Source organism: Vibrio rarus, from assembly GCF_024347075.1.
In the GTDB taxonomy this organism is placed as follows: Bacteria; Pseudomonadota; Gammaproteobacteria; order Enterobacterales; family Vibrionaceae; genus Vibrio; species Vibrio rarus.
Genome location: NZ_AP024900.1, coordinates 922,501 through 1,037,843 on the forward strand (window position 1 = coordinate 922,501; position 115,343 = coordinate 1,037,843).

The following is a 115,343-nucleotide window of genomic DNA, read 5'->3' on the forward strand; positions in this document are numbered from 1 at the left end:
AGAAAAGAGGAAACGCCATGAACTTTCGAGATCCCGACTTAGTGCTGACTAAGCGTTTTCGTGGCGGGAAGAAGTCCTATTTTCAGGTGAATTCATTTGATACCGATTGGGTGTCTCTACAAGATATAGAGCATGGTGAATGCTTTTCCTTTAAACGAGCACAGTTAGAAAGCCACATTAACAGCGGCCTTCTTATCGCAACGGTCAAAAATAATGTTCCTGACGCTTTATTTATCAATGCCGTCAAAAAGAAAACAAAACCTGCAGCCGTTGGCAAGAAAGCGGAAATTGAAGCTGAAGTCGACCGTAGGTATTTCTATGTTCGAAAGGTACTTGATTCTGATCTCCCCGTATTATCAGCAACTCGATTAACCCCGTGGATAAGCGAGGTGGCTGAAGAAATCAAAGATATGTCCCCTCCATCCTATAAAACACTCCTCAGATGGCTCAAAGCGTTTAATGAATCAGGATGGAAAAAGGCGTCGCTGCTGCCGCGTCATCATAGTAAAGGTAATCACTCCAATCGATTAGCTCCTGAAGTGGATCGGTTATTAACTGAGGTCGTCACTAAGCATGCTAGATTTTCAGCTAGAGTGAACATTGGAAAAGCACATCGAGATTTTATTGAGCGAATGCAGCTGTTGAATGATCACCGACGTGACGAAGGACTACCGGCACTTACTCCAAGTAGCTATGAAACGACATTACAGCGTTTCAGAAAGTGACCGCCTGAAATTTAGTTTTTATTGCCCTAGAACGAGATGAATAATGAACTTTAGAGACCCGAATCTTATTCTTGTGAAACGCTACCGAGGCGGTAAGTGTTCCCACTATCAAGTGAGTGCTGTGACTCGAAGTGAAATTACCATCAAAGACATCGAGCATGGTGGGCACTTTTCCTTTGCAACAGACCAATTAGAATCCCATATACAAAAAGGGCTGTTGGTTGCTGTTACTAAAGAGACTCTCCCCGAAACTGTATTTATTACCCCTGTAGGCAAAAAGGCTAAGTCCCAGAAAACGAATCGAGAATTGGAATACGCGAAAGTAATGGAAAGGCGCTACGCGTATGTAAGGGGAGTATTGGACTCTGATGTTCCCGCGTATACCCAAAAGCGACTGGTTCCGTGGCTGGCTACATTTTCTGAAACTATTGAGGATTCTAATCCACCAAGCTGGCGAACGTTAGCAGAGTGGGTCAGTGTATACGTGAAATCGGGTTGGCAAAAGAAAGCGTTGAAACCCGCTCATGGGCGCAAGGGTAATCGGAGCCATTATATTGATGACGAAGTTGAAAGGCTCTTGCGACGCGTAGTAAGGGGTTATTCATTAAGGCAAATCAGAGTGAATTACACGCAAGCACATAATGATTTCTTGAAGCTTGTAGAAACGCTCAATCAATCAAGAGTTAAACAAGGATTGAAACCAGTTAAAGCGAGCAGCTATCGCACGACGGTTAACCGGTTTCAGCGTTAATCTAGTCAGATTTAGAGTCAGTAAATCTAAAACGCTAGCAGCAAATAATACAACTGAGGTTGAGCTTTAGTTGTATTAATCAATCTTCGTCTTCGTAATCCCCAGCATATTCATCATTATTAGGGTTTAACTGATCGGAATGGTTATCTAGGCTATCCCAATATGCGTCATTGTTCGGATTCATACTGTCGCTGCGATCGTCGTTGGATGTTCTACCCATGGTTATTCTCCTTTGTTTCGCTTGTTGTGTTGAATTTGTTTTCCGCGATTCCCATGCACCTGGTCGTATTGTTTGTTCGTACCATTGGTGCCTTTGTTGGCATTAGGCATATTGGAGGAATTATCCTGTGGTTTTGTTAGTGCCATCACTTTGTCCTTTGTTTAGGTTCGATAGTATTCTCTTATCAATCAGAGTCGAAAAAAGGGACATTTGGCTGAAATATGTTTAATGCAGAGTGCAACCGTGGAATATTGTTTAATCACTTACCAAAACTACTGCTTATAGCCTCAAAGGTTGTTGAATCTGACTCAGATTTGCTGGTTAAAATGGCGAGAGCGATAAAACATGATTCCAATATCACTCACGATCATCAGTTTTTCCGAAAATTCCGAACTAATGGTCTGGATATGGATTCAGTGGTTAGCTATTTTGGTAGTAGTTTTGTAGAAAGGGCGCAATCATTGTGTAGTGGTATTGAACCAGCACATATGGGAGCTTGGGTATGTGTGAAAGGAACCATTGATGGTTATCGTAATGGATGGCAAGAGAGCCATGAGTTAGCTAAATATTGGTCTTTTCTTGATGCACACTTTGACCTTGAATATCAATTTATAAAGCAAAATGCACAAACCAATAATGTTGAGAATCTTGTTCCTTATCTTAGGAAATGGTTTCTAGTCCATAATTTTGAGGCAAAATCCCCCACAGCGCAGTCCGTTTATGAGTATATTATTCATATGGTTATGTATTGGGGTGCATTGTTTGAGCTTTACTTGGAGCTTGATAATGAGTCACAGGAACACTCTATTTTGAGTAAATGTTTACCAAACAGCATGCCTAATTCTAAAGGCATAATGTTTTACCCGTCAGGGGAACTATTACTACAAAATGTTAAACAAGGCTGGGCGAAAGATCGTTATCAAAAAAGCGATATCAAATGGAGCGAACTTTACCGTGATGTCTTGAAAGCACGGCGTGATGATCCTGATTTAGTCATCGAAATTGATGCTGTAGATCCTGAATTACAAACTATAAAACAACGCTTTTATCGTTGGAGAAAAGGCGGTCTAATTTCTTTAGATGAGGCTCGACGTTTTCTCGCAATTCTACGCTGTCCTTATGCTACAACCGAACACGCTTTTACTTTAAACAGCATATTCTTTGTGAATCTGTTTACGCATGTTCAGGTCGAATTGTTGAACGCGAAGATTGCTCCCAATAAGATCATTGAGGCGTTTAACCAATATCCTTCATTTAAGATGTTAGCGAGAAAACGTTATGATCAGTTCGTCATAACAGGGCAGTTAGAAGCTTAATCAGGCACGAGTGTGATGATGGAAGGCCGATTTCTGCGTGATATCGGATCAAAGAGCACACAATGAGTTGGATTAGTATGTAGTGAAATGATGCTACTGAAAATTAACTATTTTAATTCTAACAATTTCAATGGCTTGGAGGTGTCAGTATATAGAGTGCTATAAATTTATAAGTCCTTGCAAACATCAAATTCAAATCATATTAGAAATCATATCCTTTAAAATCAATAACCTATGTGTAGCCACATACGGTCATTCTTGCGTTGTTCGACCAATTTAGGCTTTGGCCTGAAAATAGGTACTAAACAATGCGATCTGCACTATCAATACTGAACACTAAGTTAACGATTCCAGGCTTTTTGGTTTGGTTCGGGACAAAGGTGCCTCAGCAAGGTTTATATCAATCAAGTATCTACTGGTAATGAGCAAATAAACGCCTTAAAGATAATGGTGTTCTTCTTAAGGCATCAGAATTATTGGTAATCAAATTAGTTGATAAATGAAGCTCAAAGTGTGCACATCTTATGCTTCGATAGTTATAACTTACTACGTCTAGGTGATTGTAAACAAAGAGTTATCGCAACATTCACCTAATCACACAGTCAATATTACACGCTCGGATTTATATTAGCTTTACGATATACTGATTAAAAATTGAGTCTCTCTACGAGTAACCTGAATGGTCAGCAGCATTAATAAAGCGAAGTTATCTGAAACCGACATTATTACCAAATTCATACTTCCCGCAATAAAAGATGCTGGTTGGGATGATATGACTCAGATTCGCCAAGAGGTGAAACTGCGTGATGGTAAAGTGATCGTTCGAGGTCAAGCTGCTGCACGTAAAAAAGTAAAATCAGCTGATATTGTGCTCTATCACAAACCAAGCATGCCACTTGCTGTCATTGAAGCAAAAGCGAATAAGCATGAGGTTGGCAAAGGGATGCAGCAGGGAATGGACTATGCAAGTCTTTTAGAGGTCCCGTTTGTTTTTGCATCCAATGGTGACGGTTTTATTTTCCGTGACCTAACCAATCCGACTCAGCTTGAAACGGAAATTCGTTTAGAGGACTTTCCAACACCTTTGCAGTTATGGGGAAAGTATTGTGCTTGGAAAGGTTTTAAAGAAGAGCACCTGCCAATTATCACACAAGATTATCATGATGATGGCAGTGGTAAATCACCGCGTTACTACCAACTTCAAGCTATCAACAAAACGGTAGAAGCCGTTGCCGCAGGCCAAGACAGAGCTTTACTGGTCATGGCTACAGGTACAGGTAAAACCTACACTGCATTTCAAATTATCTGGCGACTTTGGAAGGCCAAAGCTAAGAAGCGTATTCTGTTTCTTGCTGATCGTAATATATTGGTAGACCAAACTAAAACCAATGATTTTCAGCCGTTTGGCGCGGCGATGACTAAGATCACTGGTCGCAAAGTTGACCCTGCCTTTGAAGTTCATCTAGCCCTTTATCAAGCACTTACTGGGCCAGAAGAACAGCAAAAGGCTTACAAGCAAGTTGACCCTAACTTTTTTGATTTAATCATCATTGATGAGTGCCATCGTGGCAGCGCTTCAGAAGACAGCGCTTGGCGTGAAATTCTCGAATACTTTAGTAGCGCAACTCAAGTCGGTTTAACCGCAACACCAAAAGAGACGGATGAAGTTTCCAATATCGAGTACTTTGGTGACCCAATCTATACCTACTCTCTTAAAGAAGGTATTGAGGATGGCTTCTTAGCCCCCTACAAGGTCGTACGTGTCGACATTGATGTGGATGTTCAAGGTTGGCGACCCACGAAAGGTCAAACTGACAAAAATAATGAAATGATTGAAGACAGAATCTATAACCAAAAAGATTTTGATCGCACCCTCGTTATTGATGAGCGTACAGAACTTGTCGCACAAACCATTACCAATTATCTGAAACGTACCGACCCAATGGCCAAAACCATCGTGTTTTGTAATGATATTGATCATGCAGACCGGATGCGCCGTGCACTAGTCAACCTAAACCCAGAACAGGTTAGGAAGAACGATAAATATGTAATGAAGATAACAGGTGATGATGAAGCGGGTAAAGATCAGCTAGATAATTTCATCAACCCTAAGAAATCGTATCCTGTAATCGCAACGACTTCAGAGCTAATGACAACAGGGGTTGATGCCAAAACCTGCAAGTTAGTCGTGCTTGATCAAGGTATTCAATCGATGACCAAGTTTAAGCAAATTATTGGTCGAGGTACTCGTATTGATGATCGCTACGGCAAACTTTGGTTCACTATATTGGATTTCAAAAAAGCGACAGAGCTTTTTGCTGATGAACGTTTTGATGGCACACCAGAGCGGGTAAAAGTCACAACGCCAGAACAATTTGAAGATGACGAAGGTTTAGATGACATCATCGACGGTGTTGATGATGCTGACAATCCGTTCGGTGACGAAGACATTGATCCTGATTCAATTCAAGAGCCAGAAGTCACTTATGGCGATGATGTTGCAAACACCTCGGAAGGTACAGGCGCTGCAGATGATTGGGATGATGAGAACAGAGTTCGAAAATTTCATGTAAACGGAGTTCAAGTAAAAGCACTTGCTGAGCGTGTGCAATATTACGATTCAGACGGCAAGCTTGTAACTGAGTCATTCAAAGACTACACCCGTAAAACAATGGTGAAGCAGTTTTCATCTCTTGATGAGTTTACCAAGCGTTGGAATGAATCTGACCGCAAGCAGGCCATTATTGATGAACTAGCCGAATCCGGTATTCTATGGGAAGCGCTGGAAGATGAAGTGGGTAAAGAGATGGACCCATTTGATATGATTTGTCATGTCGTTTACGACCAACCGGCTTTAACCCGTAAAGAGCGCGCCGATAATGTGAAGAAACGTAACTACTTCACTAAATACGGAGATACAGCACAACATGTGTTGAACAACCTTCTTGATAAGTACGCTGACGAAGGTGTTCAAGAGATCGAAAACATTCACGTTCTTAAAGTGAAACCGTTCGATGAAATGGGAAGACCATTAGAAATCATTAAGAAAGGCTTTGGTGGTAAATCACAATATTTAGAGGCGGTGAATGAGCTAGAAGCAGCTATCTATCAATCTGCGTAATTTAGCTTACAAACTTCAATATCCCCCAAAAGACCCCATATGGTATTACGTTGGTTATTTATCACTACATGTAGTAGTTAAAGATGTATTAAGGCTTTTCTTGGGAACCTTTTATAAATGTTCAGTGTTGACTAGGGATCGATTATCCATAATACTTCATCGCAATAGTGCCCAGTCCCCTGTTTTTGAAGTTGTCTTAATCGATATCTTTGGAATCAAGGCTGGGCGTTCTCGTTTTTGGATGCCAAGAAATTTAAGCCTAAGGAACCCAGTATTGTAATGGCTCTTATCCCACCAAAAGAATTTAAACATTACGAAGAGCTTGTCAGTATATTGTCTCAGCGAGGTATGCTTATCAGCGACCGTGAGCGAGCTAAACGTAAGCTGGCTCAAGTCGGTTATTACCGACTGAGTGGATTCTGGTATCCTGCAAGAGTGATAGAACGAGATGAACAAGGGGCTGTTGTTGAGTGCCCTCATTTAAAGCGTCCTAAACGACATAATGATTTTGCACCAAACACCAAGTTTGAAGAGGTGTTTGACCTTTATTTACTGGATAAAAAACTTCGCATAGCAATGCTTGATGGATTAGAACGTATAGAGGTATTTGTTCGCAGTGTTATTGCCCATGAGCTTGGTCGCGGCAAACGTAAAGAGGCAGGAACAGGGCTCGATATTCCTGAACCATTAGCGTGGAAAGACTCTGAGTACATCAATGGTAAGTTTCTAAAACAACGTGCTCATAAACCAAGTGTGTGGGATGAGTGGCAAAACAAACACAGTAAATTAATCGAACGAAGCCGTGAAGATTGTATTGTGTGGCATAAGCGCAATAATAAAGAAATGCCATTTTGGGTGGTGATTGAAGCATGGGATTTTGGAACCATGTCCAAGTACTACGGTTTGTTGAATAATAAATATCGCCAAAGAATCTGCGCTCGTTTAGGGATCTCCAATAAAAGAGAAACAGATGTATTACAAGCATGGTTGATGGAAATGAACATCCTCAGAAACAGATGTGCCCACCATGCTCGAATTTGGAATCAACAATCGTCAAAACGACTCTCTTTGCCTTCACATGAAAAGTTTGATGATATTCGAGATAATCACAACACACTGACTCGCTTATATGGTGTTATTCGCGCCATGTGGTTTTTAATTGAGCAGATAGGCCCAAGTTCATGCTGGATGAAAGAGGTTGAATCTCTGATTAATGACTTACCTACAGTACCTGGCTGCCATAAATCCTCCATCGGGCTCCCTTCTTAATTCATTATATTGCCATGATTACCCTGAAAGTCAGGGCGGATTTACGCTATAATCCGCCCCAAATTTCAGTTGTTTAAAGTACACAATCATGTCTATCAGTTCAGTTATCAAATCCATTCAAGACATCATGCGTAAAGATGCCGGTGTTGACGGCGATGCACAGCGCCTTGGTCAAATGTCTTGGTTACTTTTTCTTAAAGTATTTGACGCTCAAGAAGAAGAGTTAGAGCTAGAGCTGGACAACTATAAATTCCCCATTCCTGAGCAATACTTATGGCGCAATTGGGCGCAAGATGCTGAAGGTATGACGGGGGATGAACTGCTTGAATTTGTTAATGATGATCTTTTCTACAAACTGAAAAACTTAACCGCACCAATAGATCTCAACCCTAGAGGCTTTGTAGTAAAAGGGGCATTTAGTGATGCCTTTAACTACATGAAAAATGGCACCTTACTGCGCCAAGTGATAAATAAGTTAAACGAAATTGACTTTACAGACTCTTCAGATCGTCATCTATTTGGTGATATTTATGAACAAATATTAAAAGATTTACAAAGCGCAGGAAACTCGGGTGAATTTTATACGCCAAGAGCCGTGACCCGCTTTATTGTGGATCGTCTAGACCCTAAGCTAGGGGAAACCATCATGGACCCTGCAACGGGCACGGGGGGCTTTTTAGCTTGCTCGTTTGACCATGTAAAGAACCACTATGTGAAAACCGCTGCCGATCACCAAGCGCTGCAACAGCAAATTCATGGTGTAGAGAAAAAACAACTGCCACATCTATTGTGTATCACCAACATGATGCTGCACGGCATTGAAGTGCCAGTACAAATCAAACACGGTAATACCCTCAATAAGCCTCTTTCTAGCTGGGACAGCAATATTAATGTGATTGCCACCAACCCTCCATTTGGTGGTACTGAAGAAGACGGTATTGAAAAGAACTTCCCCGCAGAGATGCAAACCCGAGAAACCGCAGACTTATTCTTACAACTGATTGTAGAAGTGCTAGATAAAGATGGGCGCGCAGGTGTGGTATTGCCAGACGGCACTTTGTTTGGTGAAGGTGTGAAAACCAAAATCAAAAAGATGCTGACTGAAGAGTGTAACCTGCACACCATAGTACGCTTACCAAATGGGGTATTTAACCCATACACAGGCATCAAAACCAACATTCTGTTTTTCACCAAAGGCAAGCCAACCAAAGACGTATGGTTCTACGAACACCCATACCCAGAAGGCGTGAAAAACTACAGCAAAACCAAACCAATGAAGTTTGAAGAGTTCCAGCAAGAGATCGATTGGTGGGGCAATGAAGAAGACGGTTTTGCAAGCCGCGTAGAAAATAATCACGCTTGGAAAGTGCCCATTGCCGATATTATCGAACGCAACTTTAACCTAGATATTAAAAACCCGTATCAAGGTGAAGTGATCAGTTACGATCCAAACGAACTACTTGATAGTTACCAGCAACAACAGCAACAGATCTCACAACTTCGCGATCAGCTGAAAGATATTTTAGGCGCTGCGCTGAAATCATCGGTAGATTCAACGTCTGGTGAGAGTAAATAATGAGTGTTGACCAATCACCTATGAACCAGTTGATCACCGATAATATCGATATTTGGACTTCAACCGTTAAAACCAAATCCGCTTCTGGGCGTGGTAGTAGCAAAAAGCGCGAGCTTTATGGTGTGAAGAAGCTGCGTGAGCTTATTTTGGAATTAGCCGTGCGTGGTAAGTTAGTGCCGCAAGACCCGACGGATGAACCTGCTTCGGTTTTGCTTGAACGCATCGCAGAAGAAAAAGCGCAGTTGGTGAAAGATAAGAAAATTAAGAAGCCTAAGAAACTATCTGAGATATCACCTGAAGATAAGTTATTTGATTTGCCTGAAGGGTGGTCATGGGAAAGGCTTGGCAATATCGGTGATACGAATATAGGTTTAACTTATTCACCAAAAGATGTGGGAGATACTGGAACTCCTGTGCTTCGTTCAGCAAATATACAAAAGAATCGTATTGATCTTAAAGAGCTTGTTAGAGTTAACACAGAAGTCAAAAACTCAGCATATGTTAGTCGAGGAGATCTACTAATTTGTGCTCGAAATGGTAGTAAAGCTCTTGTTGGTAAGACAGCGAAAATTGGTGACCTAAATGAACCTATGGCTTTTGGTGCGTTTATGGCGATTTTTCGAAGCCAAATTAATAGCTATGTGGAAGTTTTTTTAAACTCTCCAGTTTACAGAAGGAATTTGGACGGAGTTTCTACCACTACTATTAATCAAATAACACAATCAAACTTAAGAGCGACATTGTGTGCAGTTCCCCCTTATTCCGAACAACACCGCATCGTCGCCAAAGTCGATGAACTTATGACACTTTGCGACCAACTAGAGCAGCAAACCGAAGCCAGTATTGAAGCGCATCAACTGTTAGTGACAACATTATTAGACACGCTAACCAACTCTGCTGATACCGACGAACTAATGCAAAATTGGGCAAGAATCAGCGAGCACTTCGATACCTTATTCACCACCGAAGCGAGCATCGACCAGCTAAAACAAACCATCCTGCAATTGGCAGTAATGGGAAAGCTTGTCCCACAAGACCCAACCGATGAACCTGCCGCAAAGCTGCTTGAGCGTGTTGCAATCGAGAAAGCGCAGTTAATCAAAGATAAGAAAATCAAAAAACAAAAAGCACTGCCGCCGATTTCTGATGATGAAAAGCCGTTTGAGTTACCTAGTGGGTGGGAGTGGTGTCGTTTTGGAGATTTGTGCAAGTTAGTAACGAGTGGCTCTAGAGGTTGGAAAGCATTTTATGCTAACACTGGCGCTACGTTTATACGTTCTCAAGATATTAAGTATGATCGTGTAGAGTTTGATGAGCGAGCATACGTACAGCTTCCTAAGTCTACAGAAGGTAAAAGAACAAGAGTGGATGTTGGAAACCTTTTAATGACGATTACTGGTGCAAATGTAGCTAAAGTTGCTGTTGTAGAAGAACAAATGGAAGAGGCTTATGTCAGTCAACATGTTGCTTTGATTAAGTTAATTGATAGTGCGTTAATTGATTATCTACATGTATGGCTTACAGGCTCGATGGGCGGAAGAGGATTACTTTTACAAAGTAGTTATGGAGCAAAGCCAGGATTAAACCTTCAAAATATTAATGAACTATTAGTTCCACTAGCACCTATTCTTGAGCTTAACAGGGTCGTTTTTAAGGTTAGAGAATTACTGATAATTTGCGAACAACTTAAAGGTAGTTTAAAAGAGTCTCAAACCACTCAATTATACCTAACGGACGCTATTGTTGAGCAGGTGGTGTAACCGTGGCAATTGTCTTCAATCAGCCTCAAGCTATTGCACAGTTGTTGGAGAAAAAACTCACAATTCCTGAGTACCAACGCCCATACAAGTGGCAACCTAAGCACGTTAATCAGTTGTTTGATGACATCTTTAACCACCGCACCAAGCCATGCTATCGGCTTGGTACGGTGGTTCTGCATCAAGATAAAGACTCAAAGACCGAACAAGAAAAGAACGCACTCAATATTGTTGATGGTCAGCAACGCCTGCTTACCCTAACGCTACTTTGCACCATTTTGGATGGAGAAGAGAAAACCATCTCATCAACTCTTCTTGAGCACAAATTTGAGTCCTCGGTCAGTATCGAAAATCTTAAAAATAATGCACAAGTTATCTCTGAGCGAGTAGCAAGCCTACCAGCCACAGAAAAACAGGAACTGCTCAATTTCGTCCTTAACAAGTGTGAACTTATCGAAGTAACGCTCGATGATTTAAGTGAAGCTTTCCAGTTCTTCGACTCTCAAAATGCTCGTGGTAAAGCGCTTGCCCCTCATGATCTGCTCAAGGCTTACCATCTACGTGAAATGATGGACTCGACAGAGCAAACAGAGAGGTTGCACCATGTACGCTTGTGGGAGCAGGGCGTAAACCCAGATGATGACTCTGCGAACTTGCACACCATCATGGGAGAGTTTTTGTTCCGTATGCGCCGTTGGGTTGATGGTGACTACGGCATACAGTTTAGTCGCCATAACATCGATGTATTTAAAGGCATTAACCTAGAAAACACTCAGTACGCCTATGTGGACTCTATGCTTGCGCTCGATTATGCGATTGAAACCTTTAATGCCGATCCTGCACGTAAATGGGACAAACAAACCAAGGGCTATCCGTTCCAAGTGGATCAAGTGATGATCAACGGGAAGCGCTTCTTTGAATATATTCAGCACTACATGGCAATTCATTCAACCTTGTTTGTCGGCAATGATGCAGTGTTAAAGTCATTTGTGGACGACTACACCAAATACGACAACAGTCACCGTAAAGGCGATAGTTATGTACGAAACCTATTTTTGTGTGCGGTGATGTACTACTACGACAAATTCGGTGATGTGGAGTTAGAGAAAGCCGCACAGATTTGTTATCGCTGGAGTTATTTCCTTCGTCTTGAGTTGCAACGTATCGGTATGGAGTCGGTAGATAACCATGCTAAGGATCGTAGTGGGCTGTTCAAAGCAATCAGCAAAGCCGTTCACCCTCAACAGGTGTTAAATTTTCAGCCTCCTTACATTCAAGAGCCTAAGTTCAAGAACGCGAAGGACGTGCAGGCATCTATTGAAGCAATGAAATCGGGAAGTGTAAATGAGTGATTCAAACCAAGTAGAGCAGTTATCCGTTAGAGCACTTTTCGACCGCAAAACCCAATATGTGATTCCTATCTATCAGCGGAACTACGCTTGGGGCGCGACAGAGATTGAACAGCTTATCCAAGATATCAGTGACGCCGCAGGGCTTATTACTCAATCTGACGAAACCGCTACCGTTAAACAAGCCAAGTATTATCTTGGTAGCCTTGTGGTTTATCAGCGCACAACGCATTCACACCAATCTAATGTGGTATACGAAACCATTGATGGACAGCAAAGACATACAACGCTCTCTATCTTGTTGGCGTACCTCAAACATCGTAGTGTGCTCGCAGAGAATGAGCTAGAAGGGTTAGACATTAATCTCACCTTTGATAGTCGTCCAAAATCCTCCAGAGCATTAGATGACATCTATACAGGTAGAACTAATGGCGAGTCAGAAGAGCCTAATATTCATGCTGCCTTCAACATCATCAAGCGCTACTTCAAAACCAAAGGATTAGATACACAGGCGAAAACTAAGCAGTTCTTTGGGTATCTATTAGAAAGCGTCACCATCCTTAGAGTCGTCGTGCCACCACAAACCGATCTTAACCACTACTTTGAGATCATGAATAACCGTGGTGAGCAGCTAGAAAAGCATGAAGTTTTGAAAGCGAAGTTTATGGCTACCCTCGATAATGATGAGGAGAGAGGCAGCTTTTCCACTGTTTGGGACGCTTGTGCGAATATGACGCGCTATACCCAAATGGGCTTCCAATCGGACTTACGAAAAGAGGTATTCGGCTCAGATTGGCAGACAATGCCAATAAGCTTTGAAGCTATTCAAGAAAAGCACACGAGCAAGCAGCAAAAAGAAGATGCAATGACTCTGCGAGAAATCATCAGTGCTAAGGCATCTCGCTCAAATACTGACGATGAAGAGCGAGAGAAAGAAGAGCGCTTTGGTTCGGTTATCGACTTCTCAAATTTCTTACTTCATGTATTAAAACTGATGAAGACAGAAGAGAACGTTTCGCTTGATGATAAGAAGCTGATCGATTCATTTATTTCAAAAAATGATGGATTACGAGTTGGTGCCAAAGCTTTTGTCTATGAGTTGCTTAGGTATCGAATTCTATTTGATAGCTACGTAATTAAGCCTGATCAACACGATGAAAAGCGTAAGTGGAGCCTACAAAAACTCATAACTAATACGAGCGGTACTAGCACAAGCCCTAGTTATAATAACGCCTTTGGTAAAGACCAAGACTCACTAAACGAAAATCTGCGCATGATATTGGCAATGTTCCATGTATCGAACCCAGCATTGGTATATAAGCGTTGGTTAAATGATGCTCTACGGATATCTAACGACCTTGCTACAGAAGACCGATTGGAAGTTGATGGTATTTCGTACTTAGCTGCACTTGAAAAGCAGAGTGACAAGTATTTTGATGAGATCTGCGAAGGTTCTCAGCTTGAGTTTTCAGAGAATAATGTCGGTGTGTTACATCAGGGAACTGGGGTGCAAAACTTTGTTTTCAACCGTTTAGACTACCTATTGTGGAAGCTTCTCTCAAACAATGAATTGTTTGATGGCATAGGTAAAAAAGAACTTGGAAAGCACTTTGACGATTTCCAGTTTTCATTTCGAACCTCTGTTGAGCATTACTTCCCGCAAACTGACCCATCTGGTGCGAGCAAGATGCAAGACGTAGATCGCTTTGGCAATCTTTGCCTTATTTCACCAAGCAGCAATTCAAGGCTTAGTAATTATTCGCCGCAAGATAAGAAGAAGTTCTATCAAGAGAACAATCGTGCCGAGAGTTTAAAGCAAGCCATCATGATGAGCTATAAGGACTGGGGACCAAATGAGCAGGGATACAAAAACATTAAAATCCATGAGGTTCAAATGATTAAAGTCTTGCAAGGGGAATTAAGTAGTAATGATCCGCACCAGCAGCAAGACAACTCTCGTTACATGAATCTCAGATCTACGGTTGGCGAAAAGCCATAGAGAAGAATTCTAGTATTAGCCAACGAGAACAAGAATTGGCCGTTGAAGTCGCTAAGCTAAAGAGGCAGTTGGCAGAGCAAGCAGAAGAGCTAGAAATAGTAAAAAAGGCCGCTACCTACTTCGCGAAAAATCTAAAGTAAATTGCTATGAATTTATGCTCGAACACCTGCTGAGTTTCAGTATTTCCCGTATGGCTAAGGTGTTCAGAGTTTCTCGAAGTGGGTTTTATTATTGGCTTCTGATTACTCCTGCGCGTCCGCTAAACTACGATAGTTGCTGACGGAGACCCATTCTGTTTTTAAGCTTCTAAAGATGCATTCTATGGGGTGTTTTTCCAACAATTCCCCTTACGAGATAAGCTTTATTTTTGCTGTCACCTAATGGCAATTTTTAGTCGTTCGACTCATCTATTATTGCCACATCGACACCATATTCTGCATCAATGAGGTTTTCATGTTTTCAAGAGCTCTAGTTTCTAGTTTACTTTTTTGCGCCGTTTCAATGCCTGTCATGGCAGAAACGGACAATAAACAACTTGCTGAAGAAGCGGCAAAGGAGCTTGCCAATCCGAATACTGCGTACGCCAGCTTAAATTTAAAACTTCAATATAATGGTGGCTACCGCGAGGGTGGGAGTAATATAACTACCGTATTCCAACCAACACTTCCATTCCCTTTGGATGGTGGTGATAAAATAATCTTTCGTCCTGCCATCTCGTATGTAGACAATGATTTTAATTCCGGTGGAAGTAAATCGGGAATGTCTGACATTTCTTTTGATCTAGCATACGCACCTAAGTTGTCTGCTGGTCATATCGGTGCTGTTGGTTTAATCGTATCACTTCCAACAGGCAGTGATGAATTGAGTTCAGGTCAACTTGCGATTGGTCCTGAGCTTCTAGTTGGAAAAGTAACTAAAGATCGCGTTTTTGGAGCGTTTCCAAATCATCTAATCGGTGTTTCTGATGTATCGGATGGTGAAAGTAGGATCAATAAGACTTCTGCTCAAATTTTTTATGTTGAGCTGCTTAAAGGAGGTTGGACCGTGGGTTCATCACCAACATTTACATATGATTGGGAAAAGGGTCAAGCTGAGATACCGCTCAATATCACGGTTACGAAGACGACAGTGATAGCAGGAAGGCCCTGGAAAATTGGCATTGAAGCAAACTACTACATAGAAAAAGATGAGAAAGTGCGACCAGACTTTATGATTGGTTTTAACATTACACCTGTCGTTGAAAATGGTTTAGCTAATTTCTTTAACTGATCAGATTTGAATTAAACCTTACCTAGCTTGGAGAGTGATAAAAGCGCACACGCTCTTACCTAATTGAGGTAGCGTTCAGTATATCTACCTACGGACTTATCAATAGAATGAATTCCTAAGTGACAGCTACTATTTGGCGGGGATAGATACTAACAGGAAATGATTAATTGGAAGATACCAAATTCTCTCTTTTTGTGTGGTTGCGCAACGACTCTTAAAAGCATAAATACACCAACGTTAATCTATGTTCTATTTTTGAATCTTAAATAATAGATTTTCCGTTAAACGGTTCTTTCCACATCAAAACACTATTAAGTTAAAGATTAGATAACAGCAACTAGACCCTATAAGAATGAAATGAGAAACAAAAATACCTCGCTATAAAGCAAGGTATTATTGAAAAATCATTGATTACTTCACCGCTTTTACATAAGGAAGTACTCGGTATCCATCACGAACTTTCTGGCTTGGGATGTAATGACGGAAAGCTAGGTTAAACGCACCTGAGTCATTTTCCGTTTTAATATTGTTTACAGCACTATTACCACATCCGAAGCTTAGTGTGTAAGTACCGTCTGCATTTTTATCAGCGGTATTTGAGCTTACGTTCGCCACATCATCGAACATGAAACCCTGTTTGTTGTAGACCGTTACCGACCAAAACGCCTGGTTCTTTGGATCTTCAAAAGTTACTTGATGACACGTATCTGTTGGGAAGTTCCCTGATATTTCATAGATATTATCTTCTAGCTGTGCGCCGCCCCAACCGACAGCCGCACCCACCGCGTACTTCTCTTTGGTAAACATCTCTTTTGACGCATCTTCAGGGCTGGTAAACATACCAAATGTCGCTTGAGCACCATCTCGTTTAAGTATGTGTGGCATTTCCATCTTGAGGTTTTTCTCTACCTCCTCAAACGATGTTTCATCCACTTGCATCGCCGTGAATTCGCCATCAGCTTTTGCATCAATACTCATCTGATCTTGGATTTTATGAACTTCATCCTTTGTAAACGTCGCGTCGGTACGAATGATGACATACACGTGATCACCACTATGAGTCGATAAATCAAAGGTACCTGAACCGTATTGCATTGGTTGTATGCGGTGGTCTTCTGTAATGACTTCCATCGACATATATTTGCCCTCTGGAATCTCAGGTAACGTAATGGTTGCACCCTTTGAGACATTCACCACTGCCATTGAATAGTAGGTGTCTCGGTTCATTCGAACCACATCCTGTTCATCTGTTGGTGTTAGCTCGCGTTTGTGTCGGAATGTATTCACGCCGACAAGTTCTTGGTTTTTCAAATATTGGCGTGATGTCTCGTAGATTGCGTAGTTATCTGTCGTCGTGACTTGACCGTCTGCATTGAAGAATTCTGTCAGGGTTGACACTTCCTCAGCAGCGTAAGAAGAAAGTGATACTGCGCTTAAACCTAAAACCACTAATGCTAATTTTTTCATTGTTGACCTCTAATAAAATCGATAACGCTAAATCAAACATCGTCCATTTTTTTTTTGTAGAAGCAGTTAATACGTTAACCGCTCAACTTATGAACAATGTTATCAAGTCAGCACACATTCACAAATGACACCGTCGCATAGCTGCAATGCACCAAAGTAATATCTAAACCTAATGTTTATGCTTGAATGATATGCAATCAATGCAGTAGCCTACTTATAGCTCACACAAATCACATTTCCAATGGCGGATATGTCAGAAATAAATATTCATCACCTTTGAGAAACGAATTTCCTATTACTCTTAGTGTAGATGTTCTTAAATAATTGCTTTTATTAGTAATATCTTTCTGCTCTATTCACGGAACCGTGTTCCACTAGAATAAATAGTCAATAGGTAAGCAAATGAACATAACTTTAGAATCAATATCACAACTAAAGCAACAGATGGAATCTTCAGTCATTGGCCAGCAACACATGGTCGACACCTTACTGGTTGCGCTACTGACAAACGGCAATGTACTGCTTGAGGGATTGCCCGGCACAGCGAAGACGCGATCCATTAAATCATTAGCCTCTGCCTTACAGGTTGACCTTGGTCGTGTTCAATTTACACCCGACCTTCTTCCTTCTGACGTGACCGGCACTGAGGTATACCAAGACGTAGATGGAAAACCGACGCTTACCTTCCAACCAGGTCCGGTTTTTAACAACCTGTTACTGGCTGATGAGATCAACCGATCGCCTGCAAAAGTGCAAGCCGCACTACTAGAAGCAATGGAAGAAAGGCAAATAACGGTGGCAGGAAAAACCTACCAACTGCCTGACCTTTTCATGGTGTTAGCGACACAAAACCCCGTTGAACAAGAAGGGACTTACCCACTGCCTGAAGCGCAAATGGACAGATTTATCATGAAAATAAATCTTGATTACCCTGATGCGGATGCCGAAGAGCAGATCATTAAGATGGTGCGCAGTGAGGAAAAGCCGGCAACAGAGAAACCCGCTCCCATCGATCCTCAATGCATATTTGATGCTCGTGAGCAGCTGCGCGACATTCATTGCAGCGACGCAGTTCTTAAATACATTGTCGCGATTGTGGTGGCGACGAGACAACCTGAGTTGTACCCCGACTCGCCGCTTTCCCAGTGGATCGGTGTTGGCTCTAGCCCGCGTGCAACCATCGCGCTAGATAAATGTTCAAGAGCGATGGCGTGGCTCAACGGGAAAGACTTTGTCGACCCAGAAGATGTTCGCCAAGTCGTTCATGGGGTTCTGCGTCACCGCCTGATTTTGTCTTATGATGCATTGGCTGAGGGCGTCAGTTCAGATCGTGTTATCGATGAGATTTTGTCTCAGGTTGCAGTAGCGTAGCGCGAGAGGTCACCATGGAAACGAAATCACCACTCGATCCAGAAATCTACACGGATTTAAAAGCACTGCGACTGTTAAAATACAAGGCGCATGGCTTTGACTTTCTACCTGCTCAACCAATCAACAGTGCGTTAACCGGTCGTCATGTGTCAAAGCTTCGTGGGCGTGGATTAAATTTTGAAGAGATGCGTCACTATCAGATTGGCGATGATATTCGAACCATGGACTGGAAAGTGACGATGAGAACGGGCAAGCCGCACGTTAAAATATTCTCTGAAGAGCGCGAGCGTAACGTTTATGTTTTGGTCGATCAGCGCACCAGCATGTTCTTTGGCAGCACAGGCCGAATGAAGTCTGTGGTTGCGGCAGAAATCGCAGCTTTGATCGCGTGGAAAGTCGTAGACAGTACCGATCGTATTGGTGCGATTGTTTATAACGACAGCACTGCACTGCCTATTTCACCACAACGCAGTGCCAATCACGTACTCAAAATACTCAGTGAGATTGCGAGTAAGAATCAGCAGCTCAAAGCGGGAAAGGCTCAAGACACGCAATCCAATTCGTTTTCCAAGCTGTTTCATCAGGCACAAAGGTTAGTAAAACATGATGGCCTAGTGATCTTGATTACCGACGGTTATGGCTACAACGAGCACAGCGAAGAACAAATAAAGGCATTGTGTCAGCACAACGATGTGGTGTTGTGCCATGTTACAGACCCACTGGAACATGATTTAGCCACGCTGAATAAAATGGTACTCAGCGATGGGCAATTGCAGTTATCGGTATCAGGACAGGAAGCGGAGTTACGCGAAGCGTTTGCCAAAGACGTAGTGCAGGCCATTGATAATTTCACGGCGGTGGCGAAGAAATACCGAATCCCGGTCTTGCCTTTTAACACCGTAGACCCCACCGATGTTCAGCTTAGAAAAGCACTCGGCGCCAGTTAACCCAACTGAGAATGCAGACAATGACAACAAACACTGGGCTTGAGCCTTTGCAGCCAGAGAATGTGAATCCCTTGATGGCTTCATTGTCTGAGCCTTCTTTACCAGAAAGTATCTCGTGGCTACCGAATGCACCAGGCTGGTACTGGTTGCTGTTCGTGCTGTTTTGCATGGCGCTGTATCGCGTCTATTTAGAGGTTCAGAAGTACCTTGCAAACACTTACCGACGCGCTGCTTTAGTTGAGCTCGAACAGCTTTCTTTAGAGGTCCAATCCGGTGATAGCTCTTCATTTCAAAAGCTGCCACAACTGCTACGAAGAACCGCACTGTACGCTTTCCCTCGCGCCGAAATTGCGCCTTTGACGGGGCTGGATTGGGAAAAGTGGCTAGATGACCATTGCACCAAGCGCCCAGTTTCATCGGCGTTCTCAGCATCTGAACTCTCAGGCGTACTTGCTCAACTCGCCTATTCTCCTGCAGCAACATTAACGGAAGAAAAACGAAACGCCATCATGGAGAACGTTGCACTTTGGATAAAACATCACGAGGTGTCTCATGATTGAATTTGAATACCCAATAGCGTTTACACTGCTCTGTTTACCCTTTGCTGTGTATTGGCTATTGCCTATTTACAAAGAATCAAAAAGCGCGATTCAAGTGCCCTTTTTTGATCGACTGATTGCCGTTTCTTCGCATGAGCCCTCTGAAACGGCGGTCAAGATGAGCCGTCGTAAAGTTCAATGGCTATTGGTCATCATCAGCTACCTGGCGTTAGTGGCCGCGATCGCCAAACCCATGTGGGTAGGCGAACCTATCGAACAAAAGAAGTCTGCTCGAGAAATCATGGTTGCACTTGATCTCTCCGGCTCAATGTCAGAGGAAGACTTTGCCGATAAAGACGGCAATAAACACGACCGTTTAACCATTGCAAAGCAGGTTTTACGTGAGTTTGCCGATCAGCGAGAGCATGACCGATTAGGGTTAATATTATTTGCCGACTCAGCTTATGTTCAAGCGCCCTTTACTGAAGATATCAATGTGTGGCAATCGCTACTCGAAGACGTTGAGCTTGGCTACGCCGGATTTCAAACCGCTTTTGGTGATGCGATTGGCTTATCAATTGCCGTATTCGAACAAGAACAGAGCCGCCAACGAGTGATGATTTTGCTAACCGATGGTGATGACACAAGCTCGAAAATGCCACCGGTTAAAGCCGCTGAAATCGCAGCGAAATATGGCGTGAAGATTTACACCATTGCCATTGGTGATCCGAGTACCAAAGGTCGCTACAAAATGGATCTGCCAACCTTGGAGAAAGTATCAGCCGCAACTGGCGGGCAGATGTTTCATGCCATGGATCGAAAACAACTCGAACAAGCTTACGCAACGATAGACGAACTTGAACAGCAGGAGTTTGAGCTGTTGACCCATCGTCCTAAACACAGCTTGCACCACTATGCGTTTGGCGTATGCCTGCTGAGCAACCTACTCGCCGCCTTGATCCTGTTTGGTGCTAATCTGCATCGCCAACGAAAAATAAAGCGTGTTATTCGCCGCAGAGAGGAGCTCACCAATGACTGATTTGAATACGCTGTTTGGTGGCGATATTACCCAGTTTCATTTCATGCGCCCGCTGTGGTTACTGGCGCTCATTCCTTTCGTGTTGTTTTATCGAGCACTCGTTCAGCAAGATGATTTGGTCGCGCAGTGGCAGCCTGTGATGTCTAAAAATATGGTGGAACATCTGTCTCTCAACCAAAATCGAGCGCGTATGGTTTCCCCTAATCGGTTGTTTTTGGCGTTTGCAGTTCTCGCCACGCTTATTATGGCGGGGCCCACCTGGCAGCAGCAACCTTCACCGTTTTTTGAAGACAATTCCGAATTAGTGATTGCCTTGGATGTCTCGGACTCAATGAACAAGACTGACATTCAGCCATCACGATTGGTGCGCGCTAAGCAGAAGATCAATCAACTCGTCGAGCTGAGGGGAGATGCGAAAACGGGACTGGTTATTTATGGCGGCAGTGCCCACGTCGCCATGCCTGTCACTAAAGACAAAGAGTTAACGCGATACTTTCTTGATGTATTGGATGGAAGCTTGCTACCAGATAACGAAAGCAAACCGGCCTCGGTAATAAAACCGACGCTACAACTCCTTTCACAAGCAAAATCGCCCTCAACCGTATTGATACTGACCGATAAAACCAGCGAGAAAGCGATAGAAAAGCTCGCTCAAGAATTTGAACAGCAGCAGCATCAAGTGATCGTTTGGGCGATGGGTGAAAACCCACAAAGTGGCGGGAATGGCTCGGCAGGTTTGACAGACACTCAACTTGCTTCACTTTCAAAGCTAGCACAAGCCGGTCACGGAAAAATGATCACCTTCACTCACGACGCTAGCGATGTGGAAGCGGTTTATCAGGGCATTCAAAACAACTTGTTTGCGGTCAGCGACAATGCGCTTCCTTGGTTGGACGCAGGCTATTGGCTGCTGTTCTTGTTGCTGCCTATCCAATTAATGTGGTTTAGAAAAGGGTGGACGCTACAGTGGTGAATAATAAACAGGTAGTGAATCAAAAGGGAATCAATCAAAAGTTAGATACCCTGACGAAACCAGCCTCTTCGACGACACACAAATTCAGTCGTGTACGTTGGTTATCCCAACTTAAGCCAATGCATCTGTTGCTTATGCTTATTGCAGGTAATTTGGTTTGGGGAATCGCAGATAAGCACTCATTTTTTGATTTTTGGCTATCCAACGATCAGCACGCTTATGTCGAGTTCAAGCAAGGTAACTACACGCAAAGTGCCGCTCTGTTCGAAGACCCAACCTGGAAAGCGTACAGTCGTTATCTTTCTGGTGACTTCCTTGGGGCTATCGACTTGCTCAGTTCGCAAACGCACACTGAAAACAAGACAGAATCGACGGATTTAGCAACGTTAATCATCGCAAACAGCTACGCTCATACCGCGCAATTTGATAAAGCCTCAGCGCTATACAACGAGCTATTAAACAGCGATGTATATTCTGAGGAAGCGAGAAACAACTTAACGGTTGTGAAATCCGCCATTGAGAAGATCAAGAACACACCACCGACAAAACAGGATTCAGAAAAAGTCATTGATGATAGGAAGTTAGTCGACGAAAAACCAAAAGAAGGGAGTCAGAAAGAGCTCGTGATCTCTGACCAAGTTTGGCTAAAACAAGTCAGACAAAACCCGTCTAAGTTTCTAAGACAAAAATTTCAGCAGGAATACAGCAATGAACAGAATTAAATCGGCAATCCCAGCGATCGCTCTTGTGAAACCCTGGTTGACGGCCTTAACGGCATTGATGCTGCTTGCCTCAATGTCGGCAAGCGCTAACAACCTCGACCAACTGGTCAGTAACGGCGAATTGAAGCTCAGCGTTGAAATAAAAACTCAAGATGTGGCTGTGAAACAACAAGTCGCACTCGATGTTGAAGTATTGAGTACCCGCCCATTTACAGAAGAGTTAGTATTGCCTTATTTGGATATTCCCAATGCTGTCGTCAAAAAAGACGAGCAAAAAGTTGCGCGTTCAGCACGTACGATTGAAGGCAAAAAATGGTTTACACAGAAAGCTCGCTATTACTTGTACACGATGCAAGACGGGGAGTTTACCGTTCCTGAACTGAGTATTCCGGTTAGCATTGAATACGGCGACGAAAAGGCGGCTGAGGGGATGCTTCAATCCCAACCGATCAGCTTTACCTCTACCATGCCCGTGAGCAATATTGAACTGGACGCTTTGATTGTTAGCCCAAGAGCAGAATTGTCGATTTCAACCGATCGTCCGCTGACCGACGAGTTTGAGGTTGGCCACGCGGTCACCGCGACTTATACCTTGAGCGTGGCGAACTCGCTCATGATGTTGCTACCGGAGATCAGTATCCCAGACATTTCCGGGGTTGAGTTGTATCGCAAACCCGCCGTTAAAGAGAACGTATTTAATCGCCTAAACAAAAGTAATACCGCGACACTCAAACAGCAGGTAACGTTAATCCTGCAAGAACAAGGGAACATCGTCTTACCAAAACAGACCATGACCTGGTGGAACACAAAGACCCATCAGTTGGAGTCACTGACCGTAGAGGAGCAAACCATACAAGTCGGTGACGCTACCTTGCTGGACTCACTCAAAGCGACTGTCGGTGCCAGCGATGGGATGAATGCCGTCTCTAACTTAATGACGTCTTATTGGTACTATTTCGTCATCGCAGCTTTGTTCATTACCGCGACTGTCCGTCTTATCGTCAATCATTTCAGTGATTTAAAACGCTACTTTTCTGCGCGCCAACAGCTGAATACCAAGAAACTCGGCATCCAATTTTGTCAACATGTCGAAGAAAAACAGTACAGCAAAGCGGTGCAAGATATCTATAAGATGACGGGGCGAAGAAACATTTCGATAGGCACGCTACAACTGCCTCTCGATTCTGAATCAAACGACATTTGGAAGAAGTTATTGAAGCTTGGCTACGCAAAAGGTGCTGAAGGTTCGGTCTCAGCCTCCGCCTCAGTTTCACTAGCTGTTTCAGTAACAGAAGCCAAAACACTGTTGAAAGCGGTCAATGACTCACCGAAAACACGAAGAGCACCGTTTCGGTTCAGTTGGAATCTGAACTAAGCGGTGTTTTTAAATTCAGTGACGGAATGAACAAAAGGCGTTGGGCTTAACGATCACAGACAACGTCTTCAATTACCATTTGGTTTTATATAAGTATTAAGAGGCAAGGATGGCTAAAGACTTTTTCAACAATTTAGATTTGAATCTGTTACGCATTTTTCTCGTTATTTACCAAGAAAAAAACCTTAAGAAGGCATCAGTTCGCCTTCATGTATCGGCTCCCGCACTCAGCAAGTCCCTTAATCGACTGCGACATCACTTTGATGACCCATTATTTTTAAAAGTACCTAAAGGGTTAAGCCCTACGCCTTTTTCAGACAATCTAGCGGAAAAAATAACCCCAACTTTCGATACGTTGAATAATAACATCAAGTCACTTCAAGAATTTACGCCGAGCGATCTGAGCGGAAAGCTTACGATTGCGGTTTCTCCTTTTCTGTTGCATGCAATTGGGAAAGACCTGTTTACAGAAATTCACCAACAAGCTCCCAATATTGAGTTGCATCTAGTGAACTGGTCAAAAAGCTCTTTAGATGAGATTTCTGTAGGTACGAGTAAACTCGGCATTAATTATGACCTTCCATTGTCTAGGAAAGACATTGTGTGCCAGTTTATTATTAAAGATCAGTTTCGAGTTTATGTGAGGAAAGAGCATCCTGTACAAGGAGATGAAATTGAATTCACTGAGGCTAAAAATTATCCAATTGCAACGCTTATTGCGGCCGATTGGAACTTAAAAGAATCCTTTGCTGAAAAGATTATACGAGAAGTTGATATCACTCTTGAACCCAATATTGTTTTTCGTTCGGAGCTTCCATCTGCCATTTTAGATACTATCTCAGAAACAAATATATTGTTTCCGTCAACAGGGTATATACATATTGAGCGATACCCAAACCTAAGAGCTTTAAGCGTTGTTGATACAGAACAACTGTTACTCAAAGACATACAGGTTTATTATCCAACCAAAGATAGAAATGACCCAACACAACAATGGCTACTGAGAATCATTACTCAAATTCTAAAAGATTGGAATAAATAACCGATCACGGTCTACCTAAAATAATCCCAGGGATAATACATCTCGACAAAGTACTTAACACATCGCTATTAACCATGGGTTAATAGCGATGTTCCTTTTAGCTAATAGTACAAAGATCCCCAAGCAATTATTCTTTTCATTAACGGCAAGAACGCCAACTTAACCGCATAGACGCGTCACTAACGTTCAATACTTTTTGAGAAGCTAATTAATGAAAAAAACCATACTAGCCACTACTATTCTTTCAATGATTTCTTTCGGAACACTGGCAAAACCAGTAAATATTGCTGAAGCAAACCAACAAACTACTCTTTTGATTAAAGACCAAATGTCAGCAATTGACGCATCAATTCTTGCTCAACTTGAAGCACAAGATAGCTCTGAGGTTGTTATTAATGACGAGGTGTATCAGAAAGACAGTGAAGGTGGTTGGGCATTGGTTGGCGCTACTTCTGCTGCGTTATTTGCAGGGCTAGTAAGTGGTTCTTCAAGCAGTCCATCGGGTTCAAATGGTTCAGATTTACCGGGTAACTTACCTAATATCGATGCTGCTAATCCAGTGGAAAATACACCTGTAACACCAATTGAAGCAACGCCAGAAGCTGACAATGGTCGTCAAATTAGTAAAGTTGGTGACAACATTTGGTTGATCACCACACATGATGAAATGGACGGTTACATTGTTGATGAGCGTGCTCATAAAGACGGCATCAAGATCTACGATGAGAACGGAACAATGGTTCGTCATCTAGACGGTTCAAACTTGCCTGATCTGCCAATTGACGGTGGTTTTGACAATATCGACCCTGATTATGGTGTTCAAGTTGGCACGTGGAAGCGTGTTGACACTGGCGGCGCAGTGGGGATCATCAAATTCGAAAAAGTGACAGAAGATGGCGTACAAGAGCGTCTTATTGTTGACGAGCGTAAGTATAACGAAGGCATCAAGATCTACGATGAGAACGGTACAATGGTTCGTCACCTAGACGGTTCAAACTTGCCTGATCTGCCCATTGATGGTGGTTTTGACAATATCGACCCTGATTATGGTGTTCAAGTTGGCACGTGGAAGCGTGTTGACACTGGCGGCGCAGTGGGGATCATCAAATTCGAAAAAGTGACAGAAGATGACGTACAAGAGCGACTTATTGTGGATGAGCGTAAACATAACGATGGTGTGAAAATTTATGACGAAGATGGCACGCTAATCAATCATATCACTGGTGATATCAGTGCTGACGGTGGTTACATCGAAACAACGCGTGGTGGTGAAATTCACATCACCGTTGATAGGGAATCAGGCCGTATTGATGGAGTTTATTTAAATGACGTTGCTCAACAAAGAGTCGACAACATCAAAGACCACATTGGTTCGAACCCTAACTTTAAGAAAAACCTGCAAAAATTGAAAACCCGCGTGATGAGCGCTCGCGGCTAATCTAAAAATGAACAGTAAGCCCTGATTGGTACAGGGCTTACTTTCTATTAATGAATAAGGACATCATTTACCGAGACATCTGTTTTGCTTATAAGAACCTTTCGCAACATACTCTTTTATACTGTTACACTTTCTTTTTTAGTCGCGAGTAACATCGCCTATAGCGCAGCTTCAAATACCGCAATCCATACCGCATCAAATGTTGATGATGAGTTTGACTATATCGAATTTGTAAATCAAACATTCGATATCACCATGAGCCAAAGTAACTTCTTAGGCGACTACTCAAATAATTACGTATTTACACTTAACGCATCGCACAATATTAATGAAGATTGGCGTTTATTTGGCTCTGTAGATTCCGATAAATTTGGCGATATAGGATTAGGGTATTCGTTCTTCTTATTTGACGCAGTCTACAACGAAGTATCTGCTTCTATTGGTGGAAATACAGATAAAACGGGCGTGTATACTACTGGCATATTTTCGGCATTTAAGTACCAAGATATCGTCTTTTTTTCAAATTTTGAAACTCAGTATATTGATAGACAAGATCTATCAATTTCAAATATGGATGCAAAGATTAGGCAGGAGAGTATTTATTTGAACAAATTGATTGGTGCAAGCTATGAGGTTAGCGACTGGCTAAACTTGTCTGCTTCTTACGGTCATGATAAGCAACATTATAATAAGTGGTCGTTTAAAAGAATTGATTACACTTATCGAAGAGTGCAGGGTCAGGCTGATAGCTACATTAATCTTGGTTTTACACTCAACCTATGGGGCGTAAAACCGTATTTATCGCATCACTTTGATTTAAATAATTCAGATTGGAATTACTGGGATTTTAGCCTTTCTTTTGATTTTTAACACACGCAATGGGCCTTTGTACTTGTTTAGGCACATTTCACGACACAGATGCGGTTAAGAGAGTAACTCAGGCAGCATCTCGGCTAATTTATGGGCAAGTATGGCGTGCTGATCTGCTTGCCAATGCACGCCTTCTTTTTCACACGGAGTGATTAATTGGGCAGCATCTAAAAAATGACAGCCCAGTTCTTTGGCTCTTAATTGATAGAAGTGTCCAAATTGTTTGGATTTTGCTTCGGCTCCGGCAAAACCTTCTTTATTTGGATCGGACTCATAGACGTGCGCAGGGGATATTAATAACACTTCTGGTGCTTTTGCCATGTAACTGTGCTGAAAGTTTTGTACAACTTGCACCAGTCTTGCTGCGCCTTTAGATATGTCACTTGCACAGACATGAAATCGAGTTTTAAGATCGTTTGTGCCTAGCATGATGATGACTAAATCTGGGTGATGGCTTTCTAAGCAGGGAAGAAGATAATCTAGCCCTTTTTTGCCTGGCTCATAAGGATCTTCCAGGACTGTAGTACGGCTATTTTGACCTTCTTCGATGATGCGATAGCGACCGGCAAGGTGCGATTGAAGAAGCATAGTCCAGCGCTCATTCTCATTGTAGCGACGTGGTAGGTCTGGGGAATATCCCCAAGTGTTTGAATCACCAAAACATAATATCTGTTTCATTTACTTTGTCGCCTCGCCTTTTGGTTGTGAATATGCGTTTGGTTTATGGGTGGCTTATTTGTTTTATAGTTGCTTTCGTCGATGATTACTTAGCTATTTTTTTAAAAGCTAGTAAAAAACTGAGTTTGATAAACTTAACAATATTGCCCAGTTTAGAGGATGATTTTTCATTAGGATAGTGGCGATTTAAATAATCAATGATCTCTGTTCTTTTGAACATGACTGCCCAATCTTTTACGGTCATATTACTTTTATTCTTATATTCAGTGCCTGCGCCGTAAGAGAGAAGAAGCTCAAATATAGGTAGATTTCCTTTAAAAGCCGCACTCATTAACAATGTGTTCCCCACAGAGTCGGTAGAGTTAACATCTGCACCGCAGCGAAGCAGAGCTTCACAAAAGTCTTTTTGTCCGTTGTAGACTGCCAGCATTAATGCAGAGTAGCCGTTATGATTTTTTTCATCAAAATCAAACTCTGGTTGAGAGGTTAAAATATCGGCTAGGCCACGTAAATCTCCGCATCTGGCAAAATCAAAAATATCCGCCTCGTTACGATAGGTTTTTTTGTAAGAGGTCCACGTTTTTGCTGTCATGTATTTTACTACTTCGTTGAAAAGGAGGGGTAAAGTGTGCTCTTGTAGAGAGATTGGCTTTAAAATTAGGTTCTTTAGATAAAGTCTATAGAGGCAGTATTTAAATAAAATAGCCTTATATATCAGGTTGATAGTAACAAAAAAAACCTAGTATCACATGTTCATTGTCACATAATACTAGGGGCGTTTCGAAAATTATTAGAATAAAAAGATTTTTTTGCTACCCCAGATATTCAGTTTTTTTGGGAAAGAGGGACGTCTTGCTACTAATAAACGGCGTAGAATTAATTAGGATTCAGACCAATTAAATTTGCTTTCATCTATACCATCTTTCATCTCTTTAGCACGCTCTCTTCGATGCTTCTCTTCGATACGGGCTGCGTCTATTTCTTCCATTATTGCGTTAATGTCAGCGAGATCTTCTTGTTCTATAAATTCACCTGTTAGTTTGGTGTCAGGTTTTAGTTCCCCTTTTTCATAGATAGACCAGATTTCTTTAGCGTATTCGGTATTAGCAAGCTCAGGTGCAAACTGCGCGTAGTAATCACGAATATTGTTGATATCACGAGCTAACATCCATTCTGCATTGTTATTGGCCGCAGCATCAACGGCTTGGGGTAAATCTATGATAACAGGGCCATATTCATCAACAAGAACGTTAAATTCCGACAAGTCACCATGAATTAAACCCACGCACAGCATTTTAACTACATATGTCATCATAACTTGATGATCTGCAATGGCTTGCTCGGCAGGCATTACCACGTCATTAAGTCGAGGGGCAACATAACCGTCATCATCGGTGACTAGCTCCATAAGTAAAACACCATCGAAACAACCAAAAGGTTGGGGTACTCTTACCCCTGCCGCAGCAAGTTTATATAATGCGTCTACTTCAGCACTTTGCCAGACTTTTTCTTGTTGTTCGCGGCCAAATCCAGAGCCTTTTTCCATCGCTCTAGCGCGGCGGCTGTTACGTACTTTTCGGCCTTCTCGATATGCCGTTGCTTTTTTGAAACTGCGTTGGCTTATTTCCTTATAAACCTTAGCGCAACGTATGGTTTCACCACAGCGAACGATATACACCGACGCTTCTTTGCCACTCATAAGTTGGCTTTGCACCTCGTCAACTAAACCATCGTCAACTAAAGGCTGTATTCTTTTAGGTATTTTCATTGCGCCTTTATACCTTAGTTAAGGTGTTGATGAAATATCAATCAACCGAATATAGACTGAAAAGCTTATATGGCCACCCATAAAAGTTTATATGGCCACCCATAGGAGTTTATATTTGGACACCCACACTTAATCGCATAATCACTCAGTTCTTACTAAACTGTAGTGAGTGATTATTGTTGGAGTACTTTTATGCCACGTCCTCGACGTACTCAAATCAGTATTGAAGATACGCCTTATTACCATTGCTGTAGCCGTGTCGTTCGGCGCGCATACCTCTGTGGCAATGATTCGTTTTCCGGTAAAAATTATGATCACAGAAGACGTTGGGTTGAGTCGCTGCTAATGAAATTAGAGGGGGTTTTTGCCATTGATGTAGCCGCTTTTGCTGTTATGTCGAATCACTTACACGTGATATTGCGAGTAGACGTTGATAGTGCCAATAATTGGACAGATAGAGAGGTTTTGCAGCAATGGCATCAGATATTTAAAGGGGATGATCTAACTCATAGGTTTGTGAAAGGTGAAATCGTCACCTCTGAGGAAGTGCCTATATTAAAGCATGTTGTTGCGACTTATCGCAGTCGTCTGTGTGATATTAGTTGGTTCATGCGTTGCTTAAATGAACCTATTGCTCGCCAAGCAAATCAAGAGGATAACTGTACAGGTCGTTTTTGGGAGGGGAGGTTTAAGTCGCAAGCCTTATTGGATGAAGCCGCGCTTTTGACTTGCATGGCTTATGTAGATTTAAATCCAATTAGAGCCAAGATGAGCGACACACCAGAGCAATCTGATCATACCAGTATTCAACTTCGAATTAAGGCAGCAATGAAAGGGGAGCAACCAAAAAGTTTATTACCTTTTAGTGGAAATGAGCGCAATAATAATTTTAAAGAGATCCCTTTCTCGGTCAAAGATTACCTGCGGTTAGTAGAAGAAACGGGACGTATTATTCGTCATGGTAAGCATGGGGTAATAAGTGAGAAAAGCACTCAATTACTGAGCAAAATGTGCATCCCTAGTGATAATTGGCTGAAGCTCACCACTGAATTTGGCCGGTTGTTTCGTGGCCCTGTGGGGACACTAGAAGAGCTCACTTGTTATTGTGAGCATCTAGAAAAACGGCGGCGACATTTTTCTAGATGCTGTCTGTTGCTAACAACGGGCTAGTTTTCTTTCAATGCTGATATTGTGCTTCTTTTTTATCTACCTAAACTTTGTTAGGTAGATGGTTAACTATTTAATTTATAACCATTTACCGGCTTAGTTGGTGCTTTATAACGTACTTTTATCTGTTTTTGAACTTATTACCATAAGTATACTGCGGTTGAGGGCGGTATCTGTTGGTCAATCATATAGGTTACGTTGTCGCTTACGATGGGTGGCCAAATTTTAATAGCCAAATTTTAATATTCTGACAATGGGTGGCCTAATTTTAATAGAGTGTGAAGTTGTTCCAGTGTGTCATCGTCGTGATCGCTTCGGTTAGGCTGGGGGCGAAAAATGCATTTATTATACAAATGCCTATTAAGAAAAGGCTTAGTATTAAATGGTCGCTTGGGAGGAGTTTCAGTGCACTGCCGAATGAATTCTTAATTTTACATTGGCGCCATTCAATGCTGTTAAGTTCATCCATTACTAAGTGTAAAATGAATCCTATGAAAAAGAATAGCCCTGTCAACCAGGCTGTGAGCGCAGCTTTTATCACAATACCATCAATGAGATAGAAGCATAAATTGACTAATACTAGGGTGTTGGCTATACCAAAAATGATAGAGTGGCATGCTCCGCGGTGCGCGGTTATTTTTTTGAAAATGCGCAATAAAATTTGATGCAAAAATAGATAAATCGCGATAGGGATTAATAACAAGCGAAGTAGTCCTGTCGGTGTATGTGACTCCCCAATCACAAAATGCATCGCACCAAAACATAGGGCTATGGAGACCGCCCCATATATGACATCTAAAGAGGTCGAGCTATCAGAGTCAATATCAGGATACAAACTACCAACAGTACCGGCAAACCACAGCCACAGAGCTGTTTGGATGGTTATATCGCCTTTAGATAAGAGGGTCGCGGCCGCTATCCCCGTAACGGCTACGCCGGCTTTGAGGTGAGTGTCAAAGTTTGCCATTTTTTGTGTTCACTATGGGTGGATATTGATTATCTCAAGATAAGGAATGTAACCTCCTGCGGTGTGACGGGCAAGTTAGAAATGTGTCAGGTATCTGTTTATAAAGCCATTATGACCATTTTTGCATCAGAATAAGAGAAAGGGAGCAAGATTAACTATCGACCATGGTGTTAATTTCTAAGTAAAGCATAGGAAATGTTACCCAGTATACGGTAGACTAGTCTGCCGCGTTTGATAAAAAGTAGATATTAGATTCTCATGCAAGATAAACAACACTTATCCAATTATGATGCAATTCTTGAGCACGCAACAAAAAAGTGCGCGCAAAATGGTGGCCAACTTACCAATAAGCGTATGCAGGTTTTATTGTGTTTAACGGGTTCAGAAAAAGCGTTATCTGCTTATGAAATTGTTGATTTATATAAAGAAATGCATGGAGAGAGTATGTCGGCTATGTCGGTGTACCGAATTTTAGACTTTTTGCAAGAGCAAGGGTTGGTGCATAGACTTAATATTGCTAACAAATATATTTCCTGTGTTCATATTACCTGTACACACAGTCACAATACCGCTCAGTTCTTAATTTGTACTAATTGCTTTAAAGTGAAAGAAGTAAGTATTAATTCTAAGCTTATCAGTGAATTAGAGAAAAACGTAGCCGATGCAGGCTTTGTGTTTGCCAGCAATCAATTAGAGGTTAATTGCTTGTGTGAGGATTGCAAACACCTGTAACTGCTCGCTAATTCTTCCTCGTTTATTCATCAATCACGTACTAATAACCAGAGTGTTGGATAACTGTGCTTGTTCAACACTCTAACCCACTTTCTATTGATCAAGTTTAGGTGTCCTTACCTATCTTATTAATTATGGGTGTCCATATTTTGATTATCCATATTTTGATTATTTCGAGTCATTTAAGTGTGGGTGTCCATATTTTGATTTCGAGTCATTTAAGTGTGGGTGTCCATATTTTGGGGTGGTGGTTTGGATTAGTTTTAGCATGGCTTGACTGGCTTGGGAGATGTAATGCTCTTTGCTCCAGATGGCGGCCAGTTCCCAGCGGATGTTTTGCTTCATGGGGATAAAACAATAGTCGTCACTGTTTAATCTGCGACAGATGGGTTCGGGCATGAAACTGACTCCCATACCACTTTTAACCATTGCGGCCAGAAAGTCCCATTGACTGCTTCTAACACCAATATTTGGCGTAAAACCATGCTCTTGGCACATGTTGAGGACCACCTCAGAAATAACAAATTCAGAGTTATATAGGTAAAAAGGCAGATCTTTTATCTCGGTAATGTCTACGGCGTCAATACCTTGCCATTGAGGTGTTTTAGGTAATACTGCCAAGATAGGGTAGGTGCCTATGGGCCAAGTATTAAATCTAGGGTCGGATTGAGTCAGCATAGTCAATGAAATATCAATATGACCATTCACCACATCGCTTTCCAGTTTACGACTGCCACTTTCGACGATAGACACTTCAATATCTGGATATAAATGCGAAAACTTTTGAATAAGATTCGTGTAAAGGTGTCCTACCATAGGCGGAATCCCTAAAGTGATTTTCCCCCATTTCAATTGTTGTAAATCTTTTAGGCGAACTTCCATTTCTTTTTGCTGAAATAACATGGATTCGGCGTACTGAAAGACAATCTTACCGGCTTCTGTCAATTCAATATCTCGACCAATTCGGTGAATGAGCGCTTGCTTGTAAGTACTTTCTAGAGACTTCAATGCTTTACTTATGGTGGGTTGGGTGACATACAGTTGTTCAGAGGCTTTAGTAAAGCTTTTACTGTTGACTAAGGTGACAAAATACTGCAGTTCTTTCATTGTCATCTGACTATTCTTTTTTGGAATGTTTTGTACCTATAATATTCATTGGAGTTTAGTTTTGCAATGTTTGATAATTTGCTCTGAAATTCATTTCAGGCAAATAAAAATGCACATTAACAAAATAAAAAATCTTGGCATGACGTTGACGCAAGTCGTGGCTCTTTGTCTTCTTTGGTTCGTTTCGGACTGGTTGGTGAGCGTTTTGCACATCCCGCTGCCATCCAATGTGTTTGGTATGTTTTTACTTTTGTTTTTATTGTTTAGTAAAGTCATTAAAGTGAAGTGGTTAAAAGCAGGCTCAAGTTGGTTAATTGCTGAAATGCTGCTTTTCTTTATTCCAGCCGTGATTGCGATTGTAAATTATCGTTCTTTATTTGAACATCAAGGGTTAAAAATCGCTATTGTCATTGGTTTAAGTACTGTTTTTGTATTAACTACAACCGCGATGGTGGTTGATACCGTGTACCGCTACGAATTGAAAAAAATCAGAGGCAATAGATAATGCATACCTACATTGCGCTATTTTGCTTCGCATTTACTGTCTTTGGTTATTACTGCACAAAGGCAATGCATATACGCTTTAAACAAATTTGGTTAATTCCGCTTGTTTCTGTGCCCGTGCTTATCGTGGCAATGATTATGTCGCTAGGCATTAGCTATAACGACTATATTTTGGAGTCGCATTGGTTAGTCTGGATGTTAGGTCCAGCAACGGTGGCCTTTGCTATTCCTGTTTATGAAAATAAAAAATTGATGAAAAATCACTGGTTTTCCATATCGGCAGGTGTAGTGATTGCCGTTATCGCAGCCTTAGTGAGTACCATTATGCTGAGTAAATTTTTGCATCTATCGGTTATTTTGCAAAAAAGCTTAGCGGTACGTTCTATCACAACTCCTTTTGCGGTCGTGGCATCCAAAGAGATCGGAGGCAAACCGGATCTCACCGCTATTTTTGTGGTGATGACAGGTATTGTTGGGATTGTTGTTGGTGAAACTATGCTGCGTATATTCCGCGTTCGCTCTCGTCATGGTATCGGGGCGGGTTTAGGTGCGTCTGCTCATGGTTCTGGTACTGCTATTGCCTATGGTATCCATACTAAAGCGGGTACTATTGCGAGCTTAATTATGCTGTTTTCAGGCGTAGCCACTGTATTGTTGGCTCCCGTGGTCGCAATGATGGTGTGAATGAAAAACAGATACCAATGGCAGTCAATAATGTGTTCTCTGCGCGTTTATTTACTGCCATTTACCCCCTTGGTTTAATGGAAGGAACAAGCCAGAAAAATACAATGAGCAGTACCAAGGCGTAACTCATTAAAAGCCCAATAGAGCACAACACAAGTACGCATAATAGAGTTGAAAAAACAGCAAGAGACTTTGCTTTTCCAGTTAATAATTTAACAGCACTAAGCATAGCAAATAGATAAATCAGCACAAAAATGCCATTCGCTAATGTTAAAAACACTTCAATATCAATATGAGATAGCTCCCCAAAAACACACGACAGCACTAAAGTGACACCAACAATTATGGTGGCTTGAGTGGGCACGCCATTTCTGGAAACCTGAGCCATGGAACTACTAGGGCGGTATTCTCTGGCCAGTGACCAAATCATTCTAGAAAGACTTTGTGTATATAAGTTGATGGTGGCAAAACAGGCTAAAAACCCAGTGAGACTAATTATTCCACTTAAACCAGAACCCAGCAGTTTATCCGCTAAATAGGGGACAGATGTGGTATTGAGCTCTGCGGTGCCAAAAGCATGATGTTTAAGAATAACGGCGGAAAACAGATAATATACGGTACCTGCAATTAAGCATCCTACTAAGATGGCAATAGGGTAATCACGCTCAGGTCGTTTAAATTCTTCTCCCATATGGGCAAAGGCTTCTATGCCCACAAAGCACCAGAACATGACAGCAATGGCTTGACCGATAGGCAAAAGATTATCAGTTGGCAGAGAGTGTGGCAGGGTGTCGGCAATAGAGAGTTGGCCAAACCCTACAAAAACGGCCACCAATAGCACAATACCAACCGCAATGAAGGTTTGTAGTTGACTGGAGACTTTACTCCCTGAAAAATTAACCAGCATAAGTAGCGCAATGACGCACAGTTGAGCAATAAGGGGCTGCGATAGTGCCTGTGGCAATAACTGTTGAGCAAAACCGCCCGCAATGGCGATGGCGGCAGGTACGCCCACCGGAATGACGCTAATAAACAGTAAAGCCACCGCTTTTTCAAGACGAGAACCAAAGGCTTGTTTGACAAAATAGGAGGCGCCACCGGCATTGGGGTAGCGTTTTCCTAGGGCGGCAAAGGTAAATGCAATAGGGCATACCGCAATAATGAGTAACCACCATGCCCATAACATATCCGGTCCTGCGATACTGGCGGCAATGGCGGGCACCATAAATAAGCCGGTACCGAGTAAGGTGGTAGACATTTGACCAATGCCACCAATGAGGGTGATGTCTCGTTTTAATGCTGGCATGGGATCCTAGAAAGCGCGCAACGAATAGAAGCGTTAATATAGCAGGATGATGCGCCGTTTATTGAGTTGCCGTTGCTTTATTGAGAAGTTGCTCTGCTGTGTATTGTTCGGCTTGCTTACCCTCTGCAATTAAGTCCACTATTTGATAGTCAGATAAGTGGGGAAACTCTTTGGGTAAATACGCTCTAAAGGCTTGTTCATTGGGCCATTTGCCTCGAACAATATAGCCGTCATCTTTATCGAAGTTATCCGTTTCAAAAAATGAAAAATCTGTCATGCCTATGTTGTGGCAATATAATACGAGGTACATATACGTTCCTTAACCTAGCGAAAGTAGGCTTTATATTTAAAGAGATAATATGAATAGATGCAACAGACAAGGCCAACCTTATCCAATACGCTGAACAGAATCTCGCAATACCAATTCACAAGGCACAATAACGCGCTGCCATTCTTTGTGTTGACCGGTCATCGATTCAATAAGCAGCTTGGAGGTTTCTATCCCAATTTTATAGGCGTCTTGGCGTATGACTGAGATAGGAACTCTAAATAAATCCACCATAGGGATCTCATCAAATCCGATAATTGATGCTTGTTGAGGGATGGCAATATGCGCGGCATTGAAGGCTTGTAATAAATCGGCAGTAATGGCGAGGTGCTGGGTAAAAAAAGCACTGGGTGCTAAGGGCTGTTGCAGTAAATGGGTAGGATCTTGCGCAAACCCTGTTTCTCTATCCCAATACAGTATGGCATCGTCCGTCACAGGAAGGCCATGTTTGTGCATGGCATGGGCATAGCCATCGAAACGTGCTTGACGAGAAAGGCTATTAGAAAACGCTTGAGCCACAAAACAAATACGCTGGTGGCCCATCTGGATTAAATGTTCTGTGGCCTCATAGGCCGAGTCACGATAATCCGATAATACGATGTTGCTTGGGCAATCAGGGTATTCTAACTGAAACTGCACTATAGGCATGCCTTGCTGGATAAACTGCTGTATCAGCGCGGAATTTAATCCAGAGGAGGTCATGATAATGCCATCCACACACATGTGTTGTAGCGCCAGCAGAGCTCGCTTTTCCGCGTCTGCATCAAAATCACTATTGTAAATCATGATGTTGTAGTGATGCTTTTTGCAGTAGTCGTCAATGCCCCGCATCACACGACTGGTGTTATAACCGGTAATATCACGCACCACCACGCCAATGGTTTTTGTTTTCTCTACTTTTAAGCTTCGGGCAATGGGGTTAGGGACATAGTTTAGTTCTTTGATCGCCGCCTCAATCTTGATCTTTGTGTTTGCTGACATGTGACCAAAGCGACCATTTAAGTATTGAGATACGGTACTTTTTGATACCCCAGCCTGTGTAGCGACATCTATGATTGTTATTTTTTTCATTACAAATATTTAAATTGTTAAGGGCATCAAGTTAGAGAGTTGACATTCTATTGTTTGATGGTGAATATAGCAAGTAAACCGATTTACCAAACCGATTTACTTCCTCGGTTAACTAAAGATAAGTGAGACAATTAAAATGAAAATCCAAGATATTAAAGTGTTTGTCACCAACCCAGGAAGAAATTTTGTCACGGTTAAAGTGATCACCGATGAAGGGGTGTACGGATTAGGTGATGCCACAGTGAACGGTCGAGAAATGGCGGTAGCGACGTATTTAGAAGAGCATGTAAAGCCGTGTTTGATTGGTCGTGACCCGCACATGATTGAGGATATTTGGCAATATTTATACATGGGTGTCTATTGGCGACGCGGACCCATTACCATGGCCGCTATTGCCGCCATTGATATGGCACTATGGGATATCAAAGGGAAAGTGGCAGGATTACCCGTTTATCAATTACTAGGGGGGAAATGCCGCACGGGCGTCAAACTGTATGCTCATGCTAATGGCGAAACAATTGAAGACACCTTAGATAAAGCCCAGCAATGTATTGAGCAAGGGTTTAAAGCGGTTCGTCTGCAATCGGCTATTCCGGGTTTATCTGAAACCTATGGTGTCTTAGGTGATAAAAAAGATTACTTTGAACTGCAAGGGAATCGTCCTCTGCCACCAGAGCAAGAGTGGTCAACAGCTAAGTATTTTCAATTGGTGCCAGAACTGTTTGAAAAAGCCAAGCAACGCTTTGGTCATCAAGTGGAATTTTTGCATGATACGCACAGTCGCTTAACTCCCATAGAATCGGCTAGATTAGGCAAAATGTTAGAACCGTATAATTTATTGTTCTTAGAGGACGCAAGTATTGCGGAGAACCAAGAAAATTATAAGTTAATTCGCCATCACACCACCACACCACTGGCGTTGGGTGAAACCTATAATACGATTTGGGACTGTAAAGATTTACTGCAAAATCAGTGGATTGATTATATTCGCACTGCGGCAACGCACGCAGGTGGCATCACCGGCATGAAAAAAATCTCAGACTTTGCAGCTGTGTATAATGTTCGTACCGCGCCCCATGGTGCGCCGGATCTGTCTCCTATCTGTTTTGCCGCGCATATGCACCTTAATATCTCCACTCATAACTTTGGCATTCAAGAATTTGTCGGCTTTGGTAACGAAGAGTGCCAATCCATTTTTAAGCATGACATGCAGCTCGAAAATGGCATGATTTTAGTCAGTGATGCCCCAGGGTTGGGCGTAGAATTTGATGAACAGCAAGCGGAAAAATACCAATACAAACGCTCCTATTTACCGGTCAGTCGCTTAGAAGATGGCACCTTGTGGCATTGGTAAACGTAAAATCTTGAGCATTTATCATACAAATTATTGGAGAAAAAACATGAGTATAAAGGTTTTAGTCTTTGGTACAGGGTTTGCCGGTCAAGGGCATGCCAAAGCATTTCAAGATGCAGGAGCGGAAGTGGTCGGTATTGTGGGGCGCACGGAAACGGTAGTCACGCAAGTGGCCAAAGATCTTAACATTGCCTATTCAGGTACCGATTGGGAATTAGCTCTTGAGGTGTGTAAACCGGATGCCGTTTCAATTGCGACCCCAGGGGGAGCCCATGTGAACGCCATCAAACAGGCCATTGCGTTTGGCTGTCATATTTTCTGTGATAAACCGCTGACGCAAAGTGGTGAAACTGCGCTGGACATTTATCGTTTGGCTCAGCAAAGAGGCATTAAAACCGCCTTTGCTTCAAGTTTTAGATACCTTCCAGAAATTATACACGCTAAGCAATTAGTAGCAGATGGTATTATTGGTGAACCGACCGAAGTGGAGTGTATTTCGCACTTCAATTTAGACCGTAATATTCCATTTGGTTGGTCGCACAGCATTGAAGCCGGGGGTGGACGACTCAACAATAACTTTACTCACCTATTGTCTATCGTGACCTCAGTCGTGGGAGAGAAGATTCTGTCTATTAGCGGTGAAGTACGCAATGACATGCCACAAGCCCCCGTGGTAGAAGGGGTACATAATTTTACCCAGCGTCGAAATTTCATTCCACAAGATATCAATGACCCTGATTTACAATGGCGAGATTGTGATGTGGAATGGTCCTATACGGTATTGGCACAATTAGAGAGCCGAATAGCGGCATCGCAACCGGTTTCCGTTTTATTTAAACACGGCGGCTTGGTGCCTCGATTTAATGAAGATCATATCGTGTTTCATGGCACCAAAGGCTCAATTTACATCAAGGGTCACTACGGTGATGGGCCTTTGTATGTGTGGCAAGAAGGGCAATGGCAAGAGAAAGTGTTACCCCAATCAATTGCCCAACAATTGCCGAATATAGAATGCCCTACACAACGCAGTTGGACCCATCTCGCTTCGCAATTTGTAAAAGATATTAACGGAGAAAAAGTAGAGGCATACCAAACATTTGAAGATGGTTGTCGTTATCAGATGATTATCGACCTTATCCGAAAAAATGATCGTTTTGTGGATGTGAGCCAGCTTCTTTAATGAAAATAAACCGCTATTTTTACAGCAAACGCGCAGCGCTAATGTCGCTGTGCATTACTGCCTGATTTGTAGGGGTTTAGCTTCCATGTCTCACTATAAATAGAAAAGAGCGAGTACGGACTCGCTTTTTGATCCTCCTACCAGTCACATAGTTTGTATGACAAATAGTCATTAGCCCTCTTTTCATAGTAAGATGAATTATACCCATACAATATGAATGGGTACTCTTATTAAATAATAAAAATCCGAAAGACAGGGTGAGTGTTAGGAGTCCGAATGGTTCAGATTGTCATTGATGGGAAATATCGTGTTGCCGAAGCAGGCATGACGCTACTGGAAGCGGCAAATGTCTGTGGCGTGGATATTCCATCCCTTTGTGGTGCCAATAAAAGCGGAGAAAAAGTACCTTGCGACTTGTGTGTTGTAGAGGTGGAAAACGCAGGCATGCAACGAGCTTGTGAGCTGAAAGTATACGACGGGCTTAATGTTGTGACGCAATCAGCTCAGCTCAGTGGGCATCGACGCCAAGCTTTAAACACTATCATGACGGACCATTATGCTGATTGCGAAGCGCCGTGCAAAACGGCGTGTCCTGCTGGGGTCGATATTCAATCATACCTCCATCATATTGCGCAAAACGATCATCAAAAAGCCATCGAGGTTATCAAGCGCACGTTACCTATGCCACTCTCTATTGGCCGAGTATGTCCTGCCTTTTGTGAAACGGAATGTCGTCGTGGATTAGTGGACGACTCTATTGCCATTCGCCAACTGAAGCGTCACGCCGCCGATGCGGATCTTGAAGCGCAACAAGCGTATACCCCAACGAAGAAACAAGATAAAAATAAACATATTGCTATTGTTGGCAGTGGCCCAGGCGGTTTGACTGCGGGCTATTACCTTTCTAATGAAGGGTATGAGGTGACGGTATTTGAGTCTATGCCACAGGCAGGCGGCTGGTTGCGATATGGTATTCCTGAGTATCGCTTACCAAAAGATATTTTAGATAAAGAAATTGAATTGATGTGTCGTAATGGCATGTCAGTCGTCTGTAATCAAAAGCTGGGCAAAGATTTTACGCTCTCTTCGTTAACGGACCGTTATGACGCCGTTTGCTTGGCGGTGGGTGCATCAAAAGCCGTGGCAATGAATTACCCCGGCAGCGATCTGGATGGGTGTTATTTAGGTGTGGATTACCTAAAAGATTATGTCACTGAGCGCAATTACTTAACGGGTAAAAAAGTGGCTGTCATCGGTGGTGGCAATACCGCCATAGATTGTGCGCGCACAGCGGTACGTGACGGAGCCGATACGACGCTTATTTATCGTCGTACTCGCGCAGAAATGCCAGCGGAAGATTATGAAATAGAAGAAGCGGAGCACGAAGGGGTGAAGTTTCACTTCCTGACCAATCCGGCACAAAACATTGCGGGAAGTGAAGGACGAGTGGCGTCCATTCGTTTAGAAAAAATGGCCCTTGGGCCGGCTGATGCCTCGGGTCGTCGAAGCCCACAAGCCACCGGAGAATTTTTTACGGAATCGTTTGATACTGTGATTGCCGCTGTCTCACAAAAGCCAGATTTGAGCTTTATGGAAGGAGAGTCATTGACGATTCCTTTAACACGTTGGAATACCGCTGACGTTAACCCAGATACTATGCATACAGGCACAGGAAATGTATTCAGCATTGGTGATTTTCGTCGCGGGCCAGCCACAGCGATTGAAGCGGTGGCTGATGGTCGCATCGCCGCTCAAGCCATTGACCGCTTCTTTGATGGTGATATGGATAATATTCCCGTGGCAGCGTTTAATTCTCGTAAAGGCAAAACTGTTCAGCAAGTGGACCCTATACATTTACAACATATTCAGAAAGTGGCGCGCTCCATTATGCCTGAGCTGACGAGCGAGCAACGTGAGCAAAGTTTTTCTGAAGTGGAATTGGGCTTTGATAATGCTAAAGCCATGGCGGAGGCCGCTCGTTGTTTAGAGTGTGGGTGTCAGGCTAATACTGAGTGTGATCTGCGTGATTACGCCACCGAATATGCCGCAGTGCAGTCTTTTGATGGAGTGGTGAATGTTCAGTCCGATGAAGAATGGCAACGCATTCGTACCACGGATACTAGACAAAAATTTGCAGTAGACAACAGCTCGGAATTTATTGTATTTGATGCCAATCGCTGTATTAGCTGTGGTCAGTGTGTACAAGCGTGTCGCGAGCAATCTGTCCATGGTGTGTTGAGCTTTATGACCGATAAAGATGGCCGTGCAGCCTCGCGACCTGAATGTCGCCCTAATTTTGGTCAACATCACACCTTAATGGGAGACTCGGCGTGCGTTCAATGTGGCGCGTGTGTTCAGGCTTGCCCAACGGGAGCCATTGTGGATGGACGTGACAAGGCTCAAGGACGTATCGAGCATTTGAAAGTGGTGGATACCATCTGCACCTATTGTGGTGTAGGTTGTAAAGTCAGTATGCATGTGGATGAGCAAGCAAACGAGATTCGCTACGTTAAAGGGGGAGATTCCCCGGTCAATGAAGGCATGTTGTGCGTAAAAGGGCGCTTTGGTTTTGACTTTGTTAACAGTGATGCTCGTTTAACCACTCCTTTGATTCGTAAGGATGGCTGGTTACAACCAGCGTCGTGGGATGAAGCCATTGAGTTGGTAGCCAGTAAATTTAGCCATATTAAACAGACCTTTGGTGGTGATGCTTTAGCTGGTTTTTCCTCAGCTAAGACCACCAATGAAGACAATTACGCATTCCAAAAATTCATTCGCCGAGAGTTGGGAACCAACAATGTTGACCACTGTGCTCGTCTTTGTCATGCCTCAACCGTTACCGGTTTGGAGGCGTCGCTAGGCAGTGGGGCCATGACCAATGATATCCCAAGTATTCAGCATTCAGATGTGGTGTTTGTGATAGGTTCAGATACCACAGCCGCTCACCCAATTATCGCTTCACATATTAAACAGGCCATACGTCATAACGGTGCTCGTTTGATTGTCGCAGACCCTAAACGTATTGAACTGGCGGATCATGCCGAGCTATATTTAGCACAAAGGCCCGGCACCGATGTGATGTTACTCAATGGTGTTATGCAGCTAATCATTAAAAATGGTTGGTATGACATGGAGTATATCCAAGAGCGTGTGGATGGTTTTGATACCTTGTTGCAAGAGGTGATGTCACCTAGCTATGCCTTAGATAAAGTAGAGTTAGTGACAGGGATTAAAGGGGATGACGTGTACGCAATGGCGCGCACAATAGGTACGGCCAAGCGCACCGCCGTCTATTACGCTATGGGGATCACTCAACACACTACGGGGCACGAAAATGTCCGTTCTATCGCTAACTTACAACTGCTTTGTGGCAATATCGGCATTGAAGGGGGCGGAATTAACCCGTTACGTGGTCAGTCGAATGTTCAGGGAGCTTGTGATATGGGGGCGCTACCTAATAATTTCCCTGGTTATCAAAAAGTATATAACCCTCTTATTCATCAAAAATTTGCCATAGAGTGGGATGCGCCTAATTTACCCAGAGAAGCGGGATTAACCCTTACCGAAATCATTGATGCGGCCTGTGAACGAGAGGTTCGCGGTTTATATATCATGGGTGAGAATCCCGTATTAAGTGATCCTAACCAAGCGCATGTGTTGGAAGGGTTGCAGGCGTTAGATTTTATGGTTGTTCAAGATATCTTTCTGACAGAAACGGCGCAATATGCTGATGTGGTACTACCGTCTTGTTCATTTGCTGAAAAATCGGGCCATTTCACCAATACCGAGCGTCGAGTTCAGCGTTTAAACCCTGTGGTGCGCCCACCGGGTGAGGCACGTGAAGACTGGGTGATCATCCAAGATATTGCCAATGCCATGGGCGGTGGATGGCGTTATAAAAACGTGGCTGATATCACTTATGAAATTACCCGAGTGACTCCGCAATATGCTGGCCTTGGTTGGGACGCCATTCCCGCAAGTGGTAAGCATTGGCCAAGTAATCAGAATAACCCTGATGGCACACGAATTATGCACCAGCAACAATTTACTCGTGGGCGAGGGCAGATGGAGGCGATCCCATTTAGGTATGCCGCAGAGCTTCCTGATGACGAGTACCCATTAATATTAACCACAGGACGCGTATTAGAGCAGTTCCACACTGGCACTATGACGCGCAAAACCAAAGGCTTAGATAATCTAGCCGGTCCTAGAGCGATGATCAGTGTTAGTGATGCAGAGGCATTAGGTATTGGTAATGGGGATATGCTGGTGGTGTCCACACGCCGCGGGCAAATAGAGATTGCCGCTTTTGTGACAAAACGTATGCAAAAAGGGGTGGTGTTTATTCCTTTCCATTTTGTTGAGTCTCCGGTGAACCGCTTGACCAATGCTGCCAAAGATCCTCACTCGAAGATCCCTGAGTTTAAGGTAGCCGCGGTGAAAGTGGAGAAACGAATAAAGCAGACGACTCATTAACTTGCAGTGATGAGTTTCGATGAATGTAAAGATCTCCCCAATTGGGGAGCTTTGCGCCTTCTTGTTGTTCCAACCTAACTAACGCACTCAAACGCCTTAATGCACAGTCGCTTAAGGCTAATTGAGGCGTATTTTTGGGGCAACAATTTGTTTATTTCTCACCCTTTGGCACAAAGAACCAACGTGTTATTGTCGGGTGGACGACACTTGTTACCAAGTGCCGTCTCCCTAAGAACCGTACGTGCAACTTTCACTGCATACGGCTCAAGCCTCCACTAAGGCATCATTGATACCCAGCAACTTATAACGCAGTCGGGACAGGCTCTTTCCAAGAGTTACGAGCTAGCCTTTTGGGTTTTCTCTTAGCCAAGTATTCTTGGTACTGAGGGTCAAAAGGGGTCGCTGCATTCCTGATTTTTACGTGTCGCTCTATAGGCACTTTAGCTATTTGGAACAAATTTAAGTGACAGTCCATGTTCATAATTTTCTGCCAACCGTGAAATTGCCACTGGCCTTTACGATTAAGAAAATACTTATGAACAACCCAGTCTTTGGACTTGGTTGGATGACGCCTAACTGCCCAGTGCCATAGCGCTTGGAATAGTTTGTGGCCGACATACCCGAATACTTGTTTAGCAACACAATGGCGATAGTAGTTCGCCCATCCTCTAAGTTTCGGATTTATCAACTTGATAAGATCGTTAACAGGGATGGTTGCGTGCTTTTTAATAAGTTCACGTAGATTTCTCAAGAATAACAGCGTGTTGGATTTGCTCGGTTTAATGAGTAATTTCCCTTTGTACTTCCTGTGATTGAAGCCCAGAAAGTCAAAGCCATCATCAATATGAGTGATCTTCGTTTTCTCTTCGGAGAGGGTTAACCCTCTTTCTGCCAAAAAGTCAGCAATCAACGGTTTGATGTCGTTCACTAGCACTTCCTTTGAAGAGCAAGTGACCACGAAATCATCCGCGTAACCGATAAAGTTGGCTCTAGCCCCCTGTTTCAGGGCTGTAGATTTTATTTGTTGTTCTATCCCCGCGAGAGTCATTAGCATCAAGGTTGGAGAAATTATTCCACCTTGAGGTGTACCTTCATCGGTATCGTAGAACAGTCCCTTATCCACATAGCCAGATTTTAACCATTGCTCTAACATACGTTTATCTACCGTGATATTGTTCATAAGCCATTGATGCCCGATTTTGTCGAAGCAAGCTTTAATATCTCCCTCAAGGACCCATTTCGCTGATTGCTTTAGAGCCAAACATTTGAAGCACTGACTGACGGCGTCAGCCGTGCTGCGATTTGGCCTAAAACCATAGCTATTGAGGTCGGCAAACGTTTCGGACACAGGCTCTAGTGCTAGAAGGTGGAGGGCTTGTTGCGCTCTATCAATCATGCATGGAATACCCAATGGCCTGAGCTTGCCGTTCTTTTTGGGAATGTAGATACGTTTGAGTGGTTTTGCAGAGTAAGCCTTGCGACTCAGTTGATTGACTGCTTTCATACGGCGTGCATCTGTGTTCCAGGTGACACCGTCTATTCCAGGCGTTTTACTGCCTTTATTCTGAGAGACTCGCTTAACCGCAACAAGTTTGGCTGAGCGAGAATGAGTCAAGAGCCACTGTAAGGACTTCACCTTACCGTATTTCTTTTCTCTCGTTGCTTTTGCGATACGCATTTGAAGCTTCAATACGTGTGCTTCAACGGATTTCCAATCGATGGACTGCCATTGAGCGCCGTCAGAAGATGCACTAATCTCTTTCGAGATCATCATTTGCTTTTCTCCTTGAATAAAGTTCTTCAAATTATCTCGCAATGGGAGACCAGTCGGAAGTGGGCTCACTTTTGTGATCAGACACAGGTCTGTATCTACATCATTACAATGTAGCTTTCGCTTTTTCCGACCTCCTATACCTGCATCACTATCGGCCACAAAGGCTTTCCCAAAGGGAGTGATTCAGGCTTACCCTGTTCCGTATGTTACGTAAAATGTCAGTTTAGATGCCCACTATAGTGCGGAGAGTACAGCGACCACGAAAGAGTACTGTCCAACCTCTTTCCAACTCTCATTGCCTTTTGGCCACAGCGTATTAACCACTTCCGCTGCTTCATCACATAACGCACCTTGAATGGATTCACATACGTTCATCATACTGACTACCTAGCACTTACCCGAATTGTGGTTTTCAGGAGGAACGTCCTCTTACGATTCTTTTCCCACTCGGCCAGACGGCCAAGTTTCGTTACATTGTCCGAGCCGCTGCTTTATTCAGGCTCGTAGGTTCATCTGGTGATACAGACGGTTCACTCATAAAGCGGTGAACAACGCTTCATACGACTTCAGGTCGCACGGACAATTGTGAGTTAGTGAATGCGCTAATTTAGCAATAGACGGATAACGTCAAGTATTGAAAAGCGTGCGAATCAAAATTAAACTCATGGTTTCCGAGACTGCATTCTTATTTTTTCTATTTCTTCTTCCTCGATATTTAGGGACTGCAAAAATTTAAGGTGTCCTAATGGCTCCATCTTCTCAAATTGTTTATGCCAATTAAGCATATCTTGATCATTCATGCCTGACTCTCTCAGTATCTCAGTCCAACGCTGTTTAGTTAACTGCCCTTGAATCAGTAGCTCAGGATCTTGTAGTAAAGTCATGATTGAATGTTGTTGCTGACGTAGCTTTTTAATCTCTATATCTAAGGCTGAAAACTGTTGGCGTAATACCGTTTCCCTGTCTTTGCCATGAGATTGTTGTATCAACCCTTTTATCTCACCAACAGGAATACCGTAAGAGCGATACGCAAGAATCGATCTGAACTTTTCAAGTTCCCGTTCACCATACAATCGGTAGCCACTGGAAGTACGGCTTGTCGGTTCAATCAAGCCCTGTCTTTCATAATAAAGGACTGTCGTTCGAGACACTTCTAATTGCTCACAAAACTGTTTAATACTCAGCATTGTACCTACCTCTTACTTTTTTCGACTGTAGTGAGACCACATCATTGGGCTTAATGCACTCGCAAGAATAACTGACGCACCAATAATTGACCATGTATCGGGCACTTCCGCAAAAATAACCATACCAATGATAAGAGAATAAATAATTTTCACGTACTCAACGTTGGCAATGATGTTTGCCTGTGCCCATTTATAAGCGGAAATACCAATGTATTGAGCAATTGACGAGATAACGCCAACCATGAGAAGCAACATGAAATCTTCAACCGTTGGTGTGCGCCATAAAAACAAAGTCGGTATCAAGGCAATAAATCCGATAGCAAGTGCTTGATATGCCATTAACGTGATTTTGGGTTCACTTTGCGCCACTTTTCTTACACAAATCACCGCAACAGCAGCGCCTAACGAAGCCAGCACACCAGAAAGAATGAATATGAGCTGGCTATTTTCAAACGTAGGTCGAACAACCATCATTACCCCGATAAATCCAACGACGATGGTAAAAATCCGAGAGCCTGTGACCTGCTCACCAAGGGCAATGCGAGCAATAATGGCAACAAAGAGCACTTGCAAGAAACTAACGGCAGTCGCATCAGCAAAAGGAATATTACTGACAGTAATAAACCCAAAGTACAGAGCAGTAAACGCGCCAAATATTCTCAGTATGTGGAGAGGAATTTTATTTGGTTTAAGCAATATATCCAGATTCTTAACGATTGCAGGAGCAAGCATCAACATAAAAATGAGCTGTCTAAAAAAAAGAACCTGAAACGTATCGTAGTCTGCGCTCAATTTACGGACAAACACACCCACAATGGTAAACAACGCTGTTGAAATAAGTGCTAACGTCACACCTTTAGATGTTGGCGATAAAGTATCAAATAACTGCAAAACTCTAGGGTGCTGCACGGTATTTTTTACAAGGAACTGATACATCGAATGACGCCTTTTCGCTTAGGTTTTTATCAAGAGATGTATTCTAAACTCGATACCTGTAGACAGGTCAACCAATGTCGATGATTTAATTTGGCAACAACGTTAACGCTCTCGGCATGAGGCAAAGTAAGCCAAATAGTAGCGTTTGAGATCAGGTTCTATTTCACACTGGCTTATAATGGGGCAATTCTGAGTTGAGTATCCCCGTCTGCAAGGATTTGGACAAATTCTTCTTAGACTTTTTGTTATATGAAACGTCACTGATTAGAGTTCCTATAACAAATGCTCTCTGTGATGTTCTAAATTTCTAGCGTCCTAAAACCATCAAAGTTTAGGACGCTATTTAAATGCAAATTAATAGCCTTTCTTGAACTTTTTCGAAGCACTTTGGGTGCTGTTGATTAGCTTTCCTAGAGCCTTATCTTTAGAACGTTTTTCTGCCAAGGTCGCACCGTTAACCGCTTGTTCTTTCAATAACTTTTGATAGCTATTTAAACGTCTTTCGGTTATTTCACTTGCTTTTAATGCCCGCTGAACCGCACACTCTGGCTCATTTCCATGAGAACAATCAGAGAAGCGACACTTCTGAGCAAGTTCGGTAATTTCAGAAAAAGTCTCACTGACCCCTTGCTCGCTGCTGCCCAGCTGTAACTCTCTCATTCCAGGCGTATCCATTAAAAGGCCGCCATTTGGCATGACTTTTAAAGCTCGGTGAGTAGTAGTATGACGACCTTTACTGTCCTCTTCGCGTATTCCCCCCGTTAGCATCGACTCAAAACCCAGTAGGCTGTTCACAAGAGTCGATTTACCCACCCCTGAAGAGCCTATAAACGCAATCGTCTGGCCGTTACGACAATGAGGTTCAATGGATTGAATATCCTGCTCATCTAATGCATTAAGAGTGTGTACTTCAAGTAAGGTGTCGAGTTGTTGAACTTGTGCTAGCTTATCATCCGCATCTTCACAAAGATCTGCCTTGGTCAAGAGAATCACTGGCTCTACCATAGCTTCGCGAGCGAGTATTAGGTATCGCTCAATGCGGCTTAAACTGAAGTCGTGATTCAATGATGAAACAATCATGACAGTATCAATGTTCGAGGCGATTAACTGGGTTTCAACCTTGGAACCCGGTGCTTTACGCTCAAACAGAGATTGTCGATCTAAGTTTTGATGAACCCTAAATTGTTCATCAAATAACAACCAATCCCCAACACACACTCTATCATCATTGACGGTAAACGTTAGGCTTTGTTGGCCTTGTTCAGACATCACAACAACGCGATCACGGTGTTGCTCAATCACTCGACCAACCCGGTAATCCGTTAGATCTTCTAGGCTAAGCTGTTGCTGAAAAAATGGTTTCCACCCAAGTTGTTGAAGTGTTGGATTTTGGTTGTTCATCGGCTTTGCTCTTATCTTTAATGATGTGCTTATCATAGAGTTAGCTCATCGATAAAGATTGAATATTTCCGACAACGTTACTCTAAATTTGAACTGACACCACCGTAGATATCAATTGTTAACCCTCGCTCTTTCTCATAAGCTTTCGGAGTAAAGCCAAGTTGTTTTTTTAGGTATCGGATCAAATGAGGCTGATCACTAAAGCCAAATTGAAAGGCAACCTCTACCCAATTCAGTTCGTTCGATCCACGTTGATATAGATACTCTAACATGGCCTCTAAACGATTCATTGATTGGCACTGTTTAAGTGTAAGCCCTGTGGTGCGTTGAAAACTTCTTTCTAGAGTTCTTTGTGAGCAATACAGTTTTTCACCCAGCTCTGATATCGCACTCTTGTCTAGATATTTAATCACACTGCGAGTGGTGTTGCTGTGCTGATCTTCGGTGCATTGTTCCAACCAAGGTGACAGCATCGTATCTAACTGCTCAACACACAGTTTTGGGTTATTTCGAGCCGCTTCAATCAGCCTGCTTTCATCTATGCTTAATTGCTTGAACAATTTTGAGCCTTTTGCTGACTCTACTTCATCTAAGGCCAACGGGTTGTCAGAAAAATCAGGTAAGCAGTAAAGAGCACCAACATGGAACTTGATTCCAAGATGCACAAAGGACTTAGAGTGATCTAATTCAAATGTTTGTCGGTGAGGATAGAGCCAATGGCTGCCTTTTCCATTTACCATGCCGGGATTAAGGTTGTAGGCATAAACTTGGCTTTGAGGTGAAATTATTAAATGTGCAGAAGGATCAGGGTTGAGCTTTGGAAATTGATAAGATTCAGAATCTGGGCACTTTTCAATCAGCCAATAGCATTCAACATATTGGGCAACACTAGATAAGTTTGGTAACTGTAGCCAATGGATCATAACCCGTTCCGTTAGTTTTATTGATTCAGAATACTATAAGCTATATGGCCGCAAACAAAAATCCCCCTTACCTATCAGCGGCAACTGAAAATAAGTAAGAGGGATAACGAGTTATTTTTTGTTAAATTCAACCTGAACGATACGGTTTGAAGAAGATAAACCCGCACGTTTAATGGCTTTTTGTGCCCCAATGTTACTATTTTCGGTGGAACAGATTGGCGTTAAGCCTCTTTGGTTGGCTGAGTTAACTAACCAATTAAGCACTTGAGTGGCAATGCCTTTTCCACGTTGTGATTGAGCGACAATCATGCCTAAGTCTGCATATTCCGTTTGGTATTCATCAAACAGACGGCACTCACCCGTTGCAAGAAGTTCGCCCTCGTCCCAGTAACCAAATAGCTCTTTACGGCCGATCAGGTTGCAAAAATAGCCGCTAAGCCATTGCTCTGGTGCACCGATAGCCGTTGCTGCAAACTCTACAAACTGATCCAGTTGCGCTGGCTCTGCTAGCTTTAGTTCTAGCTCTTTTTTATAGCCATTCTTCCTCGTCTTCGCTTGCTTGTACATTAACGCGTTAACCGTCACTGCTGATGAATTATCAAGGCTAAGAGACAAATAAATTGGCTCTGCTGTGCTAACAAATGCGCCATTTACAGCGCCAATGACGGAACTATTCTGTTCTGCGATAAGCGTGAAAAGCTCTTTTGCATCGGTTTTAGCATCACCACTCAGGTAGAATTGCAACAGGTAGCCTTCGCCATTGACACAGCAATAACCCACCAGGTTTTCTTGTTCATAAAAACCAAAGTGTGTAGACATGGGAACAAATCCAAAGTGCCACATACCATCAAGTGGTGACCTAGACTGTGCAAAGTATGCTTGCTTTAGTGTGCTGATTTCTACTAGATTTTCGATTGGTTTGATTTCTAACATCACTCTTTACCTAATTTGTTTGATAAGCAGGAAAGCTTTTCACCATTCTCTAAGAAGTGTCTCGCTTTCGGATGTCATAAATCTTATGGGATACGAACTCGTTATGATTGAACAAAAACGACAATGTTCAAATCTATCATTGGATGTTTAGTTAAATTTGGAGTTCAAGTAAGCATGGTGCGCGGCTATTGCCCCATCAAGATGTGCTTTCTTATTAGGATTTGTAATGGGCTTCTGTTATCAGTACAACACACAATGGGGCAGAAGTGAGCTGCCAATCCCCCCATAACTGTTGAAATTGTTAGTCGAATGAAAAAAGGAACTCTTTATAAGAGTTCCTTTGAATATCAGTACCACCAAACTGCAATGCCTTGCTCAATTGGGGCGCTTTTTATGATGGTAGCTTCTCGTTAGGATAGGTAAAGAAGCGGCTATGATTGGCTCTCACTGGGAACAGGGTAGTCATGGTAGCCTAGTTTTTCTGAAATATTACGTCCAGCATCTTGTAGCATTTTTACATATGCGGGTTTGCGTTCAATATCAAAGCGGATAGTGGGAAAAGAGACAGAAACTGACGCAATGATATGTCCAAATCGATCATAAATTGGCGCAGCAATACAGCGCAATCCAGGCTCTTGTTCTTCGTTATCTTCACCATAATGTTGGCAAGCGACGGTGTGGACTTCGGCCATTAACTGCTGAGCATTACGGTGGGTTTTGTCGGTGTGTTGTATAAACTCCACTGGTTGTAACGTTTCCATGGCTTCGGCATGTGTTTTGCCAGAAAGCAATACTTTACCAATGGCAGTGCTATACAAAGGATTACGTCGCCCTACACGAGAATGCATACGTAGATTGTAACTAGAGTCTATTTTATGCAAATAGATGATCGCACTTTCATCAAGGGCACCTAAATGCACCGTTTCATTAGTGAGATTGGATATTTCACGCATTTCTTTGTCAGCGATATCAATGAGATCAACGTATTCTAGTGCTTTAGCGCCTAACTCAAAGAGCTTGAGTGTTAGCGCATACTTGTCCGTTTCACCTTCTTGAGAGATATAGCCTAGCATTTTCATCGTCTGTAAAAATCGATAGGTCGTGGCCTTAGACATCATCAAGCGTTGTGAAAGTTCGGAGACACCAATTTCTTTTTGTTCAGACAAAGCCTGTAAAATATTGAATACCTTAAGTACGGATGAGACCGCTTCAGGTTGCGTTGATTTTTCCATTTTACGCCTTTCATGATTGCATTTTTGGCAAATTATACAGGGATAATCAATCCTAGTCAGTTATTTTAAAAAACCATTCCATTAATTAAAAACGGCTTAAGTTTCTTTATGTTTCAGGTATGAAATGGTGTTTTAAAAATATATACTAGGCCGGAGTTTTTGTATGTTCAACAAGAGTACAGCCAAAAATTTCCACGCAGTTATCATATGTAAAAACCGCTAGGCTGATTGTTACTTACTACGATTGGTACGATGCAAGGTGAGCAACGGTTAACTAAAACTTATACCAATCACACTAAGTAAGTGATCAGAAATAGTGCAGGAAAAATGCTCGAAAACAAGGCGGAATTTTTCGATAAGTCGTTATTCTACAATCAAAAATTCTAACGCAGTTATCGAGTGTTTTAACAAGCTAGAATGACCAGTTATTTAGTACGATTGGTATTATCGCTATAAAGAGCAACTAACGGGATCAAGGTATGTCAGAGCTTCATTTTTGGGGGCAAGTTCTTGGATTTGTCAGTTTTGCTATAGGTGTTTCAACCTTCTATCAAAAAGATGATAAGCGGCTGAAAATCATGATGGCGATATTTAACGTCAACCATATGGTCCATTACTTGATGCTTGGCTCACTTATGTCGGCGTTAAGTTCGGTATTGTCAGCCTCAAGAACCACAGCCGCGATATTTACCTCGTCTAAATATGTGGCTTACATTTTCATTTTTTTATCCGCAGTATTGGGTTACTTATTGGCAGACAGTTGGTTGGATGTATGGCCTATTTTAGGAAGTGCCATTGGTACCTATTCTGTTTTTCTATTAAAAGGCATTGCCATGCGTTGTGGCTTTTTGTTTGGGGCGGCGTGCTGGTTAACCAATAACATTATTGTAGGATCAATCGGTGGCACCTTGTTAGAGGTGACGTTGATTTGCTTTAATCTTTTTACCATTTATCGCTTGTACCTTGATGGTAAAGCGCTGAGTACCCAAAATGAGCAGGGATAGTGACGTACTGTAAATTCATGTGTTGCCAATAAGCGCATCACTAAGTTATGACGTCACTGACGCGCTTATTGGCTATTTGTCTTCGGTTACTGTATTGCGATTACAGGGTCAGCCTAATGATGACATCGAGCATTTTGTCAAAACAAGGGCCTAGATCGTCTTCAGTTTCCGCATAGCAATACACCCCTTGCTGTTCATCGGGCCGATACTCTGTTGCTAACCAGTCGATGTTTTGCATGGCAGGGTCATTGGCCATTCTATACAGCAAGTATTCCCCTTTTTCTTTGGCGGTAGAGGAATTACTAGGATCGGGATGGGACACAGTGAGTCCAGAGGTTTCTTGTAAGGCAGACCCTAGCCCTAAAGTGAACACATAGATACCTTGTTGACGGGCGCTGGCTGCCATTTGCTCAGGTAAGGTTCTGGATGCTTGTTGTATATTCCTCCATAATGTATTACTTGAATCTCCCGGTGAAAAGGGAGTTAACGCACGACGATAAGTCACGTTATTGCTGTCTTTAAATAATCCTATATCCCCCCTTTCGCTACCGTTAGTGTCGGTATCAGTCATAGTCAAATGGTCATTAATATCTTTGCCATAATAAGCATTAGTGAGCTGTTCAGAGATTTTGTTAGGGTTCCATAAACCATAACCATTGCCTGAATTGGTACCGCTGGCGTAAATCGCACCGACTTTTGCAGAGGTATTTCCGCTATTATCTTCAACATCAAACTCAGCGGTCATGGCTGTTGGCGTACCATCGGTAAAAAAGACAATGACCTGTAAAGGTGCGGGATCGGACGCAGAAGTAATTTGCTGTAATCCCTTATGAAAGCCTTCAGAGGTATTGGTGTAATGGTAATTGCTGCCAGTTTTAAATGAGAAGTTATTAATCGCCCCATTTACAGCCGATGAGCTGTAACCTCGTGATGATTGATTAAATGGTACAGGGACTTCTGCGCCGTTAGCATATTTTACGACTGCCACCCGATCAAACTCGGTATTAAAGTTTGAAAGAAATGATTTAGATCGAGCGATGACCGAACTGGTGACATCCTGTCCGCCAACAGTACCAGTCCCTTGTAATGAACTGCTGTTATCTACCACCAGCACGACATCCACAGGACGGCGGATGGTTTGTGCTTTTGCGCCAATGCCCCAACTATCAAAACCTAGCAAGCTGATAAAGGAGGTGGGCATACTGGCGGTGGCAGAAATATTTACGGCAATGTTGCCATCAACTTCAGAAAAGACGGGAGCCGACATGACAGGGTTACTGGATTTCAGGGCAGAAGAGATATTGACATCAAAATATTTTTGCGCTGCCGCGGTAGCTGCAGTCTCTCCTGATGATACGGCCCGAGCGGCCGCAATCCCAGCGGCATCCACTGCAGCAAACAGTTTGGCTTGCATGCTATAGGCTCGACCAGAGTCAATAGCGAGTCCAGCCATTATGAGTAAGAAGGGTAAAGAGACAACAGTTAACAACACCGCCAGTCCTTTTTGATGAGCTCCTTTTGTATAGTGTCGAGTCATATCCATTATGAACTCCTTATAAATAGGTGATCTCTTTGATGGTGAAGTCTTTATCAAAGATTAAGGTAGAAATGGGTGAATACCTGTAGATGACTTCAACCACATAGACAGATTCATCCTCATCTAATGCTAAAGGAAAATTGCTGAGCTCTGGGCTACTAGCTAGGTCACATTGACCATCGTTTTGCCATTGGGTACAACTTCCCCATGTTGAGCTCGTTGCGTTATAGCCATGATTGGTCCATCTATACTGGCTATTAAGTACTGGAGGCTGTGGCATACCGTTGCTATCAGTGCCTTTGCCTACGACAAGATTAATGTAAATCATTCCATCAGTGCCTAGTTGCAAGGGATCGGAGGTGGAGGCGATAGTGTCCATGACTTGTTCGGGGGTTTGGGTGCTGTTTCGAGAGATGAGGTTGGCACCTTCACGGCTAATACTGATAATAATATTATTGGCTTGAATAACTTGAGTTAACTCAAAAATCCCAACCATTATAATCAATAAGATGGGCACCACTAATGTCATCTCCACCGATGCAAGTCCTGCGCTGTATCGGGTATTGCTTTGTTTGTGCATCCTATTCCCTTATTTAAAACGCTTCGTTTTTCATGGCGGTTTTTACTGTGAATTGATATTTACCATTACTCAATATTGGATAAATAATCGGACTGACCGTTGGCCATTCACAGGCAATTTCTAGAACAATGGCTTCTCCTGAGGCACCAAAAGAACCATCGTTAATATAAGTGCCATTGGAGCTGACTTTGATGCCGTCGTTGACGAGGACTTTTGATAGCAGTCCGTCAGAGGATTGATCAATTTTTTGCAAAATGGCTTTGGCCCTTTCTTGATTACCATCTTCGTCTTCATCAGGGTCTAGGTCTACGCGTCCAGTAATGACATAGCGTGCACCTTCACGTACCGCATGTTGCATCGTTAATTTTACGTAACCAAATAGGGCAAAATCGACGATGGTAAACAGCAAAGCAAAAAGAAGAGAAGCGACAATAGCAAATTCAACTAAGGCGACGCCGAACTGTGTTTTCTGTGTTTTGTATCTCCGTAAATAAGCCATTACCCACTCTCCTTTGGATCGCTCCTTTGGATATTGAATAACAGGCAGTAAAAACAGTGACTCATTTCCATTAAATTTGCCCATTACAAAACAATATCTAGAGTAGGAATAGTACAAAAAACGACCAATCACAACTGCGTGGTGAGTGGATTTTTGGTCCATTTTTTTAGGTGTATGGATTACTGTATGAATACAAAGACTTATAAGAATGCCGTTTCATATAATATTTTGTATTATTTATGCCCAAGGGTTAATTAATGGTTTTAAAAGTACGAATAGTTCTATTTTTTTGAAATAAATGTTGCCGAAGCTAGCGTTTTTACAAAGCAATGCTTCCATTCTTTACATGCTGTTCTATTGTAAAACAATCTACTGTTTTTTTTGTGGGTAAAGGAGAAGTACCATGAATGCGATAAAGTCTAAAGTCATAACGCCTATGGATTGGCAAGTGATAAAAAAAGAGCAGAGCAAAGCCACGATGCCTAAGTTTCTGATCTTTTTTGTCCTGTTAAGCGCTTGGTGTGCCATGGTGGTTTACTCAACACTTTAAAGGTTCGGTTTCAGTTAACATTCACCGCCCTGATTTATAAAGTAGTCACTCGGTCTGATGGTTGCTTATTTAGCCGTCTAGACGTTTACACATCACTGGGGGGAGCGTATATTAATGCGCTAGTGATAAATCAGGGTGAATAATGTTAGAACTGAAACATTTAAGAACATTACAAGGGCTGGCAAAGTTTGGTTCAATTTCTGCTTGCGCTGAAAATTTACACATTACTCAATCGGCGATCTCTCATCAGTTAAAAGAGCTAGAGGTGAGGATTGGTGGACCGTTATTTTATCGTAAAACCAAACCTATCCAGTTTACCGCACAAGGGCATTTGGTTATTCAATTGGCCAATACGGTATTGCCACAAATCTTAGCTGTGGAACAACAGCTCGGTCAACAGGACTCTTGTTCCCGTTTTACCTTAGCCATAGATTGCCATTCTTGTTTTCAATGGCTACTGCCAACCATTAAACAATTTCAACAGGTTTACTCTGAACTTGATGTCGATCTTGAATCTGGCTTTCATCAGCATCCGTTGGAGCGATTACTGGCGGGTGAAATTGATGTGATGATCACTTCTGATGTTGAGCTAAGAGGGGATTTACATTTTCTGCCGTTATTTAGTTATGATCTGCAATTGGTGATGAGTAGCGATCACCGTTTAACGGGTCAAAATGTAATAGAACCGCAAGATCTTGCTAGTGAAGTACTGCTTTCTTATCCCGTAGATAAGCGGCGTATGGATGTCTACAATTTATTTTTAAAACCCAACAACTGTGAGCCATTAAAGTGGAAAAAAGTCGATAATACCTCCACATTACTGCAAATGGTATCCGGCGGCTTTGGCGTTGCTGCATTACCTGAGTGGGCGGTTCGTACTTTTGAGAACCAAGAGCTTATTGCCACTCGTCCTCTTGGTGAGGGTATCAAACGTCACTTGTATGCCTGTGTACGTGTCGCTGATAAAGAACTTGAGCATATACAAGCATTTGTACAAATGACGCAAAGTATGCATGCCAATAACAAACAATCGCGTAAAAATTAATGGGTACAGGGAGACAACTCGCTGGCCATTACCCTGTGTTTGATGACGAAGTGTGCATCTACACGATTTTCAATTAAGAAAATGTGTTTTTGCGATTAATCTGCTGGCAATTCTGATATATGATTACGCTTCCAATTGTTAGAGACCCAGCAAATGCTTAAAAATCTTCAGATGATCATGAATATTTTCTTGGTCATGTTAAACACCGCTTTCACATCCTTAGTGGTCAGTATCTTGGCTATTATCAAATTAGTTCTGCCATTTTCAGGAGTGAAAGTCTCCATGAGTAAATTGGCAAATAAGCAAATGTGGTTGTGGGCCACGATCAATCTGTGGTTATTGAACGTCAATAATAAGATTGATTGGCAAATTGAGGGGGGTGAGGGCCTCTCTAAAGAGCAATGGTATTTAGTTATATCGAACCATTTAAGCTGGGCCGATATTGTGATTTTATCTTCGGTAATGAAAGATAAAATCCCAATGAGTAAATTTTTATTAAAACACAGCTTACTGTATGTTCCTTTTGTTGGTTTGTCCTGCTGGGGCTTAGATATGCCCTTTATGCGCCGTCACTCTCATGAATTTTTAGTTCGCCACCCTGAACGTCGTAATGATGACTTTAAGGCGATCAATAAAGCGTGCGAAAAATTCCGACGTGTTCCTACCACTATGGTCAGTTTTGCTGAAGGAACCCGTGGTAGCCAAGAAAAAATTGCCAGCGCCAAAACCCCTTATCAGCATTTATTAAAACCCAAGACCGGTGGTGTGGCATTTACACTCAATGCCATGAACGAGTTGCTAGATGGTGTTGTGGACATCACTTTAGCTTACCCAGAAAATCGCCAAGACCCATTTAATGATCTATTAAAAGGCAAACTGACCAAAGTGGTCGTTAATATTAAACTGCATGAAATAGATGAAAATCTCAGTGGGGATTATTTCAATGATAAGGTGTTTAAACGTGGCTTCCATCGCTGGTTAAATTCAGTTTGGCAAGAAAAAGACGAATACCTGAAAGGCATTTATTCCACTACGAAAAACTGTTAATTATGGCGTAGAGAATGGTCTGGAGTGAGTGCCTAGAAGCATCACTACCAATGTTCTCACTAGGAATATGTGTTATTAGCTGGTTTGCGCCGATAACACATATTCAGTCACGAGATGTCAGTGCTGAGGTACTTCACAACGGAAACCACGCAGGATATTGCTGTAAGTAATTAAAGCAAATACGGCAATAACACATCCCAACTGCCACGCTTGACTTAACCCCATCGCCATCAAACTCATGCTCACCAATGATGATAAAATCATTTGTCCTCCCCCTGACATAGCCGCCGCCGCACCAGCTTGCTTGCTATAAGGTTGCATCACCATAGCCTGAGCGCAAGGTAACGCCAAACCATTACCAAAGACCAGAAACAGTTGTCCAACCATTAACCACAATGGTTTCACTGGACAAAACATAAGCCAAAATGCCCCAATAAGTTGGATAAATGGCGTGATAATCATGGTTTTTTTAATGCCAATGATAGGTCTTAAGCGGTTACAAAGGGTGGAGCCTATTAACATACCCGCTGTAGGTATCAGTGCCCATAATGCATATTGATCAGAACTCATGCCTATCTGATTTTGCATAATGAATGGCATTAAAGAAACCGTAGTGACCACTAGGCTAAAGTTGAACCAAGAAATAGAGGCAAAGCTCATAAAGTATTTAGAACCGAGTAGGGCTTTGTATTGGTTAAACGTATTGCTAACTGAGGGCAGTTTTTTCTTGTGCAACATGGTTTCATTGCAATTCATCATGAGTACTAACCAAGCCACAGCGACATAGCAAAGCAGTGAGATAAACACCATTCCCCAGCCAAAATAGTGGTTTATAAACCCCCCTATGACAGGAGCGACTAAGGGCGTTAAGGATGCTGCCATAGCGATATAGGAGAGTGCAGTGGGAAGTTGCGCTCCAGTATAACTGTCTCGGGTAGAGGCGCGTGCGAGTACTGCGCAACAACCGGTTCCTAAGCCTTGTAAGAAGCGGCCAAAAACCATAGCAGAGAATGAGTCAGAAAACATAATAATGAAAATGAGCCCTAGCATGGCAATTAATAGGCCGGTTAGTAGCACTTTCTTGCGTCCAAGGGAATCGGAGATAGGGCCGTAAATAAACTGCGATGGACCGAAACCGAGTAAGTAGACACTCACTAATAATTGCGCTTGATCTAAGGTAATAGCAAAGTCTTTTGCTATCCATGGTAGAGAAGGGAACACTAACCCCATACTCAATTGCCCAATACTGATGATGACACAGGCGAGAAAGATGGGTTTTTTACGAAATAGCTGAGTCATGATTGTCCGCTGGGTGTACAGGTTTGCTGAGTGTTGGCGCTGGGGCCGGCACGCACATTGAAGAAAGTGAGCCAAGGAAACAGAACCAAGGAAAGTGAACCGATTATACCAAGCTTGTCTTATTTTTGCTCAGGATTTTGCTTATGAAAGGTGTAAGCTAATTTTAATACTAATCGAAGTAAGTGCTGAGAAATAGTGCAGAAACCCCTTTAAGAACAACCGTATCTTGATCTGTCTAATGTGGCTAAATGTTTTAACAATTAGGCTGTGGTGTTACTGACGAGAATGATATGACACCGGCTTCAAATGATGCCGGTGTGGGTAATGGTGTTATGCTGTTTGCGCATGAGCAAATGTGGCTTTGCAGGGTATTAATGTTTGCGGTTCACCACGGGGATCTCTTCACCGTTGGCGACGTTAATGAGCAGTTTTTGTAAACCTTGAGTTGAGTTGGCTAATTCAACCTCATAAAAAACGATCCCTTTTTTGCTATCAAGCTCAGCTTCTAACACTTTTGCTGAGTATTTGCTTTCTAGTTTAATCAGGGTTGATAAAAGATCGAAATTGGCTTGGGTGACCTGCAAAACGGCGTGTTGATCTTCTTTATCGAGTTCACTGAAACCTAAGGTAGTCAGGCTTTCTGATGTATGTTTTAGCAAGTCCCCCTGCGAAACCGAATAACGTATTTTATGTTGTTTATCATTAGGCATATCGACAACGTTAAACTCATAAGCCATGCTATTGTTTTTTTGGGTATCCAGCTCTAACTCAGTGACCACACCTTTGCTAATATGCTGTACTTTCGGTGCTAAGTTAACAAGATTAGCAGAGCCTGAATTGAGAGCCATGAGGCTCAGTGCCGCTTCTTGTTGGTCATTTGCATGTACAAATGGCACAACAGCCATGGTGAGCAAGGTGGTAATTAAACGTGTTTTTAATCGTGTCACTTTGGTGCTCCTAGGTTAACAATGTAATGAATAATAATGGGCAGCAACATGAGTTACAGAAAATAACAACCCATAGGCGAGGGTGCATATTAATAACCCGCGCCTGTTTGTGTGTTTCACTATCGTTGTTGCTCGGTATTTTTTCATGGTACTTACGACACTCTGCCGAGGTAAATGGTTGATAAAGAGGATAAACAAGTGCCTATCCTCATCATCGATGAAGGAAGGTTAATAGTGCCAAGGGAATTTAGAGAAATCCTTAGCTCGCTTTTCTAAAAAGGCATCTCTGCCTTCTTGTGCTTCTTCACTGGCATAGGCAAGACGAGTGGCTTCACCGGCAAACAGTTGTTGTCCCACCAATCCATCGTCAGGTAAATTAAAGCCATATTTTAACATGCGCATGGCCGTTGGTGACTTACTGTTAATCTCTTTTGCCCAGCGCAGTGCTTCGTTTTCTAACTCACTGTGCATGACTACTTTATTGACCATGCCCATTTCAAAGGCGTCTTGGGCACTGTAATCAAAACCACAGAAGAAGATCTCTCGTGCGCGTTTTTGGCCAATCATTTTAGCTAAATATGCGGAGCCATAACCGGAATCGAACGAAGCGACATCTGGGTCAGTTTGCTTGAACACGGCGTGCTCTTTTGAAGCAAGGGTAAGATCACACACCACATGTAAACTATGCCCGCCACCTGCCGCCCAGCCGGGTACCACAGCAATGACCACTTTTGGCATAAAGCGAATTAGGCGTTGCACTTCAAGTATGTGCAAACGGCCCATACGAGCCACGTCAGCGACATTATCCCCGTCACCTTCGTACTTATAACCGTCTTTACCGCGAATGCGCTGATCGCCACCGGATGAAAATGACCATTGTCCTTTCTTTGATGGACCATTACCTGTGATGAGTACACAGCCAACATCAGACCATTGACGAGCGTGGTCCAGTGCCGTGTACAGCTCATCGACGGTTTTAGGTCGAAAAGCATTGAGACAGTCAGGACGATCAAAGGCGATACGCACGGTGCCTTGGGTTTTGCTTCTGTGATAAGTAATGTCTTCGAAATCAAAACCTGGGACTTTGTCCCATAGTTGAGGATTAAATATTTCTTGATTGCTATCAGTCATTGATGATTCTCATTCGATGTTTCTTTTAGGCTAGGAATTTGCAGGTTATCAGTCAACATTAGTTGCTGATTTGTTTGATCTATTTGTCAGTTACGCTTTTTTTTTACACAAGTTGCAGAGGGAATAACCAATATTTTTGTTATTGAGTAATTAAGCGCTCTATAAAATAGAAAGTTTTGCTATGATGGATTTATATGCAACAACTTATTAACAAGGATGATATGAAGTTTATTGCAAATAAAAATGCCACACGTTCGCTCATAGTGTTGAGTATCGTATTGAGCATCAGCGGCTGCAGCGTTAGCACCGATTACGATAAAAAAGTGGGAGCAGAAAGTGCTACAGCGGTTGAGTTGCAAATGGGAGTGTACGATACCCACTCTTTAGAAGCCTATGTACAGCAAATAGGCGCTCGTTTAGTTAGCCATATCGACAACCCTCAATTCGAATTTCAATTCAAAATCTTAGACGATCCGAACCCGAACGCCTTTGCCTTACCCGGCGGGTATATTTTCATATCCCGTGGTTTATTGGGGCTCGTAAATAATGAAGATGAACTGGCTTGTGTTATGGCTCATGAAATTATCCATGTCACCGAGCGTCACTCGGTTAAGCAAATGCGCTCTAACGTGCTACCTAGTATTGTAGAAATCCCCGGTAATATCGTAGGTGGCGTAATTAATGAAGATCTTGGAAACCTCATTAATGCCCCTATCACTACTGGCAATAGTTTATTGATGGCCGGTTACAGTCGCAGTCATGAAAGTGATGCGGATAGATTAGGGATTCAGTTAGCGGCGAAAGCCGGTTATGACCCGTTAGCGATGAACACAATTTTGAGCCGACTGAACGCAGCGGTTGAGCTAAAAACAGAACATAAGACAAAGAGAAGCTACTTTGATTCGCACCCATATACAGCGGATCGTGTGGCCGATGTCACTGAGGAGTCAAAGGATCTCACGGTAGCAAATATCGCGCCGATTCATAAAGATTTTGTCTCTCAAGTTGAGGGGTTGCTGATTGGAGAGAACCCTGGCAAAGGGCTATTTAAGGATCACACCTTTTTACAACCAGAGATGAAGTTTGTGATTGAGTTTCCCGATAAGTGGAAAAAAGTGAATTACTCTACTGTGGTCGCCACCATTGATAGCTCGGAAGATGCCGCAGTAGTGCTCACTCTTGCGACCAATGAATTTAGCGCCCAGCAACATGCTCAACGCTTTAAAAACGATTTAAAGCGTCGTTACTCGGTAGATCTTAATGTGGATGAAGACGCCCTTGATTGGGGGCAGTCCATTTATAGTGTGACCTTGACCAATAAAGACAAAAAGGGTACCAGTTATATGACGCGAGGATGGGTGAATTTAGGTATTGATACCTATCAAATTGTGACTATCAGTACCGAGGAGAAAAAAACACTAGTGGACGCCAGCGCCCATTCATTTCGCCCTATGACTGATGACGAGTTAGCCTCGTTTACCCAGTTGCAACTGGCTGTCGTTGAAACCAAGCAAAACGAGACACTGGCAGAACTGGCGCAAGAGCATCACAACCAAGGATCCCTTGAATTTTTGGCGTTAATGAATGCTCTGGATGAGACGCAAAAACTGAGCCAAGACAAAAAAGTAAAAGTGATTATCGAAGTGCCATTCCAACAATAACTTCGTTGCTAAGCGGTCACTGTGCAGGTTTTAGCCACACGGCGCAAAACTTGCGAGGATGCTAAAGGGAGTGCGGGTTGTTTTTATTGAAGATAAAGGCATCCACCACTCGTAAAGCAAGGATAATGTACAGTACCGCTAGAGAAATGAACAATATTCGAGAGATAAGCGCGCTTATAAAGTCAGAATCCGCACCCATATTGCCATTAATCAATACGATAATGCAGGTCATGGCTGAGCTGTAATATTTTCCTCTAGGGTTGGATGAAAATATGTTTCTCCCTACATACAGGGTGATGCCGAACAATAAAATGATAAAAAACTGAAACAATGGCACTGCCACCAACCCCCAATAAAAGGCAAAGGCAATCACGCCACCTAACATGGTTGAGATGAGGGAATTTATCCCCGCTTGTTTACCGGCGCTCAATTCCGGTTTTAACGTAAATAGCGCGGCAAATATCATGGTAAGCAGAAGATCAATGCGCGCGTAGATAATGCAAAACGCGACAATAGGAAAGACAACTAAAGTACTTTTGAACGCCAGTTGAGCGGCAATAGGTGAATACACCTTGCTAAAAGAGGCGCTATCGGGGAAGGGGGTTAGCTCCTTGTCTGGAATGAAGTAGTACATCACAAAGACAAAGAGTAGCGCAGCCCATGCCGAGCCAACAAAACCGAGAGAAAAGCCGATGGCTAACCCTTCAGACATGGAAGTGAGCATAGGTAAAATTAATATGGATAACATCATCATCAATGTGAGCCAAAATGAACCGCCACGGTTTAGATAATAATAAATATAAAACAGTGACAGAAACATTAACATCAAGAAGATCACGGGAAACTTGATGAGCACCACAGAGAACACCAAGCCAAAGCAAAACCCTTTTACAGTATTAAACAGAGCATCAATAAGTTGCTTTGGGTTCATTTGTCCGATGGGCATAGATAGCAATAGTGTGCTGAAAATTGGAAATAAAAAGGACAAAGGCCAGTTGAAGGTGTAAGCCAGTGCCGCAGAGGCCGATACGCCGACGGCAAAGCGTAATTGTCTTACCCTAGTCCCGTCGCATAATAGGTTCTTTAAACTGAAGTACTGTGTTGGCTTAGTAAACATAAGAGAGCCAACTTAAAAGACGAATATAAACGTTGGCGATGCCATTTAAAATGACATTATCACTGGTATAAAACTGCACATCGGCTTGCCCTCCCACACGACGCAAGCCGTTGGGAATGGGCTCATCAAAAGAGATTATGACGGGAAAACGCTGTGGCTCACGTAGCCAGCCTGTGCTGGATTTTACAGTGACGAGCCCGCCAATGGCATTGTTAGAGCCACTAGCGACAGCAAACCCAATACTGCGTACGCTCCCTTTATAGAGTGTGCCAGGTGCAATATCTAAAGAAATATCCACCGCATCCCCCACCTTTAAATTGGCTAGGTTGTTCTCTTTTAGGTTGGCCTCTATCCAAATATCGTCGGCATCAATAAAGGTCATGATAGGGGTTCCCGCATTGGCGTAATGGCCCACATCCACTTGTAAGTTAGTGATCCCTCCGGTGGTTGGAGCAAACACTTCTGTACGGTTTAAGTTTAATTGTGCTTGTTTTAATTTTGCCATTGCCGAGCGAACTCTAGGGTTCGCTTCCCCTTCTGGGCCCAATGATTGCTTGGCTTTTTCTAAATTTGCTTCAGCACTTCTTACTTGTGATTTGGCTTGTTTGATGGCGGCGCGAGCCTTGTCGCCGTCGGATTTTGAATACAATTTTCGTTGTTCTAACTCAAACACCCGCGCACTTTGCACCATCACATGTTCGAAGTTGGTTTGCGCTTCTACTAAGCCTGCTTGAGCGGTGACAATCGTGGCCATGCCTGCGCCAATTTCTTGACCGGCCATTTCCACTTCTGATTGGGCAAGATCCACACTCAATTGATAATCAACCGGATCAATTCTAAAAAGGGAGTCTCCTCTTTTTATGGCGTCATTTTGCGCTACATTCACTTGCAAAATATTCCCAGAAATTTGTGGAGTGATAGGTATGACATAGGCTTGCACTCGAGCTTGGTCTGTCCATGGGGTATGACGGTCTGCAAACAGGTACCAGACGAAAATGAGTCCGACTAAGAGAAATACATAGCCTGTGATGGTCTTAACCGGATCGCGCACAGCTTCAATGGGGGCAGGGGAGTGGCCTGATTCAGAGGTGGCTTGGTTGTCTGTTTTATCTTGTTCACGCTTCTCTAAGTCAGAGTTCCCCAAGTCAGCGTTATCAATGGGTTTACTGTCGCTGCTGGAATGATCGTTGGTTTTACTCATCGTTACCCCTTAAATCCATTTAGGTGGCTATATTTGGCGCATGTTAAATGTTTGTTGGTTATATGTTTTAGTTTATGTGTTTATACTTGCCTTGTATAGAGACAACCGCGTTAAAATTTAGCCGTGATTACAGGGGTTTACTTCGATTTGATGCCTGTATTGCTAGGGTTCATACCTACGTTAATAGCGCCCATTGGCCGATGATGACCCCTAGCAAGATGCCTTCATTGCTATTAACGATTGATGAAATAGGCAAAAACAATTTAGTAATTTGAGGAAATTAGTCGACACTTAATGGACACACAGTGACGTAGAGCGAAAGGAGTTCTAAATGCAGTCATTAAAAGTAAAAGACTATATGAGCCATCAAGCAGTCACATTTACCCCCACAATGTCGTTGTCTGCTGCATTGGAAAAAGTATTGAATTCTGCGCACGTAGGTGGCCCAGTCATCGATGAGCAAGAACATGTCGTGGGCTTTCTGTCAGAGCAAGATTTACTCGATAAACTGATTAAAGTGAGTTACCACTGTCAAGATACGCATATTGTCAGTGATTGTATGTACAAAGAAGTGCTGTCGGTAACGCCTGAAACGTCCATTATTGAATTGGCCGATATGATGAAAATAGGCAAACCGAAAGTGTATCCTGTGATTGATGGTGAAAAATTGGTGGGCATTATTTCACGTAGTGATGTGCTAAAGGCGGTAGGGGCATCTATAGACCTCTGCTTTAAAAATCCTATTTAGTGAACGATGGCAAATCTTATCCCTATAAACCTCGATGATTCGAGGTTTTTTTCTGGCATAAGGAAAAGGTATAAATCACAGCGTTGAAAGTAATAGGCGTACTCATGTTACATAACATACAAAGTGTGATGGCAACCGTTTAACCTTGTCAGCACTTTATTTTGCCTATCACGGGTTGTGATTGCCCTCACAATGGACCGTGCTGAGATTGTCTACAGTTACCCCTTAATATTGGCTAGATAATAAAGGTATTTTGATGACAGCGGAACAAAAGGTATTTCACCTAGGTGTAAACAAGAGTGATCTTCAAGGAGCCACTTTGGCAATTATTCCCGGCGATCCTGAGCGTGTGCAGCGCATTGCGGAATGCATGGAAAACCCGAAATTTTTGGCCAGTCATCGTGAATATACTGTTTATTTGGCTGAATTAGCAGGGCAGAGTGTGGTGGTGTGCTCAACGGGTATTGGCGGTCCATCCACTTCTATAGCGGTAGAGGAATTGGCGCAACTTGGCGTAAATACCTTCTTGCGTGTGGGTACGACGGGAGCGATTCAACCTGATGTTAATGTTGGGGATATGATAGTGACAACGGCTTCGGTGCGATTAGATGGCGCCAGTTTGCACTTTGCGCCAATGGAGTTTCCTGCAGTGTCCGATTTTACGATTGCCTTGGCAATGAAAGAAGCGGCAGTGAGCGAACAAGCCACAGTGCATATGGGCGTGACGGCATCTAGCGATACCTTCTATCCCGGACAAGAGCGCTACGATACCTTTAGCGGCCGAGTGGTGAAACGTTTCCAAGGTTCAATGCAAGAGTGGCAAGAGATGGGAGTGTTGAATTTTGAAATGGAATCGGCGACTTTACTGACCATGTGTGCCAGTTCAGGATTGCGGGCCGGTTGTGTGGCTGGGGTGATTATTAACCGTACCCAACAAGAAATTCCCGATCAGTCACAAATGAAAGCCATTGAAGCGCTATCGATTCGTACTGTGGTGCAAGCAGCTAAAAAAGTCTTGGCGGACGCCTAATGGCGAGTCTGTTATTGATGCACTTAGCCGATTTGGCTAATTAGAGTCATTAATGATAGGTATCACAGAAAAAAAGTCCTGATGTTGCAGCGCTACATCAGGACTTTTTATACCAATCACACTAAGTAAGTGTTCAGAAATAGCGCAGGAAAAATGCTCGAAAACAAGGCAGAATTTTTCGATAAGTCGTTATTCTACAATCAAAAATTCTAACGCAGTTATCGAGTATTTTAACAAGCTAGAATGATCAGTTATTTAGTACGATTGGTATTATCATAATCAGGCTTTGAGCATTGTTTACAGTGAGTTATCGCTCATTAAACTTGCGCGCAACCACCGGCATCTTTTAGCCACTTCATCAGATGCGTTCTTAGATCTTTGAGCTCTTCAGGGCCGATCAAACCAAGGCCTAAGTCCATCGCTCGAGTGATATCGTTATATCGCAAAGGTCTAAAGCTCACCAACATGGCTCGAGCTTGCAATCCACCGAGCAAATCACGCAGAGACTCGAGTTTGTAGAGAGTGTCGTCTCCGTCATCACGCATGCCTTTCGTCTTACACTCAATAATATACAGTTTATTATTGACAACGGTAGCCACGTCCAGTTCGTTACGCACTTCTTTATCACCGATTTTACGGGTGACTTGAACATTTAAAGAGCAGTCTTGGATGGTTAATAGCTCTTCTTGCACCGATTTTACTTGGGTATGCACATAAGACTCTAGCCATTCGCCATTAGAAAAGCGTCTTGCTTGCTCAGAGCGGAAGGTTAATATGCCGTCGAGGTAGGTGGCTAACTCGGCGTCCACTAAATCTTGAAGCAAGATATTTAACTCGCGATAGCCTTGCTGTTTCTCTGATAAGCCCACATCCAATTTTTGCTCTTTGCGACATGTAGTGGCAAGAAAGTTAAGAGTGGCCAGTCCCGGTCCGAGTTCTAAGGCATGTCCTGCCCATTTTTCACAGATCTTGAGCAGAGAACTATCAATGGCGATAGCATCGTTAGGATCGGGAAATTGGGCTTGAGCTCCAAAAATAGTCAAATAATCGGCAATGGTAATACGATCTTGTACTTGAGCATCTTGCAAGCCATCAGGGTATAACCAACTTAAACTGTCGCTATTAGGTTCAACAACGAAAATGGGCCATTTATAGCTGCGAACCACTTCATAGACGGAGAGTAAACGGTGGCGTAGTCCACAACTTGCATTGAGTTTTACTTCTTCTCCTGAGCTTTTGAGTCGTTCGGCTAGTTGGAGAATTTTTTGTTTGATAATGGCGGTGTTAGATACATTGGGAATTTCAAAAAACTCACTTTTTATCCCGCGCATATCCAGCACTATGCTGAGTTTGTCAAACATAGGCTTTTGTGTTGAGTCTCCTATAAATATCGTATGACGACAGGAGGCTCGATCATCGAGTAAAGGTGTCACCAAGCGGATGGGGTCTTTATCGATAATACCAAGTTGAATTGGCATAAAGGGTCCTTTTATGTTCGCATGTGGGATTCGTTGAGACGAATGTACATGATATATTAGTTCTATAGACAGAGTGGATGTCTATCAACCACAATTACTTACACAAATATTAGTTTTCATTTTTAGATATGCCTTCTTTATTTTTTAATATGGAGGAAGATTGCATTTAGCTAGGTCATGATGCAATCTTGATATATCAATGGAACAGGCCAGAGACTCCCATGACAGAAGAAACTATTTTTAGCAAAATCATACGCCAAGAAATCAAAACCGATCTTATCTATCAAGATGATTTAGTGACGGCCTTTCGCGACATTAACCCGCGTGCGCCTTCGCATATCTTAATCGTACCTAATCATGTCATTGCCACGGTAAATGACGCTACCGAAGAGGATGAGCGTGCTTTAGGTCGTATGTTTACTGTCGCGGGGAAACTGGCTAAAGAAGAAGGTATCGCAGAGGATGGTTATCGTCTAATCGTTAACTGTAACTCTTTTGGTGGGCAAGAGGTTTACCATATTCACATGCACTTAGTGGGTGGCAAACCGCTTGGACCTATGCTGGTCGAATAATGAGATTAACAACCAATACAAGCGTCCGCTTATGTGTCATTGCGCTGGGCTGTGTGGTGATGACCGCTTGCTCATCGTTGACCGCTGGCAACATGTTCAGCCACTATACAGCGCAAAATGAATCCGTGTATCAAGCGGTGCAATCGGGCGATTATAGCCGTGCGGAAGAAAAACTGCCGGACTATCAAGCCGGTGATATTCTCGATAATTTAGAAAAAGGCCGCGTGCATTTATTGGCCTCTTCTTATCCTGCCAGTAAAGCCTCTTTTGAATTGAGTGATAAAGCGGTTCGCGATTGGCAAGATCAAGCAGTGGTGTCGGTGAGTGATACGGCAACCAGTGTTGGAGCGTTAGCGGTCAATGATAATTTAACCAATTATCACCCGGCAGATTATGAGCTGGGCTTTTTGCACTTGTACCTGGGCCTCAATTATATTCATAGCAATAGCCTTGAAGGGGCGTTGGTGGAAATGCGCCGCGCCAATCAAGTGCAAGAAAAAGCCAAGAGGCAACGGGAAGCCGAGCTGCAGTCAGCCCAATCTGATATGCAAAAAAGTGGCCTCAGCCCTAATTTAGGCAGTGTCTTATCACGCTATCCTGATGCGGGTAATAAGCTGAAAGCGGTGCAAAATGGCTATCTTTTCTATTTGTCAGCCTTATTGTATGAAACACAAGGGGACGTAAATAGTGCTTATGTGGATTATAAACGGGCCCTAGCGGTCGCCCCTGATAATAAACAGGTCATCGAAGGCACTTTGCGTCTCGCCACTCGTCTTGGTATGCGTCAAGATCTTAAGCTATTGAGCAAACAATACGGTGCTTATCAGCCGATACCTAAGGGGGCAGGACGGGTTATCATTCTCGATGAACGTGGCGTAGTGAAAGCGATGGATAATTGGCGACTGACGATCCCAGTGGACGGCGGGGGCGGTATGGGTCTCTATTCGGTAGCGCTACCTTACTATGACGATAATGCACCGCAACGTTTTCCTGCATTGCAATTAGACGGTAAAGGCATTGATGGTGATGAGTTGGTGGATGTGAACTTAATGGCCAGCAATCATCTGTCAGAGGCGATGCCAAATATGTTGTTACGCCAAGTGTTACGTGTCGTAACAAAAGACAATTTGCGCAGACAAGCGGCCAATGGCGATGATGTCACAAACCTAGTGTTTAACGTCTTCAATACATTGACCGAGCAACCAGATACACGCAGTTGGCAGTCACTTCCTGCAGAGGTGTACAGTTCAAGTGCTACACTAAAACCTGGGTCTCATGAAGTGTTTGTTGAAGGTAAAAGGTATAACTTTGACATAAAAGATGGCCAAACAACGTTAGTATGGCTATCTAGGCAAGGTAATAACGTCACAATATGGCATAAGCAATTGGGAGCGATTCAATAATGAAAAAACTGGCGCTACTGTTTATTACACTGTTGCTTTTAGCAGGGTGTGCTCAAAACACCGCAGGGCTAAGAGTGGATGGAAAGAGCCAAAAAGTCCTTTTTGGTGATAATGTTCTGGGAAGCCGCTTAATCGTTGATGATATTGCAACGGTAGAGAAAAATGGCCGAAACAGAGGCATAGTTACGGTAAGTAGCAAGTATAAAGCGGATTTACGTATTCAATATCGATTCTATTGGTACGATGATAGTGGGCTAGAAGTCAATAGCAAACCTTCAGCGTGGCGACAAGATATCATTCGCGGCTTTGAGAGTAGAACGTTCTCAGAGGTGTCGATAAATCCAGAAGGCACTCAATTTAGAGTTCAAATCCGAGAATCGGACAACTAAGGAAATATGATGAAAAAAAGTGTAATTGCGTTGCTAGGCTTAGCTGTCATTCTTGGTGGCTGTTCTAACAAAGTGAACTACGGTGATGCTCAAGCCGTCGAAACCACCACAGTAGATTTTGGCTCCACTGATCTACAAAAGATTGCAGCAGAAATGGTCGATAGCATGCTGACTTCAGGCTCAGTAGCGGCCATCACCAAAGATCAGCGTCCAATCGTATTTGTAGAGCGCATTAAAAACAAAACCAGTGAACATATTGATACGGAGTCTATTACCGATTCTGTGAGCACGAAAATGCTCAACTCTGGCAAGTTCCGTTTTGTGGATATGGATCGTGTTGAGTCTGTACGTAAACAGCTTCAATTCCAAAATAATGATCAATTGGTCGATCAAAGCAGTGCTATTCAGTTTGGTAAAATGGTCGGCGCTCAGTACATGCTGTACGGCAACCTTTCAAGCATAGTGAAAGAAGCGGGCAGTGATAAAGACGTTTACTACAAAATGACCATGCGTTTAATGGATCTGAAAACCGGTTTAATCGAGTGGGCTGATGAAACTGAAATTCGTAAGCAACAATCAAAAAGCTTATTAGGACTGTAAATTAAGTCTTAGCGTATCGAGGCCAGTCATTGTGACTGGCCTTTTTTGTTTGTTCGATTTGTGCTTTTGATCTTAATGTGATGGCTATCATACTCAATATTTTATTCATTACTTGAAGTGGCTCAAAAAATGCGTGCAACAATTGTCATAGTACAGCGCCTAATTAATAAAATACGTGTTAAATTTAAATGAGTAATAATGATTATAACGGTGGTAATACCCTGACCACTGATTGCCAGTATTGACAAGGAAGGCTCCATGATTATCTATCTTCACGGCTTTGATTCAACAAGTCCTGGTAACCACGAGAAAGTGATGCAACTGCAATTCATTGATGATGATGTCCGTTTTATTAACTACAGCACTTTGCATCCCAAGCATGATATGGCGCACCTTTTAAAAGAAGTGCATAAAGCGATGGAGTCCTCAGACGATCCCAATCCCATTATTTGTGGGGTAGGCCTAGGGGGATTCTGGTCAGAGCGCATTGGATTTTTGTGCGGCATTAAGCAGGTAATGCTGAACCCTAATTTGCACCCAGAGCGCACTATGCAAGGACGGATCGATCGCCCTGAAGAGTATGAAGACATCGCCACCAAGTGTGTGGAACAGTATCGAATTAAAAATAAAGACCGCTGTATGGTGATCTTATCTAAGCATGATGACATTCACGACAACAGTGTCACCAGCGATGTGCTTGAGGATTATTACCCTATTATTTGGGATGAACATGAATCGCATAAGTTCAAAAAAATCTCGCAACACTTACAAACAATAAAAGCGTTCAAAAATGAATAACATGCCTTTGTGGTAAATGTTGACGCTTTTAAGCAAAAAAGAAACCCCGGATGATTCCTATTCATTCGGGGTTTCTTTTTGTTTGATATTTATTCATGCAATCAATATCAACATGATAAATAGGGTTATTTTGTCATTGTTAGTTGCTCAGTAAGACAATTTGGATATAATGCCATTAAATAAATTGATTTAGATCAATAAAAAATGAAAGGTGTCATCAAGCACCTCAAGCAAAATGTGAACATAGAGTGTCGTTTATATCCCTCACTCAGCCTATTTTTTTAAACTCGCCTTTGCGGGTTTGTAGCAAAATTTATTATTTGTATCAAGGAGTGTTGAAATGGCACGTATCATTATCGTAGGCGGCGGCGCTGGTGGATTAGAACTAGCAACCAAGATGGGACGTAAGTTCAGACGTAATAAGAATACCAGTGTGACTTTGGTGGATCGCAAGACGAGTCACCTTTGGAAACCGCTGCTACATGAAGTGGCCACTGGCTCTTTAGATGCTGGTGTGGACGCGCTGAGTTATCGCGCACATGCGAAAAACCATGGCTTTGATTTTCAAATGGGCAGTCTAAAAGATATTGATCGTGAACGTAAAGTGATCATTTTAGATGAGCATAAAGATGCTCATGGCGAACTGCTGATCCCAACACGAGAGTTAGAGTACGACTACCTAGTTATGGCCATCGGCTCTACATCCAATGACTTTAATACCCCTGGGGTACGTGAAAATTGTATTTTCCTTGATAGCCCAGAACAAGCGCATCGTTTCCGCGAAGAAATGAACAATCAATTTTTAAAACTGCATGCACAACCGATTAAAGGTCAGGTAGATATTGCCATCGTAGGGGCGGGGGCGACTGGTGTTGAGTTATCTGCTGAGCTTCATAATGCGGTTAAAGAACTACGCAACTATGGGTTTGGCGATCTAGATTCTAGTAAGTTGAACGTGAGCTTAGTAGAAGCTGGAGAGCGTATTTTACCTGCATTACCACCGCGTATTTCACAAGCGGCGCATCAAGAGCTGACCAAATTAGGGGTTAATGTACGCACGGCGACTATGGTTACCTTAGCGGATGAAAGTGGCCTAACCACCAAAGATGGTGAGAAGATCCCTGCGCAAATAATGGTCTGGGCCGCAGGCATTAAAGCCCCTGACTTTATTAAAGATATTGCCGGTCTTGAGACCAACCGTATTAACCAACTGGTTGTTCAGGACACTTTGCAAACCACCCGTGATGAGAGCATCTTTGTTATTGGTGATTTAGCCCAGTGCACGCAAAAAGACGGTAAATTTGTGCCACCTCGCGCTCAAGCGGCACACCAAATGTCCAGTCATGCGTACCGCAATATTTTAGCCATGATGAACAATAAACCGTTAACTGCTTATGAATACAAAGACCACGGCTCTTTAGTATCACTGAGTCGCTTCTCAACGGTAGGTAGCTTAATGGGCAACCTAACAAAAGGCTCTATGATGGTCGAAGGGCGTATTGCTCGTGTGGTGTACATTTCGCTATATCGAATGCATCAAATGGCTCTACATGGGGTGATTAAAACGGGTTTGATGATGCTGGTAGGTCGTATTAACCGCGCATTGCGTCCTAACTTGAAGCTACACTAATTAACGGATCATTCTAGGTTTGTTAAAACACTTGATAATGGCATTGCCGTTTTGAATGTAGAACAACGACTTATTAAAAAGGGGGAGATGGCTATGCCATCTCCCCCTTTTTAATATAAGAACCTAATATCTAGGTGTCTAATGGGTGTCTAATGGGTGACTTTTCGAACTTGAATGATCATGCCCATTAATGGGTTATCTAAGTAGTGCGTTTCACCACTGCGCATACGGCGCTTTTGATCCATGCGGTAACTTTTCAAAAAGGTTTCTTCTACTTTTTTCGGTGATACTTGCTGTAGATTGCCTGCTTGGACATTGTCAGATTCCGTATCCGCTAATACGGCAAAGTTTTCACTTTGTTTCAGTTCATCAGGACTCTTTTCGGTAAAGGTAATACTGCGAACGCTAGGCTCATGTAAATTGAGCTGAGTTTCTGCAAATAGATAGTGCTGCACGTAAACCTGAATAGTACCGTCTAACTCATACACAGGAGCATGTTTGCTAGAGGCAGGGTGGTCTGCACTGATCTTTGAACCATCGGCATTAAAGGTTTTTGAAAAGTCTTTGCCTGCTTGAATGTGGAACTTAGGGGAATAGGCTTTACTATGATCCACTTGACGCCACGCCTTATGAAACAGCACTTCAAAGCCGGCGTGTCGTTTGAGAACGTCACGCTCTTTAAGCAGTTTATAATGGTCATAAGAGAGCATTTGCGCGCCTTTTTTATGACGATAATGAGCATTGCTGAAAGGCTGCGAGCTGGAAAAATCAATTTTTTGCAACTCATTAGGCCAAGACTCAGCCGTTTTTTCTGGATCAATTGAACGCTTGAAAATTAGGACTTCAATGTCAAATTCTCTCTTTTGAGCTTGTGCGAATGTAGGAATCAGCAGCAGCATCATCAATAGAGGAATAAATTTTTTCATTTTGGCTCCATGGCTTATCAAAGGCCGTTATCTTTACGAATACTTTGAGGTTAACACTGTTAGATGCCAAGGTTACTATGAGTAAATGCATCTTGAAAGAGTAATATGTTCTCAGATTTACGCAGTATAGCAGAGATCATTCCCTGCTCACTGACCGCGCGGTTTATGCCAGTCGATTTTGTGCGAACTGCTCAACTAATTGTTTTACATATGCCACTCGGTCTCGACGGTCAACTAAGCTTTGTTTGAATTTTATTTTCGTGGGCCCTTCCATGGCAAATTTATCCGACTGAGACTGCAACAGTTTAACCAAATACATAGGGTTAATGTCCGCATCAGGATAAAACTCAATATAGCCCCCTTTGTCGTGTGCTTCTATTTTATCCACTTTAATTTCCGCCGCTTGCAACTTAATCTCGGAGATTTGCAATAGATTTTTGGTGGCGTCAGGCAGTGGGCCAAAACGGTCAATAAGCTCTACTTTCATCTCAATTAGTTGGCGGTCATTGGCGACACTAGCAATGCGCTTATACAGAGATAAGCGGGTGTTAATATCTGGGATGTAATCATCGGGAATTAAGGCAGGTAAGCGCAGCTCAACCTCAGTTTGCTCGCGCAGTAAGTCATCTAAAGAGGCTTCTTTTCCTTCTTTAAGTGCTTGTACTGCTTGCTCTAGCATTTCCATATAAAGGGTGAAACCTATGGAATGAATTTGACCACTTTGATCATCCCCGAGCAATTCCCCAGCGCCACGTATTTCTAAATCGTGGGTGGCCAGAGTAAAGCCGGCGCCCAGATCTTCTAATGAGGCAATCGCATCAAGGCGCTTAGCCGCATCTTTACTGATGGCTTTAGGGTGAGGCGTGAGCAAATAGGCGTAAGCTTGATGGTGAGAGCGGCCCACACGACCACGCAATTGGTGTAACTGAGCTAAACCTAGGTTGTCAGCACGGTTCATGATGATGGTGTTTGCAGTAGGGACATCGATACCCGTTTCAATGATAGTGGTACACACTAATAAATTGAAACGCTGATGGTAGAAGTCATTCATCACCGATTCTAATTCCCGTTCACGCATTTGTCCGTGTGCTATGGTCACCCGAGCTTCAGGGATCAGCTTGCTAAGATCTTCTGCCACCTTGTGTATGGTATCCACTTGATTATGCAAGAAGTAAACCTGACCACCACGCATGATTTCACGCAATATCGCTTCGCGGATGACCGCATCATCACTTTGACGAACAAAGGTTTTAATGGCCAGACGACGGGCAGGAGGTGTCGCAATGATCGATAAGTCACGCATACCACTCATGGCCATATTTAAGGTACGAGGGATAGGTGTGGCGGTTAAGGTGAGAATATCCACATCGGCACGCATGGATTTCATTTTCTCTTTTTGACGAACCCCAAAGCGGTGCTCTTCATCGACAACAAGTAAGCCAAGATCGGCAAATTTAATGTCGTCTTGCAGCAGTTTATGGGTACCGACAATAATATCTACTTTACCTTCGGCGAGATCCGCTAAGATCTGCTTTTGCTCTTTGGCACTTTTGAATCGAGACAACACTTCTACGCGCACAGGAAGGTTGGCAAATCGATCTCTGAAGTTTTCAAAATGTTGCTGGGCAAGTAGGGTCGTTGGCACCAAAACTGCCACTTGTTTGGCGTTGTCGGTACACACAAACGTGGCGCGCATGGCCACTTCTGTTTTACCAAAACCTACGTCACCACACACCAAGCGATCCATTGCCTTGCCTTGGCACATATCAGATAGTACCGCATTGATGGCCTGTTTTTGATCATCGGTTTCTTCAAAGGGGAAGCCCGCTTTAAAGTGCGCATACTGCTCGCGATCCAATTTGAATTTATAGCCAGGTTTGAGCTCTCGCTTGGCGTAGACATCCAGCAGCTCTGCCGCGACATCACGGACTTTTTCCGCTGCTTTACGGCGCGCTTTACTCCAAGAGTCACTGCCTAATTTATGCAATGGGGCACTTTCTTCAGCGCCCCCAGAATAGCGGCTGATTAAATTGAGTGAGGAGACAGGCACATACAGCTTTGCATCGTTAAGATATTGAAGAGTCACGTATTCTGTTGTGATGCCACCGGCGTCTAACGTTTGTAAACCAAGGTAACGACCAATGCCGTGGTCGAGATGCACTACAGGTTGGCCCGGTTTGAGCTCCGCTAGATGGCGTATAACCGTATCGCTATTAACCGCACGTTTGTCTTTTTTGCGCGTTTGCATGACGCGATCGCCAAGCAAGTCACTTTCGCAAATAAGTGCAAAGTCGGGATTGGCATGAATAAAACCGTGCTCAGATGAGCCAAGAATCAGTGAAAAGGGGTCATTACTGGCTAATGCTGCGTCAATTCCGGACACTTCTTTAGGTAAAATCTTCACCGGAGCGAGCAACTCTAACAGCGCTTCTCTGCGCCCTTGAGATTCGACTGAAAAAATAATTTTTCCGTTGTAGCTCTCGCTGAACTTTCTTAATGCCGACATCGGCTCTTTAGTTTGAGGACTGGCCGCTAATGGCGGCAGAGCGTCAATGTCGAGATTGGCGCGTCCGGCTTTGTCAGCGGTGGTTGTTTGGCTTAATTTTACTTGTGGCCACTGTTTAATGGAGGCAAACAGTTGGTCTTTTTTCATCCACAATTCGGCAGGCTCTAATAGTGGACGTAATGGGTCCACTTTTCGTTGCTGGTAGCGATAGTCCACATCAGCAAGGAAGGTATCAACTGCTGGTTCAATATCCCCAACAGAGAGTAATAGCGTCTGTGGGGGCAGATAGTCAAACAGAGTTTCTGTATGGTCAAAAAACAGTGGTTGCCAATATTCTATGCCCGATGGCCAAGTGCCTTTTGATACCTGCATATAAACGGATTCGGGCTCACGGCGTGCATCAAATTTCTGTCTCCAACGAATGCGGAAATCTTCAATAGCTTCTGCATTGGATGGAAACTCATGGGCAGGTAACAGACGAATTTCATTAATATCGGCAATAGAGCGTTGGTTTTCAGGGTCGAAGGTACGGATGCTATCGATTTCATCATCAAAAAAGTCAATGCGATAGGGATCACTGCTGCCCATTGGAAATAAGTCCAATATCGAGCCACGACTGGCGTATTCTCCGGGACCAAATACTTGGTCAACATTGCGATAGCCTGAATTGTCTAATTGCAGTCGTAATTTTTTCAAAGAGAATCGATCACCCGCTTTCACCATCAACGTATGTTGCAGTAAAAATTCTCTAGGGGATTGACGTTGCAATAGCGTGCTAATAGGAACAATGGTGATACCTTGTTCTAAGGTCGGCAATTGATAAAGCGTGGCGATACGATCGGAAATAATATCTTGGTGAGGAGAAAAATTGTCGTAGGGCAGTGTTTCCCAGTCAGGAAACAGCGCCACATTCACCGAGCTAAATTGCTCAATTTCCACTTGCAGTTTCAAAGCGGTTTGTGGGTCACTCACAATGACTAACGTTGGGTGCTGATGCTGCTTGGTTAATTGTGCTATCGCCATGGCCAAAGAGGCACCTTGTAGATTACCAAGCTGTTTTTTATCTCCAGCTTTGGTTGCGATAGGTAAAGCAAAAAGTGACTGGTTATCCATATGAGTGTGAGATTCCAACATAAGTGTTCTGCGTATAATGTATCTGATTATCGTCAACCCAGTTCGGTTTATCTATCAATAACGCATCAAAATAGGCTGATTGGTGGTGCGATTGCTCAATTATTGACGTTTTATGAATTAATCTCTACAAAAACAGTGGCAAACACTACTCGAAATAACGATTAGTGGTTACATTAATGGCACTGTTACTATTTTTTGGTTGGTTATGTTTCGACCTGTTTCACTTTATATTGGCTTGCGTTACCTCAGAGGTCGTTCTGGGGATCGATTTAGTCGATTCGTCTCTTATATGTCGACGGCGGGAATTACCATAGGCGTATTGTCCTTAATTACGGTGTTGTCGGTAATGAATGGCTTTGAAAGTCAGCTAAAAGGACGGATCCTTGGGGTTCTTCCTCAAGCCATTGTTGCGGATGCCTCTGGCAAAACGGTGCGTACCGAACACGCACCTGATTTTATTACTTCCTTACCACATGTTGTGGAAACGGTGCCGATTGTTTCGAGTGAGGCGGTACTGCAAAGCCCTGCTCATTTAGCCGCGGGGCAATTAATTGGTATTGAAGGACGACCGGATGAACCTTTACGGCAGTTTATGCTATCTGGACGTGTGGATTCACTGCAAGCAGGAAAGTATCACATATTAATTGGTCATACCTTGGCTCGACAACTCAAAGTTCATCAGGGTGACAAGGTACGTTTAATGGTGACCAGTGCCAGTCAATTTACCCCTTTAGGGCGTATTCCAAGTCAACGCAATTTTACGGTGTCAGGGATATTTAATACTGGTTCAGATGTGGATGCTCAGCTAATGGTCACTCATATTGCGGATGCCGGGCGCTTGTTAAAAATGAACGCGCAACAAATCACCGGCTGGCGATTGTATTTAGACGACCCTTTTGCTGTGTCTGAATTATCGTCACTCTCATTACCCGATAATTGGCGTTGGCAAGATTGGCGTGCTCAACGGGGTGAGTTATTCCAAGCGGTTAAAATGGAGAAAAACATGATGGGTCTGATGTTAGGGCTGATTGTGGGTGTGGCTGCTTTCAATATTATTTCCGCACTGATTATGGTGGTGATGGAGAAACAAGCTGAGGTGGCCATATTAAAAACCCAAGGCATGAGTAAACAACAGGTTATGGCGCTGTTTGTGGTACAAGGTGCCAGCAGTGGTGTGGTTGGCGCTGTCCTTGGTGGTGTGCTTGGTATTCTCATCTCCAACCAATTAAATGCAATATTACAAGCACTGGGTGCGTCTTTATACGCATACGGTGGTCAGTTACCTATCTTAATTGATTACAGCCAAGTGCTCTTAGTTGTGGGCCTTGCTGTCACCTTGAGTGTGGTTGCAACCCTTTATCCATCCTACCGAGCTGCATCGGTGAAACCCGCCGAGGCGTTAAGATATGAGTAATTTACTAGAGTGTACTGATCTAAATAAAACCTACATGGAAGGCAGTGTCGATACGCAGGTGCTGCGTGGCGTCAGCTTTACCATAGGTCATGGGGAACTGGTGTCTATTGTGGGCAGTTCCGGCTCAGGAAAGAGTACTTTATTGCATATTTTAGGTGCATTAGATGATGCAACTTCTGGGCAGGTGCGTTTCAACGATCAAGATCTTGGGGCATTGAGTAGCAATCAACAGGCCAAGTTACGCAATCAGCATTTAGGATTTGTGTATCAGTTTCATCACCTATTAGCCGATTTTTCCGCATTAGAGAATGTGGCGATGCCTTTGCTTATTGGGGGTAAAAAAAGTGCCGAAGCCAAGCAAGCGGCCAAAGAATTATTGGTTCGTGTGGGGTTAGAGCATCGTTTAGATCATCGTCCGTCTGAATTATCGGGAGGCGAAAGGCAAAGGGTCGCCATTGCCAGAGCGCTGGTGAATGAACCTTCTCTAGTACTGGCGGATGAGCCAACGGGGAATCTGGATTACACCACGGCACTGGGCATTTATGACTTGATGCGCGAGCTAAATCAGAAATCCGGTACGGCATTTTTGGTGGTGACTCACGATACAGAGTTGGCCAGTAAGATGGACAGAAAAATGCACATGCAAGATGGATTATTAGTACCGTCACAGGAAGAGGTTACGCAGTGATGAGCACTTTATCTCTATTTATTGGTAGCCGATTTAGCCGAGCTAAACAGCGCAATAAAATGGTGTCATTTATCTCTTTATCCTCAACTCTGGGTATTATGGTCGGTGTGGCGGTGATTATTATTGGCCTTTCGGCGATGAATGGCTTTGAAAGAGAGTTGCAAAACCGTGTGTTATCCGTTGTGCCTCATGGTGAGTTTTCTGCCGTAAACAAGCCATTACAAGATTGGCCACAACTGGTAGAAAAAATAGAGCTGCAACCTCAAGCGTTGGCCGCCGCGCCGTTCGTAAAATTCACAGCCCTTGCTGAGAAAGGGCATCATTTAAAAGCGCTGCAAGTGAGAGGAGTGTCCCCCGAACTAGAAAGCCATATTTCTAGTCTGTCTAAATTTGTTGAAGGGGAGGCGTGGCAACATTTTACCGCCGGCTCTAAACAGGTCATTTTAGGGCGAGGTATTGCTGAGAAGTTAGCGGTGAATGTGGGCGATGGTATTTCACTTATGATCCCCGTTGCGTCAAAAAATGGCCGCACTCAAGCCCCTAAACGAGTGCGCCTACAGGTGAGCGGTATTTTCTCTCTTGGAGGACAGTTAGATCACTCTTTAGCGTTGATACCTTTGCAAGACGCGCAGGCTTATTTATCCCTTGGGGATACTGTGAGTGGTATTTCCGTGAAAACCAAAGATGTCTTTAACGCGCAAGAGTCTATGCGCATTATTGGCGCCCATTTACCTGTGTACGTATATATCAACAGTTGGAAGCAGCAGTTTGGCTACATCTATAGAGATATCCAAATGGTCCGTACCATTATGTACTTGGTGATGGTGCTGGTGATAGGCGTGGCCTGTTTTAATATTGTATCGACGCTAATGATGGCGGTGAAAGATCGCGCCGCTGAGGTGGCCATTTTACGTACCATGGGAGCCTCGGACTCGCTCATCAAAGCGATTTTTATGTGGCAAGGTATTTTATCGGGTGTGTTGGGGGCTGTTGCCGGCAGTGTATTGGGCTTATTAGTGGCTTTAAATTTAACCTCTATTGTTAAAGTGGTTGAACATCTAGTGGGACATCAATTCTTGTCTGGTGATATTTACTTTGTGAACTTTTTACCCTCACAAGTAAACCCTATGGATGTGATTTTAGTTTCCGCTACTGCGATAGTACTGAGTTTATTAGCCACTTGGTTCCCGGCACGTAAAGCGAGTAAACTAAACCCTGCCAGCGTACTCAGTGCGAAGTAATTGACGGCGGTTGGTGTGATACCATCGTACTAAATAACGGGTCATTCTAGCTTGTTAAAATACTCGGTAACTGCGTTATGTCTGATCACATACTTAGTGTGATGGTATGATTAAAGAATTAAAAAAGCGTTGCTCATAGAGCAACGCTTTTTTTATGTCTAAGTTTGTATAAGAGTGAGCTACTTGGTAAATGGGTTCAGCTTAAGCTGTCTTTTCTTCCAACTGCGTACTACAGAGTAACGCCACAAAGCTCGAATACCAAAATAACCTAATAAGGAACTGACCACGGCACAAATAGCACAACCGAGTAAAAATGGAGGACCAATAGTCGACATTTGTGATACTAGGTAGTTCCATGACAATTCAAAGTGGAACGATTGAGCGGGCAATTGCATTACCCAAGCCCCTAACTTATAGGCCAAATAAAACATAATAGGCATGGTAATGGGATTACTTATCCATACCAGAGCAACAGACAGAGGCAAATTAACGCCAAAGGCAATGGCTAACCCTGCTGCCATAATCATTTGGCTTGGTAGTGGTACAAAACACATAAATAAGCCAACGGCAAATGCACCAGAAGCTGAACGTCGGTTTAACACCCATAGATTTGGGTTGTAGAGTAAATTACCGAAAATCTTAAGCGCTTTTTGACGTTTAATCAGTTCATGGTCTGGCATGAAGCGTTGAATAAATTTTCTAGGCATAAGGGAAAACAGCTCTCTTGCTCGGTAACTGGAATTTAATTTCATTCTCAGCGACGATTGTCGCAGCAATGTATTGGCACACGCTTCCTGAATTGAAGTGGCTGGTTGTTATACTCGCCATGGTGTTGCTCTGTTGCCGATGTAAGGGGTTAAACTGGACCTTAGGTCTGTGTTTGGCATCAGCAGTTAGTCTAGTACAGAGTCATATCTTTGTAAGAGACGTCAACACGTTATTCAATTGCGCTGGAAATATTACCATAAATATTCAGCTAAACAGCACATTTAGAACAAATCTTTATTTTTCAAATTCAGTAGTTGAAGTCTTAGAGGTGCAAGGATGCGATGCACCTGTATCAGGGCAATTATTGTTGAAAGTGCCCATCGAATTAGCGCATCAGATGCAGCTTGGAGAAACTTGGCAGGTGTCGGCGAAGATAAAACCTATCATAGGTTTACTGAACGAAGCCGGATTTGATGCGGAAAAACATTATTTTTCTCAGAGAGTGATAGCACAAGGGAAAGTGCTGGAGGTCATCAAGAAAATCGAGTCGCCGAACCTTAGAGGTCGCTGGTTTGCTCAGATTTATCAACAAACGCAACAGCTTGAATCACAACCTCTGTTATTGGCTCTGCTCTTTGGAGAGCGGTCGTTCATTGACAAAGAGCAATGGCAGGATTTAAAGCGAACGGGACTGGCGCATTTAATTGCCATATCGGGTTTACATATAGGATTGGCGTATGCCGTGGGCTGGTGGGTTGGGCATCTGATCCGTATTGCGGTGCCTAGTGGCATGTGGTTGCCACTGTTATCGGCCGTTACCATGGCGGTCTTTTATGCTTGGCTTGCAGGGTTTAGTTTACCCACCCAGCGGGCTTTGGTGATGTGTGTAATTGGCTCTGCGGCTTTATTGCTAGGGCTACGTTGGAGTCGCTGGCAGGTGCTGTGGTTAACGCTAGCGATTGTGTTAAGCATGTCGCCCATGTCAGCACTCTCTTCCAGTTTATGGCTTAGCGTTGGGGCGGTGGTGGTGATTATCCTTGCCTTAGAGAGCTTAACACAATGGCCGCCAGCACCTGCTAGGCATCAATCCTCTGAGATAAAGTCGTTGCCTATTCATTCCCCACCGCGGCCACAAAGAACGGGCAGCGCGTTGCTAAGTGCCTTACACCAAAAATGGCGCGCCTGGCTCAGGGTACAACTGTTTTTGAGTTTAGGACTGGCTCCAATTTGCGCTTGGTTTCTTGGTGGCGTGGCATGGTTATCTATGTTGTTTAATGCCATGGCGATCCCGCTAGTGTCTTTGTATGTTGTGCCACTGTTACTGGCAGGGATTATGCTCAATGAAGTGTCACACTCACTGGCCATGCTGCTATTTGGTTTGGCAGATAGGGGATTGGTGCTGTTGCAAGATGTGGTGGCTTTCAGTCAAGGGTACACTTTGTTGTGGTGGCAAGCGACACGCACACAAATAGGGCTGATGGTGCTGTTGTTTTGCTTAGTGTGTTTGCGCAAAAAATTAAGGGTAGTCGTCGCATCAATGAGTGTCATGGTGTTGGTTGCTGTGGAATTTTATGCATATTCCCCGCAATGGCGATTAGATGTCTTGGATGTGGGGCACGGCTTGGCGGTGTTGATTCGCTCAAATAATCGCGCCGTATTATACGATACTGGAGCTCATTGGGGAGACAGTGGCATGGCAGAGTTGGTGGTGGAGCCCGTTATTCGCAATAAAGGCACTCAATTGGACGCGTTGTTTATCAGCCATTGGGATAACGACCACCAAGGAGGGATGGAGTATCTGCTAAGACGTTTTTTACCTAAAGAGGTGTTCAGCTCTCAGCGAGATGGGCAAACCAGCCCTTGCATTCAAGGGCAATTTTGGTGGTGGCAAGGGCTCAGTTTTCAAATGGTGTGGCCACCGCAACAAGTGAGGCGCGCGTATAATCCTCACTCGTGTGTGATTCGCATTTCCGATGGGCAGCACTCGGTGTTGCTTACCGGAGATATTGACGCTGTTGCGGAATACCAGTTAGCTCATATGTCATTGCAGTCGGATGTGGTTATCGTGCCTCACCATGGCAGTAATACGTCATCAACCATGCCTTTTGTAAGGAACACAGCAGCGGATTGGGCAATTGCTTCTGTAGCCAAGCAAGGGCGGTGGTCACTTCCTAGCCACAAGGTCATTCATCGTTATCAACACATGCGCAGTAAATGGCTTGATACAGGAGAAAAAGGTCAAGTTAGCGTCTATTTTTTAGATAGTGAATTAAAGATTGTTACTTTACGTAGTCCACAAACTGATGCTTGGTATAGGAAGATTTTGCGTAACAGAGTAGAATAATAGGTAACTAAATAAAAAATAAAGCCATTCTTATGTCACAACTAGAAGATGAATCTACGTGGAAAACCTTTAAGCGACTGTGGAAATACATTCGTTTTTATAAACTGGGGCTTTTCGTCGCAGCGTTCGCTTTGATTATCAACGCTGCTGCAGATACTTATATGATTTCCCTTTTAAAACCTTTGCTTGATGAAGGATTTGGGGATATTGAATCTAATTTCTTAAAGATCTTACCTTTTATTATCTTAGGTATGATTGTGGTGCGAGGTATCTCAGGGTTTATTTCAACCTATTGTTTGAGCTGGGTTTCTGGCAATGTGGTCATGTTAATGCGTCGGGCCATTTTTAACCATTTCATGCACATGCCGGTGCCTTTTTTCGATAGAGAGTCCACTGGTGGCTTGCTATCTAGAATTACTTACGACAGTGAACAAGTGGCGGCCGCCACCAGTAAAGCTCTAGTTAGTCTTGTGCGCGAAGGTGCGAGTATTATAGGGCTACTGGCGTTAATGTTTTGGAATAGTTGGCAACTGTCACTGGTGTTATTAGTGGTCGCTCCTGTTGTGGCTTTTGCTATTCGTCAGGTCTCTAAGCGTTTTCGTAAAATCAGTAAGAATATGCAAACCGCTATGGGTAAAGTGGCTTCTTCTGCAGAACAAATGCTAAAAGGGCACAAGGTTGTATTGAGCTATGGTGGGCAACAGGTAGAAGAAGAACGCTTTAATCAAGTGAGCAATAAAATGCGTCAGCAAACGATGAAGATGGTTACTGCGCAAGCGGCAGCCAACCCTATCGTACAGCTTATCGCCTCTTTTGCTTTAGTCACTGTGCTTTATCTTGCCAGTTTTCCTCAGGTACGAGCGGATCTCACCCCTGGTGCGTTTACCGTTATCTTCTCTGCAATGTTTGGCATGATGCGTCCATTAAAGTCATTAACGAATGTGACCTCTGATTTCCAAAGAGGTATGGCTGCAGCCCATACATTGTTCTCTTTGATGGATTTAAATACAGAAAATGATGCTGGCACAAAAGACGTCACTCGCGCGAAAGGCGTCGTTGAAGTAAAAGATGTGACTTTCACTTATCAAGGTAAAGATACCCCTGCCTTAAAACATGTGGATTTTACCATTCCACAAGGGAAGACCGTGGCGCTTGTTGGGCGTTCGGGGTCTGGGAAAAGTACCATTGCCAACTTATTCACCCGCTTCTATGAGGTTGATGAGGGCGAAATAAGACTCGACGGTGAAAATATTAATGCTTATAAACTCGCCAATTTGCGTCAGCAGTTTGGTTTAGTGTCGCAAAATGTGCATTTGTTTAACGATACTATTGCCAATAACATCGCCTACGCGGCGGAAGGTGAATATACTCGCGAGCAAATTGAACATGCAGCAAAATTGGCCCATGCCCTAGAGTTCACTAAGCATTTACCGGATGGTTTAGATACCATGATTGGCGAAAATGGTGCAAGCTTATCTGGAGGTCAACGCCAGAGAGTGGCCATTGCACGAGCGTTATTGCGTGATGCGCCAGTGTTGATTTTAGATGAGGCCACATCGGCTCTAGATACCGAATCTGAACGTGCTATTCAGTCGGCATTGGACGAGTTGCAAAAAGACAAAACCGTGTTAGTTATTGCTCATCGATTATCAACTATCGAAAATGCCGATGAGATTTTAGTGGTGGATGCCGGTGAAATCATTGAGCGTGGTACCCATTCACAATTGCTGGAAAAAGGCGATGCTTACGCACAACTTCATAAAATCCAGTTTGGTGATTAATTCGTGATACACCTATTATGGTTTAGCTCCAACCCACTGCGTTGGTTATTTTGGCCGCTGTTGTGGCCATTGAGTCAGTTGTTTGGCTACATAAGCCAACGGCGACGCAGTGATTATCTACAAGGCAAAAAACCAAGCTATAAAGCGCCGGTACCGGTAGTGGTGGTGGGCAATATTACGGCGGGCGGTAACGGTAAAACGCCCGTAGTGGTGTGGTTAGTAGAGCGCTTGCAAGAGTTAGGGCTTAAGGTGGGAGTCGTGTCTCGTGGTTACGGTGCTAAAGCTCCCCATTATCCGTTGCTAGTGGGCCAAGAAACGCCCACCCAGCATTGCGGTGATGAACCTAAACTCATTGCTCAACGTACAGGGGCCATTGTAGTGGTTGACCCTGTTCGGGCTAACGCCGTACAGCACTTACTGCAACACGATGTCGATATTGTGGTCACAGACGATGGTTTACAACATTACGCACTGCAACGAGATATCGAATTTAGCGTAATTGATGGTAAGCGCCGTTTTGGTAACCAACATCTTATTCCGCTAGGGCCGTTAAGAGAAAAGCTGAGTCGTTTAGATGATGTGGATTTTCTTATTACCAATGGTGGTGAGGTGCAAGGAGATGAGATCGCAATGGTATTGCAACCGTCCCATGCGGTAAACCTTGTCACCGGTGAGAGACAAGCGGTAAACGAGCTCGGTGCATTGGTGGCAATCGCTGGGATAGGTCATCCACCGAGATTTTTTGATACGTTATCATCCATGCAGGCTAACGTAACAAATAGCAAAGGTTTTGCTGATCACAAAGCATTATTGAAGTCAGATATTATTCCGTTATTATCTGAAGGTCAGCAACTGATCATGACAGAAAAAGATGCGGTAAAATGCCGTGAGTTTGCGCAAGACAATTGGTGGTATTTACCCGTGTCCGCGCAGATAAGTGATAACAATAGTCAGAAAATCATGAATAAAATTCAAGAGGTATTGAAGGAATATGGATCATAGATTGTTAGAGATCGTTGCCTGCCCTGTATGTAAGGGAAAGCTCACTTATGACCAAAAGAACAAAGAGCTAGTCTGTAAATTGGACCGCTTAGCGTATCCCATTAAAGAAGGGATCCCCGTTCTTTTAGAGCCAGAAGCTCGCTCTATCTCTATGGAAGAGGGACGTTAATATGGCCTTTACTGTCATTATTCCTGCTCGTTATCAGTCCACTCGACTGCCAGGTAAACCTTTAGCGGATATCTGTGGCAAACCTATGATTGAGCATGTGTATCAACAAGCCATTCAGGCCGGCGCTGAGCAAGTGATTGTTGCTACAGATGATCAACGGGTAGCGGATGTTGTTATTGGTTTTGGCGGTCAAGTGTGTATGACCTCCGAAAACCATGAGTCAGGAACTGAGCGTTTAGCGGAAGTGGTTGATAAAATGGGCATTGCTGATGATCATATTGTGGTGAATGTACAAGGGGATGAACCGTTAATTCCGCCAACTGTGATTGCTCAAGTCGCTGATAATTTAGCCGCATCTACCGCACCTATGGCCACTTTAGGAGTGGCTATTGGCGATGCAGAAGAAGCCTTTAATCCCAATGCGGTTAAAGTGGTTGCAGATAAAAATGGCTATGCCCTCTATTTTAGCCGAGCAACAATACCTTGGGATAGAGACCAGTTTGCTACGACGACGTCAACGTTAAATCAACCCTTGATGAGACACATAGGTATCTACGCGTATCGTGCGGGTTTTATTAATCGATACATCAGTTGGGCGCCGTCTACGCTAGAGAAAATTGAAAGTCTTGAGCAACTACGTGTGCTTTGGTACGGTGAAAAAATTCACGTTGCTTTGGCAAAAGAAACCCCGCCACCTGGGGTGGATACTCAACAAGATTTAGATGCGGTGAGAGCGATATTGTTGAACCAGTAATCGCTGACTGTGTCAGTTAATGAAAGAGAAGCCCATAAAATAGGCTTCTCTTTTTTTTAACGATCTAGTGTGCAGTGCGAACTTATTGTCACGGGTATCATGGCAATTGCATTTAAATGCTTTTTCCAAAATCACTGCGTTTAGGGCAAGTGATGAGTACGTCTCTATGCCCAGACTCTTTTAACTCCTCAAGAATCACATCAAAGCCCCATAATCGATACAGATGTTTTATGACGTCCTCATAACTTTTATCAAGAGGAATGCGTTGGTGCGGTATGTGTTGCAAGGTTAGGGAGCGATCCCCGCGCACATCAACATTCCACACTTGTATATTGGGCTCAAGGTTACTTAAGTTGTATTGAGCGGCCAGTTTTTCTCGGATTGCCTTGTAACCCACTTCATCGTGTATGGCGTCGATTTCAATATGGCTTTTTCTGTCATCGTCATGGATAGCGAACAGTTTAAAATCGCGAATGAGTTTCGGGGACAAATATTGGCTAATAAAACTCTCATCTTTAAAGTTTTGCATGGCAAAATGCAGTGATTCTAACCAATCGCTTCCGGCAAGATCAGGAAACCACTGTCGGTCTTCATCGGTCGGGTGCTCGCAGATACGTCGGATATCTTGAAACATAGCAAAGCCTAACGCATACGGGTTAATGCCACTAAAGTAAGGGCTGTTATAGGCCGGTTGCGCGATGACACTGGTGTGACTGTGTAGAAACTCCAACATAAACTTATCAGACACTAACCCTTCATCATACAGGTGGTTAAGAATGGTGTAGTGCCAAAAAGTGGCCCATCCTTCATTCATTACTTGCGTCTGTTTTTGCGGGTAAAAGTACTGACTCACTTTGCGTACAATCCGCACGATTTCCCGTTGCCATGGCTCCAATAAGGGGGCGTGTTTTTCAATAAAATAGAGTAGATTCTCTTGAGGCTCTGATGGAAACCGCGTTTTCTCAGCGCAGTCACTGTCATGATGCTTAGGAACGGTGCGCCACAACTCATTGACCTGAGATTGCAGGTATTGCTCTCTTTGTTGCTGGCGAGCGGTCTCTTCGGCAATGGAGATTTTTTCCGGTCTTTTGTAACGGTCGACACCATAATTCATCAAGGCATGGCAAGAATCAAGGAGGTTTTCTACGTCATCAACACCGTATTTCTCCTCACAATCACTAATATAATTACGGGCAAAAATGAGGTAATCGATGATGGAACTGGCATCGGTCCAGGTTTTAAACAGGTAATTGCCTTTAAAAAACGAGTTATGGCCATAGCTGGCATGTGCCATCACCAGTGCCTGCATGGTGACTGTATTTTCTTCCATCAAATAGGCAATACATGGGTTGGAGTTAATGACAATCTCATAAGCAAGACCCATTTGACCGTGCTTATAGTTTTGTTCTGTTTGAATGAACTTTTTACCAAACGACCAGTGATGATAATTGATGGGCATACCAATACTGGAGTAGGCATCCATCATTTGCTCTGCGGTAATCACCTCAATTTGATTGGGGTAGGTGTCGAGTTTGTAGTGTTTGGCGACGCGCTTAATTTGCTGGTGGTACTCTTCCAGTAAGTTGAAGGTCCAATCAGGACCATCGGGTAATGCTTTAGATTTCACATCTGCTGACATAGTGTGTCCTTACTTATTTTCCCTTAACCGCTTTCCTTTTGGAACAATTCCCGAAATACAGGGAAAATATCTTCCACGGAGCGAATGTTTTTCATGGCAAAATTGTCACAGCCAGACCCCAGTTTTTCATATTCATGCCACAAAGTTTGATGACTGCGACGGGTGATTTCTATATACGAATAGTACTGACAGCAAGGCAGTAGGTTCTCTGTGAGTAGTTTTTTACATCGAGGAGAATCATCAGCCCAATTGTCGCCATCGGATGCTTGCGCGGCATAGATATTCCATTGGTTGGTGGGATAGCGCTGTTTGACAATGTCATGCATCAGTTTTAATGCACTAGAGACAATAGTGCCGCCAGTTTCTTGGGAATAGAAAAACTCATGCTCATCCACTTCTTTTGCTTGGGTATGGTGACGGATGAAGACCACATCCACGTTTTCATAGGTACGGTTGAGAAATAGGTACAGTAAAACGTAGAAGCGCTTAGCGATATCTTTAGTGGTTTGATCCATTGATCCGGACACATCCATCAAGCAAAACATCACGGCTTGGCTAGATGGAATAGGTCGTTTTTCATAGTTCTTGTAGCGCAAATCAAAGGTGTCAATGAATGGCACACGGCGGATTTTCCCTTGTAACTCTTCAATTTGCTCTTTGATGCTACGTTGTAGTAAAGGTTGCGCAGGTTCGCTATTTCTTAATGAGGTGAGCTCTTGCTCTAGAGATTTGAGTTGGCGTTTTTTTCCTGAAGAGAGAGCAATACGTCTTGCTAGAGATTGTTGCAGTGAGCGAACTACGGAAATATTGGAAGGGATACCTGCGGTTTGATACCCCGCACGGTGGGTTTTCCATTCGGTAATACGGTTTACTTGTTTCTTATCTAAGTTAGGTAGAGCGAGATCCTCAAATAAGATATCAAGATATTCATCTTTCGAGATTTGAAAGATAAACTCATCTTGCCCCTCACCATCAGGACTGGCTTCACCATCGCCGCTACCACCGCCACTGCCACTTGGCGGGCGCTCAATTTTATCCCCTTTAATAAACTGGTCGTTACCTGGATGCACTCTTTCTCGCACCCCACCTTGACCTTGATGAAAAGAGGGTTCATTAATATCGCTTTTCGGCAGCGTAATGTCTTCTCCTGACTGAGTATCGGTAATGGAACGACGATTCACGGCATCAGAGACCGCTTCCTTGATCTTTTGTTTATGACGGCGAATAAAGCGTTGTCTGTTGACAGTACTTTTATTTTTTCCATTTAGCCTGCGGTCAATAAATTGAGCCATTTGCCACCTCAATTACTGCTAGTGATGCTGTTACTCACTAGTGTGTTCTATGTCTTACCATGCCCGTAAATATACGGTTATTTACCGGGTATGCTATTGCCTCTCACATCCATGATGCATTGCAAGTAATCACGAAGATTTGCGTACTCGTAGATACCATTCAGACAGTAAGCGAACTTGTTTTTCTGTGTAGCCTTTTTCCATCATTCTGGCGACAAAATCATCATGTTTCTTTTGATCTTCGGTAGAGGTCTTGGCATTAAAGGAGATAACAGGCAGCAACTCTTCAGTATTGGAGAACATTTTTTTCTCAATAACCGTTCGTAGTTTCTCATAACTGGTCCATAACGGGTTGCTACCACCGTTATTGGCCCGAGCACGTAGTACAAAATTAACGATTTCGTTACGGAAATCTTTCGGGTTACTAATGCCTGCTGTTTTTTCTATTTTCTCTAACTCGCCATTGAGGGAAGCACGATCAAACAGCTGGCCGGTTTCTGGATCGCGATACTCTTGATCTTGAATCCAAAAATCGGCGTAGGTGACGTAGCGGTCAAAGATATTTTGACCGTATTCAGAGTAAGACTCTAAATAGGCGGTTTGCACTTCTTTACCAATAAATTCAACGTAGCGAAGAACTAGGAAGCCTTTTAAAAACTCCAAATAGCGTTCTGCTTGTTCTTGTGGGAACTGCTCTCGTTCTACCTGTTGCTCGATAACGTAAAATAAGTGTACTGGGTTTGCTGCTACTTCCGTTTGGTCAAAGTTAAATACGCGAGAGAGGATTTTAAAGGCAAATCGAGTAGAAAGCCCTGACATGCCCTCATCCATACCTGCGAAATCTTTGTACTCTTGATGGCTTTTGGCTTTAGGGTCCGTGTCTTTTAAGGTTTCCCCATCATAAACGCGCATCTTACTAAATACGGAGGAGTTTTCTGGATCTTTCAGCCGAGATAAAATACTAAACTGAGCCAGCATATCTAGGGTGCTAGGGGCACAAGGTGCGTTATTTAACTCACTATTTTCTAATAATTTTTCGTAAATTTTAACCTCTTCAGAAACGCGTAAACAATAGGGGACTTTCACTATATAGACACGATCTAGAAAGGCTTCATTATTCTTATTATTGCGAAACGTCTGCCATTCCGATTCATTGGAGTGCGCTAAGATGGTGCCGTCAAAGGGCAGGGCAGAGAGCCCTTCCGTACCATTAAAGTTCCCCTCTTGGGTTGCGGTTAATAATGGATGCAAAACCTTGATAGGGGCTTTGAACATTTCGACAAATTCCATCAAGCCTTGGTTCGCCTTACATAAGGCACCAGAGTAACTGTAAGCATCGGGATCATCTTGGGAGTAATGTTCCAGTTTTCGAATATCGACCTTACCCACTAACGATGAAATATCTTGATTGTTTTCATCACCAGGTTCCGTTTTGGCCACCCCAACTTGATCTAGAATCGAAGGGCGCAGTTTGGTGACAGTAAACTTGGAAATGTCGCCACCAAATTCATGTAAACGTTTGGCCGCCCATGGGGACATGATGGAGCGTAAATAGCGTTTATCAATACCATATTCACTGCGTAAAATTTCTGCATCTTCAGCGGGATCAAACAGACAAAACGGGTGGTCATTGACTGGACTGCGCTCACCATTGGCCGATAACACATAAATAGGAGCTTGTTGCATTAACGCTTTAAGTTTTTCTGCAATAGAGGATTTACCGCCACCAACAGGGCCTAATAGATATAAGATTTGCTTCTTCTCTTCTAGTCCTTGTGCTGCGTGTTTTAAGTAAGAAACAATTTGTTCAATGGCATCTTCCATACCGTAAAAATCTTTAAAGGTGTCGTACCGAGCAATCACGCGATTAGAAAAAATACGACTTAAGCGTGGGTCCTGAGCGGTATCGATGAGTTGTGGCTCCCCAATGGCGTGCAAAAGTCGTTCCGCCGAATTGGCATAGGCCATTTTGTTTTCGCCACATAAAGATAAAAACTCTTGAATAGAGAGTTGTTCTTCTTTTGCCGCTTCATATCTGTGCTGAAAATGTTCAAAAATACTCATAACAAAAATCCCCTTTAAAATGCTATAAGAACCAAGCCAATGACTACGCTTATCCCAACATTAAGACTAGTCATGAAAATTTAGATTTGCTTGAAATATAAAAACATTTTCATAAAGATGGGCTAAACGAAACAGTGAAATGAGTGTAAGATAAGAAAATAACTGATTAACAACTCTATAACAATCAATGCAAAAGGATGTGCTTGTGTATCGAATGAGTGGATTGGTCATGATGATGTTGTTTTCGACTCCAGTGTGGGCAACGTGGTCATTAGGGGTAGGAGCGTCCTATTCACCGGCAGTATATAAAGATACACCGTCAAACAAGGTGGTTATCCCCATCATTGGCTATGAAGGGGAACATGTCTATTTACGTGGCTTTACGGCAGGGTATCGCGTATGGGAGCGACGTTCAGCGCATAATGTGGTGTTCCGGTTGGCCTATGATCCACGAACACTGCAACCCTCCGATTCTGATGATCCTATTATTCGCCAAGTAGATAAACGGCGCAGTACAGGATTGGCAGGGGTGAGTTATCAATATAACAATCGCTCAATTGGACAGATAGAAGTGACCTTTGCCGGAGACATTTTAGGCGTGCATAACGGAATATATGCAGAGAGTGTGTACCGCATTCCTTTTCGCGGGCCGAGGTGGATGTTAACGCCGTCGTTAGGCTACTCTTGGAACTCAGCGAAATTAAATAATCATTTGTATGGCGTTTCTCAACACGAAGCAGACCGTATCAATGGTGTAAATGCTTTTTCTCCTAATGGAGACGGACAGTTCTTTTTGGGGTTACGAGGTTTAGTGAAAGTGACACAACATGTGGTGGCGACTGCAGGTGTGCGTTACACTAATTTACAAGGGGATTTGGAGCAGAGTCCTTTACTTGATGATACTGATTCAGTGAGTATGAATATAGGCCTAGTGTATTCTTTCTAGGCCTGAATATTACCGGTATTATGCGTTAAAAATCTGTGAGATTTCAGTGGCACATAAATGGTATTGACGTGGACAATTACGCCAAGTTGCCAGCATGCGGCGATATTTATCTAGCATTGGCATTTGTGCATTAAAGTGATGGTCGCCCTTATCAAACTGCGGGTACAAACCTTCTGAGTCCGTTAAAAAGCGCACATAATTTACAATGTTGGCTTCACTAGCAATATCAAAGCCTAAGAAAGATAAACGACGCTTATCAACATTTCCTTGCTCGCTAACATTAAGAATATTGAACGATTCTTGCATGGCGTGGTACATCTCCATAATGTCGATCACTTCACGACAACCGTCTTCAGAAATAGCACCAAAATCTTTGTCCAGTTCACGCATCTGTAAGCCGTAACCACGTTCAACAATCACTTGTAGGCGCTCGTACTTATCTTGGTTTTCTGGAGATAATTTTGACATTAAGTAATATTGGTTCGAAAGGATCAAACGCTGTGCGTTGGTCATTTCCATAAATTCATTTCCTTTAGTTTTTTGTCCTAACTTCTCTATTTATAAGCGTATAAACAGAAATAGGGAGATTAATATTTAACGTTGTCAGTGTACTGGCTGAGAATGCTGACAATATTATCCATAGTTTCTTTGCTTGGTGGCTTAGTGCCTTCTAATGGGTAGTCAAAACCTAACGCTTCCCACTTATGCGCACCAAGTTGGTGGTAAGGCAATAGCTCTACCTTTTCGATGTTATCCATATCTTTAATGAAATCACCGAGCATATGGGCCGCCTCTTCATCGTCGGTATAGCCCGGTACGATGACATAGCGAATCCAAGTTTTTTTACCAATCTTATGCAGGTAACGAGCAAAATCTAAGGTACGCTTGTTGGATACACCAATGAAATCTTGATGAATTTCATCTTTCATATGTTTGAGATCAAGCATAACTAAGTCACTGACTTCTAAGACTTCGTCAATGACCTCTGTGTGTTTACGAATGTAGCCATTGGTATCGAGACAGGTATGGATACCTTCTTCGTGAGCGCGTCGGAAGAGATCACGAACAAATTCAGGTTGCATCATAGATTCGCCACCAGAACATGTAATACCGCCACCAGAGGCATTCATAAAGTGACGATAAGACTTAGCTTCTTCAATCAACTCCTCAACAGAGACCTCTTTACCACCGTGCGTATCCCATGTATCTCGGTTATGACAATACATACAGCGCATTAAGCAACCTTGTAGGAATACGATAAAACGAATACCGGGGCCATCGACGGTTCCACAGGACTCAAATGAGTGAATTTTACCTTTCATAGATGCTCTCAATTATAACGTTTTAATACTTAAATTAAGTGTATTACAAACAAAGGGCATTACCTAGACCTGAGTGGCGATAAAGGGTGGGAATATAGGCGGTTAAACTCAAAATAGCCAGAATAGGGCTAAAGAACCGTTAGTGTGTACGGTATTTTGATCTTCTTGGTAGTCACGAGTTTTGCTTGAGATAGACAAACTGGCTCCCCAACCGCGATAAACCCCGGTTACCCCAACGGAAGCGGTACCTTGAAAGTGCTGTACTTGGTTTGCCGTAATACCTTGATCGGGGCGCTCTCCATCAATGGTAATATCATTAAATCTAACCCGCCCTTCAACGCCGGCAAACAGATACCAGGCCGTTGTTGTTTGCATAATTAAACTGGGGTCTATAGTGGACTCATTGCTGATTTTTGCGCTGGCAAAGCTTTGTTGTAATTGGCTGCCCCAACGCCACATTACCCCAGTGGCGACTTCACTTCGATAGTTACCGAGCATGACTCGACTCGGGGTCGTGAACTCATGGGTAGTGTTACCACTGACTGGGCTTTGCCACCATTTCTGGGTTCGGTTATAGGCAAGGTTGAAAATAAACTGGTTATCAATTTGATTGTGCCAACCTTGGGGATCTTCTGATTTGATGATGCTATGTACATACTTTTGAGTTTCTTCTGCGTAGGCGTTGGGACCGACAGTTCCGAGCATTAAATTATAAGTATTGACTGCAGAAGGAGAGATAGAGTAAAGGGTTGATGAGACATAGAGCAAACCGGCATATGGTCGCTCGTTGGCAATCGGATCAGGGTTTTCTATATCCTCTGGGGTCCACATTTTCTGGCCCAGCTCGATGCTGTATTTGTGCCGTATTGTGCCTGAAGCATCCGCTGAAAAATACGAGCCAGGGAGAGAGTCAAAAAAGTCATTATTGGAAATGGAGAGTTCACTGGAATAAACGAAGAACAGGCCGTTGGTATAGTCCTTATCCGTGGTGACTATGCTGTCATTATCAATACCAAAAAAGAACGAACGGCTCGTCTCTGCATATGACATAACGGGAGTCGATGCGACAAATATACTGGCAATAAATTGAGATTTTTTGCTTAGGGAAAGGGGCATACTACTCCGAGTTTCAATATCAACATCCTGTCATATGAAACTAGAGCTTATTATAGATTTAGATAATAAAAAACCCCGCTAGAGCGGGGTTTTGATACAAGTCGTAACTAAGTTAAAGTTTTAACTTATAGAGACTCAGTAAACGTACGAGCAATAACGTCATTTTGTTGCTCAGTAGTTAGAGAGTTAAAACGAACAGCGTAACCCGATACACGGATAGTAAGCTGAGGGTATTTCTCTGGGTGTTTAACTGCGTCTTGTAGAGTTTCGCGGTTAAGAACGTTAACGTTCAAGTGTTGACCGCCTTCAACAGCAGTTTCATGGTGGAAGTAACCATCCATTAGACCAGCAAGGTTAGCACGTTGGCTGCTTTCTTCTTTACCTAGCGCATTTGGTACGATAGAGAAAGTGTAAGAAATACCATCTTGTGCATCAGCAAACGGTAGTTTACCTACTGAAGTTAGAGATGCTACAGCACCTTTCTCATCGCGACCGTGCATTGGGTTAGCACCAGGAGCGAAAGGAGCACCAGCTTGACGACCGTCTGGAGTATTACCAGTTTTCTTACCGTATACCACGTTTGAAGTGATAGTAAGAATAGACTGAGTAGGGATAGCATCACGGTAAGTGTTAAGCTTACGGATTTTGTTCATGAATGTAGTAACAAGTTCAGCTGCGATGTCATCAACGCGAGCGTCGTTGTTACCAAATTTAGGGTAGTCGCCTTCGATTTCGAAGTCTACTGCTACGCCATTTTCGTCACGAACTGGTTTAACTGTCGCGTATTTGATTGCTGATAGTGAGTCAGCTGCAACAGAAAGACCTGCGATACCACATGCCATAGTACGCTTAACGTCACGGTCATGAAGAGCCATAAGAGCGGCTTCATAGCTGTATTTGTCGTGCATGAAGTGGATAGCGTTTAGTGCAGAAACGTAAGTTGTAGCCAACCAATCCATGAAGTGATCCATGCGATCCATTAAGTCGTCATAATCAAGGATTTCTTCAGTGATCTTAGGCATTGCTGGACCAACTTGAGCTTTAGACTTCTCATCAACACCACCGTTGATAGTGTAAAGCATAGTCTTAGCAAGGTTAGCACGAGCGCCGAAGAACTGCATTTGCTTACCAACAACCATTGGAGATACACAACAAGCGATTGCGTAATCATCAGACTCAAAGTCAGGACGCATTAGGTCATCGTTTTCGTACTGGATAGAAGAAGTATCGATAGATACTTTAGCACAGAAACGTTTGAAACCGTCAGGTAGTTGCTCAGACCAAAGAACAGTGATGTTTGGCTCTGGAGAAGGACCCATAGTGTATAGGCTGTTTAGGAAACGGAAGTTAGTACGAGTAACTAGAGTACGTCCGTCAAGACCCATACCACCCATTGATTCTGTTGCCCAGATTGGGTCGCCAGAGAACAATTCGTCGTATTCAGGAGTACGTAGGAAACGAACCATACGTAGCTTCATTACGAAGTGGTCAATCATTTCTTGAGCTTGCGCTTCAGTGATTTTGCCAGCAGCAATGTCACGCTCAACGTAGATGTCAAGGAAAGTAGAAGTACGACCAAGAGACATAGCCGCGCCGTTTTGAGATTTAACAGCAGCTAGGTAACCGAAGTAAGTCCATTGGATTGCTTCTTGTGCAGTTTGTGCAGGCTCAGAGATATCACAGCCGTAAGATGCTGCCATTGCTTTGATTTGACCAAGAGCACGATGTTGCTCAGCAAGTTCTTCACGAAGTTGCATAGTCAATTGAAGGTCTTCGCCGTTTTCAAATCTCTCTTGAAGAGAAGTGAATTGAGCTTTTTTGTCCGTCATTAGGAAATCAATACCGTAAAGAGCGATACGACGGTAATCACCAATGATACGACCACGGCCGTAAGCATCAGGAAGACCCGTTAGAACGCCTGATTTACGACAAGCTAGGATTTCTGGAGTGTAGATATCGAAAACGCCAGCATTGTGTGTTTTACGGTATTCTGAGTAGATTTTCTTAACTTCAGGATCAAGAACACGGTCGTAAGCTTTACAAGAGCCTTCGATCATGCGGATGCCGCCGTTAGGGATTAGAGCACGTTTTAGTGGAGCGTCAGTTTGAAGACCTACGATTTTTTCTAGATCTTTATTAATGTATCCAGCTTCGTGAGAAGTGATGGTAGAGATAATAGAAGTATCGAAATCTACAGGAGCGTGGGTGCTGTTTTCTTGTTTGATGCCTTCCATAACTTTAGCCCAAAGCGCATTAGTTGCTTCAGTACCTTCAGTTACTAGAAAAGACTCGTCACCTTCAAATGGTGCGTAGTTCTTTTGGATGAATTCACGAACGTTAACTTCGGTTTGCCAGTTACCTGCAGCGAAACCTTCCCAAGCTTTAGCAAATTGCTCTGCCATGATGTACCTACCTTATTAGTAGCAAAAATACGTGCCGTCCGACTACCCAAAATTGAGTAGTTAAATGTCACTAGTTAGTGACACAGCACTCTTAAGATTAATAACAATATGGATAAGTTTAGACTTAACCTAACACTTATTCATATTGGTACGAATCAACTCTAACACAAGTCAACTCTCAAAAATAATTATAAGTTTTAAACAAAATTAATAAAAGCATTTTTTTGCAATCATTGAATTCGTTCTAAACAAAAAGGCGAAATTGACAAGCCTTCGAAAATAATTAGTCGATCTTTACTGACTAATCAACTTAAAAATGTAAAGGGCAGTGTCGAAACACTACCCTTTAATTTACTTACACGCTATAGAAATGCTTTCAAACCGTATTGTGGTTCAAGCATACCTACTGCCAACATGGCAACCAAACAAATGACAAACACAGACACTGGAATGATGATTTTGTCAGCAAATGACAGACGTTCTGCACGCTCTTTATCACCAATGAAGCCATTGTTGTCCAAGAACATAGTCAGAGCCCATGCTAATACAGGGTTCGTTACGATAGCTGCAAAGATACAGATACCGGCAGCTTGTGAATCTTTAGTTTCACGAACCATTTGCATACCCGCTTCAAGTAGCGGTAGGAATACACCCACAAGCAGAGCGATACGCATTACTGGAGGCCATACCGCGACATCCATTGGGAAACCAAGAATAGCAACAATAATACACAATACACCAAGCAAAATTGCACCACCTGGGATAGGGCGTTTAGCAATAGCTGCAGGGATCATGTAAGTACCCCAAGAAGAAGTAATGTTACCACCACCAACAGCAGTACCAACCATTTGACGAATAGAACACATAGTCATAGTGTCATCAACGTCCATAAGCACTTTGTCAGTGTTTTTAGGGTAGTTCAGTTCTTGGAAGATACGGTGACCTAGGAAATCAGGAGACCACATTGCAACAGCAAGAATAGCAAAAGGTAAAGAGGCAATAAATTGTTGAACACCAGGAAGGCCAAGATGCCAACCTTGCTCTGTGCTACCCCACCAATAAACAGGGTTAAGATTTGGAATGCCCATTTGTGTTTCAAAGGTAAGGTCAAAACCTGCGCCTAAGCCTAGAGCGATGATCAAACCTGCAATGGCACACACAGGAATTGCCAACCAACGCATGCCGATTTTAGCAAGGTAAGCATAGATAGCGATATTGATACCCAGTACCACTAAACCAATGTAACCCAGGCTACCGGCGGCAACATCAGCAGATTGAAGACCTACAGCCCAAGATTGGATATCACCAATTTGACTCACGGTGCCGGTAAAGCCGAGGAACATTAATAATCCCCCTGCGGTCCCTTCCGAGGTGAGGTTAACCAGTTTGGACCCCCCTTTAAAGAAACTCAGTAGTAAACCGAAGATACCGATTAAAATCGCCAGTGCTAGAGGGTGTGCGCCAGCAAGTGCAATAGAACCAATTAATGGAATCATTGGACCGTGGTTACCGGCTAAGTTTGCTTTAGGGTTTACAAAGCCAGAAGCAAGAACACAGAAAAGAAGTGCAGGGATTAGCATTTCAACACGAGCCACTTCGATAGCAAACTCTTTACCTAAGTGAATGCCATGAGCTTGAGATAAACCATCAGCCCAAGACATCATCACTGCAGAATACATTGCAATAATACCAATGGTTCCCGCCAGCGCTGGAACTAAATCTTCAAGCTCAAATCGAAAATCACGACCAGGAAGGTTTAGCCCAAAACGGCGAGGCTTCATTATTTGAAGCTCATGATCTAAATAATCAGAACGACTGGCGAATTCTGAAGCGGGTTTGTGCAATTCAGAATAGCTTTTTTCACTCTCTGACTGCGTGTTGTTGACATCGTCGGACATAAAATCCCCGTTAACTAAAAGGTAGAAATAAATCTAGGTTATTTGATCTGTTCGCGAAATTTTGTTTCACGACGTAATAATTTCGCATATTTTTCGAAATGTAGCACGTCGTTTCCGGAACAATTTTAGGCGAAAATTTGAAAAATACTTATCAAATTTGAATCTGTGTGCCGGAGTGTAACAAGGTGGCAACTTAGAACAATTGATCTCGATCAGTTAATGAAAATTACTGAAACAAAATTTGTATGAGTAATTAGCTAAACGTAAATGGCTAGTAAGGCTTGTTATATCAATGGGGTTAATGCTTATTGTCACAGTGAGTTTGACTTATCAGTATTGCTCAGCGTGCGCGAAGCAAGCAATAGCAAAGTAATGTTGTGATTTTGTAAAAATACAATGTAATTAATGTTGTTTTACGTTACATTGAGTACCCGATAAGATGCTGCTTATTGAACGTTTTTTCGCCTAATATAATGCAGGATGTATATATAGGCGGTTATTGTGACTATTTATACCTAGAGAAGCTGGGGATTAGGTGATTGCTAAACGTTTTAGCAAGTGATACCTTTCTCTCATAAACACAGCCTGACTCTAGGATTACAGGGAGAGCAAGTGCATGGCGGCAATACCCGCACTAACGATTAATAATCTGCATAAAACCTTCGGGCAGAATCAAGTTCTGAAAGGGATATCTTTAGAAGCTCACAAAGGTGATGTGATTTCTATCATTGGCAGTTCAGGCTCAGGAAAAAGTACTTTTCTTCGTTGTATCAATTTACTGGAAACGCCGACTCAGGGTGAAATTTGGGTAAATGGTGAACTGATTGAGATGAAAAATAATCGTCTTGGTGAGCAACTGCCCTCTAATGCAAAACAGGTACAACGCATTCGCTCAAGATTAGCGATGGTATTTCAAGGCTTTAATTTATGGTCGCACTTGACAGTATTAGAAAATGTCATAGAAGCACCTGTGCATGTCTTGGGTGTGCCGAAAGCCCAAGCCATTGAAAAAGCAAAAAAACTGCTACAAAAAGTGGGGCTTTACGAGCGCAAAGATTATTACCCAGGTCATCTTTCTGGTGGTCAACAACAACGTGCTGCTATCGCCCGTGCATTGGCGGTAGACCCAGAAGTCATGCTGTTTGATGAACCCACTTCCGCTTTGGATCCAGAGCTGGTAGGGGAGGTACTTGGCGTGATGCGAGATCTTGCTGAAGAAGGTCGAACCATGCTTGTGGTGACCCATGAAATGGCCTTTGCTAAAGATGTCTCTAACCACGTAATGTTCTTACATCAAGGTCTTGTTGAAGAGCAAGGGGACCCTGCTAAGCTGTTTAGCAATCCAGAATCGGAACGACTAAAGCAATTTATTTCATCTATTTACTAAACGAAGTGCTCTTAAAGCACTCATTGTAATGCTACAAATAAACACAACAGAAAAAACTACAATCACAGGAGTATGGATATGAAGAAGTGGTTAATCGCCGTAACGTTAGCAGCAACAGCTATGTCTGGCTTAGCTCAAGCGAAAGAATGGAAACAAGTACGTTTTGGCATTGAAGGGGCTTACCCTCCTTTTAGTAAAACAGAAACAGATGGCTCTTTAAGTGGCTTTGATGTGGATATGGCGCATGCTCTATGTAAAGAGATGCAAGTGAAATGTGTCCTTGTCGCTCAAGATTGGGATGGCATGATTCCTTCTCTTTTAGCGCGTAAATATGATGCTATTATTGCGGCCATGTCAATTACGCAAGAGCGTAGAAAAAAAGTAGACTTTACTAATAAATACGCACTCGTTCCAAACAAATTTATTGCTAAAAAAGGCGCTAACTTAGAATTTACTAAAGCGGGGCTTAAAGGCGTTAAAATCGGTGTACAGCGTGCAACTACCCACGATAAGTACCTAACAGATAACTATGGCGGGGAAGTTGAAATTGTACGCTACGGTTCTTTTGATGAGGCTTATCTTGATCTAGCTAATGGCCGTATTTCTGCGGTATTAGGTGATGCATCAGCACTGGAAGAAGGTGTACTAAACTCAGCTAACGGTAATCAATATGAATTTGTTGGCCCGTCGCTAACGGATCCTAAGTGGTTTGGTGATGGTTTTGGTATCGCAACTCGTAAGCAAGATAAAGATCTTACTGAAAAACTGAACGCGGCTATTTTAGCATTGCGTGCTCAGGGCGTTTACAAAAACATTCAAGATAAATACTTTGATTACGATGTCTATGGCGACTAAGCCAACTCTTTGACATTAAACAGCCTGAGGAAAGTTTTCTCAGGCTGTATTGCATCAATTTTACTCATAATGCTTTATTAAAATAGGAAAGCATTATGAACAAAACAGTGCCATAAGGCAGAACGATAAGATCGCCATGACAGAGTTAAAAAACGATTATGTTTGATTTACAAGGGTATGAAGCCTCCCTTTTAAGTGGTGCGTGGCTGACGCTACAGGTGGCGCTCCTTTCGCTAGTGCTTGCCGTCATACTGGGTATGTTGGGTGCGCTAGCTAAGCTCTCAACGTACCGAGTGTTACGTGGTGTAGCAACACTATATACAACCATTATTCGTGGTATTCCTGATTTGGTATTAATGATGCTCATATTTTTTGGTGGGCAGATCCTTCTTAATAACAGTTTGTATGGCATTAATGAGTGGATAAATAATTACCTTTCGGCCAGCGATCCTAGCCATGAATGGGTATCATACTTACCCGACTATATCGATGTCAGTCCTTTCACTGCGGGTATCTTAACCATTGGTTTTATTTTTGGTGCGTATATGGCGGAAACATTCCGTGGCGCTATTATGGCCGTGGACAGTGGGGAATTAGAAGCGGGTAAAGCGTATGGTATGAGCCCTACTTTGGCGTTTCGTCGTATTCTACTCCCGCAAATGATCAGGCACGCGTTACCGGGGTTTGGTAATAACTGGTTAGTTCTGCTTAAAACCACCGCTTTGGTGTCCATTATTGGACTGGAAGATATGGTGCGTGTCAGTTCTTTGGCAGCCGGTACTACAAAAATGCCATTTACCTTTTATATGGCAGTTTCCATTATCTTTTTAGTGTTTACCGCAGTTTCTACAGGCTTGTTGAAACTCGTTGAACGTAAATTCAGTATTCAAGCGAGGTAAGCATGGATTTTTCGATTATCCTCGATAGTATTGATGTGTATATAGAGGGTCTATATACCACGGCTTGGTTAGTGGCGTTATCACTTATTGTTGGTATTTGCATCGCCATTCCATTAGCCATTGCACGAAACAGTAAAAACTGGCTTCTAGTGGCACCCAGTTGGTCTTATATTTACTTCTTTCGTGGTACGCCACTGCTGGTTCAGTTGTATCTTATCTATTACGGGATGGACCAATTCTACCCAGTAAAAGACACCATGTGGGAAAACGCTTGGTTTTGTGCTTTAGTGGCATTTATTTTAAACACTTCAGCCTATACCTCTGAAATTATTCGCGGTGCGATCAATGGCTTACCTAAAGGTGAGGTGGAAGCAGCCAAAGCGTATGGCATGAGTCCTTTTACGACCTATCGACGTATTATTTTACCAAGTGCTTTGCGTCGCGCTCTTCCTGCCTACAGTAATGAAGTGATTTTTATGCTACACGGTTCTGCAGTAGCAGGGATTATCACCATTTTGGACTTAACCGGTGCCGCACGTTTGGTGAACTCACGATACTATGCGCCATTTGAGTCATTCTTAACCGCTGGCTTATTTTATATGTGTCTCAGTTTCCTCATTCTATTTACCTTTAAACGGGCTGAGAAACGTTTCTTAGCCTATTTACGGCCTTTAGAAAGCAAGTAAATCGAGTGGAAAAAAACCGAATCAGTAATGATTCGGTTTTTTTATAAGGGTTCTTGATAGGTATTAAATGGTCTGAAATGTTGCCCAAATAGGGGCATGATCTGACGGTTTTTCTATACCGCGCAATTCGTAATCAATATCAGACTCAACACATTTTTCCGCTAAACCGCCTGTGGCAAGTATCACATCAATACGTAGCCCGCGATTATCTGGAAAGCCCTTTGAGCGATAATCAAACCAAGAAAAACGGTCATTCACATCTGGATGAAGTTTACGGAAAGTATCTTCAAATCCCCAGTCCATGAGCGTTTTTAGCCATTGACGCTCTTCTGGTTGAAATGAGCATTTCCCCGATTTTAACCAACGTTTACGGTTAGGTTCACCAATACCAATATCCAAATCGATAGGGCTAATATTGATGTCGCCCATCACCACTATTTGTTGCTCATTGTTGTGATGTTCAGTGAGGTAGCCCATAAGATCCGTATAAAATTGACGTTTATAAGGGTACTTAGTTTCATGGGCGATGTTATCCCCTTGGGGAAAGTAACCATTGAGTATAGTGACTGGCTGTCCTTGTTCATCTTCAATGGTGCACATGATCATGCGCTTCTGATGTTCATCATTGTCGCTAGGGAAGCCTTTTTGCACTGATATAGGCTCTTTTTTACACAGTAAAGCGACCCCATAATGTGCTTTTTGCCCGTGGTGGTATACTTTGTAACCCATAGATTCGACCGCTTCTACAGGAAAGGCTTCATCGTGAACTTTAATTTCTTGTAAGCCAATAACGTCAGGTTGATGTTTATCAATGATGGCTTGCAGTTGATGAAGGCGGGCGCGCAAGCCATTAATATTAAAGCTAATTATTTTCATTGTTTATAAATACCTAGTTCATTTCCAATAGTAGGACAGCCAAAACTCCCCGTAGCACTTAGGGGCTGCGTGATTTACGCTTACTTACTATGATGTTGTTTTTTACTGATGAGATCGGCTTTCACCAACTCTAATGCAGATAATGCCGTATCAATATCCACCTTGTTTGATTCAAGCAAATAAATGAGATCCACCGCCAATTTTATGTCATCTGGGGCGGTCTCTAATGGAGAATTCTCTGAAGAGGAGGGCTTAGTCATTATTGATGTCGCTCCCTAAAGGTGATTTGTTTTTCGATTTTTATAATGGCATCTCGGCAACGTTGTAGCCTTTGTTCTGCGGTAATCAGTGACTGCTGAGCTTGCCCTTGATTGAATCCGGTGGCGCTGTCTAAGGCATGTTGACGGTCGATAACCATTTCCATTAACTGACGTTCCCACTCTTTGTGTTTCGCCAGATCTTGATAGATGGCATTGATGGGTTTTCTATAAAAACTTTTGTGCTTTGGTTCGTCTTTTCTAAAATGAGCCGTGGATAATTCACGAGTAATGGCACTTATCTGAGCCAAAAGGCGTTCAGATAAGTAGGTGGCTCGCTCTGTGCTGAGCAAGCCATGTTGTTGCTCTCGCATAATGGCTTGGTAGGTATTGCTGGCTTCTTTGACGCAAGGGGACAGCAACTTCGCACGGCAGGTAAACAAACTGCTATCAAATAGCGCTTGATGGTGCTCTCCGCGCTGTTTATCGAGTTGCTCCGCACTGTGCGCCATTTGCGCTAGCTTCTCTTTTAATTGAGAAAATCGATTCATTTTTTTCCCTTATAGCGAGACAAACCAAGCGTCATAAGCAAGCTTAACCGCCAAAATAGTGACGACAGTGACAAATACTGGGCGAATAAATGTTGCGCCAAAGCGAATGGCGGAATGAGCACCAAAATACGCGCCAAGCATTAAACAAAAGCCCATAGTGAGTCCTAACACCCAATCAATATGGCCTAATAGGGCAAAGGTAATTAATGAGGTGAAATTACTGGTGAAGTTCATGGCTTTGGCAAGCCCTGATGCTAGCAGAATATTGAGCCGATAAAGGGCCATGCTACTGACGGTCCAAAATGCGCCGGTACCAGGACCTGCTACCCCATCATAAAAACCTAAACTAAAGCCCTGTGCTACTTGTGTGGCACTGTGTTTGGTACCTGGCTTTGGCATGATATTTTTATTTGCATCAGGGGTTTTATGGATAATGGTATATAAGGCCGCCGCTAGAATGACCAATGGCAATGCTTTTTCCAACCAATCTGTGGAGATGGAATCCACAAATAGCGTGCCACAAGTCGCACCGATAAGGGTGGCGATAAAGTTGGGTAGCCATAATTTAGGTTTAAAAAGTTTTTTCTTATAATAAGTAAACGCAGCAGTGGATGACGCAAAACTGGCGGCGAGTTTATTTGTGCCCAGTGCCATATGGGGGGGCAAACCGATAGACAGTAGGGCAGGGACAGTGAGCATGCCGCCGCCACCCGCTACTGCGTCAATAAAACCTGCAATAAAGGCCACAACAGCCAGTATAAGCAGCATACTTGGTTCTAGGTATTCCATTGATTACTAAGTTAATCCTAATCGATACGACGTTTAAAAGGGGGTAGAGAATCTAGTAGCGCCTTGCCATAGCGTTTGCTAACAAGACGACGGTCAAAGATGATGACTCTACCAGAATCTTGCTCTTTACGCAGTAACCTACCAACAGATTGAATCAGCTTTTTGCTCGCTTCTGGTACGGCGATCTGCATAAAGGGGTTGCCGCCTCTACTTTCAATATATTCTGCATGGGCTTCTTCCACCGGAGAGGTGGGCACGGCAAATGGAATTTTGGTAATAATGAGATTTTCTAACAACTCTCCGGGTAAGTCTAACCCTTCAGAAAAACTCCCAGTACCAAATAAAATGCTCGTTTTACCCTGTTTAATGGCTTTTTTATGATTTTTTATGATTTCGATGCGTGAACTGTCACCTTGAACCTGTAATTGCCAGCCTTTTTTGGTCAGTGTTTTTTGCATGGCTTCGGCCACTTGATTCATTTGCCAATAGGAGGCAAATAGAACTAGGTTGGCTTGGTCTGGCATAAGCCACTGGACCAAGTTTTCACTCAGATAGTCAGTAAACTGAGGCGCTTGTGGCTCATAAGGTATGTTAGGAACGATAAGCTCAGCATTGTTTTGATAATCAAAAGGAGACGCAAGAGCTAAAAATTGTGTGCCATCTTCTTGGGCGAAACTAACGCCACTTTGCTGGCAGAAAAAATGAAAAGAATTTAATGCCCTTAGAGTGGCCGAGGTTAAGACAGCACCAACACACTTACTCCATAACTGTTGATCAAGGGACCAGCCTACCTCCAGTGGTGAGACGCTAACCACAAAATCTAACTCCCGTTCAGGGTTGGTTTCAATCCAGCGTGCAAGAGGGGCCCCTTTATCTCTGGATGGTTCAGCCATTAGGTGCCATACCTTAGCTAAATTTTCTAAGCGTTGCAGAAAGAACCCCGCTTCAGCAAGGGCAGGTTCAGCCAATCGTGGAGAGACCTCCCCCTCTTTAACTCTTTCTGTTATCAGATCGGTTATTTTACCTAGGGCTTGCGCCGCTTTATTACAAATCGTTTTAAGCTCTTTGCTTTGCTCGGTTAGCCAAGGCGGCAGTTCCCCATGCTCAAAGCGAAGGCGATTTTCTTTGAAGCCGGCAGGATCAAGTTGACGGGCCACATTGTTTAAACTGGGAATAATGTCCGTTATTGAGTTTTGTAATTCTGTGAGGAAGCGATCAACGCGTTTAGCATCGGCAAGAGAGGCGATTTTATTGCTGTTTTTATTTAACGTTTCCAGCCAAGCAGTCGCACCTTTCAAGCTCGCTGACGCTGAGGAGTGATCGCGCGCCACTTTAGGCAGGTGATGCGCCTCATCGAATACATAAATAGTATTTTCAGGCTCAGAAAGGATAACTCCGCCACCAAGGTCTAAATCGGCCATGACCAAACTGTGGTTAGCAATCACCACATCCGCTTTGTCTAATTCAGCGCGGGCTTTTTGAAAAGGACAGTGTCTATGGGCAGGCAAGCCATTGTTACAACTGTGTTTGTCGCTAACGATGCTTTGCCACACTTCATCTTTAATCGGCTTAGGCCAAGAATCTCGGTCCCCATCCCATTTATTTTCCGTTAACGCCTGATACATAGTTTCCAGTAACAGCACATCTGATTTTTGTGGCTTAGTTTCAAACATGGCAATTTGTGAATCATCGGCACCAGAGGCGGCGGCAAGTTTTTCTGCGCAACAATATCTTTGGCGACCTTTTGCCAAAATAAATGAAAACTCAAAATCAACAAGGCGACGATATAGAGGTAAATCTTTATTAATGAGTTGCTCTTGCAACGCTACGGTTGCAGTAGAAATAACCACTTTACGGTTGTTAAATTTAGCCACTGGGATCGCAGCCATTAAATAAGCGAGCGATTTACCGATACCCGTACCGGCTTCCGCCACGATTAAACGGTTACTTTTATGATACTCACCACAGAGTGTCTTAGTCATTTCTGCAACTAAAAAGTTTTGCGCTCTGCGAGGGATAAAATTATCCAACTGGTGATGCAGGTTTTGATAGCTACTACGTATTGCTTGGTGGATTTTCTTGTTCATTGGTTTTCGGACAGTGACATGCTATCGCTATAGTAACACATCTCAAATGGAGCGTGCGTCCGCGTCCTTATGAAATCATGGTCATACTTTTTTGAGATCCCCGTCCCATAATGAGCAACTTCTTGCATAAAACATTGAAACTTATAAGGTTATCGGCTGTCCATTTTGCCTAGTGATAAATTCCGCTAATTGGGTGTTTTTTGTTTTCTGTGCCATTTATTGCTTTGAAGTTAGCATTTTGTTTAGATGATTATCTTGTTGTTTGTGCATGTTGCGTCAATGTCAACCGGTTGATAAATTAGCGTAAAAACTGTGAGCGCGGTTGTTGAAAGTATGTAAGTAACTGTTTTGTAAGTATTTTTAGGTTTGTTTTGTGTTGTTTTATGTCTATTGACTCTTATTTATAAAAATTGCAAGGTATCAGCAACTTCAGTCATATGTGTTTATTTGCATAAGTGGCTTGAATGATTATAAAAATAAATAAATTTAAGAATCGCATTAGGGTTCTAGTTAAAAGAAAAGGACGTAAATTAACATGAAAAAAACACTATTAGCGCTAGCAGTAGCATCACTGGCAGCAACATCAGTAAATGCAGCTGAGATTTATAAAGCAGAAAATGCTTCAGTAGACTTTTATGGTCAGTTAAGAACTGAGCTTAAAGGAAGTGATGATTCTATTTCTCTAGAAGATGGCGCTCAAGACGGCAAAGTCACCCTTGGTGCTGGTTCATCTCGTATGGGAATTACGGCTGATTATACTATCACTGACGGCCTAGGAATTATGGGTCTGGTTGAGCTTGGAGTAGGCTCTGGTGATGTAAACGTTCGTCAACATATTTTAGGTGTTGTTACAGACTTTGGTACATTAAAGTTCGGTGAGCAATGGACGGTTTCTGATGATATCTACGGTGCTGATTATTCATACTTCTTTGGTGGTTCTGCTCTAGGTTACTCTAACGTGAGCGGTGCAAGCCATGATTCTCTAATCAAGTACAACCTAGACCTTGAAAACTTCTTTGTAGCTGCGAACTACGGTTTGAACGAAGATGATTCTAACCAAGATCTAATGGAAGTATTCGTTGGTGGTAACGTTGCAGGTCTAGATCTTCACGTTGGTTTCGGCCAAGTTAAAGACAATACTCCTGATGAAGATAATAATAAATTTCCTGAACTAAAAGATACGTACTACCAAGGTACTGTAGCTTATGATTTCGGTGGCGCATCTATTGGCTTTACTTACTACAACACTAAAATTGAAGTTGAGAACCAATCTGCAAAAATCAACGGTTACTCTTTAGCCGGTACGTTTGACTGGGCTGATAATGCAACAGCCTACACTGGTTTTGAATATACAGACCAAGAGTTAACGGGCCTTGTTGAAGCAGCACTTCCTGCTCAATTCAAAGAAGATGATACTTCGACAGTCATTTACGTGGGTACTGACTATCACTTCAACAGCTTCACTCGTTTATACGTTGAAGCAGCTTACCAAGACGGCCGTACTCTAGGTTTCACAAACAAAGCCTCTGATGAGTTTGTTGGTGTTGCGGTAGTTGATGGTGGTTTCTCTTGGGGTGTAGGTGCTCGAGTTTACTGGTAATCACCAGTAAAACATAACTATCTTCAATGCCCGGCCTTTGTGCCGGGCATTTTTATTTTTAATTCATCTATAAACTGTTACTAATACAAATGACCGCCTTCGCGCAATACTTTGTTTACTATGTTAAAATCGCTTAGAAATAACACAATTTAAATCTACTATACACATAACCAGAAGCTGTCAACAGCTCTAATGAAAAACAGGATTTCCCCAAAAATGTCACAATTAAAAATTTGGTTTACCGTCTCTGAAGCTGAAGGATTAGTAAAAAGCGGTGGTTTGGCTGATGTTGGTAAAGCATTGCCTAAAGCGTTGCAAAACTTAGGTTCTACCATCGCTATTGCTATCCCAGGGTATAGTAAAATAGCGGATCTTGAACATTGTCCTGTGGTGCTTTCTACCCAATTAGATCACTTTCCACATACGCCGTATCAGGTTCGTCAATTAGAGTTGGATGGTGTGCCTGTGTACGCCTTTGAGTGCAAGCAATATTTTGATCGTCCAGAGTTATACGCTGAACGTAATCAAGCGTATGCCGATAACGGTGAACGTTTTGCTTTTTTCTCTGCCGCTAGTTTAGATGCGCTGCCTAAGCTTAATTTTAAGCCCGATGTAATACATGCAAATGATTGGCATACTGGCTTAGTGCCGTTTTTATTAAAAACACGTTTTTCCAATCACGACTTTTATAAAAACATTAAAAGTGTATTGAGTGTTCATAACGCGTTATTTAAAGGTATCTACCCTTATAATGAAGTGAGCATTATTCCGGAATTGAGTCAGGTAGAAAGCAGCAAGGTTAATTATGGTCATGATTGCATCAGTATGTTGCGAGCAGGGATTCACTACGCCGATAAATTGAATGCAGTGAGCCCTAACTATGCAGAAGAGTTAAAAACGCCTCTTGGCTCCCACGGTTTAGTGGACGATTTTGTGGCACGAGAAGCGGATTTTTGTGGCATTGTTAACGGCTGTGATTACAGTGAATGGGATCCGGCTACGGATAATTATTTAGCGAAAAAGTTTAAAGCCACTAAAGCCAGTTTTAAAGCAGGTAAATCAGCCAATAAAACCGCCATACAAAATGAGTTTGGCCTTCCGGTAGTTAAGCTGCCTATGTTTGGTATGGTATGCCGTTTGACGGAACAAAAAGGGTTTAATTACATCCTGCCGATCATTGAGCAATTTTTACATAACGATGTGCAACTGGTTATTATTGGTACCGGCGATCCAGCGATTGCAGCGCAGTTACGTCAAGTATCTGAAAAGCACGCCAATAAATTCACCTTTGTTGAAGCGTACGACAATCGTTTAGCGCACCTTGTTGAAGCAGGTTCTGATTTCTTCTTGATGCCATCAGAATTTGAAGCGTGTGGTTTAAACCAGCTTTACTCCATGGCGTATGGCACTTTGCCTATCGTACGCAGTGTGGGTGGATTAAAAGATACTGTGAATGATTACGATACAGACCCAAGTATTGCCACCGGTTTTGCTTTCCGTGAACCAAGAGCCGAAGATCTACTGATTTGTATGCAGCGCGCATTACTTTTGTACTTACAACAGCCTAGTGATTTTTCTCAAATGCAATTACGTGCCATGACCAAAGACTTTAGTTGGGATGTGGCTGCTGAAAAATATGTACAGATGTTCAACAGCTCATTTTAATACTAATTCGCTGAAAGGGGAGAAGTGGATTTTTCTTTGACAGCAAAATAAAAAAGCCTGAATAGCATCTCTATTCAGGCTTTTTACTTTTATCGCAATGGCGAAATGATTACAGCTTATCAGTTAACGCAATGGCTTGACCAATGTAGTTTGCTGGCGTCATCTCTTTCAGGCGAGCTTTCTCATCTTCTGGAAGCTCTAGGCCGTCGATGAAGTTACGCATAGCTTCACCATCAACGCGCTTACCACGAGTCAGTTCTTTCAGTTTTTCGTAAGGCTTCTCGATACCGTAACGACGCATGACTGTTTGTACCGGTTCAGCAAGTACTTCCCAGTTCTTATCCAGCTCTGCCAATAAGGCTTGGCTGTTAATTTCTAGTTTGCTGATGCCTTTAAGCGTTGAAGTATAGGCAATGATAGCGTAACCCACACCCACGCCAAGGTTGCGTAGAACGGTTGAGTCAGTAAGGTCGCGCTGCCAGCGAGAAACAGGCAGTTTTTGTGCCAAGTGACCGAACACAGCGTTAGCAAGACCTAAGTTACCTTCAGAGTTTTCAAAATCGATAGGGTTAACTTTATGCGGCATGGTTGAAGAACCAATTTCGCCAGCGATGGTTTTTTGCTTAAAGTGACCCAGTGCAATGTAACCCCAAACGTCACGATCAAAGTCGATAAGGATAGTGTTGAAACGTGCAACCGCATCAAACAACTCAGCAATGTAATCGTGTGGTTCGATTTGAGTTGTGTATGGGTTCCATGTTACGCCAAGAGATTCAGTGATGAACTCTTCTGCAAATTGGTGCCAATCAACGGTAGGGTAGGCAGAAAGGTGAGCGTTGTAGTTACCTACAGCACCGTTTATTTTACCTAGAATTTCTACAGCTTCGATTTGCTTATATTGACGTTCCATACGGTAGGCAACGTTTGCCATTTCTTTACCCATAGTGGAAGGGGAAGCTGGCTGGCCGTGTGTACGTGAAAGAAGAGGAATATCACGGTATTCAACAGCAAGGGCTTTGATAGCATCAATAATATTTTTGATTTCAGGAAGAATCACTGTTTCACGTGCTTCTTTAAGCATCAGCGCGTGAGAAGTATTGTTAATGTCTTCTGAAGTACAAGCAAAGTGAATGAACTCGTTAACAGCATGCAGTTCAGGCACATCGGCTACTTTCTCTTTTAGAAAGTACTCAACCGCTTTAACGTCGTGGTTGGTGGTACGCTCGATGTCTTTGA

The 115,343-nt window shown here is 43.0% G+C and carries 99 protein-coding genes and 1 pseudogene (1 of these 100 running past the window's edge); 56 read left to right on the top strand and 44 right to left on the bottom strand.

Going from position 1 to position 115,343, the window contains the following annotated elements; all coding sequences use genetic code 11:
- The first annotated feature begins 17 nt into the window (after positions 1-17).
- Both OCU56_RS04400 and OCU56_RS04405 read left to right on the top strand, forming a co-directional pair.
- Positions 18-725, top strand: coding sequence for a hypothetical protein (locus OCU56_RS04400; protein WP_261874324.1), 708 nt, complete (start codon positions 18-20; stop codon positions 723-725).
- Between the two features lie 43 nt (positions 726-768).
- Complete coding sequence (locus OCU56_RS04405) at positions 769-1,476, top strand: hypothetical protein (RefSeq protein ID WP_261874325.1); 708 nt, start codon at positions 769-771, stop codon at positions 1,474-1,476.
- 79 nt (positions 1,477-1,555) lie between these two features.
- Here the strand turns inward: OCU56_RS04405 and OCU56_RS04410 are convergent, their stop codons facing one another.
- The gene (locus tag OCU56_RS04410) at positions 1,556-1,696 is read right to left on the bottom strand and encodes a hypothetical protein (RefSeq protein ID WP_017038671.1); all 141 of its coding nucleotides are present in this window, start codon (positions 1,694-1,696) and stop codon (positions 1,556-1,558) included.
- A gap of 221 nt (positions 1,697-1,917) precedes the next feature.
- Here OCU56_RS04410 and OCU56_RS04415 point away from each other — a divergent pair, with 221 nt between their 5' ends.
- From OCU56_RS04415 to OCU56_RS04460, 9 genes and pseudogenes are all read left to right on the top strand, one after another.
- Positions 1,918-3,012 (top strand): hypothetical protein, encoded by a 1,095-nt coding sequence (locus OCU56_RS04415; protein WP_261874326.1) that lies wholly within the window; start codon positions 1,918-1,920, stop codon positions 3,010-3,012.
- Between the two features lie 679 nt (positions 3,013-3,691).
- A complete protein-coding gene (gene hsdR, locus OCU56_RS04420; RefSeq protein ID WP_261874327.1) occupies positions 3,692-6,133 on the top strand; it encodes an EcoAI/FtnUII family type I restriction enzme subunit R in 2,442 nt (813 codons plus the stop codon).
- 279 nt (positions 6,134-6,412) lie between these two features.
- The gene (locus OCU56_RS04425; RefSeq protein ID WP_261874328.1) at positions 6,413-7,402 is read left to right on the top strand and encodes an Abi family protein; all 990 of its coding nucleotides are present in this window, start codon (positions 6,413-6,415) and stop codon (positions 7,400-7,402) included.
- A gap of 88 nt (positions 7,403-7,490) precedes the next feature.
- On the top strand, positions 7,491-8,978 hold the full coding sequence (locus OCU56_RS04430; RefSeq protein WP_261874329.1) for a type I restriction-modification system subunit M: 1,488 nt from the start codon (positions 7,491-7,493) through the stop codon (positions 8,976-8,978).
- On the top strand, positions 8,978-10,738 hold the full coding sequence (locus OCU56_RS04435) for a restriction endonuclease subunit S (protein WP_261874330.1): 1,761 nt from the start codon (positions 8,978-8,980) through the stop codon (positions 10,736-10,738). Before OCU56_RS04430 ends, OCU56_RS04435 begins: the two co-directional genes overlap by 1 nt.
- Before the next feature lie 2 nt (positions 10,739-10,740).
- Positions 10,741-12,087 carry a DUF262 domain-containing protein gene (locus OCU56_RS04440; RefSeq protein WP_261874331.1) on the top strand — a complete coding sequence of 449 codons (1,347 nt, stop codon included), beginning with the start codon at positions 10,741-10,743 and terminating at the stop codon, positions 12,085-12,087.
- Positions 12,080-14,083: a DUF262 domain-containing protein gene (locus OCU56_RS04445; RefSeq protein ID WP_390904854.1), complete on the top strand. Its 2,004-nt coding sequence runs from the start codon at positions 12,080-12,082 to the stop codon at positions 14,081-14,083. Before OCU56_RS04440 ends, OCU56_RS04445 begins: the two co-directional genes overlap by 8 nt.
- Positions 14,020-14,321: pseudogene (locus OCU56_RS04450) on the top strand (IS3 family transposase); the annotation flags it as partial. The gene OCU56_RS04445 and the pseudogene OCU56_RS04450, both read left to right, overlap by 64 nt.
- A gap of 215 nt (positions 14,322-14,536) precedes the next feature.
- Complete coding sequence (locus OCU56_RS04460) at positions 14,537-15,352, top strand: hypothetical protein (protein ID WP_261874332.1); 816 nt, start codon at positions 14,537-14,539, stop codon at positions 15,350-15,352.
- 411 nt (positions 15,353-15,763) lie between these two features.
- On the opposite strand, the gene OCU56_RS04465 is transcribed toward OCU56_RS04460, so the two are convergent.
- Entirely contained in the window at positions 15,764-16,819 is a 1,056-nt protein-coding gene (locus tag OCU56_RS04465) for a DUF1254 domain-containing protein (RefSeq protein ID WP_261874333.1), read from the bottom strand.
- Positions 16,820-17,221: 402 nt separating this feature from the next.
- Between OCU56_RS04465 and OCU56_RS04470 the strand changes: the two genes are divergently transcribed.
- From OCU56_RS04470 to OCU56_RS04515, 10 genes are all read left to right on the top strand, one after another.
- Positions 17,222-18,190: an AAA family ATPase gene (locus tag OCU56_RS04470; RefSeq protein WP_261874334.1), complete on the top strand. Its 969-nt coding sequence runs from the start codon at positions 17,222-17,224 to the stop codon at positions 18,188-18,190.
- A 14-nt stretch (positions 18,191-18,204) separates the two neighbouring features.
- Positions 18,205-19,137: a DUF58 domain-containing protein gene (locus OCU56_RS04475; RefSeq protein WP_261874335.1), complete on the top strand. Its 933-nt coding sequence runs from the start codon at positions 18,205-18,207 to the stop codon at positions 19,135-19,137.
- Between the two features lie 20 nt (positions 19,138-19,157).
- Positions 19,158-19,697 carry a DUF4381 domain-containing protein gene (locus OCU56_RS04480; protein ID WP_261874336.1) on the top strand — a complete coding sequence of 180 codons (540 nt, stop codon included), beginning with the start codon at positions 19,158-19,160 and terminating at the stop codon, positions 19,695-19,697.
- Positions 19,690-20,715 (top strand): vWA domain-containing protein, encoded by a 1,026-nt coding sequence (locus OCU56_RS04485; protein WP_261874337.1) that lies wholly within the window; start codon positions 19,690-19,692, stop codon positions 20,713-20,715. The genes OCU56_RS04480 and OCU56_RS04485 overlap by 8 nt, the downstream gene beginning before the upstream one ends.
- Complete coding sequence (locus OCU56_RS04490) at positions 20,708-21,688, top strand: vWA domain-containing protein (RefSeq protein ID WP_261874338.1); 981 nt, start codon at positions 20,708-20,710, stop codon at positions 21,686-21,688. Before OCU56_RS04485 ends, OCU56_RS04490 begins: the two co-directional genes overlap by 8 nt.
- On the top strand, positions 21,682-22,410 hold the full coding sequence (locus tag OCU56_RS04495; RefSeq protein WP_261874339.1) for a tetratricopeptide repeat protein: 729 nt from the start codon (positions 21,682-21,684) through the stop codon (positions 22,408-22,410). Before OCU56_RS04490 ends, OCU56_RS04495 begins: the two co-directional genes overlap by 7 nt.
- 25 nt (positions 22,411-22,435) lie before the next feature.
- Positions 22,436-23,785 (top strand): hypothetical protein, encoded by a 1,350-nt coding sequence (locus tag OCU56_RS04500; RefSeq protein WP_261874340.1) that lies wholly within the window; start codon positions 22,436-22,438, stop codon positions 23,783-23,785.
- Between the two features lie 109 nt (positions 23,786-23,894).
- Complete coding sequence (locus OCU56_RS04505; protein WP_261874341.1) at positions 23,895-24,827, top strand: LysR family transcriptional regulator; 933 nt, start codon at positions 23,895-23,897, stop codon at positions 24,825-24,827.
- 211 nt (positions 24,828-25,038) lie between these two features.
- Positions 25,039-26,265: a hypothetical protein gene (locus OCU56_RS04510; RefSeq protein ID WP_261874342.1), complete on the top strand. Its 1,227-nt coding sequence runs from the start codon at positions 25,039-25,041 to the stop codon at positions 26,263-26,265.
- A gap of 255 nt (positions 26,266-26,520) precedes the next feature.
- The gene (locus OCU56_RS04515) at positions 26,521-27,135 is read left to right on the top strand and encodes a hypothetical protein (protein WP_261874343.1); all 615 of its coding nucleotides are present in this window, start codon (positions 26,521-26,523) and stop codon (positions 27,133-27,135) included.
- A 54-nt stretch (positions 27,136-27,189) separates the two neighbouring features.
- On the opposite strand, the gene OCU56_RS04520 is transcribed toward OCU56_RS04515, so the two are convergent.
- The 3 genes from OCU56_RS04520 to OCU56_RS04530 form a co-directional block, all read right to left on the bottom strand.
- Entirely contained in the window at positions 27,190-27,813 is a 624-nt protein-coding gene (locus OCU56_RS04520; RefSeq protein ID WP_261874344.1) for an SGNH/GDSL hydrolase family protein, read from the bottom strand.
- 85 nt (positions 27,814-27,898) lie between these two features.
- Positions 27,899-28,405, bottom strand: coding sequence for an ankyrin repeat domain-containing protein (locus OCU56_RS04525; protein WP_261874345.1), 507 nt, complete (start codon positions 28,403-28,405; stop codon positions 27,899-27,901).
- A 288-nt stretch (positions 28,406-28,693) separates the two neighbouring features.
- The gene (locus OCU56_RS04530) at positions 28,694-29,581 is read right to left on the bottom strand and encodes a PA4780 family RIO1-like protein kinase (protein ID WP_261874346.1); all 888 of its coding nucleotides are present in this window, start codon (positions 29,579-29,581) and stop codon (positions 28,694-28,696) included.
- A gap of 192 nt (positions 29,582-29,773) precedes the next feature.
- On the opposite strand from OCU56_RS04530, the gene OCU56_RS04535 reads away from it, so the two are divergent.
- A complete protein-coding gene (locus tag OCU56_RS04535; RefSeq protein WP_261874347.1) occupies positions 29,774-30,751 on the top strand; it encodes a transposase in 978 nt (325 codons plus the stop codon).
- Positions 30,752-31,016: 265 nt separating this feature from the next.
- On the opposite strand, the gene OCU56_RS04540 is transcribed toward OCU56_RS04535, so the two are convergent.
- Positions 31,017-31,715: a metal-dependent hydrolase gene (locus tag OCU56_RS04540; protein ID WP_261874348.1), complete on the bottom strand. Its 699-nt coding sequence runs from the start codon at positions 31,713-31,715 to the stop codon at positions 31,017-31,019.
- A gap of 258 nt (positions 31,716-31,973) precedes the next feature.
- On the opposite strand from OCU56_RS04540, the gene OCU56_RS04545 reads away from it, so the two are divergent.
- Positions 31,974-32,447 (top strand): Fur family transcriptional regulator, encoded by a 474-nt coding sequence (locus OCU56_RS04545; protein WP_261874349.1) that lies wholly within the window; start codon positions 31,974-31,976, stop codon positions 32,445-32,447.
- A gap of 168 nt (positions 32,448-32,615) precedes the next feature.
- On the opposite strand, the gene OCU56_RS04550 is transcribed toward OCU56_RS04545, so the two are convergent.
- The gene (locus tag OCU56_RS04550; protein ID WP_261874350.1) at positions 32,616-33,560 is read right to left on the bottom strand and encodes a LysR family transcriptional regulator; all 945 of its coding nucleotides are present in this window, start codon (positions 33,558-33,560) and stop codon (positions 32,616-32,618) included.
- A 103-nt stretch (positions 33,561-33,663) separates the two neighbouring features.
- On the opposite strand from OCU56_RS04550, the gene OCU56_RS04555 reads away from it, so the two are divergent.
- Both OCU56_RS04555 and OCU56_RS04560 read left to right on the top strand, forming a co-directional pair.
- Positions 33,664-34,059 (top strand): CidA/LrgA family protein, encoded by a 396-nt coding sequence (locus tag OCU56_RS04555; RefSeq protein WP_261874351.1) that lies wholly within the window; start codon positions 33,664-33,666, stop codon positions 34,057-34,059.
- Positions 34,056-34,742: an LrgB family protein gene (locus OCU56_RS04560; protein ID WP_390904861.1), complete on the top strand. Its 687-nt coding sequence runs from the start codon at positions 34,056-34,058 to the stop codon at positions 34,740-34,742. The genes OCU56_RS04555 and OCU56_RS04560 overlap by 4 nt, the downstream gene beginning before the upstream one ends.
- A gap of 61 nt (positions 34,743-34,803) precedes the next feature.
- On the opposite strand, the gene yjeH is transcribed toward OCU56_RS04560, so the two are convergent.
- The 3 genes from yjeH to OCU56_RS04575 all read right to left on the bottom strand — a co-directional run bounded on the left by yjeH (position 34,804) and on the right by OCU56_RS04575 (position 37,447).
- A complete protein-coding gene (gene yjeH, locus OCU56_RS04565; RefSeq protein WP_261874353.1) occupies positions 34,804-36,048 on the bottom strand; it encodes an L-methionine/branched-chain amino acid transporter in 1,245 nt (414 codons plus the stop codon).
- A 58-nt stretch (positions 36,049-36,106) separates the two neighbouring features.
- Positions 36,107-36,358 (bottom strand): hypothetical protein, encoded by a 252-nt coding sequence (locus OCU56_RS04570; protein ID WP_261874354.1) that lies wholly within the window; start codon positions 36,356-36,358, stop codon positions 36,107-36,109.
- A gap of 78 nt (positions 36,359-36,436) precedes the next feature.
- Positions 36,437-37,447, bottom strand: coding sequence for a LacI family DNA-binding transcriptional regulator (locus tag OCU56_RS04575; protein WP_261874355.1), 1,011 nt, complete (start codon positions 37,445-37,447; stop codon positions 36,437-36,439).
- Between the two features lie 136 nt (positions 37,448-37,583).
- Here OCU56_RS04575 and manD point away from each other — a divergent pair, with 136 nt between their 5' ends.
- The 3 genes from manD to fdhF all read left to right on the top strand — a co-directional run bounded on the left by manD (position 37,584) and on the right by fdhF (position 44,457).
- Entirely contained in the window at positions 37,584-38,801 is a 1,218-nt protein-coding gene (manD, locus tag OCU56_RS04580; RefSeq protein ID WP_261874356.1) for a D-mannonate dehydratase ManD, read from the top strand.
- Positions 38,802-38,847: 46 nt separating this feature from the next.
- A complete protein-coding gene (locus tag OCU56_RS04585; RefSeq protein WP_261874357.1) occupies positions 38,848-39,981 on the top strand; it encodes a Gfo/Idh/MocA family protein in 1,134 nt (377 codons plus the stop codon).
- A 276-nt stretch (positions 39,982-40,257) separates the two neighbouring features.
- Positions 40,258-44,457: a formate dehydrogenase subunit alpha gene (fdhF, locus tag OCU56_RS04590; RefSeq protein ID WP_261874358.1), complete on the top strand. Its 4,200-nt coding sequence runs from the start codon at positions 40,258-40,260 to the stop codon at positions 44,455-44,457.
- A 301-nt stretch (positions 44,458-44,758) separates the two neighbouring features.
- On the opposite strand, the gene ltrA is transcribed toward fdhF, so the two are convergent.
- The 8 genes from ltrA to kdgR form a co-directional block, all read right to left on the bottom strand.
- Positions 44,759-46,231 carry a group II intron reverse transcriptase/maturase gene (gene ltrA, locus OCU56_RS04595; RefSeq protein ID WP_261873931.1) on the bottom strand — a complete coding sequence of 491 codons (1,473 nt, stop codon included), beginning with the start codon at positions 46,229-46,231 and terminating at the stop codon, positions 44,759-44,761.
- A gap of 234 nt (positions 46,232-46,465) precedes the next feature.
- Positions 46,466-46,609 (bottom strand): hypothetical protein, encoded by a 144-nt coding sequence (locus OCU56_RS04600; protein WP_261873930.1) that lies wholly within the window; start codon positions 46,607-46,609, stop codon positions 46,466-46,468.
- A 284-nt stretch (positions 46,610-46,893) separates the two neighbouring features.
- Positions 46,894-47,418 carry a MerR family transcriptional regulator gene (locus OCU56_RS04605; RefSeq protein ID WP_261874359.1) on the bottom strand — a complete coding sequence of 175 codons (525 nt, stop codon included), beginning with the start codon at positions 47,416-47,418 and terminating at the stop codon, positions 46,894-46,896.
- Positions 47,419-47,430: 12 nt separating this feature from the next.
- Positions 47,431-48,354 carry a DMT family transporter gene (locus tag OCU56_RS04610; protein WP_261874360.1) on the bottom strand — a complete coding sequence of 308 codons (924 nt, stop codon included), beginning with the start codon at positions 48,352-48,354 and terminating at the stop codon, positions 47,431-47,433.
- Between the two features lie 354 nt (positions 48,355-48,708).
- Entirely contained in the window at positions 48,709-49,755 is a 1,047-nt protein-coding gene (gene rsgA / locus OCU56_RS04615; protein WP_261874361.1) for a ribosome small subunit-dependent GTPase A, read from the bottom strand.
- 77 nt (positions 49,756-49,832) lie between these two features.
- Entirely contained in the window at positions 49,833-50,678 is an 846-nt protein-coding gene (locus OCU56_RS04620) for a helix-turn-helix domain-containing protein (RefSeq protein ID WP_261874362.1), read from the bottom strand.
- A gap of 111 nt (positions 50,679-50,789) precedes the next feature.
- Positions 50,790-51,611: a GNAT family N-acetyltransferase gene (locus tag OCU56_RS04625; protein ID WP_261874363.1), complete on the bottom strand. Its 822-nt coding sequence runs from the start codon at positions 51,609-51,611 to the stop codon at positions 50,790-50,792.
- Positions 51,612-52,042: 431 nt separating this feature from the next.
- Complete coding sequence (kdgR, locus tag OCU56_RS04630) at positions 52,043-52,843, bottom strand: DNA-binding transcriptional regulator KdgR (RefSeq protein WP_261874364.1); 801 nt, start codon at positions 52,841-52,843, stop codon at positions 52,043-52,045.
- 479 nt (positions 52,844-53,322) lie between these two features.
- Here kdgR and OCU56_RS04635 point away from each other — a divergent pair, with 479 nt between their 5' ends.
- Complete coding sequence (locus OCU56_RS04635) at positions 53,323-53,847, top strand: YgjV family protein (protein ID WP_261874365.1); 525 nt, start codon at positions 53,323-53,325, stop codon at positions 53,845-53,847.
- Positions 53,848-53,947: 100 nt separating this feature from the next.
- Here the strand turns inward: OCU56_RS04635 and OCU56_RS04640 are convergent, their stop codons facing one another.
- The 3 genes from OCU56_RS04640 to OCU56_RS04650 are packed head-to-tail and all read right to left on the bottom strand — an operon-like array spanning position 53,948 to position 56,463.
- Positions 53,948-55,390 carry a vWA domain-containing protein gene (locus tag OCU56_RS04640; RefSeq protein WP_261874366.1) on the bottom strand — a complete coding sequence of 481 codons (1,443 nt, stop codon included), beginning with the start codon at positions 55,388-55,390 and terminating at the stop codon, positions 53,948-53,950.
- Positions 55,391-55,400: 10 nt separating this feature from the next.
- Positions 55,401-55,964: a TadE/TadG family type IV pilus assembly protein gene (locus tag OCU56_RS04645; RefSeq protein ID WP_261874367.1), complete on the bottom strand. Its 564-nt coding sequence runs from the start codon at positions 55,962-55,964 to the stop codon at positions 55,401-55,403.
- Between the two features lie 13 nt (positions 55,965-55,977).
- On the bottom strand, positions 55,978-56,463 hold the full coding sequence (locus tag OCU56_RS04650) for a TadE family protein (protein WP_261874368.1): 486 nt from the start codon (positions 56,461-56,463) through the stop codon (positions 55,978-55,980).
- Positions 56,464-56,866: 403 nt separating this feature from the next.
- On the opposite strand from OCU56_RS04650, the gene OCU56_RS04655 reads away from it, so the two are divergent.
- The 3 genes from OCU56_RS04655 (at position 56,867) to OCU56_RS04665 (ending at position 59,105) form a co-directional block, all read left to right on the top strand.
- Positions 56,867-57,013, top strand: a complete 147-nt coding sequence (locus tag OCU56_RS04655) for a hypothetical protein (protein WP_261874369.1) — start codon at positions 56,867-56,869, stop codon at positions 57,011-57,013.
- Between the two features lie 142 nt (positions 57,014-57,155).
- Positions 57,156-58,058 carry a LysR substrate-binding domain-containing protein gene (locus OCU56_RS04660; protein WP_261874370.1) on the top strand — a complete coding sequence of 301 codons (903 nt, stop codon included), beginning with the start codon at positions 57,156-57,158 and terminating at the stop codon, positions 58,056-58,058.
- 153 nt (positions 58,059-58,211) lie between these two features.
- Complete coding sequence (locus OCU56_RS04665; protein ID WP_261874371.1) at positions 58,212-59,105, top strand: acyltransferase; 894 nt, start codon at positions 58,212-58,214, stop codon at positions 59,103-59,105.
- A gap of 117 nt (positions 59,106-59,222) precedes the next feature.
- On the opposite strand, the gene OCU56_RS04670 is transcribed toward OCU56_RS04665, so the two are convergent.
- The 3 genes from OCU56_RS04670 to OCU56_RS04680 all read right to left on the bottom strand — a co-directional run bounded on the left by OCU56_RS04670 (position 59,223) and on the right by OCU56_RS04680 (position 62,482).
- Positions 59,223-60,404, bottom strand: a complete 1,182-nt coding sequence (locus OCU56_RS04670; protein ID WP_261874372.1) for a multidrug effflux MFS transporter — start codon at positions 60,402-60,404, stop codon at positions 59,223-59,225.
- Positions 60,405-60,775: 371 nt separating this feature from the next.
- Positions 60,776-61,351 carry a PepSY domain-containing protein gene (locus OCU56_RS04675; protein WP_261874373.1) on the bottom strand — a complete coding sequence of 192 codons (576 nt, stop codon included), beginning with the start codon at positions 61,349-61,351 and terminating at the stop codon, positions 60,776-60,778.
- Positions 61,352-61,579: 228 nt separating this feature from the next.
- The gene (locus OCU56_RS04680) at positions 61,580-62,482 is read right to left on the bottom strand and encodes a 1,4-dihydroxy-2-naphthoyl-CoA synthase (protein WP_261874374.1); all 903 of its coding nucleotides are present in this window, start codon (positions 62,480-62,482) and stop codon (positions 61,580-61,582) included.
- Between the two features lie 221 nt (positions 62,483-62,703).
- Here OCU56_RS04680 and OCU56_RS04685 point away from each other — a divergent pair, with 221 nt between their 5' ends.
- A complete protein-coding gene (locus OCU56_RS04685) occupies positions 62,704-64,143 on the top strand; it encodes a M48 family metalloprotease (protein WP_261874375.1) in 1,440 nt (479 codons plus the stop codon).
- Between the two features lie 61 nt (positions 64,144-64,204).
- On the opposite strand, the gene OCU56_RS04690 is transcribed toward OCU56_RS04685, so the two are convergent.
- On the bottom strand, positions 64,205-65,260 hold the full coding sequence (locus OCU56_RS04690) for a DUF2955 domain-containing protein (RefSeq protein ID WP_261874376.1): 1,056 nt from the start codon (positions 65,258-65,260) through the stop codon (positions 64,205-64,207).
- Positions 65,250-66,461, bottom strand: a complete 1,212-nt coding sequence (locus OCU56_RS04695; protein ID WP_261874377.1) for an HlyD family secretion protein — start codon at positions 66,459-66,461, stop codon at positions 65,250-65,252. Before OCU56_RS04695 ends, OCU56_RS04690 begins: the two co-directional genes overlap by 11 nt.
- A 331-nt stretch (positions 66,462-66,792) precedes the next feature.
- Here OCU56_RS04695 and OCU56_RS04700 point away from each other — a divergent pair, with 331 nt between their 5' ends.
- Both OCU56_RS04700 and udp read left to right on the top strand, forming a co-directional pair.
- On the top strand, positions 66,793-67,209 hold the full coding sequence (locus tag OCU56_RS04700; protein WP_261874378.1) for a CBS domain-containing protein: 417 nt from the start codon (positions 66,793-66,795) through the stop codon (positions 67,207-67,209).
- A gap of 256 nt (positions 67,210-67,465) precedes the next feature.
- The gene (udp, locus tag OCU56_RS04705; protein ID WP_261874379.1) at positions 67,466-68,239 is read left to right on the top strand and encodes a uridine phosphorylase; all 774 of its coding nucleotides are present in this window, start codon (positions 67,466-67,468) and stop codon (positions 68,237-68,239) included.
- A 317-nt stretch (positions 68,240-68,556) separates the two neighbouring features.
- On the opposite strand, the gene OCU56_RS04710 is transcribed toward udp, so the two are convergent.
- The gene (locus tag OCU56_RS04710; protein ID WP_261874380.1) at positions 68,557-69,717 is read right to left on the bottom strand and encodes a DUF1887 family protein; all 1,161 of its coding nucleotides are present in this window, start codon (positions 69,715-69,717) and stop codon (positions 68,557-68,559) included.
- 221 nt (positions 69,718-69,938) lie between these two features.
- Here OCU56_RS04710 and hinT point away from each other — a divergent pair, with 221 nt between their 5' ends.
- From hinT to OCU56_RS04740, 6 genes are all read left to right on the top strand, one after another.
- The gene (hinT, locus tag OCU56_RS04715) at positions 69,939-70,289 is read left to right on the top strand and encodes a purine nucleoside phosphoramidase (RefSeq protein WP_261874381.1); all 351 of its coding nucleotides are present in this window, start codon (positions 69,939-69,941) and stop codon (positions 70,287-70,289) included.
- Positions 70,289-71,692 (top strand): COG3014 family protein, encoded by a 1,404-nt coding sequence (locus OCU56_RS04720; RefSeq protein WP_261874382.1) that lies wholly within the window; start codon positions 70,289-70,291, stop codon positions 71,690-71,692. Before hinT ends, OCU56_RS04720 begins: the two co-directional genes overlap by 1 nt.
- Complete coding sequence (locus OCU56_RS04725; protein WP_261874383.1) at positions 71,692-72,081, top strand: YcfL family protein; 390 nt, start codon at positions 71,692-71,694, stop codon at positions 72,079-72,081. Before OCU56_RS04720 ends, OCU56_RS04725 begins: the two co-directional genes overlap by 1 nt.
- 9 nt (positions 72,082-72,090) lie before the next feature.
- Positions 72,091-72,681 (top strand): penicillin-binding protein activator LpoB, encoded by a 591-nt coding sequence (lpoB, locus tag OCU56_RS04730; RefSeq protein WP_261874384.1) that lies wholly within the window; start codon positions 72,091-72,093, stop codon positions 72,679-72,681.
- Positions 72,682-72,939: 258 nt separating this feature from the next.
- Positions 72,940-73,479: an alpha/beta hydrolase YcfP gene (ycfP, locus tag OCU56_RS04735; RefSeq protein WP_261874385.1), complete on the top strand. Its 540-nt coding sequence runs from the start codon at positions 72,940-72,942 to the stop codon at positions 73,477-73,479.
- A gap of 340 nt (positions 73,480-73,819) precedes the next feature.
- Positions 73,820-75,109, top strand: a complete 1,290-nt coding sequence (locus OCU56_RS04740) for an NAD(P)/FAD-dependent oxidoreductase (protein ID WP_261874386.1) — start codon at positions 73,820-73,822, stop codon at positions 75,107-75,109.
- A 149-nt stretch (positions 75,110-75,258) separates the two neighbouring features.
- On the opposite strand, the gene OCU56_RS04745 is transcribed toward OCU56_RS04740, so the two are convergent.
- A complete protein-coding gene (locus OCU56_RS04745) occupies positions 75,259-76,035 on the bottom strand; it encodes a peptidoglycan binding protein CsiV (protein WP_261874387.1) in 777 nt (258 codons plus the stop codon).
- A gap of 163 nt (positions 76,036-76,198) precedes the next feature.
- A complete protein-coding gene (gene mfd, locus OCU56_RS04750; protein WP_261874773.1) occupies positions 76,199-79,654 on the bottom strand; it encodes a transcription-repair coupling factor in 3,456 nt (1,151 codons plus the stop codon).
- A gap of 226 nt (positions 79,655-79,880) precedes the next feature.
- Between mfd and lolC the strand changes: the two genes are divergently transcribed.
- Genes lolC through lolE form a run of 3 tightly spaced genes read left to right on the top strand, consistent with a single transcriptional unit; the run spans position 79,881 to position 83,018 of the window.
- The gene (gene lolC, locus OCU56_RS04755) at positions 79,881-81,089 is read left to right on the top strand and encodes a lipoprotein-releasing ABC transporter permease subunit LolC (protein ID WP_261874388.1); all 1,209 of its coding nucleotides are present in this window, start codon (positions 79,881-79,883) and stop codon (positions 81,087-81,089) included.
- Complete coding sequence (lolD, locus tag OCU56_RS04760) at positions 81,082-81,777, top strand: lipoprotein-releasing ABC transporter ATP-binding protein LolD (RefSeq protein ID WP_261874389.1); 696 nt, start codon at positions 81,082-81,084, stop codon at positions 81,775-81,777. The genes lolC and lolD overlap by 8 nt, the downstream gene beginning before the upstream one ends.
- Entirely contained in the window at positions 81,774-83,018 is a 1,245-nt protein-coding gene (gene lolE, locus OCU56_RS04765; protein ID WP_261874390.1) for a lipoprotein-releasing ABC transporter permease subunit LolE, read from the top strand. The genes lolD and lolE overlap by 4 nt, the downstream gene beginning before the upstream one ends.
- A 179-nt stretch (positions 83,019-83,197) precedes the next feature.
- Here the strand turns inward: lolE and OCU56_RS04770 are convergent, their stop codons facing one another.
- Positions 83,198-83,725, bottom strand: a complete 528-nt coding sequence (locus OCU56_RS04770) for a DUF2062 domain-containing protein (RefSeq protein WP_261874391.1) — start codon at positions 83,723-83,725, stop codon at positions 83,198-83,200.
- Positions 83,726-83,742: 17 nt separating this feature from the next.
- On the opposite strand from OCU56_RS04770, the gene OCU56_RS04775 reads away from it, so the two are divergent.
- From OCU56_RS04775 to kdsB, 5 genes are read left to right on the top strand one after another with little or no spacing between them, the layout of a single operon-like run.
- Entirely contained in the window at positions 83,743-86,070 is a 2,328-nt protein-coding gene (locus tag OCU56_RS04775; RefSeq protein WP_261874392.1) for a DNA internalization-related competence protein ComEC/Rec2, read from the top strand.
- Positions 86,071-86,102: 32 nt separating this feature from the next.
- Entirely contained in the window at positions 86,103-87,851 is a 1,749-nt protein-coding gene (gene msbA, locus OCU56_RS04780; protein WP_261874393.1) for a lipid A ABC transporter ATP-binding protein/permease MsbA, read from the top strand.
- Between the two features lie 3 nt (positions 87,852-87,854).
- On the top strand, positions 87,855-88,853 hold the full coding sequence (lpxK, locus tag OCU56_RS04785) for a tetraacyldisaccharide 4'-kinase (protein WP_261874394.1): 999 nt from the start codon (positions 87,855-87,857) through the stop codon (positions 88,851-88,853).
- Positions 88,843-89,022 carry a Trm112 family protein gene (locus tag OCU56_RS04790; protein WP_261874395.1) on the top strand — a complete coding sequence of 60 codons (180 nt, stop codon included), beginning with the start codon at positions 88,843-88,845 and terminating at the stop codon, positions 89,020-89,022. The genes lpxK and OCU56_RS04790 overlap by 11 nt, the downstream gene beginning before the upstream one ends.
- Position 89,023: 1 nt before the next feature.
- On the top strand, positions 89,024-89,776 hold the full coding sequence (gene kdsB / locus OCU56_RS04795; RefSeq protein WP_261874396.1) for a 3-deoxy-manno-octulosonate cytidylyltransferase: 753 nt from the start codon (positions 89,024-89,026) through the stop codon (positions 89,774-89,776).
- Between the two features lie 112 nt (positions 89,777-89,888).
- Here the strand turns inward: kdsB and OCU56_RS04800 are convergent, their stop codons facing one another.
- From OCU56_RS04800 to OCU56_RS04810, 3 genes are all read right to left on the bottom strand, one after another.
- Entirely contained in the window at positions 89,889-91,415 is a 1,527-nt protein-coding gene (locus tag OCU56_RS04800) for a SpoVR family protein (protein ID WP_261874397.1), read from the bottom strand.
- Between the two features lie 23 nt (positions 91,416-91,438).
- Positions 91,439-92,707, bottom strand: a complete 1,269-nt coding sequence (locus OCU56_RS04805) for a YeaH/YhbH family protein (RefSeq protein WP_261874398.1) — start codon at positions 92,705-92,707, stop codon at positions 91,439-91,441.
- Between the two features lie 129 nt (positions 92,708-92,836).
- A complete protein-coding gene (locus OCU56_RS04810; protein WP_261874399.1) occupies positions 92,837-94,771 on the bottom strand; it encodes a PrkA family serine protein kinase in 1,935 nt (644 codons plus the stop codon).
- 214 nt (positions 94,772-94,985) lie between these two features.
- On the opposite strand from OCU56_RS04810, the gene OCU56_RS04815 reads away from it, so the two are divergent.
- Positions 94,986-95,717, top strand: a complete 732-nt coding sequence (locus tag OCU56_RS04815; RefSeq protein ID WP_261874774.1) for a MipA/OmpV family protein — start codon at positions 94,986-94,988, stop codon at positions 95,715-95,717.
- An 18-nt stretch (positions 95,718-95,735) separates the two neighbouring features.
- Here OCU56_RS04815 and OCU56_RS04820 read toward each other — a convergent pair whose 3' ends face one another.
- The 5 genes from OCU56_RS04820 to OCU56_RS04840 form a co-directional block, all read right to left on the bottom strand.
- Positions 95,736-96,236: a YfbU family protein gene (locus OCU56_RS04820; RefSeq protein ID WP_261874400.1), complete on the bottom strand. Its 501-nt coding sequence runs from the start codon at positions 96,234-96,236 to the stop codon at positions 95,736-95,738.
- A 68-nt stretch (positions 96,237-96,304) separates the two neighbouring features.
- Positions 96,305-97,039, bottom strand: a complete 735-nt coding sequence (gene pflA / locus OCU56_RS04825; RefSeq protein WP_261874401.1) for a pyruvate formate lyase 1-activating protein — start codon at positions 97,037-97,039, stop codon at positions 96,305-96,307.
- Between the two features lie 108 nt (positions 97,040-97,147).
- Positions 97,148-98,155, bottom strand: coding sequence for a lipid A deacylase LpxR family protein (locus OCU56_RS04830; protein WP_261874402.1), 1,008 nt, complete (start codon positions 98,153-98,155; stop codon positions 97,148-97,150).
- A 125-nt stretch (positions 98,156-98,280) separates the two neighbouring features.
- Positions 98,281-100,557 (bottom strand): formate C-acetyltransferase, encoded by a 2,277-nt coding sequence (pflB, locus tag OCU56_RS04835; protein ID WP_261874403.1) that lies wholly within the window; start codon positions 100,555-100,557, stop codon positions 98,281-98,283.
- A gap of 362 nt (positions 100,558-100,919) precedes the next feature.
- A complete protein-coding gene (locus OCU56_RS04840) occupies positions 100,920-102,455 on the bottom strand; it encodes a DUF3360 domain-containing protein (RefSeq protein ID WP_261874404.1) in 1,536 nt (511 codons plus the stop codon).
- 616 nt (positions 102,456-103,071) lie between these two features.
- Here OCU56_RS04840 and OCU56_RS04845 point away from each other — a divergent pair.
- The 4 genes from OCU56_RS04845 (at position 103,072) to OCU56_RS04860 (ending at position 106,282) form a co-directional block, all read left to right on the top strand.
- A complete protein-coding gene (locus tag OCU56_RS04845) occupies positions 103,072-103,842 on the top strand; it encodes an ABC transporter ATP-binding protein (protein ID WP_261874405.1) in 771 nt (256 codons plus the stop codon).
- A gap of 78 nt (positions 103,843-103,920) precedes the next feature.
- Entirely contained in the window at positions 103,921-104,697 is a 777-nt protein-coding gene (locus OCU56_RS04850) for an ABC transporter substrate-binding protein (RefSeq protein ID WP_261874406.1), read from the top strand.
- A 158-nt stretch (positions 104,698-104,855) separates the two neighbouring features.
- On the top strand, positions 104,856-105,596 hold the full coding sequence (locus OCU56_RS04855) for an ABC transporter permease (protein WP_261874407.1): 741 nt from the start codon (positions 104,856-104,858) through the stop codon (positions 105,594-105,596).
- Positions 105,597-105,598: 2 nt separating this feature from the next.
- On the top strand, positions 105,599-106,282 hold the full coding sequence (locus OCU56_RS04860) for an ABC transporter permease (protein ID WP_261874408.1): 684 nt from the start codon (positions 105,599-105,601) through the stop codon (positions 106,280-106,282).
- A gap of 63 nt (positions 106,283-106,345) precedes the next feature.
- Here OCU56_RS04860 and xthA read toward each other — a convergent pair whose 3' ends face one another.
- The 5 genes from xthA to dinG all read right to left on the bottom strand — a co-directional run bounded on the left by xthA (position 106,346) and on the right by dinG (position 110,842).
- A complete protein-coding gene (xthA, locus tag OCU56_RS04865; protein ID WP_261874409.1) occupies positions 106,346-107,158 on the bottom strand; it encodes an exodeoxyribonuclease III in 813 nt (270 codons plus the stop codon).
- 80 nt (positions 107,159-107,238) lie between these two features.
- Positions 107,239-107,418 carry a DUF2496 domain-containing protein gene (locus OCU56_RS04870; protein ID WP_261874410.1) on the bottom strand — a complete coding sequence of 60 codons (180 nt, stop codon included), beginning with the start codon at positions 107,416-107,418 and terminating at the stop codon, positions 107,239-107,241.
- Complete coding sequence (locus OCU56_RS04875) at positions 107,418-107,966, bottom strand: primosomal replication protein (protein WP_261874411.1); 549 nt, start codon at positions 107,964-107,966, stop codon at positions 107,418-107,420. Before OCU56_RS04875 ends, OCU56_RS04870 begins: the two co-directional genes overlap by 1 nt.
- Before the next feature lie 9 nt (positions 107,967-107,975).
- A complete protein-coding gene (locus OCU56_RS04880) occupies positions 107,976-108,755 on the bottom strand; it encodes a sulfite exporter TauE/SafE family protein (RefSeq protein ID WP_261874412.1) in 780 nt (259 codons plus the stop codon).
- 17 nt (positions 108,756-108,772) lie between these two features.
- The gene (gene dinG, locus OCU56_RS04885) at positions 108,773-110,842 is read right to left on the bottom strand and encodes an ATP-dependent DNA helicase DinG (RefSeq protein WP_261874413.1); all 2,070 of its coding nucleotides are present in this window, start codon (positions 110,840-110,842) and stop codon (positions 108,773-108,775) included.
- Between the two features lie 535 nt (positions 110,843-111,377).
- On the opposite strand from dinG, the gene OCU56_RS04890 reads away from it, so the two are divergent.
- Entirely contained in the window at positions 111,378-112,442 is a 1,065-nt protein-coding gene (locus OCU56_RS04890; protein WP_261874414.1) for a porin, read from the top strand.
- 216 nt (positions 112,443-112,658) lie between these two features.
- Positions 112,659-114,107, top strand: coding sequence for a glycogen synthase GlgA (gene glgA / locus OCU56_RS04895; protein WP_261874415.1), 1,449 nt, complete (start codon positions 112,659-112,661; stop codon positions 114,105-114,107).
- Positions 114,108-114,216: 109 nt separating this feature from the next.
- On the opposite strand, the gene purB is transcribed toward glgA, so the two are convergent.
- Positions 114,217-115,343 carry the 3' portion of an adenylosuccinate lyase gene (gene purB, locus OCU56_RS04900; protein WP_261874416.1) on the bottom strand. The gene runs 244 nt beyond the window's last position, so only the last 1,127 of its 1,371 coding nucleotides appear in the window; its start codon lies beyond the right edge, outside the window; its stop codon occupies positions 114,217-114,219.

What these genes read in the sequence shown, in the direction of transcription:
- OCU56_RS04540 (WP_261874348.1), bottom strand. Translation starts at nt 31,715, where the DNA reads ATGGCAAACTTTGACACTCACCTCAAAGCCGGCGTAGCCGTTACGGGG.
- OCU56_RS04555 (WP_261874351.1), top strand. Translation starts at nt 33,664, where the DNA reads ATGCACATTAACAAAATAAAAAATCTTGGCATGACGTTGACGCAAGTC.
- OCU56_RS04480 (WP_261874336.1), top strand. Translation starts at nt 19,158, where the DNA reads ATGACAACAAACACTGGGCTTGAGCCTTTGCAGCCAGAGAATGTGAAT.
- OCU56_RS04515 (WP_261874343.1), top strand. Translation starts at nt 26,521, where the DNA reads ATGAGCCAAAGTAACTTCTTAGGCGACTACTCAAATAATTACGTATTT.
- OCU56_RS04545 (WP_261874349.1), top strand. Translation starts at nt 31,974, where the DNA reads ATGCAAGATAAACAACACTTATCCAATTATGATGCAATTCTTGAGCAC.
- yjeH (WP_261874353.1), bottom strand. Translation starts at nt 36,048, where the DNA reads ATGCCAGCATTAAAACGAGACATCACCCTCATTGGTGGCATTGGTCAA.
- mfd (WP_261874773.1), bottom strand. Translation starts at nt 79,654, where the DNA reads ATGGATAACCAGTCACTTTTTGCTTTACCTATCGCAACCAAAGCTGGA.
- OCU56_RS04725 (WP_261874383.1), top strand. Translation starts at nt 71,692, where the DNA reads ATGAAAAAACTGGCGCTACTGTTTATTACACTGTTGCTTTTAGCAGGG.
- hinT (WP_261874381.1), top strand. Translation starts at nt 69,939, where the DNA reads ATGACAGAAGAAACTATTTTTAGCAAAATCATACGCCAAGAAATCAAA.
- OCU56_RS04620 (WP_261874362.1), bottom strand. Translation starts at nt 50,678, where the DNA reads ATGATCCATTGGCTACAGTTACCAAACTTATCTAGTGTTGCCCAATAT.
- OCU56_RS04845 (WP_261874405.1), top strand. Translation starts at nt 103,072, where the DNA reads ATGGCGGCAATACCCGCACTAACGATTAATAATCTGCATAAAACCTTC.
- OCU56_RS04600 (WP_261873930.1), bottom strand. Translation starts at nt 46,609, where the DNA reads ATGATGAACGTATGTGAATCCATTCAAGGTGCGTTATGTGATGAAGCA.
- OCU56_RS04635 (WP_261874365.1), top strand. Translation starts at nt 53,323, where the DNA reads ATGTCAGAGCTTCATTTTTGGGGGCAAGTTCTTGGATTTGTCAGTTTT.
- fdhF (WP_261874358.1), top strand. Translation starts at nt 40,258, where the DNA reads ATGGTTCAGATTGTCATTGATGGGAAATATCGTGTTGCCGAAGCAGGC.
- lpoB (WP_261874384.1), top strand. Translation starts at nt 72,091, where the DNA reads ATGAAAAAAAGTGTAATTGCGTTGCTAGGCTTAGCTGTCATTCTTGGT.
- OCU56_RS04655 (WP_261874369.1), top strand. Translation starts at nt 56,867, where the DNA reads ATGAATGCGATAAAGTCTAAAGTCATAACGCCTATGGATTGGCAAGTG.
- OCU56_RS04855 (WP_261874407.1), top strand. Translation starts at nt 104,856, where the DNA reads ATGTTTGATTTACAAGGGTATGAAGCCTCCCTTTTAAGTGGTGCGTGG.
- OCU56_RS04840 (WP_261874404.1), bottom strand. Translation starts at nt 102,455, where the DNA reads ATGTCCGACGATGTCAACAACACGCAGTCAGAGAGTGAAAAAAGCTAT.
- OCU56_RS04880 (WP_261874412.1), bottom strand. Translation starts at nt 108,755, where the DNA reads ATGGAATACCTAGAACCAAGTATGCTGCTTATACTGGCTGTTGTGGCC.
- kdsB (WP_261874396.1), top strand. Translation starts at nt 89,024, where the DNA reads ATGGCCTTTACTGTCATTATTCCTGCTCGTTATCAGTCCACTCGACTG.
- OCU56_RS04435 (WP_261874330.1), top strand. Translation starts at nt 8,978, where the DNA reads ATGAGTGTTGACCAATCACCTATGAACCAGTTGATCACCGATAATATC.
- OCU56_RS04650 (WP_261874368.1), bottom strand. Translation starts at nt 56,463, where the DNA reads ATGGCTTATTTACGGAGATACAAAACACAGAAAACACAGTTCGGCGTC.
- OCU56_RS04870 (WP_261874410.1), bottom strand. Translation starts at nt 107,418, where the DNA reads ATGACTAAGCCCTCCTCTTCAGAGAATTCTCCATTAGAGACCGCCCCA.
- OCU56_RS04850 (WP_261874406.1), top strand. Translation starts at nt 103,921, where the DNA reads ATGAAGAAGTGGTTAATCGCCGTAACGTTAGCAGCAACAGCTATGTCT.
- OCU56_RS04410 (WP_017038671.1), bottom strand. Translation starts at nt 1,696, where the DNA reads ATGGGTAGAACATCCAACGACGATCGCAGCGACAGTATGAATCCGAAC.
- OCU56_RS04710 (WP_261874380.1), bottom strand. Translation starts at nt 69,717, where the DNA reads ATGCCAATTCAACTTGGTATTATCGATAAAGACCCCATCCGCTTGGTG.
- OCU56_RS04820 (WP_261874400.1), bottom strand. Translation starts at nt 96,236, where the DNA reads ATGGAAATGACCAACGCACAGCGTTTGATCCTTTCGAACCAATATTAC.
- OCU56_RS04700 (WP_261874378.1), top strand. Translation starts at nt 66,793, where the DNA reads ATGCAGTCATTAAAAGTAAAAGACTATATGAGCCATCAAGCAGTCACA.
- OCU56_RS04625 (WP_261874363.1), bottom strand. Translation starts at nt 51,611, where the DNA reads ATGTTAGAAATCAAACCAATCGAAAATCTAGTAGAAATCAGCACACTA.
- OCU56_RS04400 (WP_261874324.1), top strand. Translation starts at nt 18, where the DNA reads ATGAACTTTCGAGATCCCGACTTAGTGCTGACTAAGCGTTTTCGTGGC.
- glgA (WP_261874415.1), top strand. Translation starts at nt 112,659, where the DNA reads ATGTCACAATTAAAAATTTGGTTTACCGTCTCTGAAGCTGAAGGATTA.
- OCU56_RS04460 (WP_261874332.1), top strand. Translation starts at nt 14,537, where the DNA reads ATGTTTTCAAGAGCTCTAGTTTCTAGTTTACTTTTTTGCGCCGTTTCA.
- OCU56_RS04415 (WP_261874326.1), top strand. Translation starts at nt 1,918, where the DNA reads ATGTTTAATGCAGAGTGCAACCGTGGAATATTGTTTAATCACTTACCA.
- msbA (WP_261874393.1), top strand. Translation starts at nt 86,103, where the DNA reads ATGTCACAACTAGAAGATGAATCTACGTGGAAAACCTTTAAGCGACTG.
- OCU56_RS04770 (WP_261874391.1), bottom strand. Translation starts at nt 83,725, where the DNA reads ATGCCTAGAAAATTTATTCAACGCTTCATGCCAGACCATGAACTGATT.
- OCU56_RS04660 (WP_261874370.1), top strand. Translation starts at nt 57,156, where the DNA reads ATGTTAGAACTGAAACATTTAAGAACATTACAAGGGCTGGCAAAGTTT.
- OCU56_RS04490 (WP_261874338.1), top strand. Translation starts at nt 20,708, where the DNA reads ATGACTGATTTGAATACGCTGTTTGGTGGCGATATTACCCAGTTTCAT.
- OCU56_RS04505 (WP_261874341.1), top strand. Translation starts at nt 23,895, where the DNA reads ATGGCTAAAGACTTTTTCAACAATTTAGATTTGAATCTGTTACGCATT.
- OCU56_RS04830 (WP_261874402.1), bottom strand. Translation starts at nt 98,155, where the DNA reads ATGCCCCTTTCCCTAAGCAAAAAATCTCAATTTATTGCCAGTATATTT.
- OCU56_RS04520 (WP_261874344.1), bottom strand. Translation starts at nt 27,813, where the DNA reads ATGAAACAGATATTATGTTTTGGTGATTCAAACACTTGGGGATATTCC.
- OCU56_RS04740 (WP_261874386.1), top strand. Translation starts at nt 73,820, where the DNA reads ATGGCACGTATCATTATCGTAGGCGGCGGCGCTGGTGGATTAGAACTA.
- xthA (WP_261874409.1), bottom strand. Translation starts at nt 107,158, where the DNA reads ATGAAAATAATTAGCTTTAATATTAATGGCTTGCGCGCCCGCCTTCAT.
- OCU56_RS04640 (WP_261874366.1), bottom strand. Translation starts at nt 55,390, where the DNA reads ATGGATATGACTCGACACTATACAAAAGGAGCTCATCAAAAAGGACTG.
- pflA (WP_261874401.1), bottom strand. Translation starts at nt 97,039, where the DNA reads ATGAAAGGTAAAATTCACTCATTTGAGTCCTGTGGAACCGTCGATGGC.
- OCU56_RS04685 (WP_261874375.1), top strand. Translation starts at nt 62,704, where the DNA reads ATGAAGTTTATTGCAAATAAAAATGCCACACGTTCGCTCATAGTGTTG.
- OCU56_RS04530 (WP_261874346.1), bottom strand. Translation starts at nt 29,581, where the DNA reads ATGAAAATACCTAAAAGAATACAGCCTTTAGTTGACGATGGTTTAGTT.
- OCU56_RS04800 (WP_261874397.1), bottom strand. Translation starts at nt 91,415, where the DNA reads ATGTCAGCAGATGTGAAATCTAAAGCATTACCCGATGGTCCTGATTGG.
- OCU56_RS04875 (WP_261874411.1), bottom strand. Translation starts at nt 107,966, where the DNA reads ATGAATCGATTTTCTCAATTAAAAGAGAAGCTAGCGCAAATGGCGCAC.
- OCU56_RS04690 (WP_261874376.1), bottom strand. Translation starts at nt 65,260, where the DNA reads ATGTTTACTAAGCCAACACAGTACTTCAGTTTAAAGAACCTATTATGC.
- OCU56_RS04575 (WP_261874355.1), bottom strand. Translation starts at nt 37,447, where the DNA reads ATGAAAAAAATAACAATCATAGATGTCGCTACACAGGCTGGGGTATCA.
- udp (WP_261874379.1), top strand. Translation starts at nt 67,466, where the DNA reads ATGACAGCGGAACAAAAGGTATTTCACCTAGGTGTAAACAAGAGTGAT.
- OCU56_RS04430 (WP_261874329.1), top strand. Translation starts at nt 7,491, where the DNA reads ATGTCTATCAGTTCAGTTATCAAATCCATTCAAGACATCATGCGTAAA.
- OCU56_RS04510 (WP_261874342.1), top strand. Translation starts at nt 25,039, where the DNA reads ATGAAAAAAACCATACTAGCCACTACTATTCTTTCAATGATTTCTTTC.
- ycfP (WP_261874385.1), top strand. Translation starts at nt 72,940, where the DNA reads ATGATTATCTATCTTCACGGCTTTGATTCAACAAGTCCTGGTAACCAC.
- OCU56_RS04525 (WP_261874345.1), bottom strand. Translation starts at nt 28,405, where the DNA reads ATGACAGCAAAAACGTGGACCTCTTACAAAAAAACCTATCGTAACGAG.
- OCU56_RS04405 (WP_261874325.1), top strand. Translation starts at nt 769, where the DNA reads ATGAACTTTAGAGACCCGAATCTTATTCTTGTGAAACGCTACCGAGGC.
- OCU56_RS04810 (WP_261874399.1), bottom strand. Translation starts at nt 94,771, where the DNA reads ATGAGTATTTTTGAACATTTTCAGCACAGATATGAAGCGGCAAAAGAA.
- lolC (WP_261874388.1), top strand. Translation starts at nt 79,881, where the DNA reads ATGTTTCGACCTGTTTCACTTTATATTGGCTTGCGTTACCTCAGAGGT.
- pflB (WP_261874403.1), bottom strand. Translation starts at nt 100,557, where the DNA reads ATGGCAGAGCAATTTGCTAAAGCTTGGGAAGGTTTCGCTGCAGGTAAC.
- OCU56_RS04535 (WP_261874347.1), top strand. Translation starts at nt 29,774, where the DNA reads ATGCCACGTCCTCGACGTACTCAAATCAGTATTGAAGATACGCCTTAT.
- OCU56_RS04790 (WP_261874395.1), top strand. Translation starts at nt 88,843, where the DNA reads ATGGATCATAGATTGTTAGAGATCGTTGCCTGCCCTGTATGTAAGGGA.
- OCU56_RS04805 (WP_261874398.1), bottom strand. Translation starts at nt 92,707, where the DNA reads ATGGCTCAATTTATTGACCGCAGGCTAAATGGAAAAAATAAAAGTACT.
- OCU56_RS04570 (WP_261874354.1), bottom strand. Translation starts at nt 36,358, where the DNA reads ATGTACCTCGTATTATATTGCCACAACATAGGCATGACAGATTTTTCA.
- OCU56_RS04550 (WP_261874350.1), bottom strand. Translation starts at nt 33,560, where the DNA reads ATGACAATGAAAGAACTGCAGTATTTTGTCACCTTAGTCAACAGTAAA.
- dinG (WP_261874413.1), bottom strand. Translation starts at nt 110,842, where the DNA reads ATGAACAAGAAAATCCACCAAGCAATACGTAGTAGCTATCAAAACCTG.
- OCU56_RS04890 (WP_261874414.1), top strand. Translation starts at nt 111,378, where the DNA reads ATGAAAAAAACACTATTAGCGCTAGCAGTAGCATCACTGGCAGCAACA.
- rsgA (WP_261874361.1), bottom strand. Translation starts at nt 49,755, where the DNA reads ATGAACAACCAAAATCCAACACTTCAACAACTTGGGTGGAAACCATTT.
- OCU56_RS04680 (WP_261874374.1), bottom strand. Translation starts at nt 62,482, where the DNA reads ATGACTGATAGCAATCAAGAAATATTTAATCCTCAACTATGGGACAAA.
- OCU56_RS04425 (WP_261874328.1), top strand. Translation starts at nt 6,413, where the DNA reads ATGGCTCTTATCCCACCAAAAGAATTTAAACATTACGAAGAGCTTGTC.
- OCU56_RS04665 (WP_261874371.1), top strand. Translation starts at nt 58,212, where the DNA reads ATGCTTAAAAATCTTCAGATGATCATGAATATTTTCTTGGTCATGTTA.
- kdgR (WP_261874364.1), bottom strand. Translation starts at nt 52,843, where the DNA reads ATGGAAAAATCAACGCAACCTGAAGCGGTCTCATCCGTACTTAAGGTA.
- OCU56_RS04470 (WP_261874334.1), top strand. Translation starts at nt 17,222, where the DNA reads ATGAACATAACTTTAGAATCAATATCACAACTAAAGCAACAGATGGAA.
- OCU56_RS04670 (WP_261874372.1), bottom strand. Translation starts at nt 60,404, where the DNA reads ATGACTCAGCTATTTCGTAAAAAACCCATCTTTCTCGCCTGTGTCATC.
- OCU56_RS04610 (WP_261874360.1), bottom strand. Translation starts at nt 48,354, where the DNA reads ATGTATCAGTTCCTTGTAAAAAATACCGTGCAGCACCCTAGAGTTTTG.
- OCU56_RS04445 (WP_390904854.1), top strand. Translation starts at nt 12,080, where the DNA reads ATGAGTGATTCAAACCAAGTAGAGCAGTTATCCGTTAGAGCACTTTTC.
- OCU56_RS04645 (WP_261874367.1), bottom strand. Translation starts at nt 55,964, where the DNA reads ATGCACAAACAAAGCAATACCCGATACAGCGCAGGACTTGCATCGGTG.
- lolD (WP_261874389.1), top strand. Translation starts at nt 81,082, where the DNA reads ATGAGTAATTTACTAGAGTGTACTGATCTAAATAAAACCTACATGGAA.
- OCU56_RS04605 (WP_261874359.1), bottom strand. Translation starts at nt 47,418, where the DNA reads ATGCTGAGTATTAAACAGTTTTGTGAGCAATTAGAAGTGTCTCGAACG.
- OCU56_RS04745 (WP_261874387.1), bottom strand. Translation starts at nt 76,035, where the DNA reads ATGAAAAAATTTATTCCTCTATTGATGATGCTGCTGCTGATTCCTACA.
- OCU56_RS04465 (WP_261874333.1), bottom strand. Translation starts at nt 16,819, where the DNA reads ATGAAAAAATTAGCATTAGTGGTTTTAGGTTTAAGCGCAGTATCACTT.
- manD (WP_261874356.1), top strand. Translation starts at nt 37,584, where the DNA reads ATGAAAATCCAAGATATTAAAGTGTTTGTCACCAACCCAGGAAGAAAT.
- OCU56_RS04485 (WP_261874337.1), top strand. Translation starts at nt 19,690, where the DNA reads ATGATTGAATTTGAATACCCAATAGCGTTTACACTGCTCTGTTTACCC.
- OCU56_RS04695 (WP_261874377.1), bottom strand. Translation starts at nt 66,461, where the DNA reads ATGAGTAAAACCAACGATCATTCCAGCAGCGACAGTAAACCCATTGAT.
- OCU56_RS04585 (WP_261874357.1), top strand. Translation starts at nt 38,848, where the DNA reads ATGAGTATAAAGGTTTTAGTCTTTGGTACAGGGTTTGCCGGTCAAGGG.
- OCU56_RS04475 (WP_261874335.1), top strand. Translation starts at nt 18,205, where the DNA reads ATGGAAACGAAATCACCACTCGATCCAGAAATCTACACGGATTTAAAA.
- OCU56_RS04860 (WP_261874408.1), top strand. Translation starts at nt 105,599, where the DNA reads ATGGATTTTTCGATTATCCTCGATAGTATTGATGTGTATATAGAGGGT.
- hsdR (WP_261874327.1), top strand. Translation starts at nt 3,692, where the DNA reads ATGGTCAGCAGCATTAATAAAGCGAAGTTATCTGAAACCGACATTATT.
- ltrA (WP_261873931.1), bottom strand. Translation starts at nt 46,231, where the DNA reads ATGATGATCTCGAAAGAGATTAGTGCATCTTCTGACGGCGCTCAATGG.
- OCU56_RS04720 (WP_261874382.1), top strand. Translation starts at nt 70,289, where the DNA reads ATGAGATTAACAACCAATACAAGCGTCCGCTTATGTGTCATTGCGCTG.
- OCU56_RS04815 (WP_261874774.1), top strand. Translation starts at nt 94,986, where the DNA reads ATGAGTGGATTGGTCATGATGATGTTGTTTTCGACTCCAGTGTGGGCA.